This window comes from Bradyrhizobium sp. C-145, assembly GCF_023375135.1.
Classification (GTDB): domain Bacteria; phylum Pseudomonadota; class Alphaproteobacteria; order Rhizobiales; family Xanthobacteraceae; genus Bradyrhizobium; species Bradyrhizobium zhanjiangense.
Genome location: NZ_CP088150.1, coordinates 2,600,421 through 2,714,175, shown reverse-complemented (window position 1 = coordinate 2,714,175; position 113,755 = coordinate 2,600,421). Strand labels below are relative to the sequence as shown.

106 protein-coding genes and 1 pseudogene (2 of these 107 only partly in view) are annotated in these 113,755 nt (G+C 64.2%); 42 read left to right on the top strand and 65 right to left on the bottom strand.

Features of this window, described 5'->3' with window-relative positions:
* From LRP30_RS12525 to ltnD, 4 genes and pseudogenes are all read right to left on the bottom strand, one after another.
* Positions 1-470, bottom strand: a pseudogene (locus LRP30_RS12525) (hypothetical protein); it reaches 21 nt to the left of the window's first position.
* Positions 471-549: 79 nt separating this feature from the next.
* On the bottom strand, positions 550-1,827 hold the full coding sequence (gene otnK / locus LRP30_RS12520) for a 3-oxo-tetronate kinase (protein WP_249760505.1): 1,278 nt from the start codon (positions 1,825-1,827) through the stop codon (positions 550-552).
* Positions 1,824-2,606, bottom strand: coding sequence for a 2-oxo-tetronate isomerase (otnI, locus tag LRP30_RS12515; RefSeq protein ID WP_249760504.1), 783 nt, complete (start codon positions 2,604-2,606; stop codon positions 1,824-1,826). Before otnI ends, otnK begins: the two co-directional genes overlap by 4 nt.
* 16 nt (positions 2,607-2,622) lie before the next feature.
* A complete protein-coding gene (ltnD, locus tag LRP30_RS12510; protein WP_249760503.1) occupies positions 2,623-3,540 on the bottom strand; it encodes an L-threonate dehydrogenase in 918 nt (305 codons plus the stop codon).
* 105 nt (positions 3,541-3,645) lie between these two features.
* On the opposite strand from ltnD, the gene LRP30_RS12505 reads away from it, so the two are divergent.
* Positions 3,646-4,320 carry an aldolase gene (locus LRP30_RS12505; protein ID WP_249760502.1) on the top strand — a complete coding sequence of 225 codons (675 nt, stop codon included), beginning with the start codon at positions 3,646-3,648 and terminating at the stop codon, positions 4,318-4,320.
* Between the two features lie 242 nt (positions 4,321-4,562).
* Positions 4,563-4,964, top strand: coding sequence for a hypothetical protein (locus tag LRP30_RS12500; protein WP_249760501.1), 402 nt, complete (start codon positions 4,563-4,565; stop codon positions 4,962-4,964).
* Positions 4,965-4,980: 16 nt separating this feature from the next.
* On the opposite strand, the gene LRP30_RS12495 is transcribed toward LRP30_RS12500, so the two are convergent.
* From LRP30_RS12495 to LRP30_RS12470, 6 genes are all read right to left on the bottom strand, one after another.
* Positions 4,981-5,685, bottom strand: coding sequence for an ABC transporter ATP-binding protein (locus LRP30_RS12495; protein ID WP_091895295.1), 705 nt, complete (start codon positions 5,683-5,685; stop codon positions 4,981-4,983).
* Entirely contained in the window at positions 5,669-6,400 is a 732-nt protein-coding gene (locus tag LRP30_RS12490) for an ABC transporter ATP-binding protein (protein ID WP_249760500.1), read from the bottom strand. The genes LRP30_RS12495 and LRP30_RS12490 overlap by 17 nt, the downstream gene beginning before the upstream one ends.
* Complete coding sequence (locus LRP30_RS12485; protein ID WP_249760499.1) at positions 6,397-7,380, bottom strand: branched-chain amino acid ABC transporter permease; 984 nt, start codon at positions 7,378-7,380, stop codon at positions 6,397-6,399. The genes LRP30_RS12490 and LRP30_RS12485 overlap by 4 nt, the downstream gene beginning before the upstream one ends.
* A complete protein-coding gene (locus LRP30_RS12480; protein WP_157329139.1) occupies positions 7,380-8,213 on the bottom strand; it encodes a branched-chain amino acid ABC transporter permease in 834 nt (277 codons plus the stop codon). The genes LRP30_RS12485 and LRP30_RS12480 overlap by 1 nt, the downstream gene beginning before the upstream one ends.
* A 274-nt stretch (positions 8,214-8,487) precedes the next feature.
* Complete coding sequence (locus LRP30_RS12475; RefSeq protein ID WP_128935071.1) at positions 8,488-9,732, bottom strand: ABC transporter substrate-binding protein; 1,245 nt, start codon at positions 9,730-9,732, stop codon at positions 8,488-8,490.
* Between the two features lie 89 nt (positions 9,733-9,821).
* Entirely contained in the window at positions 9,822-10,637 is an 816-nt protein-coding gene (locus tag LRP30_RS12470) for a putative hydro-lyase (RefSeq protein ID WP_249760498.1), read from the bottom strand.
* Between the two features lie 120 nt (positions 10,638-10,757).
* On the opposite strand from LRP30_RS12470, the gene LRP30_RS12465 reads away from it, so the two are divergent.
* From LRP30_RS12465 to LRP30_RS12450, 4 genes are all read left to right on the top strand, one after another.
* On the top strand, positions 10,758-11,675 hold the full coding sequence (locus LRP30_RS12465; RefSeq protein ID WP_128935073.1) for a LysR family transcriptional regulator: 918 nt from the start codon (positions 10,758-10,760) through the stop codon (positions 11,673-11,675).
* Between the two features lie 32 nt (positions 11,676-11,707).
* Positions 11,708-12,958, top strand: coding sequence for a Zn-dependent hydrolase (locus tag LRP30_RS12460; protein WP_249760497.1), 1,251 nt, complete (start codon positions 11,708-11,710; stop codon positions 12,956-12,958).
* 12 nt (positions 12,959-12,970) lie between these two features.
* Complete coding sequence (locus tag LRP30_RS12455) at positions 12,971-13,882, top strand: NAD(P)-dependent oxidoreductase (protein WP_249760496.1); 912 nt, start codon at positions 12,971-12,973, stop codon at positions 13,880-13,882.
* Positions 13,883-14,007: 125 nt separating this feature from the next.
* Positions 14,008-15,081, top strand: coding sequence for a malate/lactate/ureidoglycolate dehydrogenase (locus tag LRP30_RS12450; RefSeq protein WP_249760495.1), 1,074 nt, complete (start codon positions 14,008-14,010; stop codon positions 15,079-15,081).
* 267 nt (positions 15,082-15,348) lie between these two features.
* On the opposite strand, the gene LRP30_RS12445 is transcribed toward LRP30_RS12450, so the two are convergent.
* Positions 15,349-16,422 carry a tartrate dehydrogenase gene (locus tag LRP30_RS12445; protein ID WP_249760494.1) on the bottom strand — a complete coding sequence of 358 codons (1,074 nt, stop codon included), beginning with the start codon at positions 16,420-16,422 and terminating at the stop codon, positions 15,349-15,351.
* Between the two features lie 155 nt (positions 16,423-16,577).
* On the opposite strand from LRP30_RS12445, the gene LRP30_RS12440 reads away from it, so the two are divergent.
* Together LRP30_RS12440 and LRP30_RS12435 are read left to right on the top strand one after the other, a co-directional pair.
* Positions 16,578-17,354, top strand: a complete 777-nt coding sequence (locus LRP30_RS12440; protein ID WP_249760493.1) for an SDR family oxidoreductase — start codon at positions 16,578-16,580, stop codon at positions 17,352-17,354.
* 121 nt (positions 17,355-17,475) lie between these two features.
* A complete protein-coding gene (locus LRP30_RS12435) occupies positions 17,476-18,894 on the top strand; it encodes an amidase family protein (protein WP_249760492.1) in 1,419 nt (472 codons plus the stop codon).
* A 152-nt stretch (positions 18,895-19,046) separates the two neighbouring features.
* Here the strand turns inward: LRP30_RS12435 and LRP30_RS12430 are convergent, their stop codons facing one another.
* The gene (locus tag LRP30_RS12430; RefSeq protein WP_249760491.1) at positions 19,047-20,153 is read right to left on the bottom strand and encodes an amino acid ABC transporter permease; all 1,107 of its coding nucleotides are present in this window, start codon (positions 20,151-20,153) and stop codon (positions 19,047-19,049) included.
* A 2-nt stretch (positions 20,154-20,155) separates the two neighbouring features.
* On the bottom strand, positions 20,156-21,343 hold the full coding sequence (locus LRP30_RS12425; protein WP_128944877.1) for an ABC transporter permease subunit: 1,188 nt from the start codon (positions 21,341-21,343) through the stop codon (positions 20,156-20,158).
* Between the two features lie 88 nt (positions 21,344-21,431).
* On the opposite strand from LRP30_RS12425, the gene LRP30_RS12420 reads away from it, so the two are divergent.
* The 4 genes from LRP30_RS12420 to LRP30_RS12405 all read left to right on the top strand — a co-directional run bounded on the left by LRP30_RS12420 (position 21,432) and on the right by LRP30_RS12405 (position 25,478).
* Positions 21,432-22,304 carry a MurR/RpiR family transcriptional regulator gene (locus LRP30_RS12420; RefSeq protein WP_249760490.1) on the top strand — a complete coding sequence of 291 codons (873 nt, stop codon included), beginning with the start codon at positions 21,432-21,434 and terminating at the stop codon, positions 22,302-22,304.
* 3 nt (positions 22,305-22,307) lie between these two features.
* A complete protein-coding gene (locus LRP30_RS12415; protein ID WP_249760489.1) occupies positions 22,308-23,657 on the top strand; it encodes an aspartate aminotransferase family protein in 1,350 nt (449 codons plus the stop codon).
* Between the two features lie 12 nt (positions 23,658-23,669).
* Positions 23,670-24,683, top strand: a complete 1,014-nt coding sequence (locus tag LRP30_RS12410; protein WP_249760488.1) for an amino acid ABC transporter substrate-binding protein — start codon at positions 23,670-23,672, stop codon at positions 24,681-24,683.
* Between the two features lie 156 nt (positions 24,684-24,839).
* On the top strand, positions 24,840-25,478 hold the full coding sequence (locus LRP30_RS12405; protein ID WP_249760487.1) for an aspartate/glutamate racemase family protein: 639 nt from the start codon (positions 24,840-24,842) through the stop codon (positions 25,476-25,478).
* Here the strand turns inward: LRP30_RS12405 and LRP30_RS12400 are convergent.
* Complete coding sequence (locus LRP30_RS12400; RefSeq protein WP_249760486.1) at positions 25,475-26,119, bottom strand: TetR/AcrR family transcriptional regulator; 645 nt, start codon at positions 26,117-26,119, stop codon at positions 25,475-25,477. The two genes, LRP30_RS12405 and LRP30_RS12400, sit on opposite strands and share 4 nt — an antisense overlap.
* Before the next feature lie 133 nt (positions 26,120-26,252).
* On the opposite strand from LRP30_RS12400, the gene LRP30_RS12395 reads away from it, so the two are divergent.
* The 5 genes from LRP30_RS12395 to LRP30_RS12375 are packed head-to-tail and all read left to right on the top strand — an operon-like array spanning position 26,253 to position 31,011.
* Positions 26,253-26,462 (top strand): ferredoxin, encoded by a 210-nt coding sequence (locus LRP30_RS12395; protein ID WP_060911080.1) that lies wholly within the window; start codon positions 26,253-26,255, stop codon positions 26,460-26,462.
* Positions 26,463-26,518: 56 nt separating this feature from the next.
* Positions 26,519-27,739 (top strand): cytochrome P450, encoded by a 1,221-nt coding sequence (locus tag LRP30_RS12390; protein WP_128939728.1) that lies wholly within the window; start codon positions 26,519-26,521, stop codon positions 27,737-27,739.
* Between the two features lie 33 nt (positions 27,740-27,772).
* Positions 27,773-29,095 carry an MFS transporter gene (locus tag LRP30_RS12385; RefSeq protein WP_128935088.1) on the top strand — a complete coding sequence of 441 codons (1,323 nt, stop codon included), beginning with the start codon at positions 27,773-27,775 and terminating at the stop codon, positions 29,093-29,095.
* A 3-nt stretch (positions 29,096-29,098) separates the two neighbouring features.
* Positions 29,099-29,761: a sulfite oxidase-like oxidoreductase gene (locus tag LRP30_RS12380; protein WP_249760485.1), complete on the top strand. Its 663-nt coding sequence runs from the start codon at positions 29,099-29,101 to the stop codon at positions 29,759-29,761.
* A gap of 26 nt (positions 29,762-29,787) precedes the next feature.
* The gene (locus tag LRP30_RS12375; RefSeq protein ID WP_249760484.1) at positions 29,788-31,011 is read left to right on the top strand and encodes a bifunctional alpha/beta hydrolase/OsmC family protein; all 1,224 of its coding nucleotides are present in this window, start codon (positions 29,788-29,790) and stop codon (positions 31,009-31,011) included.
* A 1-nt stretch (position 31,012) separates the two neighbouring features.
* Here the strand turns inward: LRP30_RS12375 and LRP30_RS12370 are convergent, their stop codons facing one another.
* The 16 genes from LRP30_RS12370 to LRP30_RS12295 all read right to left on the bottom strand — a co-directional run bounded on the left by LRP30_RS12370 (position 31,013) and on the right by LRP30_RS12295 (position 45,265).
* Positions 31,013-32,092 (bottom strand): YeeE/YedE family protein, encoded by a 1,080-nt coding sequence (locus LRP30_RS12370; RefSeq protein WP_249760483.1) that lies wholly within the window; start codon positions 32,090-32,092, stop codon positions 31,013-31,015.
* Positions 32,093-32,215: 123 nt separating this feature from the next.
* Entirely contained in the window at positions 32,216-33,220 is a 1,005-nt protein-coding gene (locus tag LRP30_RS12365) for a zinc-binding alcohol dehydrogenase family protein (protein WP_249760482.1), read from the bottom strand.
* Between the two features lie 64 nt (positions 33,221-33,284).
* Positions 33,285-34,616, bottom strand: coding sequence for a phenylacetate--CoA ligase PaaK (gene paaK, locus LRP30_RS12360; protein ID WP_249760481.1), 1,332 nt, complete (start codon positions 34,614-34,616; stop codon positions 33,285-33,287).
* Between the two features lie 42 nt (positions 34,617-34,658).
* Complete coding sequence (paaI, locus tag LRP30_RS12355) at positions 34,659-35,108, bottom strand: hydroxyphenylacetyl-CoA thioesterase PaaI (RefSeq protein WP_249760480.1); 450 nt, start codon at positions 35,106-35,108, stop codon at positions 34,659-34,661.
* A 55-nt stretch (positions 35,109-35,163) separates the two neighbouring features.
* The gene (gene paaE, locus LRP30_RS12350; RefSeq protein WP_249760479.1) at positions 35,164-36,246 is read right to left on the bottom strand and encodes a 1,2-phenylacetyl-CoA epoxidase subunit PaaE; all 1,083 of its coding nucleotides are present in this window, start codon (positions 36,244-36,246) and stop codon (positions 35,164-35,166) included.
* A gap of 131 nt (positions 36,247-36,377) precedes the next feature.
* A complete protein-coding gene (paaD, locus tag LRP30_RS12345; protein ID WP_249760478.1) occupies positions 36,378-36,881 on the bottom strand; it encodes a 1,2-phenylacetyl-CoA epoxidase subunit PaaD in 504 nt (167 codons plus the stop codon).
* Positions 36,875-37,651: a 1,2-phenylacetyl-CoA epoxidase subunit PaaC gene (gene paaC / locus LRP30_RS12340; protein WP_249760477.1), complete on the bottom strand. Its 777-nt coding sequence runs from the start codon at positions 37,649-37,651 to the stop codon at positions 36,875-36,877. Before paaC ends, paaD begins: the two co-directional genes overlap by 7 nt.
* Positions 37,651-37,938 carry a 1,2-phenylacetyl-CoA epoxidase subunit PaaB gene (paaB, locus tag LRP30_RS12335; RefSeq protein ID WP_106942621.1) on the bottom strand — a complete coding sequence of 96 codons (288 nt, stop codon included), beginning with the start codon at positions 37,936-37,938 and terminating at the stop codon, positions 37,651-37,653. Before paaB ends, paaC begins: the two co-directional genes overlap by 1 nt.
* A gap of 10 nt (positions 37,939-37,948) precedes the next feature.
* The gene (paaA, locus tag LRP30_RS12330; RefSeq protein WP_249760476.1) at positions 37,949-38,941 is read right to left on the bottom strand and encodes a 1,2-phenylacetyl-CoA epoxidase subunit PaaA; all 993 of its coding nucleotides are present in this window, start codon (positions 38,939-38,941) and stop codon (positions 37,949-37,951) included.
* Positions 38,942-39,017: 76 nt separating this feature from the next.
* Entirely contained in the window at positions 39,018-39,884 is an 867-nt protein-coding gene (gene paaX / locus LRP30_RS12325) for a phenylacetic acid degradation operon negative regulatory protein PaaX (protein ID WP_249760475.1), read from the bottom strand.
* Between the two features lie 225 nt (positions 39,885-40,109).
* A complete protein-coding gene (locus LRP30_RS12320; RefSeq protein WP_249760474.1) occupies positions 40,110-40,880 on the bottom strand; it encodes an alpha/beta hydrolase in 771 nt (256 codons plus the stop codon).
* A 202-nt stretch (positions 40,881-41,082) separates the two neighbouring features.
* Positions 41,083-42,369, bottom strand: a complete 1,287-nt coding sequence (locus tag LRP30_RS12315) for a DUF445 domain-containing protein (RefSeq protein WP_128939715.1) — start codon at positions 42,367-42,369, stop codon at positions 41,083-41,085.
* Positions 42,370-42,541: 172 nt separating this feature from the next.
* On the bottom strand, positions 42,542-42,997 hold the full coding sequence (locus LRP30_RS12310) for a phasin (protein ID WP_128935103.1): 456 nt from the start codon (positions 42,995-42,997) through the stop codon (positions 42,542-42,544).
* Positions 42,998-43,212: 215 nt separating this feature from the next.
* Positions 43,213-43,806, bottom strand: a complete 594-nt coding sequence (locus LRP30_RS12305) for a GNAT family N-acetyltransferase (protein WP_164934650.1) — start codon at positions 43,804-43,806, stop codon at positions 43,213-43,215.
* On the bottom strand, positions 43,803-44,885 hold the full coding sequence (locus LRP30_RS12300; protein WP_128935105.1) for an alpha/beta fold hydrolase: 1,083 nt from the start codon (positions 44,883-44,885) through the stop codon (positions 43,803-43,805). The genes LRP30_RS12305 and LRP30_RS12300 overlap by 4 nt, the downstream gene beginning before the upstream one ends.
* Entirely contained in the window at positions 44,882-45,265 is a 384-nt protein-coding gene (locus LRP30_RS12295; RefSeq protein ID WP_091891717.1) for a hypothetical protein, read from the bottom strand. Before LRP30_RS12295 ends, LRP30_RS12300 begins: the two co-directional genes overlap by 4 nt.
* Before the next feature lie 164 nt (positions 45,266-45,429).
* Between LRP30_RS12295 and LRP30_RS12290 the strand changes: the two genes are divergently transcribed.
* Together LRP30_RS12290 and LRP30_RS12285 are read left to right on the top strand one after the other, a co-directional pair.
* Complete coding sequence (locus LRP30_RS12290; RefSeq protein ID WP_249760473.1) at positions 45,430-46,344, top strand: alpha/beta hydrolase; 915 nt, start codon at positions 45,430-45,432, stop codon at positions 46,342-46,344.
* Between the two features lie 119 nt (positions 46,345-46,463).
* Positions 46,464-46,928 carry a nuclear transport factor 2 family protein gene (locus tag LRP30_RS12285; RefSeq protein WP_249760472.1) on the top strand — a complete coding sequence of 155 codons (465 nt, stop codon included), beginning with the start codon at positions 46,464-46,466 and terminating at the stop codon, positions 46,926-46,928.
* A gap of 29 nt (positions 46,929-46,957) precedes the next feature.
* Here the strand turns inward: LRP30_RS12285 and LRP30_RS12280 are convergent, their stop codons facing one another.
* The 6 genes from LRP30_RS12280 to LRP30_RS12255 all read right to left on the bottom strand — a co-directional run bounded on the left by LRP30_RS12280 (position 46,958) and on the right by LRP30_RS12255 (position 54,802).
* Positions 46,958-47,632, bottom strand: a complete 675-nt coding sequence (locus tag LRP30_RS12280; RefSeq protein ID WP_249760471.1) for a spermidine synthase — start codon at positions 47,630-47,632, stop codon at positions 46,958-46,960.
* Positions 47,633-47,785: 153 nt separating this feature from the next.
* The gene (locus LRP30_RS12275) at positions 47,786-51,022 is read right to left on the bottom strand and encodes a cytochrome P450 (RefSeq protein WP_249760470.1); all 3,237 of its coding nucleotides are present in this window, start codon (positions 51,020-51,022) and stop codon (positions 47,786-47,788) included.
* A gap of 117 nt (positions 51,023-51,139) precedes the next feature.
* A complete protein-coding gene (locus tag LRP30_RS12270) occupies positions 51,140-52,135 on the bottom strand; it encodes an alpha/beta hydrolase (protein ID WP_249760469.1) in 996 nt (331 codons plus the stop codon).
* A 10-nt stretch (positions 52,136-52,145) separates the two neighbouring features.
* On the bottom strand, positions 52,146-53,696 hold the full coding sequence (locus tag LRP30_RS12265; RefSeq protein WP_128935112.1) for a wax ester/triacylglycerol synthase family O-acyltransferase: 1,551 nt from the start codon (positions 53,694-53,696) through the stop codon (positions 52,146-52,148).
* A gap of 48 nt (positions 53,697-53,744) precedes the next feature.
* Positions 53,745-54,545 carry an alpha/beta hydrolase gene (locus tag LRP30_RS12260; RefSeq protein ID WP_128935113.1) on the bottom strand — a complete coding sequence of 267 codons (801 nt, stop codon included), beginning with the start codon at positions 54,543-54,545 and terminating at the stop codon, positions 53,745-53,747.
* Complete coding sequence (locus LRP30_RS12255) at positions 54,545-54,802, bottom strand: DUF6489 family protein (protein ID WP_091891548.1); 258 nt, start codon at positions 54,800-54,802, stop codon at positions 54,545-54,547. Before LRP30_RS12255 ends, LRP30_RS12260 begins: the two co-directional genes overlap by 1 nt.
* A gap of 398 nt (positions 54,803-55,200) precedes the next feature.
* Between LRP30_RS12255 and LRP30_RS12250 the strand changes: the two genes are divergently transcribed.
* The 12 genes from LRP30_RS12250 to LRP30_RS12195 all read left to right on the top strand — a co-directional run bounded on the left by LRP30_RS12250 (position 55,201) and on the right by LRP30_RS12195 (position 68,903).
* Complete coding sequence (locus tag LRP30_RS12250) at positions 55,201-56,799, top strand: ABC transporter substrate-binding protein (protein WP_249760468.1); 1,599 nt, start codon at positions 55,201-55,203, stop codon at positions 56,797-56,799.
* Between the two features lie 101 nt (positions 56,800-56,900).
* Entirely contained in the window at positions 56,901-57,881 is a 981-nt protein-coding gene (locus LRP30_RS12245; RefSeq protein ID WP_128935115.1) for an ABC transporter permease, read from the top strand.
* Position 57,882: 1 nt separating this feature from the next.
* Positions 57,883-58,845 carry an ABC transporter permease gene (locus tag LRP30_RS12240; protein WP_128935116.1) on the top strand — a complete coding sequence of 321 codons (963 nt, stop codon included), beginning with the start codon at positions 57,883-57,885 and terminating at the stop codon, positions 58,843-58,845.
* Positions 58,846-58,858: 13 nt separating this feature from the next.
* The gene (locus LRP30_RS12235; RefSeq protein WP_249760467.1) at positions 58,859-59,845 is read left to right on the top strand and encodes an ABC transporter ATP-binding protein; all 987 of its coding nucleotides are present in this window, start codon (positions 58,859-58,861) and stop codon (positions 59,843-59,845) included.
* A complete protein-coding gene (locus tag LRP30_RS12230; protein WP_249760466.1) occupies positions 59,842-60,831 on the top strand; it encodes an oligopeptide/dipeptide ABC transporter ATP-binding protein in 990 nt (329 codons plus the stop codon). The genes LRP30_RS12235 and LRP30_RS12230 overlap by 4 nt, the downstream gene beginning before the upstream one ends.
* Positions 60,832-60,912: 81 nt before the next feature.
* Positions 60,913-62,718 carry a gamma-glutamyltransferase family protein gene (locus LRP30_RS12225; RefSeq protein ID WP_249760465.1) on the top strand — a complete coding sequence of 602 codons (1,806 nt, stop codon included), beginning with the start codon at positions 60,913-60,915 and terminating at the stop codon, positions 62,716-62,718.
* A gap of 10 nt (positions 62,719-62,728) precedes the next feature.
* Positions 62,729-63,439, top strand: coding sequence for a DUF1028 domain-containing protein (locus LRP30_RS12220; RefSeq protein ID WP_128944905.1), 711 nt, complete (start codon positions 62,729-62,731; stop codon positions 63,437-63,439).
* Positions 63,436-64,425, top strand: coding sequence for an ABC transporter ATP-binding protein (locus LRP30_RS12215; RefSeq protein ID WP_249760464.1), 990 nt, complete (start codon positions 63,436-63,438; stop codon positions 64,423-64,425). Before LRP30_RS12220 ends, LRP30_RS12215 begins: the two co-directional genes overlap by 4 nt.
* Positions 64,425-65,531: a dipeptide ABC transporter ATP-binding protein gene (locus LRP30_RS12210; RefSeq protein WP_249760463.1), complete on the top strand. Its 1,107-nt coding sequence runs from the start codon at positions 64,425-64,427 to the stop codon at positions 65,529-65,531. Before LRP30_RS12215 ends, LRP30_RS12210 begins: the two co-directional genes overlap by 1 nt.
* A 22-nt stretch (positions 65,532-65,553) precedes the next feature.
* A complete protein-coding gene (locus tag LRP30_RS12205; RefSeq protein WP_249760462.1) occupies positions 65,554-67,062 on the top strand; it encodes an ABC transporter substrate-binding protein in 1,509 nt (502 codons plus the stop codon).
* A gap of 10 nt (positions 67,063-67,072) precedes the next feature.
* A complete protein-coding gene (locus tag LRP30_RS12200) occupies positions 67,073-68,014 on the top strand; it encodes an ABC transporter permease (RefSeq protein WP_249760461.1) in 942 nt (313 codons plus the stop codon).
* A 4-nt stretch (positions 68,015-68,018) separates the two neighbouring features.
* Complete coding sequence (locus LRP30_RS12195) at positions 68,019-68,903, top strand: ABC transporter permease (RefSeq protein WP_249760460.1); 885 nt, start codon at positions 68,019-68,021, stop codon at positions 68,901-68,903.
* A gap of 117 nt (positions 68,904-69,020) precedes the next feature.
* On the opposite strand, the gene LRP30_RS12190 is transcribed toward LRP30_RS12195, so the two are convergent.
* The 9 genes from LRP30_RS12190 to LRP30_RS12150 form a co-directional block, all read right to left on the bottom strand.
* Entirely contained in the window at positions 69,021-69,767 is a 747-nt protein-coding gene (locus tag LRP30_RS12190) for a hypothetical protein (protein ID WP_249760459.1), read from the bottom strand.
* A 9-nt stretch (positions 69,768-69,776) separates the two neighbouring features.
* On the bottom strand, positions 69,777-71,027 hold the full coding sequence (locus LRP30_RS12185; protein ID WP_249760458.1) for an adenylate/guanylate cyclase domain-containing protein: 1,251 nt from the start codon (positions 71,025-71,027) through the stop codon (positions 69,777-69,779).
* Complete coding sequence (locus LRP30_RS12180; protein WP_018315558.1) at positions 71,024-71,413, bottom strand: response regulator; 390 nt, start codon at positions 71,411-71,413, stop codon at positions 71,024-71,026. Before LRP30_RS12180 ends, LRP30_RS12185 begins: the two co-directional genes overlap by 4 nt.
* Positions 71,410-73,992 carry an ATP-binding protein gene (locus LRP30_RS12175; protein WP_249760457.1) on the bottom strand — a complete coding sequence of 861 codons (2,583 nt, stop codon included), beginning with the start codon at positions 73,990-73,992 and terminating at the stop codon, positions 71,410-71,412. Before LRP30_RS12175 ends, LRP30_RS12180 begins: the two co-directional genes overlap by 4 nt.
* 125 nt (positions 73,993-74,117) lie before the next feature.
* Complete coding sequence (locus LRP30_RS12170; RefSeq protein ID WP_128935129.1) at positions 74,118-77,216, bottom strand: MexW/MexI family multidrug efflux RND transporter permease subunit; 3,099 nt, start codon at positions 77,214-77,216, stop codon at positions 74,118-74,120.
* A 67-nt stretch (positions 77,217-77,283) separates the two neighbouring features.
* Positions 77,284-78,477, bottom strand: a complete 1,194-nt coding sequence (locus LRP30_RS12165; protein ID WP_249760456.1) for an efflux RND transporter periplasmic adaptor subunit — start codon at positions 78,475-78,477, stop codon at positions 77,284-77,286.
* A 1-nt stretch (position 78,478) separates the two neighbouring features.
* Positions 78,479-79,165: a TetR/AcrR family transcriptional regulator gene (locus LRP30_RS12160; RefSeq protein ID WP_249761746.1), complete on the bottom strand. Its 687-nt coding sequence runs from the start codon at positions 79,163-79,165 to the stop codon at positions 78,479-78,481.
* Positions 79,166-79,306: 141 nt separating this feature from the next.
* Entirely contained in the window at positions 79,307-79,897 is a 591-nt protein-coding gene (locus tag LRP30_RS12155; RefSeq protein WP_249760455.1) for a thiamine pyrophosphate-dependent enzyme, read from the bottom strand.
* The gene (locus tag LRP30_RS12150) at positions 79,894-80,436 is read right to left on the bottom strand and encodes a phosphonopyruvate decarboxylase (RefSeq protein WP_249760454.1); all 543 of its coding nucleotides are present in this window, start codon (positions 80,434-80,436) and stop codon (positions 79,894-79,896) included. The genes LRP30_RS12155 and LRP30_RS12150 overlap by 4 nt, the downstream gene beginning before the upstream one ends.
* Before the next feature lie 106 nt (positions 80,437-80,542).
* Between LRP30_RS12150 and LRP30_RS12145 the strand changes: the two genes are divergently transcribed.
* Positions 80,543-81,775 carry a cytochrome P450 gene (locus LRP30_RS12145; RefSeq protein WP_249760453.1) on the top strand — a complete coding sequence of 411 codons (1,233 nt, stop codon included), beginning with the start codon at positions 80,543-80,545 and terminating at the stop codon, positions 81,773-81,775.
* Between the two features lie 228 nt (positions 81,776-82,003).
* Positions 82,004-83,218 carry an ornithine--oxo-acid transaminase gene (rocD, locus tag LRP30_RS12140; protein WP_249760452.1) on the top strand — a complete coding sequence of 405 codons (1,215 nt, stop codon included), beginning with the start codon at positions 82,004-82,006 and terminating at the stop codon, positions 83,216-83,218.
* 171 nt (positions 83,219-83,389) lie between these two features.
* Here rocD and LRP30_RS12135 read toward each other — a convergent pair whose 3' ends face one another.
* Positions 83,390-83,758, bottom strand: a complete 369-nt coding sequence (locus LRP30_RS12135) for a hypothetical protein (RefSeq protein ID WP_249760451.1) — start codon at positions 83,756-83,758, stop codon at positions 83,390-83,392.
* Between the two features lie 53 nt (positions 83,759-83,811).
* Here LRP30_RS12135 and LRP30_RS12130 point away from each other — a divergent pair, with 53 nt between their 5' ends.
* Positions 83,812-85,344, top strand: coding sequence for a Spy/CpxP family protein refolding chaperone (locus tag LRP30_RS12130; RefSeq protein WP_249760450.1), 1,533 nt, complete (start codon positions 83,812-83,814; stop codon positions 85,342-85,344).
* 138 nt (positions 85,345-85,482) lie between these two features.
* On the opposite strand, the gene LRP30_RS12125 is transcribed toward LRP30_RS12130, so the two are convergent.
* The 9 genes from LRP30_RS12125 to LRP30_RS12085 all read right to left on the bottom strand — a co-directional run bounded on the left by LRP30_RS12125 (position 85,483) and on the right by LRP30_RS12085 (position 95,438).
* A complete protein-coding gene (locus tag LRP30_RS12125) occupies positions 85,483-86,346 on the bottom strand; it encodes a sugar phosphate isomerase/epimerase family protein (protein ID WP_249760449.1) in 864 nt (287 codons plus the stop codon).
* On the bottom strand, positions 86,346-87,551 hold the full coding sequence (locus LRP30_RS12120; protein WP_249760448.1) for a dihydrodipicolinate synthase family protein: 1,206 nt from the start codon (positions 87,549-87,551) through the stop codon (positions 86,346-86,348). Before LRP30_RS12120 ends, LRP30_RS12125 begins: the two co-directional genes overlap by 1 nt.
* 165 nt (positions 87,552-87,716) lie before the next feature.
* A complete protein-coding gene (locus tag LRP30_RS12115) occupies positions 87,717-88,868 on the bottom strand; it encodes a Gfo/Idh/MocA family oxidoreductase (protein ID WP_249760447.1) in 1,152 nt (383 codons plus the stop codon).
* Positions 88,865-90,262: a hypothetical protein gene (locus LRP30_RS12110; protein ID WP_249760446.1), complete on the bottom strand. Its 1,398-nt coding sequence runs from the start codon at positions 90,260-90,262 to the stop codon at positions 88,865-88,867. Before LRP30_RS12110 ends, LRP30_RS12115 begins: the two co-directional genes overlap by 4 nt.
* A 204-nt stretch (positions 90,263-90,466) precedes the next feature.
* Complete coding sequence (locus LRP30_RS12105; RefSeq protein ID WP_128937502.1) at positions 90,467-91,297, bottom strand: ABC transporter ATP-binding protein; 831 nt, start codon at positions 91,295-91,297, stop codon at positions 90,467-90,469.
* Between the two features lie 14 nt (positions 91,298-91,311).
* On the bottom strand, positions 91,312-92,304 hold the full coding sequence (locus LRP30_RS12100; RefSeq protein ID WP_249760445.1) for an ABC transporter substrate-binding protein: 993 nt from the start codon (positions 92,302-92,304) through the stop codon (positions 91,312-91,314).
* Positions 92,305-92,378: 74 nt separating this feature from the next.
* Positions 92,379-93,188, bottom strand: a complete 810-nt coding sequence (locus LRP30_RS12095) for an ABC transporter permease (protein ID WP_091891646.1) — start codon at positions 93,186-93,188, stop codon at positions 92,379-92,381.
* Positions 93,189-93,639: 451 nt separating this feature from the next.
* On the bottom strand, positions 93,640-94,347 hold the full coding sequence (locus tag LRP30_RS12090; RefSeq protein ID WP_208753078.1) for a TetR/AcrR family transcriptional regulator: 708 nt from the start codon (positions 94,345-94,347) through the stop codon (positions 93,640-93,642).
* A 242-nt stretch (positions 94,348-94,589) separates the two neighbouring features.
* Positions 94,590-95,438, bottom strand: coding sequence for a VOC family protein (locus LRP30_RS12085; protein WP_249760444.1), 849 nt, complete (start codon positions 95,436-95,438; stop codon positions 94,590-94,592).
* Between the two features lie 219 nt (positions 95,439-95,657).
* On the opposite strand from LRP30_RS12085, the gene LRP30_RS12080 reads away from it, so the two are divergent.
* Entirely contained in the window at positions 95,658-96,551 is an 894-nt protein-coding gene (locus tag LRP30_RS12080; RefSeq protein ID WP_128935144.1) for a sugar kinase, read from the top strand.
* Positions 96,552-96,569: 18 nt separating this feature from the next.
* Positions 96,570-97,478: a ribokinase gene (gene rbsK, locus LRP30_RS12075; RefSeq protein ID WP_249760443.1), complete on the top strand. Its 909-nt coding sequence runs from the start codon at positions 96,570-96,572 to the stop codon at positions 97,476-97,478.
* A gap of 167 nt (positions 97,479-97,645) precedes the next feature.
* Here rbsK and LRP30_RS12070 read toward each other — a convergent pair whose 3' ends face one another.
* A complete protein-coding gene (locus tag LRP30_RS12070) occupies positions 97,646-98,866 on the bottom strand; it encodes an FAD-dependent oxidoreductase (RefSeq protein ID WP_249760442.1) in 1,221 nt (406 codons plus the stop codon).
* A 228-nt stretch (positions 98,867-99,094) separates the two neighbouring features.
* Between LRP30_RS12070 and LRP30_RS12065 the strand changes: the two genes are divergently transcribed.
* Positions 99,095-99,889 carry an enoyl-CoA hydratase-related protein gene (locus LRP30_RS12065; protein ID WP_249760441.1) on the top strand — a complete coding sequence of 265 codons (795 nt, stop codon included), beginning with the start codon at positions 99,095-99,097 and terminating at the stop codon, positions 99,887-99,889.
* A 17-nt stretch (positions 99,890-99,906) separates the two neighbouring features.
* On the opposite strand, the gene LRP30_RS12060 is transcribed toward LRP30_RS12065, so the two are convergent.
* The 4 genes from LRP30_RS12060 to LRP30_RS12045 form a co-directional block, all read right to left on the bottom strand.
* Positions 99,907-101,247, bottom strand: a complete 1,341-nt coding sequence (locus LRP30_RS12060) for a TRAP transporter large permease (protein WP_249760440.1) — start codon at positions 101,245-101,247, stop codon at positions 99,907-99,909.
* On the bottom strand, positions 101,244-101,822 hold the full coding sequence (locus LRP30_RS12055; RefSeq protein WP_249760439.1) for a TRAP transporter small permease: 579 nt from the start codon (positions 101,820-101,822) through the stop codon (positions 101,244-101,246). Before LRP30_RS12055 ends, LRP30_RS12060 begins: the two co-directional genes overlap by 4 nt.
* Positions 101,823-102,033: 211 nt before the next feature.
* Positions 102,034-103,041, bottom strand: coding sequence for a TRAP transporter substrate-binding protein (locus LRP30_RS12050; RefSeq protein WP_249760438.1), 1,008 nt, complete (start codon positions 103,039-103,041; stop codon positions 102,034-102,036).
* Positions 103,042-103,102: 61 nt separating this feature from the next.
* Positions 103,103-104,821, bottom strand: coding sequence for an IlvD/Edd family dehydratase (locus tag LRP30_RS12045; protein ID WP_249760437.1), 1,719 nt, complete (start codon positions 104,819-104,821; stop codon positions 103,103-103,105).
* 176 nt (positions 104,822-104,997) lie between these two features.
* On the opposite strand from LRP30_RS12045, the gene LRP30_RS12040 reads away from it, so the two are divergent.
* From LRP30_RS12040 to LRP30_RS12030, 3 genes are all read left to right on the top strand, one after another.
* The gene (locus tag LRP30_RS12040) at positions 104,998-105,684 is read left to right on the top strand and encodes a GntR family transcriptional regulator (RefSeq protein ID WP_128935151.1); all 687 of its coding nucleotides are present in this window, start codon (positions 104,998-105,000) and stop codon (positions 105,682-105,684) included.
* A gap of 186 nt (positions 105,685-105,870) precedes the next feature.
* Positions 105,871-107,043 carry a TAXI family TRAP transporter solute-binding subunit gene (locus LRP30_RS12035; RefSeq protein WP_249760436.1) on the top strand — a complete coding sequence of 391 codons (1,173 nt, stop codon included), beginning with the start codon at positions 105,871-105,873 and terminating at the stop codon, positions 107,041-107,043.
* Positions 107,044-107,078: 35 nt separating this feature from the next.
* Positions 107,079-107,654 (top strand): hypothetical protein, encoded by a 576-nt coding sequence (locus LRP30_RS12030; protein WP_249760435.1) that lies wholly within the window; start codon positions 107,079-107,081, stop codon positions 107,652-107,654.
* Between the two features lie 190 nt (positions 107,655-107,844).
* Here the strand turns inward: LRP30_RS12030 and LRP30_RS12025 are convergent, their stop codons facing one another.
* From LRP30_RS12025 to LRP30_RS12015, 3 genes are read right to left on the bottom strand one after another with little or no spacing between them, the layout of a single operon-like run.
* A complete protein-coding gene (locus LRP30_RS12025; protein ID WP_091891737.1) occupies positions 107,845-108,387 on the bottom strand; it encodes a DUF4863 family protein in 543 nt (180 codons plus the stop codon).
* 24 nt (positions 108,388-108,411) lie between these two features.
* Entirely contained in the window at positions 108,412-109,092 is a 681-nt protein-coding gene (locus tag LRP30_RS12020) for a nitroreductase (RefSeq protein WP_249760434.1), read from the bottom strand.
* Positions 109,093-109,115: 23 nt separating this feature from the next.
* Positions 109,116-110,336 (bottom strand): ABC transporter substrate-binding protein, encoded by a 1,221-nt coding sequence (locus tag LRP30_RS12015; RefSeq protein ID WP_249760433.1) that lies wholly within the window; start codon positions 110,334-110,336, stop codon positions 109,116-109,118.
* A gap of 209 nt (positions 110,337-110,545) precedes the next feature.
* Here LRP30_RS12015 and LRP30_RS12010 point away from each other — a divergent pair, with 209 nt between their 5' ends.
* Positions 110,546-111,523, top strand: a complete 978-nt coding sequence (locus LRP30_RS12010) for a LysR family transcriptional regulator (protein ID WP_128935156.1) — start codon at positions 110,546-110,548, stop codon at positions 111,521-111,523.
* Between the two features lie 155 nt (positions 111,524-111,678).
* Here LRP30_RS12010 and LRP30_RS12005 read toward each other — a convergent pair whose 3' ends face one another.
* Positions 111,679-112,503, bottom strand: coding sequence for an NAD(P)-dependent oxidoreductase (locus LRP30_RS12005; RefSeq protein WP_249760432.1), 825 nt, complete (start codon positions 112,501-112,503; stop codon positions 111,679-111,681).
* A gap of 89 nt (positions 112,504-112,592) precedes the next feature.
* Between LRP30_RS12005 and LRP30_RS12000 the strand changes: the two genes are divergently transcribed.
* Positions 112,593-113,561: an SMP-30/gluconolactonase/LRE family protein gene (locus tag LRP30_RS12000; protein ID WP_249760431.1), complete on the top strand. Its 969-nt coding sequence runs from the start codon at positions 112,593-112,595 to the stop codon at positions 113,559-113,561.
* 160 nt (positions 113,562-113,721) lie between these two features.
* Here LRP30_RS12000 and LRP30_RS11995 read toward each other — a convergent pair whose 3' ends face one another.
* Positions 113,722-113,755 carry the final stretch of an aldehyde dehydrogenase family protein gene (locus tag LRP30_RS11995; protein ID WP_249760430.1) on the bottom strand. The gene runs 1,397 nt beyond the window's last position, so the window shows 34 of its 1,431 coding nt (coding positions 1,398-1,431); its start codon lies beyond the right edge, outside the window — the gene reads right to left on this strand; its stop codon occupies positions 113,722-113,724.

Genomic DNA, 113,755 nt, shown 5'->3' with positions numbered 1-113,755 from the left:
CAGGAACCTGCCGACCTCGAGCTTGAGGCGGTTGGAATCGCGCGACAGCATCTGCGCCGCCGACAGTACCTGAGACGAGGCGAGCCGGTTTCGGAGGCGCCGCGCTGGACGTCGCCGACATTGGCCGACACCAGCTGCGTTCCCACGGCCGCCTGCTGCACGTTGCGGGCGATCTCCTGGGTCGCCGCGCCCTGCTCTTCGACGGCCGCCGCGATCGCCGATGCGATCTCGGACAAGCGCGCGATGGAGCCGCCGATTTCCCGGATCGCAGCGACGGACTCCTGGGTGCCCTTCTTGTATTCTTCCCACTTTTTGGACCACTCGCTGTACAGAGCTCGTTCTTCGGGCGAGGTGATCATACCCTCGTAAGACTTGCGGAATTTTGTGTTCGCCTCGACCACTGTTGCCAGGGTTTTCTCGGCCGCAAGCTTTTCCTCCAGCGTCTCCGACAGCATGTGCTCGAGGATCACGTTGCGGTAGGTGATGACTCCGGCACGGAGGTCGCCGATCACGCGGACGCTGGAACGGGCGACTAAGAATGCTCTGCGCTCAGCGCATGAGCCCAAGCGCGTCGGAGAAAAACTCCGGACCGCCAAAATTGCCGGATTTCAGAGCGAGCAACATCTCGCCTGCCTGCGCACCGACCGCACGCAGCACCGGGACGCCCGCGGCTATTTCCACGCCCACGAGAAACCCAGGAATCCTCAACCGGTCGACCACGGCGCCCGACGTCTCGCCGCCCGCAACGATCAGGCGCCGGACGCCGGCCTGCACCAGGCCTTCGGCGATGTCGGCCATGGCCTGCTCGATGGCATGCCCGGCCGCGTCGCGGCCGTGACGCGCCTGAACGGCGGCAACGGCTTCCGGTGTCGCGCTCGAGGCGATCAGAACAGGACCATCCGCCAGGCGCGGCCGCGCCCAGGCCAGCGCGCGCTGCGCTTCGCCAGTACCTGCAACGATCTGCTCGGGATCAAGATGTAACACCGGCATGACACGCTCGGCATTGGCGATCTGTTGAAGCGTCGCCTGCGAGCAGCTCCCGGCAAGGCAGGCCGCCGGGCCGCCAACCGCCGCACCAGCGTCGCTGCCCGCCGCGCTCGACCGCACCTTTCCGGTCGACACCAGCGCCCGCGCCAGGCCAAGGCCGATGCCGGAGGCGCCGACCGACAGCCGATGCTCGGCGGCAACGAGGCCGATGGTCTCGAGGTCGCGGTCGAACACGGCGTCGATGATCGCGGCACCGATACCCTTGCCCGCGAGCTCGGCCAGCCGCGCCCGCACCGCATCTGCCCCGCGCGTGACGGCGGCGAGATCGACGAGGCCGATCTGCGTCTTGCTCTGGCGCGCCAAGACGCGCACCAGGTTGGAATCCCGCATCGGGTTGAGCGGATGGTCCTTCAGCGGGCTCTCGTTCAGCGGCACTGCACCGACGAAGAGGTTGCCCTGATAGACGGTGCGGCCCGTCTCCGGAAAGGCCGGCGTCACCAGCAGGGTCGCCTCGCCGCAATCGGCGCGGAGCGCGTCCATGACGGGGCCGATATTGCCGGCGTCGGTGGAATCGAAGGTCGAGCAGATCTTGAACAGGACATGGCCGGCGCCGCGGCCGCGCAGCCACGCCTCCGCCGCGCGTGAGCGCGACACGGCAAGGCCCGCCTCGATCGAGCGGCTCTTCAATGACACAACGACGGCATCGACCTCGGGCAACGCCAGATCATCGGCAGGCACGCCGATGGTCTGCACGGTGCGCAGGCCGGCGCGGGTCAGCGTGTTGGCGAGGTCGGAGGCGCCGGTGTAATCGTCGGCGATGCAGCCCAACGCAAGTGTCACGGCTTCACTCCAGCGTAAGGCTTGAACCAGGCGAGCCCATCCGTTGTCTTGCCGCGCGGATTGTATTCGCAGCCGACGAAGCCGGCATAGCCGAGCCGGTCGAGCTCTTCGAACAGGAACGGATAGTTCAGCTCCTCGCCGTCGGGCTCGTTGCGCGAGGGGATGCTGGCGATCTGGATGTGGCCGATGATCGGCATCATCTCGCGCAGCCGCATGGTGACGTCGCCATGGATGATCTGGCAGTGATAGATGTCGAACTGGAGCTTCAGGTTCGGAAGTCGCAATTCCTGGATCAGGTCGCGGGCGAAGCCGAAATCATTGAGGAAATAGCCGGGCACGTTGCGTGCATTGATCGGCTCGAGCACGATATCGATGCCGTGGGGCGCGAAGAACTCCGCGGCCCACGCCACCGATTTGTAGAACGCCTCGATCGCGACGCGCTCGCCGCGGTTGGCGATACCAGCCATCAGGTGCAGGCGCTTGACGCCGGTCGCCTTGGCGTACGGCAGCGCCGTCTCCAGGCTCGCCTTGAGATCATTGAAGCGCGCCGGGAGCGCCGCAAAACCTTTCTCGCCGGCATTCCAGTCGCCCGGCGGCAGATTGAACAGCGCCTGCGTCAGGCCGTTGCGCTTGAGCCGCTCGCCGACCGCCTCGGCCGGATGCTCGTAGGGAAAAAGGAATTCGACGGCGGTGAAGCCGGCTTGTGCGGCGGCATCGAAGCGGTCGAGGAACGGCACCTCGGTGAACATCATCGAGAGGTTGGCGGCAAAACGGGGCATCGGAGTCCTCTCAGTTCTACTTGTCGCCGGGCAGCTTGACGCCGGTGACCTGCGCATACATCCGCGCCACCGACGCGTCGTCGTCGCGGCCCATGCCGGCGGCTGATGTCATCAGAAACATCTGAAGTGCGGCGGCAGAGACCGGCACCGGGAATCTGGCGCTGCGCGCCATGTCCTGGATGATGCCGAGGTCCTTCACGAAGATCTCGACCGCGCTACGCGGCGTGTAGTCGCCGTCGAGCACATGCGGCATCCGGTTCTCGAACATCCAGGAATTGCCGGCAGAGGCCGTGATCACCTCATAGACCTTGCGGATGTCGAGGCCCTGCTTGGCCGCGAACGCCATCGCTTCGGAAGCCGCGGCAATGTGGACACCGGCGAGGAGCTGATTGATCATCTTGAAGGCCGCCCCCTGCCCCGCGGCATCACCGAGCTCATAGAGCTTTGCGGCCATGGCGTCGAGCGCTGGACGCGCCTTGGCAAAAGCGGCGGAGCTGCCGGAGGCGAGGATGGTCAGCTCACCTTGCGCGGCGCGCTGCGCCCCACCGGAGATCGGCGCATCCAGATAATGCCGGCCGGTGGCCTCCAACTGCTTGGCAAGGCGCCGCGCGATATCCGGGTCCATGGTCGCCGAGGATATGAAGACGCTGCCCTTCGGCATGGTCTCGGCGGCGCCGTCCTTGCCGAACAGGACGGTTTCGGTCTGGGCGGCGTTGACCACAACGCTGACCACGATATCGGCGCCCTTGGCCGCCTCGGCCGGCGTCTTGGCCCCCGCGCCGCCATCCTTCACGAAGCGCGCGACGGCATCCGCCGAAACGTCGCAGCCGGTCACGGCATGGCCGGCGCGCTTCAGCGAGGTCGCCATACCAAAACCCATCGAGCCGAGCCCGATCACGGCGGTACGCTGATTTTGTGGCGTGGAGGCGGACATGCAACTAACCCTTGCGAAACGTTTCCCGGACGGCCGCCCTTTGCGGCGGCTCGGCGCACCGATAACACGGCTTGGCCGCGCTGCCAAAGCGTGAGACAAGCAGGCATGACGGCCATGAACAACGAGACACGGCTGCGTGAGGATATCTGCCGCTTCGGGCGGTCGCTGTTCGAGCGCGGACTGACGCCGGGCTCCTCCGGCAATATCAGCGTCAAGCTGGACGATGGCGGCTGGCTGGTGACGCCGACCAACGCCTCGCTCGGCTTTCTCGATCCGGCGCGGCTGTCGCGGCTGGATAGAAGGGGACGGCTGGTTTCGGGGGATGCGCCGACCAAGGAAGTTCCGCTCCACACCGCGCTCTACGACACGCGCGGGAGCGCGCGCGCGATCGTGCACCTGCACTCGACCCATTCGGTCGCGCTCTCGATGCTGCCCGAGGTCGACCCGCGCGCCGCGCTGCCGCCGATGACGGCCTATTACCTGATGAAATGCGGCGCCACCGCGCTCGTGCCCTACTACCGCCCCGGCGATCCCGCGGTGGCGGACGCGATCAAGGGACTGGCAGGGAAATATTCATCCGTGCTGCTCGCCAACCACGGCCCTGTCGTCGCCGGCGATACGCTGGAAGCCGCGGTGTTCGCGACGGAAGAGCTGGAGGAGACGGCAAAGCTGTACCTGCTGCTGCGCGGGATGAACCCGCGCTACCTGTCGCCGGAGCAGGTGACGGATCTGGTGAAGGTGTTCGGGGTGACGTTGCCGGAGCATGGGGATGGGCATTAGCCCGGCTCTAACCCCGTCATTGCGAGCTTAGCGAAGCAATCCAGAATCCTTCGCGGGAAGACTCTGGATTGCTTCGCTGCGATCGCAATGACGGAGGATGTGGTGACGACAGTAGCCCGCATGGGCGGAGCGATATGCGGGACCAGCGGACCGGAATTGATTTGCATCACCGGGATCGCCAGCACATGATCCCCCTGTAATTGACTGAAGGAGTTGTTTCATCGATCGCTAGGAGAATTGTCATGGATTTCAAAATATCCTGCGCCCTCCTCTCTGCCGCCTGCTTTATTGCCCTGCCACTTTCCGCAGCCGCCCAGACGTCCGCGCGCGGCGGCGTCCCCGATCTCAAGGTCGAGGCCAATTGCAAGGCAACTCAGGAGATCGACAAGTCGCTGACCGAGCCGCAGTCCTACGAGGCCTGCATGAGCGACGAACAAACCGCACAGCAACAGCTCGGGTCCATCTGGACGACAACGCCGGAGGAAATTCGCACCCAATGCTATGCCGAGGCCTCCGCCGGTGGCATCGAAAGCTATGTCGACCTTCTCTCCTGCATCCAGATGAATGGCTTCGGGCAACCCTCGGCACCCGCGTCAACGCTGCGCGGCGCAAGCAAGAACCGGAACAAGAAGCAATCAGGATAGGGATCGTAGCGAGCGGCTACAATCCGAGGTACGCCTTCCTGACGTCGGGATTGCCCTTGATCTCCGCGGACGGGCCCTGCATCAGCACGCGGCCGGTCTGCAGGATGTAGGCGCGGTCGGCGATCTCGAGGCACTCGGCCATGCGCTGCTCGACGATCAGCACGGTCATGCCGGCGTCGCGGATGCGCTTCACCGCCTGAAAGATCTCGTCGACGAGCTTCGGCATGATGCCCTGCGAGGGCTCGTCCAGCATCAACAGCCGCGGGCGCGTCATCAGCGCGCGGCCGATCGCGAGCATCTGCTGCTCGCCACCGGAGAGCGTCTCGGCGCGCTGCTCGAGGCGTTCGGACAAGCGCGGAAACAGGTTGAAGACGAGATCGAGCGGCTCCTCACGGTTCGCCTCGCCGCGATAGAGATAGCTGCCGAGGCGGAGATTGTCGCGCACTGACAGGCGCGGAAACAGCCGGCGGTTCTCCGGCACATAGGCGATGCCGGTGGCGGTGATGTGGTGCTGCGCCATCCCGTCAAGTCGCTTGCCGTCGAACGTCACGGAGCCCGAACGCGGGCGCTCGGCGCCGGCGATGGATTTGAGCAACGTCGACTTGCCCGCGCCGTTGGCGCCGGCGACGCAGACGATCTCGCCCTTCTGAACCTCGATCGAGACCGCGGAGATCGCGACCAGGCCCTGATAGGCCGTCGTGACTTCACGCACCGACAGCATGACGATCTCCCAGATATGCGCTGATCACCTTGGGATCGCGGACCACCTCGGTGGGCTTGCCCTCGACCAGCACCTTGCCGAGGTCGAGCACGATGGCGCGGTCGACCAGCGGCATCACGATCTCCATGACATGCTCGACCATCAGCACGGTGATGCCGGCATCGCGCACCTTACGCACCAGCGCCACGCCGGTCTGCGCTTCGGTCGGCGTCAGGCCGGTGAGGACCTCATCGAGCAGCAGCAGCTTTGGCTCGGTCGCGAGCGCACGGGCGACTTCGAGGCGGCGCTTCTCGGCCGGCACCAGGTCGCTTGCGAGCACGTCGGCGCGCGCGGCAAGGCCGGTGAACTCCAGCACCTCATGCGCCTTGCGGCGCGCCTCGCGCATCACGGTGTTACGAACCAAAGCGCCGACAATGACGTTGTCGACAACCGTCATGGTCTCAAAGCTCTTGACCACCTGGAAGGTGCGCCCGATGCCGCGCTGGCAGCGCTCGGCCGCCGGCATATGGGTGACGTCCTCGCCGTCGAACCAGATCGAGCCTTGCGTCGGCGGCAGCACGCCGGCGATGAGGTTGAACAGCGTCGACTTGCCGGCGCCGTTCGGGCCGATCAGGCCGACGATCTCGCCGCGGCCGACCGAGATCGAGACATCGCTGTTGGCGACGAGGCCACCAAAACGCTGCCAGACGGCACGGGTTTCAAGGAGCGCGGTCATCGCGTGGCCCCCTTAGCTTTTGCGCGTGAGAAAAGGCTCACCAGACCCTGTGGCAGCGCCAGCGAGATCAGCACGATCAGGGCGCCGTAGACGATGAGGTCGACGCCGCGCCCAGAGCCGCCGATATAGGAGCGCGTCAGCTCGGTCATCGGGATCAGGATGGCGGCCCCTAACACCGGCCCCCAGAGGGTGCCGATGCCGCCGAGCACGGCCGGCAGCGCCATCAGCAGCGAGAACTGGAAGCCCATCACGCTCTCTGGATCGATATAGGCGAGAAACTGCGCATAGAAGGCGCCACCAATGGCGACGAGGAAGGCGGAGACGGCCGCCGCGCCCATCTTGGAGTTGAACACGACGACGCCGAGGCTTTCGGCCGCCTCCGGATTGTCCTTCACCGCACGCCACCAAAAGCCCCATTTGGAGTCTTCCAGCCACCAGGTGACGAACCAGGCGAGGCAGCAGAGCGCCAGCGCGAAATAGAAGTATGGCAGCTTGGTGCGCAGGAACTGGAATTTCAGCCAGCTGTCGCCGCGGATCGGAATGGTGATGCCCATCGCGGCTCCCGCCCACTCCCAGTTCTGGAACAGCAGCAGACCGATTTCGGCGATGACGATGGTCGCGATCACGAAGTAATGGCCGCGCAGGCGAAAGAAGGGATAGCCGAGGCCCATCGCGATCAGGGCGGCAATCACGCCGCCGCCGAGCATGCCGAACCAGGGTAGCACGCCGAACTTGGTGAACAAGAGTTCGGTGGTGTAGGCGCCGATGCCGAAATAGAGCGCGTGGCCCAGCGAGATCTGTCCGCAATAGCCGGAGAGAATGTTCCAGCTCTGCGACAGTGCCGCATACATCAAGGTCAGGATCAGGATGTTCTGGACGTAGACATCCTTGATGAACAGAGGCGCGAGCGCGGCGAGCCCGGCCAGCACGGCGGCGATGATGAGGTCGCGGCGGCGCCGCGCGGCAAAATTCTTGTCCATCACATCGACCCGAACAGGCCGCGCGGCCGGATGAAGACGACGAGCAGGTAGACGGCGTAGATGCCGACCGACTTCAGCGACGGCGGCAGCACCAAGGCGGTGACGGCCTCCACGAGGCCGACGATGATGCCGCCAGCGAAGGCGCCGAACACGCTGCCGAAGCCGCCCAGCGCCACCGTGACATAAGCGATCAGCGCAAAGGACGCGCCGACATCGGGATAGATGTAAAAGAACACCGCCATGATCGCGCCGGCGAGGCCTACCAGCGCGGCGCCAAGACCCCAGCCGAGCGCGAACACGCGGTTCTTGTCGATGCCGACGAGGGCCACCGCGCCGGGATCCTCACGCGTCGCTTCCAGCGCACGGCCGAAATCGGTGCGATGGATGAAGAAGTAGAGACCGGCAAAGGCGAGAATCGAAACCAGCGCGCCGATCAGCTGCGGCTCCGGCAGGAAGATGCCGGCGACCGAAATAGTTTTGCCGCCGAGCCATGACTGCGGAATGCTGCGATAATCCGGCGTGAAGAAGAACTGCGCCAGGCCGCGCATCACGATGGCAAGGCCAAAGGTGGAGAAGATCTGCACCATGCCGGCATTGGCCTTGGCTCGCATGGCGAAGCGTACAATGAGCAGGTAGACCACCGCTCCGAACACGAACAGCGCCGCCGCAACCAATGGCGCCGACAGCAAGGGATCGATGGCGAAGAAGGCGAACAGAAAGAAGCTCGCATACATCGCGATCATCAGGAACTCGCCATGGGCGAAGTTCACGACGTCCATCAGGCCGAAGATCAGCGCGAGGCCGACCGCGATCAGTCCGTAGAGCAGGCCCATGAGCAGGCCGCTCGCGAGACTCTGGATAATGGCTTGGGCTGTCACTGCTTTGCCCCCACCAGAAAAACGTCACGGTAGGGCTCCGTCATTGCGAGGAGCTCGGGACAAAATTGCGAAGCAATTTTGTGCTGATGCGACGAAGCAATCCAGATTGTCTCCGCGGATTCATTCCTGGATTGCTTCGCTTCGCTCGCAATGACGGAGAATGCGGTTAGCGGCTCGATCTTCTCGGCTCTCACAATGCTTGGTTCCCTGCCCCGGCGCTGCGTCCCGCTTACTTCATCGGCCAGATCGCCTCGGCGATCGCGGCCTGCGGCGGGAAGATGGTGACGAACTTGCCGCCGACATATTGCAGCAGCACCGGGTCGGCATCGTTGTTCTGGCCCGCCTCGTCGAACTTGACGCGCTTCCAGGGCATGATGGTCTGCTCGCCGGGGATGTCTGTCGCCGCCAGCGCATCGCGGATCTTCTCGCCGTCGGTCGACTTGGCGCGGCTGATGGCGTCGGCGAGGATGATCAGGCCCATGAACTGGCGCGAGGTGAGGTCGTTGAAGTCCTTGCCCGACCGCGCCTTGAACATCGCGTTGATCTTGCCGACCATCGGGCGCTTCTGCGCGAGGTCGAGCGAGAAGGTGCCGCGCGAGATCACGCCTTCGAGCTTGTCACCGACGGCATCATAGAGCGCCTTCTCCGAGAAGCCGGCGTCCTGCGCCACGATCGCGTTCGGCTTGTAACCGAGCTCGGCCATGGTCTTGACCAGCAGGATGCCATCGGTAGTGTAGCTCGAGGGCATCAGCACGTCGGCATTGGCGGTCTTGAGCTGCTGCACCTCGGCCGAGAGCGACGGCGAGTTGGCGCGATACTTGATGTCGGTGACGATCTTGTAGCCGCGCTCGCCGGCGATCTTGGCCTGGGCGTTGCCGGAATCGGTGCCGAATATAGTGTCCTCGTGGAACAGCGATAGCGTCTCGATCTTGGTGCCCTTCTTCTTCATGGCATCGAAGAAGTCGAACATCGCGGCCGAGTACATCTCGTCATGCGGCGCGGCGCGGAAATAGTATTTCAGGCCGCGGCGATGCAGGCTCGGCGAGGAATTGTCGGCGGAGACGAACGGGATCTGGTAGCGTTCGCAGATCTGGCTGACGGTGACGGCGACCGCGCTCTGATAGGTGCCGATGATGGCGGCGACCTTCTCCTGCGTGATCAGGCGCTCGGCCTCGGCGCGGCCCTTCTGCGGATCGGCCTGATGGTCGGCGAACACGAGGCGCACTTTTGCGCCGCCGAGGCCCGGCAGGCCCTCACCTTTCGCCAGCGGCAGGTCGAAATCGGTGTCCTTGTTGATGACTTCGAGCGCGGTCTCATAGGCCTTCTGGGCATCGACGCCCTGCTGCGCGCTGCCGCCGGAGAACGGATAGATCACGCCGATCACGACTTCCGAAGTCTGTGCGCGCGCGGCCAGCGGCACCAGCGCGGCTGTAGCGGTAGCTCCCAACAACACGTCGCGGCGAGAGATCGTCATGGCAAAGTCCCCTGTTACTGAATTTCGGCTGATCGAATGAAGTGATTGATGGCTGCGGTAAAGCCCGAACAAGCAGCAAACGCTGCCTGCTAAATCACGGCCATGGTCCTGTTCTTGAGATCCGTCACCAGCATCAGGCCGGGCGAATGCGTGATCGCGAACGGTAGCTTCGCGGCGTTGATGACGGATTGCGGAGTGACGCCACAGGCCCAGAACACCGGGATCTCGTCATCGGCAACCGGCACGGGATCGCCGTAGTCGGGCTTGGCAATGTCCTTGATGCCGATCAGATGCGGATGGCCGAGATGTACTGGCGCGCCGTGCACGGCGGGATAGCGCGAGGTGATCTGCACCGCGCGGATCGCATCCGCCGGCTTGAACGGACGCATCGACACCACCATCGGGCCGGCAAACGGTCCGGCCCCGCCGCAGGCGACGTTGGTGCGGTACATCGGCACGCGCACGTTCTTCTCGATGTGGCGGATCGGCATGCCCTCGTCGAGCAGGGCCTCTTCGAACGAGAAGGAGCAGCCGAGCACAAAGGTGACGAGATCGTCGCGCCAATACGACGTCACGTCGGTCGGTTCGTCCACGACCTCGCCGTCGCGCCAGACGCGATAGCGCGGAACGTCGGTGCGGATGTCGAGATCGGCGCCGAGCGAAGGGATGTAAGGGCTGCCGACGTCGGACATGCCGATGATCGGGCACGGCTTGGGATTGAGCTGGCAGAAGCGGTGAAAGGCGCTGGCATATTCCGCCGGCAGGATCGCCAGATTGCCCTGAACGAAGCCGGGGGCGACACCAGCGGTGGAGGCGACCAGCCCTTCGCGATAGGCAAGCCGGGCCTTGCGGCTCGGGAGCATGTCGGGCGTTTCAGTTTGCTGCGCTGCCACCAAAACAGTCATGGGATCGACCTGCCTATAAACTCGACAAAGACAAGCCAACACCAAGCGTGCTATAAAGTCTAATCGTCGTTTCTAATCAATCTCGATAAATCTGATTTATCGACTGGGAAAATCCTTCCAATGCTGGACTTCAGGTCGATCGAGACATTCCTCTGGGTTGTGAAGCTCGGCAGCTTTCGGGGCGCTGCACAACGGCTCAACACCACCCAGCCGGCGATCTCCCAGCGCATCGCCCAGCTCGAGCGCGAGATGGGCGTCAAGCTCCTCAATCGCGATCATCGCGTCGCTTCGCCGACGCCGAGCGGCCGGCAGATGATGGTCTATGCGGAGAAGCTGATCGGCCTGCGTGCCGCGATGATGGCGGAGATCGGCGACCGCTCGGCGATGCGCGGCGTCATGCGCCTCGGCGTCGCCGAGACCATCGTGCACACCTGGCTGCCGCGCCTGGTGAAGAGCGTGAACGAGGTCTATCCGAACCTGTCGCTGGAGATCGAGGTTGACATCACGCCGAACCTCACCGCGCGCCTGCTCGCGCAGGAGATCGAGCTTGCGTTTGTGGTGGGACCGCTGTCCGCTTCCGGCGTGCACAATCGCGTGCTCGCCGATTATCCGATCGGTTTCCTCGCAAGCCCCTCGCTCGGCCTCGGCCAGGGTCCGGTGACGCCGGCGGAGCTCGCGCGATTTCCGATCATCACCTTCCCGCGCAAGACCAAGCCTTACGAGGTCGTGCGCGAGGTGTTCGACCGGCCTGAGCTGCCGCCGATCCGGCTGCACGCCTCCGCCTCGCTGGCCACCGTCATCCACATGGCGGTCGAAGGACTCGGCATCGCCGTGATCCCCGACGCCATCGTCGAGAACGAGCTTGCCGACGGGCGGCTGCAACTGCTCGACACCGATCTCGCGATCGCGCCGCTGACCTTCACCGCGAGCTGGCTCGCCTCGCCCGACGTCGTGGCAGTCGAGCGCGTCGCTGAGCTGGCACGGCAAATTGCGCAGAGCAGCCTCACGGTTGACGCGCCCACGCTGGCGCGTCATTGAAAAAGGCGCCGGACAATTGAGAGACCGACCGCATGAGCCGAGCCGCCACCAACCTGCAGATCGATTCCGCCCGCCTCTGGGGCTCCATCCACGAGACCGCGCAATTCGGCGCGACGGCCAAGGGCGGCGTGCGGCGGCTGACACTGAGCTCCGAGGACAAGCAGGTCCGCGACTGGTTCCGCAAGGCCTGCGAAGACGCGGGCCTGGAGGTGCATGTCGATGCGCTCGGCTCGATGTTTGGCCTGCGCAAGGGCCGCGACATGTCGAAGCCGCCCGTCGGGATCGGCTCGCATCTCGACACGCAGCCGACCGGCGGCAAGTATGACGGCATTCTGGGAACGCTCGGCGCACTCGAAGTGATCCGCACGCTGAACGATGCCGGCATCGAAACCGAAGCGCCGATCTGCGTCGTCAACTGGACCAATGAGGAAGGCTCGCGCTTCGCGCCGGCGATGATGGCCTCTGCCGCCTATGTTGGCGACTTCACCACCGACGACATTTTGTCGCGCAAGGACGCCGAGGGCACGACCGTCGGCCAGGCGCTCGACGGCATCGGCTATCGCGGCGACAAGCCGGTCGGTTTCCAGAAGCTCGGCTGCTTCGTCGAGCTGCACATCGAGCAGGGCCCGATCCTGGAGGCCGAAGGCAAGACCATCGGCGTGGTCGATTCCGGTCAGGGCGTGCTGTGGTACGACGGTAAGATCAGCGGCTTCGAGAGCCATGCGGGATCGACCCCGATGCCGCTGCGGCGTGATGCGCTGGCGACACTGTCGGAGATCGTGCTGGCGATGGAGGAGATCGCGAAGAAGCACGGGCCGAACGCGGTCGGCACCATCGGCGAGGCCGTGATCGCAAACCCGTCACGCAACGTCATTCCCGGCGAGATCGCCTTCACCATGGATTGCCGCAGCGCGGATAGCGCCATCATGGACGCGCTCGATCGCGATTTGCGCGCCGCGATTGCCGAGATCGCCGCGCGCCGCAAGGTCGAGGTGAAGATCGACCTTGTCTGGCGCAAGCCGCCGACGCATTTCGATCCCAAGCTGATTGCGGCGGTCGAGAACGCGGCAAAGACGCTGGGCTACTCGTCTCGTCGCATCACCTCCGGAGCTGGCCACGATGCCTGCAACCTCAACACCGTCATGCCGGCGGCAATGGTGTTCGTGCCCTGCAAGGACGGCATCAGCCACAACGAGCTGGAGGACGCGACGCAGCCCGACTGCGCCGCGGGCACCAACGTTCTCATGCATACCGTGCTGGCGATCGCCGGCGTCGCATCCTGATCGGAGAGAGCCATGCGCGGAGTTTTCGTCGACGCCAATGAAACGCTTGCCGTGATCATGGAGCGGCTGGAGAAGCCGGGCGATCCCAAGGTGCGGATCCACCGGAATCCCGACATCAAGCCCGAGCAGTACCCTGATATTCTCGACGGCGCCGAGATCGCCATCGTCGATCACACCGCGCTGCCGACCGACGTCGCTAAGAAGTGCGCCGGGCTGAAGCACGTCGTGTTCCTCGGCACCGGCGCGCGCAGCTACATGAATCCGGAGGAACTGGCCGAACTGGGCATCTCCGTGCATCTGATCAAGGGCTACGGCGACACGGCGGTGGCGGAATCCGCGATCGCGCTGATGTGGGCCTCCGCCCGTGTCATCGCGATGATGGATCGCGAGATGCGCGGCGGCAACTGGCTGCGCGAGGACGGCATGCAGCTCACCGGCAAGAGGCTCGGACTGATCGGCTTCGGCGGCATTGCCGCGGAAGTTGCACGCATTGCGTCCGGCAGCGGCATGAAGGTGATCGCCTGGAACCGCTCGCCGAAGAGCTGTCCTGGCGTGGAATTCACCGATCTCGACACCGTGCTGACAAGGAGCGACGTGGTGTCGCTGCATCTGCTGCTCAACGATGAGACGCGCGGCATGATCACGCGCGAGAAGATCCTTGCGATGAAGCGCGGCGTCATCCTCATCAACACCGCTCGCGCCGCGATCGTCGACGAGACTGCGATGATCGACGCGCTGAAGTCGGGCCACATCCGCCATGCCGGTCTCGACGTCTTCAACATCGAGCCGCTGCCCGGCGATCATCCGCTGACAAAATTGCCGAACGTGACATTGTCGGCGCATTCCGCCTTCCGCACGCCGGAGGCGAGCGAAAACCTGATTGAAGCGGCGTGGGAGCACTGCCGCCGAATCGTAAGTTCGTAGGGTGGGTTAGCGAAGCGTAACGCACCGCTGTCTATTTCCGCTGGGGCAGAAGAGGTGGGTTACGGCTTCGCCTAACCCGCCCTACGCCCCCCCGCCGGATCGTAAGAGGATAAGAGCAATAACAAATGGCCGACTATCGCACCATCAAGGCAGAGCCGCTCACCAGTGTCATCTATGCCATCGCCAAGGCCGGCGGATCCACCGATCGCGAAGCCGAGCTGGTCTCCACCAACCTCGTCGAAGCGAATCTGAAAGGCCACGACTCGCACGGCGTCGGCATGATTCCGCGCTATGCCGAGGCGGTCGCCGAGGGCGGTCTCGCCATCAACCAGCACGTCAAGATCGTGATGGACACTGGCCCCCTGCTGACCCTCGACGGCCTGACCGGCTACGGCCAGGTGATGGGTCATGAGGCGATGGAGCTCGGCGCCGAGCGCGCCAAGCGCAACGGCGTCTGCGTCGTCGGCCTCTCCAACTCGCACCATATCGGCCGCATCGGCCACTGGGCCGAGCAGTGCATCGACCACGGGCTGGTCTCGATCCACTTCGTCAACGTGATCTCGCGCCCGATCGTGGCGCCCTGGGGCGGCAGCGATGCGCGCCACGGCACCAACCCCTTCTGCGTCGGCATCCCGCGCGCGGGCCACGAGCCGATCGTGCTCGACTTCGCCACCAGCAAGATCGCGCAGGGCAAGACCCGCGTCGCTCACAACAAGGGCGTCGCGCTCGAGCCCGGCACCATCATCGACAACGAGGGAAAACCAACGACGAACCCGCGTTACACCGTGATCGCGCCGCACGGCGCCATCCTGCCGTTCGGCGAGCACAAGGGCTCCGGCCTCGCACTGGTGTGCGAAATCCTGGGTGGCGCGCTCTCGGGTGGCGAGGTTGTCAAGGGTCCGGCCGACGGCAAGCGCCGCGTCCTCAACGGCATGCTCTCGATCATCATCGATCCCAACAAGCTCGGCACCGGCGAGAACCTCGCTCGCGAAGTCGAGAGCTTCGTCGCCTGGCACACCGGCTCGCCACCCGCCCCCGGCGTCGACAAGGTGAAGATTGCCGGCGAGCCCGAACGCGAGATCAGGAAGCAGCGGCTGGCCGAAGGCATCCCGGTCGATCCGAACACCTGGCAGGAAATTCTGGATGCCGGGAAGCGGTTCGGGCTGGATCGGGCCGCGATCGAGAAGATCGTGGGGTAAGTAATCTGCTGCGCGGGAATGGAAGAGTCATTTTCCGCGCTGCCCTCCCTTCTCCCCTTGTGGGAGAAGGTGACATAGGCGGCCTTCGGCCGCCGTTCTTGGAAACGCCGATGCTTCGCATCGGCTATGGCGCCGGTTGAGGGGTTCGCTCCACGAGGTGTCCTTCAAATGAGAGGCCTGTCTCCGCGGATAGAGACCCCTCACCCGGCCTCGATGCTCCGCATCGAAGCCACCCTCTCCCACAAGAGGAGAGGGTGAAGCACCGAGCTAGTCGACCATCTCCGCGACGGCCTTGCCGCAGGCCGTCGTGTCGGCGTTACCGCCGAGGTCCTTGGTCCGGAGCGTGCGTTCGGCGAGCGTGCGCTCGATCGCGTCGACGATCGACTTGGCGGCTTCCTTCTCGCCGAGATGTTCCAACATCATCGCGCCCGACCAGATCATGCCGATCGGGTTGGCGATGCCCTGCCCCGCGATGTCAGGCGCCGAGCCGTGCACCGGCTCGAACACCGAGGGGAAATCGCCCTCGGGATTGATGTTGCCTGACGGCGCGATGCCGATGGTGCCGGTGCAGGCCGGGCCGAGATCAGAGAGGATGTCGCCGAACAGATTGGAGCCGACCACGACGTCGAACCAGTCCGGATGCAGCACGAAGTTCGCGGTCAGGATGTCGATGTGATACTTGTCCCACTTCACGCCCGGGAACTTCTTGGCCATCGCCTCCACGCGTTCGTCCCAATAGGGCATCGTGATGGAGATGCCGTTCGATTTCGTCGCCGACGTCAAGTGCTTCTTCGGCCGCGACTGGGCAAGCTCGAAGGCGAACTTCAGGATGCGGTCGACGCCGATGCGGGTCATCACCGTCTGCTGCGTCACGAACTCACGGTCGGTGTCCGGGAACATGCGGCCGCCGACGGAGGAATATTCGCCTTCCGTGTTCTCGCGCACCACCCAGAAATCGATGTCGCCGGGCTTGCGGTTCGCCAGCGGCGACGGCACGCCGGGCATCAGCCGCACCGGGCGCAGGTTCACATACTGGTCGAACTCGCGGCGAAACTTGATCAACGAGCCCCACAGCGAGACGTGGTCCGGAATCTTGGCCGGCCAACCGACCGCACCGAAATAGATCGCATCGTGCTTGCCGATCTTTTCCTTCCAGTCATCCGGCATCATCTGGCCGTGCTTCTCGTAATAGTCCCAGGACGAGAAGTCGAAATGGTCGAATTGCAGGGACACCCCGTGCTTCTTCGCCGCCGCCTCCAGAACGCGCTGGCCCTCAGGCATCACTTCCTTGCCGATGCCGTCGCCGGGAATGACCGCGATCCGGTATTGTTTCTTGCTCATGGAGAACGTCCTTGATTGGTTCGGCAGCCGCCGCCTTTTGATCGCACTGCAATGGACCAAACGCGGCGGCAGTGCAACGCTGCACTGCAATGTTGACCATGGCGCGACCGAGCGCCTACTGATTTGATGCTGTTCCTATCCTGCGAGTCCCCTTCATGGATCTGCATCTGCGTGGCAAGCGCGTCCTGATCACGGGCGCATCCAAGGGCATCGGCGCGGCCGCCGCCGAGGCGTTTGCCGAGGAAGGCGCCCATCTGCTGCTCGCTGCCCGCAGCGGCGAGCAGCTCAAGGTGCTGGCGGAGCGGTTGCGCTCCGCGCACCAGGTCGATGCCGCGACGAGTGTCGTCGATCTACGCAAAGCCGAGGACATCGCGCGGCTCGCCAACGAAGCCGCCGACATCGACATCCTCGTCAACAATGCTGGCGACATCCCTGGCGGGTCCATCGACAAGATCGACGAGGCGACCTGGCGGCACGCCTGGGAATTGAAAGTGTTCGGCTACATCAACCTCACCCGGCAGATCTACGCGCAGATGAAGGCCAAGGGTGGTGGCGTGATCGTTAACGACATCGGCGCGGCGGGCGAGAAATTCGATGCCAATTACATCTGCGGCAGCGCCGGCAATGCCGCGCTGATGGCCTTCACCCGTGCGCTCGGTGGAAAAAGTCTCGCCGACAACATCCGCGTGGTCGGCATCAATCCCGGACCTGTCGGCACCGACCGCCACGTCACCCTGCTCAAGACGCGGGCAAAGCACCAGTTCGGCGACGAGAGCCGCTACAAGGAATTCCAGAAGAGCCTGCCGCTCGGCCGCCCTGCGCATGCGCGCGAGATCGGTGATCTCATGGCGTTCCTGGCGTCGGATCGCTCGGGCTATACGTCGGGGGTGATCTACACCGTTGATGGCGGCATCAGCGCCGGGTGGGGCTAACTCTATCCCCGTCATTGCGAGCGAAGCGAAGCAATCCAGAAATGCCCCCGCGGTGAAAAGACTGGATTGCTTCGCTTCGCTCGCAATGACGGCACCAAGTACAAGCATAGGAGTAAAATAGTTGTCTCAAGAGCTGATCCGCGAAACCGCGTGCGCCGTCGTCGACAAATTGCGGTCTGGCGACGTCTCGCCGCTCGAACTGCTGGATGTATTGGAGAAGCGCATCAGCGAAGTCGATGGCAAGGTCAACGCGCTGCCGACGCTGTGCTTCGATCGCGCCCGGGAAAACGCCAAGGCGCTGACGCAGAAGCCGGCTGGCGCGCGCGGGCTGCTCGCGGGCCTGCCGGTGCCGATCAAGGATCTGACCGACGTTGCGGGCGTGCTGAACACGCAGGGCTCGCCGATCTTCAAGGATAACATCCCCGCGAAATCCGACCTCATGGTCGAGAACCTCGAAGCCAATGGCGCGGTGGTCTACGCCAAGTCCAACACGCCGGAATTCGGCGCCGGCGCCAACACCTTCAACGAGGTGTTCGGTGCGACCCTCAATCCCTGGGATACTTCGAAATCTGCCGCCGGCTCCTCCGGCGGCGCGGCAGTGGCGCTGGCCACCGGCATGGCCTGGCTCGCGCAGGGCTCCGACATGGGCGGCAGCCTGCGCAGTCCGGCAAGTTTCTGCGGCATCGTCGGCATGCGGCCGAGCATCGGCCGCGTCGCGCATACGCCCAAGGCGGGCATCGACCGCAATCTCGGCGTGCAGGGCCCGATGGCCCGCAATGTCGAGGATCTCGCACTGCTGCTGGATGCCATGAGCGGCGACTATGCCGCCGATCCGCTGTCGCTGCCGGCGCCGCTGACTTCGTTCCTGTCAGCTGCCCAGTCCGGCAAGAAGCCGAGGCGCATCGCCTATTCGCCCGATCTCGGCATCACGCCGGTCGATCCCGAGGTCAAGGCGATCACACGCAAGGCGGCTGAACGCTTCGCCGAGGCCGCCGTCACCGTCGAGGAGGCGCATCCGGACTGGCGCGAGGCGCATGAATGCTTCCACGTGCTGCGCGCTTTCGACTTCGCGATCAGCAAGGCACAACTTCTCCGCACTAAGCGTGACCTGCTCAAGCCCGAGGTGATCTGGAACATCGAGGAAGGCCTCAAGCTCACCGTCGAGCAGCTCGAACGTGCCGAGGCCCAGCGCGTCGGCATGACCGCGCGCGCGGTCGAGTTCTTTAGGACCTACGATCTCCTGCTGGTGCCGACCACGATCGTGCCGCCCTTCCCAGTCGAAAATCGCTATGTCGCCGAATGCGCGGGCAAGCGATTTGACAATTACGTCGAATGGCTCGGCATCGTCTACGCCATCACGCTCGCATGCTGCCCGTCACTGTCGCTGCCCTGCGGTTTCACGGCGTCAGGCCTGCCGGTCGGCGTGCAGGTGGTCGGCGCACCACGAGCGGATGCGCAAGTGATCGCAGGCGCGAAAGTGCTGGAGGATATATTGGGCCTGCGCGGCACGACACCGATCGATCCGAGGGTGAAGAATTAATCTCACGCTCGTGCCCCGGACGCAGCGCGGCGCTCCTTCAGCGGTGCGCTGCAGAGCCGGGGCCCACCTCGCCGAGACCTCCCGTGCATCTCCTGGGTCCCGGCTCTGCGGCGCAGCGCTGACGCGCTGCACCTTGTCCGGGACACGAGACCTCACCTCCCGCTCGTCGCCTCAAGACTCCGGCTGTAGCGCGACATCGCAAAGCAAAAGACAAAATAGATTGCGGCGACGAAGATATAGACCTCGACGGAAAACTGCTGCCAGGCGGGATCGATGATCGCGGTCTTCGCCGTCGTCAGCAGGTCGAAGATGCCGATGATCAGCACGAGACTGGTGTCCTTGAAGAAGGCGATGAAGGTGTTGACCAGCGGCGGGATGACGTGGCGGATCGCCTGCGGCAGGATGATCAGCCGGTTCTTGCGCCAGTAGGACAGCCCGAGCGCGTCGGCAGCCTCATACTGCCCTCGCGGCACGGCCTGAAGGCCACCGCGGATGACTTCAGCAAGATAAGCGCCCGCGAACAGGATGATCGCGATCTGTGCGCGCAGGAGCTTGTCGATGTTGAACCCACTGGGCATGAACAGCGGAAACATCACGCTCGCCATGAACAACAGGCTCACCAGCGGCACGCCGCGGATCAGCTCGACATAGAGCACACTGAGCGAACGGATCGCTGGAAGCTTTGAACGCCTGCCGAGCGCGACAAGGATGCCGAGTGGAAAGCCGAACGCGAGTCCAAACGTCGCCAGGATCAGCGTGACCGGCAATCCGCCCCAGCGATCCTGCGAGACGAAAGAGAGTCCCAGCACCCCGCCCCACATCAGGACGCTGATTAGTGCGAGCGCACCGATCCAGATGAAAACGAGCTCGCGCCTCCACAGGGCGCGGCGGGTCGAGAGATAGAACAGCGCGATGAACAGCACGACCGACAGCGCCGGCCGCCACTGCTCGTCGAACGGATAGGTGCCGAACAGGATGAAGCGGTACTTTTCAGGAATGACCGCCCAGCAGGCGCCGATGCCGCGCACCGCGCGGCAAGCGCTGGAATCATTCACCGGCGTAAGCCAGACCGCACTGGCAATGCCCCATTGCACGAAGCTGATCACGCCCTTCGAGAGCACTGCCAGCAGCACGATCGTCAGGATGCCGTTCGGGATCGACGAGAACAAGTTGGCGCGCAGCCAGCGCAGCATCGGATTACCAACTTGCGGGCGGCGAGCGGCCCGCGGCACGTCCGGCATATCGCTGATCGCCGTCATTCTCAGCGCTCCACCAGCGCGATGCGCGCATTATACCAGTTCATGAAGAAGCTGATACCGAGACTGATGGTCAGGAACACCGCCATGATCAACGCGATCGCCTCGATCGCCTGACCTGTCTGGTTCAGCGTGGTGTTCGCGATCGAGACGACATCCTGGTAGCCGATCGCGACCGCGAGCGAGGAGTTTTTTGTCAGATTGAGATACTGGCTCGTCATCGGCGGCACGATGACGCGTAGCGCCTGCGGCAAGATGATCTGCCGCAGCATGAAGCTGCGGCGCAGACCGAGCGCGTTGGCGGCGTCCCACTGTCCCCGCGGCACCGACTGGATGCCGCTGCGCACGATCTCGGCGATGAAGGCCGAGGTGTAGGTGACGAGTGCGATCAGCAGCGCGAAATATTCCGGCGCCAGCGTCAGCCCGCCGACGAAGTTGAAGCCGCGCAGCTGAGGCCATTCGATCCGCCAGGATACGCCGAGCAGCACAGACACCAGCGCCGGCAACGCAATCACCAGCGCAACCGCAAAGGGCCACGCTGGCCGCGGCTTGCCATCGCGCATCTGCTGCGCGACCAGCCATCGCCGGACGACATAGAACACCGCGCAACCCAGCACCGCGGTGCCGAGGACCGCGAGCTGCGGCGGGCCGAACGGGATCGCCGGCAGGATCAAGCCGCGATTGGAGAGGAACACACCCTCGACAGGTCGCCACGCAGCGCGTGCGGCCGGCAGCGCCTGCATCAACACGTACCAGAACAGGAGCTGAAGCAGCAGCGGGATATCGCGAAGCGTCTCGACATAGACCGCGGCGAGCCGTGACAGCAGCCAGTTCGCCGACAATCGCGAAATGCCGATTAGCGTGCCCAAAATCGTCGCGAGCACGATCCCGATCACGGCAACGCGCAAGGTGTTGGCGACCCCGACGACGAACGCCCAGAGGTAAGTGTCTCTCGGACTATAGGCGAGCAGACTGTCGGCGATCGGCATGCCGGCCTCGCGGCCGAGGAAGGCAAAACCGGTGGTGATGCGGCGGGCCGAGAGGTTGGTGACGGTGTTGGACCAGAGGAAGGCGACGACCGCAACCGCGATGCCGACGACCAGGACCTGCCAGAACAGGCCCTTCAGCTCGCGGCGCCCGAAGGCGCCGAAGAAGCGGCGGCGCGGCGGCGGTCTCGGCGCATCTGAGGTCACGGCACAAAAATCCTTCTCAAGGGGCAGCGATTTCCGGCAGCGCACGTCAACTGTTGCACCAAACTTCGATTCATGCAACAAATGTTTCATGGCCGAGCCCGCGAAATCCTCGCCGTTGAGCGAGCTGCGTATTGCATTGCCATCGCTCCCGATGCGCTTGCAGGAGGTCGGACGCTTCGTCGCCGCCAACGACTACGACGCCACCACCCGTTCGATGCGCGATCTGGCGGCGGAAGCCGGCGCCGATCCTGCTGCATTCACGCGGCTTGCGAAGGCGATCGGCTATTCGGGCTGGGAGGCGTTGCGCGCGGCGCTGACCGAGGCGCGGCGGCCGTCGCAGACCGCGCCCTTCTCCGGCCGCGCAAGAGGCCGTCGCCACGGGCCGAACGCCGATGTCGCGCTCGTCACCGACAAGCTCGAGGCCGAGGCCGCCGGCCTTCCGCGGATCCCGGCACACCCGATCGCAGAAGCTGCCCGCGCGCTGCACGATGCCAAGCGGATCTGGATTGCCGGCTATCGAAGCTGCCGCAGCGTCGCGGAATTGCTGAACTACGAGCTGCGACTGTTTCGGCCCGAGCAGGTCCAGCTCGTCGGTGCTTCCGGGCCCGACGACCTCGATCTCGGCGCGTTCCGGCCCGGGGAAGCCGTCATCGTCGTCGGCTTCCTACCCTACACGCATGCAAGCGTCCGCGTCGCACAGGCGGCCTATCGCGCCGGCGCGACACTGATCGCCATCGCGGATAGCCTCTCGGCACCAATGGCCGAGGGCGCCGACCACGTGCTGCTGTTCGAGGCGGCCTCCTCTCCGGGCTTCTTTCCTAGCCTCACGGGCGCGATTGCGATCGCGCAATCGCTCGCGGCGGTCACGTTCGCGCTCGGCGGCGTTACCGCGAAGAAGCGTCTGGAAAGTACCGAGGCGCGGCTCGCTGCGACCTCCACTTACGTCCCAGAGAAAGGTTGACCCATGGCCGCTCGCACCAGCCGCGTGCTGCACCGCTCGTTGCGCGAAACGCCGCCCAAGGCGATTGGCGGCGAAGGCGTCTATCTCTTCGCCGAGGACGGCCGGCGCATCATCGATGCCTCCGGCGGCGCGGCGGTCTCCTGCCTCGGGCACCAGCACCCGCGCGTGATCGCGGCGATGGCGAAGCAGGCCGCGACGCTTGCCTATGCTCATACGGCGTTCTTCTCCTCCGAGCCGGCCGAGGCACTGGCTGAGGTGCTGGTCGGACATGAGCCTGGCGGGCTCGCCTACGCCTATTTCGTCAGCGGCGGATCAGAGGCGATCGAGGCCAGCATCAAGCTCGCCCGGCAGTATTTCATCGAGCGCGGCGAGCCGCAGCGGCAACACTTCATTGCGCGGCGGCAGAGTTATCACGGCAACACGCTCGGCGCGCTTGCCGCCGGCGGCAATGCCTGGCGGCGCGCGCCCTATGCGCCGCTGCTCTCGGCGGCATTCAGCCACGTGACGCCGGCCTTCGCCTATCACGAGAAGAGCGAGGGCGAGTCGGATGCGCAGTTCGTCGCGCGCCTTGCCGCCGAGCTCGAGGCCGAGTTTCAGCGGCTTGGCCCCGGCACCGTCGCGGCGTTCCTCGCCGAGCCCGTCGTCGGCGCCACCGCCGGCGCCGTGACTGCACCCGACGGCTACTTCAAGGCCATGCGCGAGATCTGCGACCGGCACGGCGCGCTGCTGATCCTCGACGAGGTCATGTGCGGCATGGGCCGCACCGGCACAACGCACGCCTGGGAGCAGGAAGGTGTCGCGCCCGACATCCAGGCGATCGCGAAGGGTCTCGGCGGCGGCTATCAGCCGATCGGCGCGATGCTCGCGAGCGGCAAGATCGTCGACACGATCCGCGCCGGCTCCGGCGCGTTCCAGCACGGTCACACCTATCTGGCGCATCCCCTCGCCTGCGCGGCCGCGCTCGCGGTGCAAAACGTGATCCGCGAAGATGGCCTGCTCGATCAGGTCAGGGAACGCGGACGACAACTCGAGCAACGGCTGACCGAACGCTTCGGTAATCACCGCCATGTCGGCGACATCAGGGGCCGCGGGCTGTTCTGGGCGATCGAGCTCGTCGCCGATCGCGCCAGCCGCACCTCGTTCGATCCAACGCTCAAGCTGCACCAGAAAATCAAGGCGGAGGCGCTCGCCAACGGGCTCGGCTGCTATCCCGGCGGCGGCACCGTGGACGGGGTGCGCGGCGACCACGTGCTGCTGGCGCCGCCCTATATCGCTTCCGCAGACGAGATCGATCTGATCGTCGACAGGCTCGGCACGGCCGTCGACAACGTGTTGCGTAGTGTCAATCACTGAGGGGAGACTAGCATGATGAGGAAAGTGGTTATCGCAGCGGGCGTGCTCGCAGCATCGACGGTCGTCGCTTCGGCCGCGACGCTCGACACGGTGAAGAGCCGCGGCACGCTGGTGTGCGGCGTCAGCGCCGGCTTTGCCGGCTTCTCCGCGCCGGACTCGCAAGGCAACTACAAGGGTCTCGACGTCGACTATTGCCGCGCCCTCGCGGCCAGCGTGCTCGGTGATCCCAACAAGGTGCGTTACGTCTCGCTGACCGCGCAGAACCGCTTCACCGCGCTGCAATCGGGCGAGATCGACGTACTCTACCGCAACTCGACCCAGACATACTTGCGCGGCGTGACGCTGGGCCTGCGGCAAGGTCCGATCAACTTCTACGACGGCCAGGGTTTTGTCGTGAAGAAAGATCTCGGTGTGAAGGAGCTGAAGGACCTCAAGGGCGCCACCGTCTGCGTGGCTCAAGGCACCACGCATGAGGTCACGCTGGGTGATTACGGCCGCGCCAACGGCATCGACTGGAAGCCGCTGGTGTTCGACCGCATCGACACCATGTATCAGACCTTCTTCGGCGGCCGCTGCGATGCCATGACCCAGGATGCCTCCGCGCTGGCTGGTGCCGTGACGACCGCGGCGCCGAACCCGGCCGACTACGTCGTGCTGTCGCAGACCATCAGCAAGGAGCCGCTCGGCCCCTTCACCCGCAACGGCGACGAGGTCTGGAGCGACATCATCACCTGGCTGCATTACGGTCTGATCGAGGCCGAAGAACTCGGCGTCACGCAAGCCAATGTTGACGAGATGGCGAAGTCGCAGACGCCTGCGATCCAGCGGCTCCTTGGTGCCTCCGGCGACCTCGGCTCGCGGCTTGGGCTCGACAACAAATGGCTGGTCACGGCGATCAAGGCCACCGGCAATTATGGCGAGATCTATGAGCGCAACGTCGGCAAGGCCAGCACGCTCAAGCTCGATCGCGGCCTCAACGGCCTCTGGAGCAAGGGCGGCTTGATGTACGCGCTGCCGTTCAAGTAGACGGTGCTTCACCTCTCCCCGCCTGCGGGGAGAGGTCGACCGCGCAGCGGCCGGGTGAGGGGGAGCTTCCGCGAGTCCAACTCTCACCGTCCCCGCGGAGACTCCCCCTCACCCCACCCTCTCCCCGCAAGCGGGGCGAGGGTGACGAGACATCCCATGCGCATCGCCCTCATCCACGCCCTCAAGCACTCCATCGCCCCGATCGAGGCGGCGTTCGCGCAAGCGTGGCCCGAGGCGCGGCTGATGAACCTGCTCGATGACAGCCTATCCGCGGATCTGGCGCGCGACGGCGCGCTCACCGACACCATGACCGAGCGCTTCCTGGCGCTCGGCGATTACGCCGTCGCGACGGGGGCGGACGGGATCTTGTTCACCTGTTCGGCCTTCGGTCCCTGCATCGATGCGGTCGCGCGGGCGCATGCGCCGATGCCCGTGCTGAAGCCGAACGAGGCGATGATCGAGCGTGCCGTGACCATGGGTAAGCGCATCGGCCTGCTCTCGACCTTCCCGCCGACCCTGGTCTCGATGCCGCCGGAATTTCCTGCGTCCGTCCAAATCGTGCCGAAACTTGCCGAGGGCGCGCTGGCCGCTCTCGACCGCGGCGACCGCGCCACGCACGACCGGCTGATTGCGGAGGCCTCGCGCGATTTGCGCGATTGCGATGTTATCGCGTTGGCCCAGTTCAGCATCGCGGCAACGGCGCCGCTGGTTGCGGAAGCCACCGGCCGCCCTGTCGTGACGACGCCGGACAGCGCCGTCGAGAAGCTGATGAGCCTGCTGAAGGCGAAGGCTTAAGCGCCGTTCTTTTTTCGCCGGGCATCCTTGATCGCGACTGCGAGCGCGGCCTTCGTTTCGCTCACGAAATCCTGGACGAGATCCTCGCGCGTGGCATGTGCGGCCTCGCCGGTGAACAGGCCCTGCTCGGCCAGCATCACCACGCCGTGCAGCGCCGCCCAGATCTTGAGGGCCTGCCGTTCGCGCAAATAGTCGACGGCAGGCACCTCCAGGGCCTCGATCACGAGCGCAAACGTCTCGCGCGTGGCCTCATGCAGCTCGCTGCCCTTGGCGGCGCAGGACACGATGCGCGAGGCGAACATCAGGCGATAGATGCCGTTGCGGCGCAATCCGAAGTCGAGCATTGCCTGCGCCAGCCGCGACAGCTTCGACTGCTGTGACGGTTTCGCCATCGCCGCCCGAAAGGTTGCACTGAGCTGCCGGAACGCCTCCGCCGTCACCGCCGCAAGCAAGGCTTCGCGGTCGGCAAAATGCCGATATGGCGCCGGCTGCGAGACGCCGAGCTGCTTGGCCAGCGCCTTGATGCTGATCGCCTCGGCGCCGCCGCGTTCCGCTTCGCGCAGCGCGGCCTTGATCAAGGCATCGCGAAGATCGCCATGGTGGTAGGTCTTCTCGGGCTTGCGGGCGAGTTGTGAGCGCATGTCGGGGCGAGCCTATAAGTTTGCGCTTGACAAGGGAAGCCTACCGCGAATGTAATAGGATATAACTTATAGAACGCAGATGAGGAAACGCGCCGCCTTCGGGCCTCGCGCGCACACGACCGAGGAAGCCGCAATGACAGAGCGACTGAAGGTTCACGTCGATCCCGACAAATGCCAGGGCCACGCCCGCTGCAAGGCGCTCGCGCCGGAGCTGTTCGAGCTCGACGAATACGGCAACGCCCATGAAGCTGGAGACGGCACCGTCCCGCCGGGACTGGAAGACAAAGCCTGGCTTGCCAAGTCCAATTGTCCGGAGATCGCAATCGATGTGATCGAAGAGTAGCGCGCTTTCCGCGTCGTGCGTGCCTTCAGCGAACACGAGCCCCTGGGGATTCCGAGATGTCCGACGTCAGCCAACCCGCCGCTCATCCGCCCGTGACCGACTGGGTCCATGATTTCGACCACACCGATCCGCAATGGACGGACGACCCCTTCCCGATCTGGGACGAACTGCGCGCCGCAAGCCCTGTCGTGCATACAGAACGCTTCCTCGGCTGCTATCTGCCGACGACCTATGCAGCCGTGCGCGAGATCGCCAACGACACCGAGCATTTCTCCTCCCGCCGCATCATCGTCCGCGACGTGCGCCCGGAGATCGCCAGGAATGCGGCTCCGCCGATCACCTCCGACCCGCCCGTGCACAAGCCAGCCAAGCAATTGCTGCTGCCGCCGTTCACGCCGGACGCGATGAAGAAGCTCGAGCCGAGGGTTCGCGCCATCTGCAACGAGCTGATCGACGACTTCATCGCCGAGAAGAGCGTGGACGCCGCGGCGCGCTACACGAAGCACATTCCGGTGCGCGCGATCGCGCACATGCTCGGCATTCCCGAGAGCGACAGCGATCTTTTCGTCAACTGGATCCACATGATCCTGGAGCTCGGCATCAAGGACGAGACCAAGCTGCTCCAGGGCGTGCAGGAGATGAGCGCCTATTTCAGCGGTCACATCGAGGCGCGCAAGACGAAGCCGACCGACGACCTGATCTCCTACCTGATGAACGCCAGGGACAAGGACGGCAATCCGCTCGAGGACTCCCACGTGCTGGGCTCGCTGCGCCTGCTCTTGATCGCCGGCATCGACACCACCTGGAGCGCGATCGGTTCCTCGCTCTGGCATCTTGCGAAAATGCCCGCCGATCGCGAGCGGCTCATCGCTGAGCCCGGGTTGATTCCAACCGCAGTGGAAGAGCTGCTGCGCGCCTATTCCCCGGTGACGATGGCGCGCGAGGTGGTCAAGGACACGACTATTTCGGGCTGCCCGGTGAAGTCGGGCAACATGGTGCTGCTATCCTTCCCCGCCGCGAACCGCGATCCCAAGATGTTTCCGGACGCTGACAAAGTCGTGATCGATCGTCGCGAGAACCGTCACGCCGCTTTCGGCCTCGGCATCCATCGCTGCGTCGGTTCCAACCTTGCGCGCATGGAAATGCAGGTTGCGCTGGAGGAATGGCTGAAGCGGATTCCGGATTTCGCCCTCGACTCGGCAGGCACCGTAACCTGGTCGCAAGGCACTGTGAGAGGTCCCCGCCAGTTGCCATTTCTGCTTGGAAAGGCGATGTAGGCCTCTCCAAACAACGATACGGAGAGGCCGGACGTGACAGAGCAAGCAACGAACCCGGCCTCTGCGTATTTTGACCTCGCCGACGCCGAGCGGCGGATCAAGGCGATCTTCATCGGCTCGATCGGCAATCTCGTCGAGTGGTACGATTTCTACGCCTATACGGCGTTTGCGCTCTACTTCGCTCCCGCGTTCTTCCCTGGTAACGACCCCGTCGTCCAGCAATTGAACGTCGCCGTCGTATTCGCGGCGACCTTCCTGATGCGGCCCCTGGGCGGCTGGTTCTTCGGCTATATCGCCGACCATTTCGGCCGCCGCATCTCGCTGACGCTGTCCGTCGTGTTCATGTGCTTCGGCTCGCTGATCATCGCGCTGACGCCGACCTATGCCACGATCGGCTTTGCGGCACCGGTGATCCTGGCGCTCGCCCGCGTGATCGAGGGCTTGAGCCTCGGCGGCGAATATGGCGCCAGTGCCACTTACCTCAGCGAAGTCGCCGACCCCAAGCACCGCGGCTTCTATTCCAGCTTTCAGTACGTGACGCTGATCGGCGGCCAACTCACCGCAATCATCGTGCTGCTGCTCCTGCAAAAAGTCTTCCTCACGCCGGCGGAGCTGAAGGACTGGGGTTGGCGTATCCCCTTCGCGATCGGCGCGGCGCTTGCGATCTTCGCCGCGGTGATGCGGCGTGGCCTGCACGAGACCGAGGCGTTCGAGGAGGCCAAGAAGGTGGTGAAGCCGACCGGATCGATCACCAACCTGCTGCGTTATCCACGCGAGCTCTTGCTGGTGGTCGGCCTCACCGCCGGCGGCACTGCGGCGTTCTATACGTTCACCACCTACATGCAGACCTTCGTCAAGCTCTCGGTCGGTCTGACCGAGGACCAGACCACTTTCGTGATCTTCGGCACGTTGATCTTCGCGACCATCCTCCAGCCGATCTACGGCGCGATCTCCGACAGGATCGGACGCAAGCCGCTGCTGATCTTCTTCGGTATCGCTGGCACGCTCGCGACCGTGCCGCTGCTGATGACGCTGAAGGAGACCAAGTCGCCCTTCGTGGCGTTCATCCTGATCTGTGCCGCCTGGCTGTTCGTCGCCGGCTACACCTCGATCAATGCGGTGGTGAAGGCCGAGCTATTCCCGACTAATGTCCGCGCGCTCGGCGTCGGTCTGCCCTATGCCATTACGGTCTCGATCTTCGGCGGCACGGCGCCGGCGATCGCGCTCTATTTCAAGAGCATCGGGCACGAGGAATGGTTCTACTTCTATCTTGCCAGCATCATCTGCCTGTCGCTGATCATCTATGCTACCATGCGCGACACCAAGCACGCCTCCGCAATGCATCGGCACGAGTAGGCCATGGTTGATGACAACGAGCCGCCCGACAGCAAGCTGACGCGCACCAAGGAGAAATGGGCGCGCGAGGGCCGCTTCCTCACGGGGAAGATCACGCGGCCGGAGGACCAAAGGCTGCCGCCCGGCCAGCACCTCACCAAGGATTGGCCGGTGCTCGATCTCGGGGTCGTGCCGCCGGTATCGCGTGAACGCTGGCGCCTCGACGTCTATGGCGCGGTCGATGCCCCCGTGTTCTGGACCTTTGCCGAATTCACCGCACAGAAACAGGCCCGCTTCACCTCCGATATCCACTGCGTGACGACTTGGTCGCGCTACGATAATGAGTGGGAAGGGCTCGCAACGCGCGAGCTGCTCGCGGCCTGCCAGCCGCGCGAGGATGCTCGCTTCGTCGTGCTGCATTCCTATGATGGCTATACCACCAATCTCGCGCTGGAAGACTTCGCCGCCGAGGACGCTTTGCTCGCCCACAGCTGGTCGGGCCAGCCGCTGTCGGCCGAGCATGGCGGCCCGGTGCGGCTGGTCGTGCCGCATCTGTATTTTTGGAAGAGTGCCAAATGGCTCCAGGCCATCGAATTCCTGACTGAGGACGCGCCGGGCTTCTGGGAAGTCCGCGGCTATCACAACCGCGGCGATCCCTGGGCCGAGCAGCGCTATTCAGGCGATTAGGTTCAACAAAGGACGGGGGAAGTCCAATGCCGACGGAACGCTTTCAATTCACGGGTGAAGGCGGCCATCAGCTTTCGGCCGCGCTCGAACTGCCGGACGGTGAGCCCGCGGCTTTCGCGCTGTTCGCGCATTGCTTCACCTGCGGCAAGGATACGCTGGCCGCCAAGCGTATCTCGGTCGCGCTCGCGGCCAAGGGCATTGCAGTGCTGCGGTTCGACTTCACCGGGCTCGGCTCCAGCGAGGGCGATTTCGCCAATTCCACCTTTTCCTCCAATGTGACCGATCTCGTGCGCGCCGCCGATCATCTGCGCGCAACGCGCAAGGCGCCGTCCGTCCTGATCGGCCATAGCCTCGGCGGTGCCGCGATCCTCGCGGCAGCAGGACATATCCCTGAAGCCAAGGCGGTTGCGACCATCGCGGCGCCGTCCGATCCCGCCCACGTCACCGGGCTATTCAAAGAGCACATCAATAACATCCGCGCGCAGGGCGAAGTGGAAGTCTCGCTGGCGGGCCGCCCGTTTCGGATCAGACGTGAATTCCTCGACGACATCATCGAGCATGAGTTGATGAAGGACGTCACCGGCCTGCACAAGGCGCTTCTGGTGATGCACTCCCCGGTCGACGACACCGTCGGCATCGACAATGCGACCAAGATCTTCGTGTCGGCGAAGCACTCCAAGAGCTTCGTCTCCCTCGACCACGCCGACCATCTGCTGACGGCGCCTGCTGACGCTCTCTATGCGGCCGATGTGATCGCGGCCTGGGCCAGCCGGTACATCGACACCGCAAAGCCCGCGAAGGCGATGGATCTCCCCGAGACGCCGCGCCAGGTCGTGGTGCAGGAGACCCGCAAGAGCAAGTTCAACCAGATCATCTCGGTCGGTCCGCACCGTCTGGTGGCGGACGAGCCTGTGGCTGCCGGCGGCGAGGACGCTGGTCCCGGGCCCTATGATTTCCTGCTCGCAGGCCTCGGCGCCTGCACCTCCATGACCATGCGCCTCTATGCCGACCGCAAATCGTTGCCGCTCGACCGCGTCACCGTCACGCTGAAGCATTCCAAGATCCACGCCAAGGACTGTGCGGAGTGCGAGACGCGCGAGGGCATGCTCGACCAGATCGATCGCGACATTGCAATGGAGGGCGCGCTCGATGCCGAGCAGCGCAACAGGTTGATGGAGATTGCCGACAAGTGCCCGGTGCACCGGACGCTGACCTCGGAGATTCGCATCGTCACGAAGGCCGTGGAGTAATTCAAGCGGCCGGCGAACCTGCCCCGGTTGCCGCCTCGAAGGGTTGGACCCGCAACGCACCGCGCAGGCCTGCCGCCGTACCGAGCAGGATGCCGGTGACCGCGACGAATGAGCCCAGCGCCAGCGTCGACATGCCGGTGAGTCCCTGCCCGATCGAGCAGCCGAACGCCATTACGCCGCCGATCCCCATCAGCGCCGCGCCGCCGGCCGAACGCAGCATGTGTCGGGGCGAGGAATAGCCTTCGAGATGGAAACGACCTGTGGCGAGCGCCGTGACCAGGCTGCCGGCGAGCACGCCGGCGACCGTCGCGATGCCGAAATTGAGTGTCAGGCCGGTCGAGAGCATGGCGTATTGTAGCGCATCCGCGATCGGCGCGATGAAAGTGAGCGAAGTCACCGGCACCGGATTGAAATCGTCGGCGCCGAGAGAGCCGGTAGCGAACCAGCCACCGGCCACTAGGAGACCGACGATGATTCCGGCCGCGATCTGGCCCGGCGAGCGCCGGAACGCCGGATGCGCGAAAGCAAACAGGATCAGCGCGACGACGATCGCGGCGGCAGCGAGCGCCCGCGAAACCGGTTCAACGGCACCAAGCGCTGCCAGCACAGACGGGAGTGAGTTGGATTTGACGGTCGTTTGCGACACTTGAACCACGGCAATGCGAGCGGGCGCGATGAGGCCCTTGAGCGTCATCTGCGCAGCGATGGCAAGCACGATCACGACAACGAAGGAACGGAGATTGCCCCGTCCGAGCAGCACCAGCGCCCGCGAGCCGCAGCCATTCGACAGCACCATGCCGTAGCCGAACAGCAGGCCGCCGAGGAACAGCACCGGAGCCGAGAACGTCTGTTGCAGATAGATCGACTTGCCGAGATCGACCGTGCCGCTGCCCGCCAGCAATTGGCTGGCGGCAATCGCAACGGCAACCGCCAGCGCATAGGTGCGCACCAGCCGCCCGTCGCCCTTGGCCAGAAAACCACGCATGCTGCTCATCAGGCAGAAGCCGCTGAGCAGGCCGACGGCGCCGTAGATCAGGCCAATGACGAGGCCGGCGAGGATGACGAGTTGCGTGGATTCCATCGGTTGTTCTCAGAACTCTCGCCAATCTCCGTCATTGCGAGCGGAGCGAAGCAATCCAGTCTGTCTCCGCGGGTGCATTTCTGGATTGCTTCGCTGCGCTCGCAATGACGGTGTGTGTGTGTGTTACGGCTTCAGGATCACTCGGTCGCGCGACGACCCAGCGACAGCGACATAAGCATCTCTGGCGCGCTCCAGCGGATAGACCGCGCTCGCCTTGATCGGGAACGGTTTCAGATGCCCGCTTGCGAAGCCCGGGCCGAGATCACGAAGCACCGCACCGGTCGCAACCGACGAAAGGCCGAGCGTGTCGATACCGACATAGGTGTGTTGCCCCCGGTAGAACTCGAGAATGTTGAACTGCACGATGCGGTCGATCGCGGCGATCAGGATCTGGCGGCCGCGCAGGGCAAGTGACTTGTGCGCCGCGTGGAAGTAGGGGTCGCCGACCGTGTTGAAGACGATGTCCGCGCCTTTGCCGCCGGTCAAATCGCGCACGCGCGTGGCGACATCGGTCGTCGAAGCATCGATCACCTCGACCGGCGCGTTGGTGTGGCCTTCATAGGCCTCCGCCTTGCGCACCACGCCGATCACGCGCGCGCCCTGCCAAGTCGCGATCTGCACCGCGGCCTGGCCGACCTTGCCATTGACGCCGAAGACCAGAAGGGCCTCGCCGGGCTTCGGCACGCCGGCGCGGCGAAAGCCTTCCATGGCCGTGACGAAGGGCACGCCGATGCCGGCAGCTTCCTCCCAGGACACCGTCCTCGGCTTCTCCACCACGGCATCGGCTTCGACCACGAGATGCGTTGCGTGGGTGCCGTCGCGGCGGATGCCGAGATCGCCGGAGGAGCCGAACACCTCGCGCCCGATCGTCCCGGCCGGCCCGTCCATCACCACGCCGGCGTAGTCACGGCCGGGCGTACGCGGGAAGACGGCATAAGGCATCAACCCCGTTGCGGCCTTGACGTCGGATGGATTGACGGCAGCGGCCCTCACCTCGATCAGGAGATCGTTCGGACCGCGCGTGAGCGTCTGAGGCTCGACCACCGGCGCAAGTGCCGCGGCGTTCTCGGCCTTGGCATTGAGGCGGACGCAGCGCGCTTCGACGGTTTTGGTATCGGCTGGCGACATCGAAAGACCCGTGATTTCTTGCGGGCCTTGTCGCCTTTGGGGCCGGTCAAGTCAATCCGTCAACTCAGTCCTTGGGCCGCTTGTCGTAGAGCCGCTTGGCCTTGCCGAGCGAGCGCTCCAGCGTGGCCGGCGCGACCACCTGAACCTTGGAGCTGATCCCGATCGTGTTCTTGATATGGGTCGATACCCTGTCGGCGTCATCGACGAGACCGCGACCGTCCCAGCTTTCGGGACGCGCTTCGGCGATGATCGTCAGCTCGTCCATGCGGCCTTCGCGGGTGAGTTCCAGGATGAAGTGGCCGCCGCACCAATCGGTCGCGAGCAGCACCTCCTCGACCTGGGTCGGGAACAGATTGACCCCGCGCAGGATGATCATGTCATCCGAGCGCCCCGTTACCTTCTCCATGCGCCGCATGCCCGGCCGCGCCGTGCCCGGCAACAGCCGCGTCAGGTCGCGAGTGCGATAGCGGATCACCGGAAACGCCTCTTTGGTCAGCGAGGTGAAGACCAATTCGCCCTTCTCGCCGTCCGGCAGCACCGCACCCGTTTCAGGGTCGATCACTTCGGGGTAGAAATGATCCTCCCAAATATGGAGCCCGTCCTTGGTCTCGATGCATTCCTGCGCCACGCCGGGGCCGATCACCTCGGAGAGACCATAGATGTCGGTCGCATCCATGTCGAAGGCGTCCTCGATCTCGCCGCGCATGGCGTTGGTCCAGGGCTCAGCGCCGAAGATGCCGACCTTGAGCGAGCATTGGCGCGGATCGAGCTTCTGACGCTTGAACTCGTCGAGGATCGCCAGCATGTAGCTCGGCGTCACCGTGATGATGTCGGGCCGGAAATCGTTGATGAGCTGTACCTGCCGTTCGGTCATGCCGCCGGAGATCGGCACCACGGTGCAACCGAGCTTCTCGGCGCCGTAATGCACGCCGAGGCCACCGGTGAAGAGACCATATCCATAAGCATTGTGGATGATCATGCCGGTGCGGCCGCCGGCGGCGCGGATCGAGCGCGCCATCACGTTGGACCACGTGTCGATGTCGGCCTGCGTATAGCCCACGACGATCGGCTTACCCGTCGTGCCGGAGGAGGCATGTACCCGCACTAGTTTTTCACGCGGCACGGCGAACATGTTGAAAGGATAATTGTCGCGGAGGTCCATCTTCACGGTGAACGGGAATTTTGCGAGATCCGCGAGCTCGCGAAAATCGGACGGATGCACGCCGGCCTTGTCGAAGGCGCTGCGATAATGCGTGACGTTGTCATAGGCGTGCTTCAGCGACCAAGCCAGCCGCTGCTTTTGCAGCGCCATGATCTCGTCGCGCGAGGCGCGCTCCTGCGCGTCCATCTCGGCGCTATAGGTGTTGCCACCTTCCTTGCGTCTCGCCAGAGCCATCCTCATTTCCCCACATTGTCGTTTGTTCTTTTCTTTGGTCTCTTATTGATCCTGCGCCGGCAGCCACGTGCCGAGAATGACACGTGAATGCCCGCGGAATTCCGCAATGACGGTGTCACCTACAGTGACGCGCACGTCGTAGATGCCGGAGCGGCCGCCACGGGTTATCTCTCTTGCCTTCGCAATCAGGCGATCGCCAAGCTTGCCCGGCCTGATGAAGGTGATCTGCCCCTGCGCCGCGACGACGCGCTCATTGTGCGAGTTGCAGGCAAATGCGAAAGCGGAATCGGCGAGCGTGAAGATGAAGCCGCCATGGGCGATACGCTGGCCATTGACCATGTCCGGCCGCACCAACATCGCCAGCGTCGCAAAGCCCGGGCCGATCTCGACGATCTCCATGCCGAGTCCCTTGGAGGCATCGTCCTCCGCCCACATTGCATCGGCGCAGGCCCGCGCGATATCCTCGGGCGACAAGGTGGCTTTGACGTTCACGCGCTTCTCCCGGGCAAATGTCTATCCATCATGCTCTGCTGCTTGGCCAAAACTGTCAAACGTGGTCGTAATCGACCACGACCCGCTCCGACGACGGCTTCGCCTGACAGGTCAGGATAAAGCCGGCCTTCAGCTCCCAGGGTTCCAGCGAGTAGTTGATGTCCATCGGCGCCTCGCCCTCGACCAGCTTGGCGCGGCAGGTCGAGCACATGCCGCCCTTGCAGGCGAAGGGCAGATCGACGCCGGCGCGCAGCGCGGCATCGAGGATCGCCTCGTCCGCGGCAACAGGCACGTCGCGGCGCTTGCCGTCGATGATCAGGGACGCGACCGCCTTCGGCGGCGCGTCGGGCGCAACGGCTTTCTTCGGCCGCGGCTTGCCGCCGAATTCGGAGACGAAGCGCTCGACATGGATCCCCTCTTCCGCAATCCCGAGGTCGCGGCAGGTCGCCTCGACGTCCTCGCTCATGCCTGATGGACCGCAGATGAAGACATGATCGACGCTTTCCGCCGGCACCAGTGAACGCAAGAGCACCCTCACCTTGTCGCCGTCGAGCCGGCCATGCAGGATCGGGATATCCTGTTCCTCGCCGGAGATGACGTGGAAGATCGAAAGGCGGTCGATGAAGCGGTCCTTCAGCTCCTCCAACTCTTCGAGAAACATGATGTTGTCGGTGGCGCGGTTGCCGTAGAACAGGAAGAAGCGGCTGTCAGGCTCGCGCACGAGCGTGCCCTTCACGATCGAGAGAATGGGCGTGATGCCGGAGCCCGCGGCAAAGCCGACATGGATACGGCCGGTCTCCGCTGATGGGACCAGGCCGAAGCGCCCCGTCGGCGTCATCACGTCGAGCTCGTCGCCGCATTTCAGCTCGTCCGCCGCCCAGCTCGAAAACGCGCCGCCGTCGACCTTCTTCACGGCGATGCGGATCTCGCCGTCGTCGGGTCCGGAACAGATGGAATAGGAACGGCGCACTTCTTCGCCATCGAGAGTGGTGCGGAGCGTCAGGTATTGGCCGGGCGTGAAGGCATAGTCGCTGGCGAGTTCGCCGGGGATGGCGAAGGTCATCGAGATGGCATCCGAGGCCTCGCGGCGGAGGTCGTTGATGGCCAAGCGATGGAAGCGCGGTGCGGCTGCTGACATCAGAGATACCCTACACTAGTCTCACCGCCGTCATTGCGAGCGCAGCGAAGCAATCCAGAGACCCACCGCGGAGATAGTCTGGATTGCTTCGCTGCGCTCGCAATGACGATGAGGTTGGCATCGCACGTTTCTCAATGACACTTGAAATAATCGAAGGGTTCGCGGCAGGCCTTGCAGCGCCAGAGCGCCTTGCAGGAGGTCGAGCCGAATTCGGACAAGAGTTCGGTCTTGTCAGAGCCGCATTGCGGACACGCGACGGCCTGTCCGCCGAATAGCGCGCGGCGCGAGCTTGAGGCCTGCGGCGGCGCGATGCCGTAGGCGCGCAGCTTCCGGCGGCCCTCCTCGCTCATCCAGTCGGTGGTCCAGGCCGGCGACAACACCGTGCGCACCTCCGGACGACGGAAGCCGGCGCGCTCCAGTGCAAGCTCGATTTCGAGTGCGATCATGTTCATGGCCGGGCAGCCCGAATAGGTCGGTGTGATCGCGACCTCGACGCGATCGCCGTCCAGAATGACGTCACGGAGCACGCCGAGATCGGCGATGGTCAGCACCGGAATCTCGGGATCGACCACGCTCGCCGCGGCATCCCAAGCTCGCCGGCGCAGCTCGCTATCGCGCTCCAGCACCGTCACCATGTCGACCCCGGGAAGGTGCGCTGCATCGATTGCAGCTCGGACAGGAGATGGCCGAGATGCTCGCTGTGCCGGCCAGAGCGACCACCCTGCTGCATCCAGTCGTTCTGCGGCAGCTCAAGTGTCGCCTCTCTGACGATATCAGACAACGTCGTCAACCAACGATCGCGCAAGCTCGCCGGATCGATGGCAATATCGGCATGGATCAGGGCGCGCTCGGCTTCGTCCACGGCAAACATCTCACCGGTGAACGCCCAGAGATGATCGATCGCGGCCTGCGCCCGGGCGCTGCTTTCGTCCGTGCCGTCGCCGAGCCGGATGATCCACTCCGAGGCATGGCGCAGATGATAGGCGCTCTCTTTCTCCGACTTGGCCGCAATGGCGGCAAGCGTCGTATCGCGCGAGGTCATCATCGCGCGCCAATAGAGGTCGGCGAAGGCGGAATAGAAGAACTGCCGCACCAGCGTCTGGGCGAAATCGCCGTTCGGCTGTTCGACCAGCAGTAGGTTACGGTATTGCCTGACGTCGCGCAGATAAGCGAGTTTGTCCTCGTCGTTGTCCTTGCCTTCGACCTTGGCGGCGTAAGTGTAGAGCTCGCGCGCCTGGCCGATCAGGTCGAGCGCGATGTTGGACAGCGCCATATCCTCTTCCAACATCGGCGCGTGCCCGCACCATTCCGACAACCGGTGGCCGAGGATCAGCGCGTCGTCGGCGCGGCGCAGCGCGTACTGCACCAGCGGCGTTTCGGAGACCTGGATGTTGGCGGCTGGCATCACATGTGCCCCACTTCTTCGGGCACCTCATAAAAGGTCGGGTGCCGATAGATCTTCGACTCCGCCGGTTCGAACATCATGCCCTTGTCGGCCGGATCGCTCGCGGTGATCGCGGTGGACGGCACGACCCAGATCGACAGGCCCTCGCCGCGGCGGGTGTAGATGTCGCGGGCAGCCTGCAGCGCCATCGTCGCGTCGCTCGCATGGAGCGAGCCGACATGCTTGTGCGCAAGCCCGTTGCGGCTGCGAATGAAGACTTCCCACAGCGGCGTGTTCGGCGTGGCCATCGTGATCTCCCTATTCCGCGGCTTGTGCGGTGTGACGCTGCGCGCGCTTTGCCGCGTAAGCGGCTGCCGCCTCACGCACCCAGGCGCCCTCTTCGTGTGCCTTGCGGCGCGCGGCCATGCGATCGCGATTGCACGGGCCGTTGCCGGCGAGCACCTGCTTGAATTCGGTCCAGTCGATCTCGCTGTAGCGCCAGTGCCCGTCCACATCCTGCGTCATGGCGGGATCGGGAATGGTGAGGCCGAGATATTGTGCCTGTGGCACGGTGGCATCGACGAACTTCTGGCGCAGCTCGTCATTGGAGAAGCGCTTGATCTTCCACTTCGTCGAGGTGTCGCTGTGCTGGCTCGTCGCATCCGGCGGGCCGAACATCATCAGCACCGGCCACCACCAGCGGTTCAATGCATCCTGCGCCATTGCCTTCTGTTCGTCGGAGCCGCGGCACAGCGTCAGCATGATCTCGTAGCCCTGGCGCTGGTGAAATGACTCCTCCTTGCAGACACGGATCATCGCGCGCGCATAGGGGCCATAGGAGCAGCGGCACAGCGGGATCTGGTTCATGATCGCGGCGCCGTCGACCAGCCAGCCGATGGTGCCGATGTCGGCCCAGGTCAGCGTCGGATAGTTGAAGATCGAGGAGTATTTGGCTTTCCCCGCCAGCATGGCGTCGACCAGCTCTTCGCGCGAGGTCCCTAACGTCTCGGCGGCGGCATAGAGATAGAGCCCGTGGCCGCATTCGTCCTGCACCTTGGCGAGCAGCGCGGCCTTGCGGCGCAGCGTCGGCGCGCGGGTGATCCAGTTGCCCTCCGGCAGCATGCCCACGATCTCGGAATGGGCGTGCTGGGAGATCTGGCGGGTGAGCGTCTTGCGGTAGGCCGCCGGCATCCAGTCGTTCGGCTCGATGCGCTCCTCGGCATCGATGCGGGCCTGGAATTGCGCAGCCCTGGCCGCGTCCTCAAGACCGCGATCGTCGGTCTCGGCCGTGTTCAGCGCCTGCGTGTACATGCGCATCCTCCCGATTTGTTGGGAGGGAATATATAACAGAATTTAGTTCATGCAAGATATTTCTGTAACATATAGATCAGGCGCCGAACCTCCGTTCCAGAAGCTTCCGCGCCGCCGGCAAGGGTCCCCTCTCGTTGGTTCCATGGCTGTCGAGCCATTGTTCCGACGGAGCCAGCAGTGCGCGATAAATCTCGCCGCAAAGCGCACGCGCTGCCCTGCCCGGCCAATCCGCCGGCAACAGGCTTTCGGGCAACAGCGGATCGCGCAGCACGACGCGGCGGTAATAGTGGATCAGGAGGATGCGCGCGGTGAAGGCGTCAGCCTCGGACAAATCCGTGCCGCGCGCGATCGCGGCACGGAGCGGATCGAACGTCTTCATGAATTTCAGATAGGCATCCGCGGTGCGGTCCAGCGGCCAGCTCGCACTAAGCAGGCGGCGGCCGCTGTCATCCTCCGCCGAGACTTCGAGACGGATCGCGCCCACGGCCTCGTCGGGCACCGGTACGCCCGACGGCGCGACCCATACGCCCGGCAGCGGAGTGCCGAAGCCGGCATTGCGGAGCGCTTCGCGCGAGGCGTCGCGGTCCTCGCCGTTGCCGATCAGGAGCAGCTCGAAGCGCCCGGTCCAGTCGGACGGCGGCGGATCGTAGATGTGGCGCGTCGCGGCCTCGAAGGTCTGGCGTCCCTTTTCGGCCAGCCGGTAGAAGCTGTTGCGGCCGACCTTTTCACGCGTCAGCCAGCCATCGGCCGCAAGGCGCGACATCGCGGTGCGCACCACGCCGCTGTCGATGTCGAGGCTTTCGAAGAACTCCAACAGCGTGCCGAGCCACACCACACCGCCGCGCGGCACGATGGCGTCACCGAACACGGTGATGACGATGGAGCCGGTGCGCGACGGCTCGCGCTTGAGCTGGTCGATGATGCGGGACAACGGATGCGCCATACGCGAGGCATAGCGCGTTTGGTGCGGGCGCGACAATGGACGGGAGCGACGAGGCGAGAGCCAGGCTCGATCCTTCGAGACGGCGCTTCCTCTTCTCCCTCTCCCCGTTCTTACGGGGAGAGGGTTGGGGTGAGGGGCTGTATCAGCAAACTCAGTAGCAGACGGACTCGCGGAGATTCCCCCTCACCCGCCACGCTTCGCGTGTCGGCCTCCGAAGGAAGCGAGCTACCTGTGCGGATCGGGATAGGCGAGGCTCCGCCAGCCGCTGCGATCGAACGGCCGCCACTGGCCTTCTTTCTGCGCGAGGCGGTCGGCGACCGCATAGACCACGGCGGGATGATGACCCATGCCGCAATGGCTGCTTTCGACCTCGATGCTCTCGGTCTGCGCTCCCGATTTCTCCATGCAGCCCTGCCAGGCGCAGACGCCGTCGGTGCGGCTGAAGATGGCGGTGGTCGGCACCGGCGGCGGGAGGGCGAGCTCGCCGCCGAAACGCGGATCGACCTCGTCGGCCTTGCGCCCGCTCGCCCATTCATAGACGCGCCAGGCGTTGGTCGAGCGCGGATTGCCAGCGAAGGGGCTGCCGAGCGTGATCACCTGGCGTACGCGCTCCGGCATCATCTTGGCGAGCTGGCGCGCATAGAGGCCGCCGAGGCTCCAGCCGACCAGGCTGATCTTGCGGCCATGCGTGTCGCTGAGCTCCTGGACCAGATCGACCATCGCGTGCTGGACGCCGGGACGCAATCCGTAGTTGCGACCCTGGCGCCAGCCGCTCACCGCATAGCCCTTGCTGGTCAGATACGCGCGCAGCGCGCGCGTGGACGCATCGGAGGCCACGAGGCCTGGCAGCACCAGCACCGGATGCCCATCGCCGCGGGGCGCAAGGCTCAGCAGCGGCAGCGCGCCGAGGAATGCGCCGAACTCATGGATCGCACGCCCCTCCAGAAACATCAGGGTGCGGGACGGCGGACGCAGCGTCTGGGCAGTTGCGGTCATCAATGTTTCCCCTGGGACGAATTCCTGGAAAGGCCGCCGGCTGCGATGCCGGCAATCGGGCGTGAATTCCAATACGCCGGCTTCTTGATCGTTCCGCAGCGCAACATGAATCAGCTAGGCGGCCGGTTCCCGACATTCAAGCGGGAGAGACGCAAGGCGACAATAGGCCCGCGCGCTAATGCTAATGGCCGTGACGCAAAAGTCACAGCAATCGGAGCAGGAATTCGACGGAGTAGAGCGCAAGTCCCGCGAGGCCGCCGATCAGCGAACCGTTGAAGCGGATGTATTGCAGGTCGCGGCCGATGTTGATTTCGATCAGCGAAATCAACTGCGTCATATTCCACGCCTTGACCTGGTCGGAGATGAAAGTCGAGACACCGCCCTTCTGATCGGCGACGACGCTGCGCAGCACGGTCACCAGGCCCTTGTTGATCTCCCCGCGCAGTTCGGCATCGCCGGCGAGCGCTTCGCCCGCCGCGACGAACATGCCGGCGAGATGATGCTGGAGCACTTGCGTCTCGCCGCTTGCGCTGCGCTCGATGAAGGAGCGCGTGTTAGCCCAGACGGTGCGGGCGAGATCGGCAAGCTCCGGCCGCGCCAGCAGATCGCGCTTCAGGCCGTCGATGCGGTCGATATAGGCTCGGTCGGTGCCGAGCTGGTCGACGAAGTTCAACACCATGCGATCGAACTCGCCGCGGAACGGATGTTTGGGGTCGCTGCGCACTTCATTGAAGAAAGCGGTGGCAGACGCCATGATCTTGTTCACCAGAAACTTGTCGGCGCGATAGAGCCGCAGCAACGTCGGCAATTCCGCGCGCACCTTCTCGCGGATCATCGCCATCGTCTCCTTCTGATTCAGCGTGTCGTGCATCACGCGCAGGAGATCGTCGAACAGAATCTGGTGCCGTCCTTCCGCCACGAAGCCGCGCAGCGTGCCGGCCGCAAGCGGTGCAAGATCGATCGCCTGGAGCTGGGAGGACATGCGGCGGATGATGAAGGTCATCAGGCCCGAGCTTTCCGTCGCTGAGAACGCCTCCGGCAGCAGGCGGAGCGCAAAGCGCGCGAGATCGTCGCTGCGCTTGCGATCACGCAGCCAGTCGGCAACGAAGGAGCCGAAATCGATTTCCTTCAATTTGGCCTCGACGGGACCGGTCTCGAGGAAATGCACCTGGATGAATTCGCCGAGTTTGTCGGCGATGCGGGCCTGGTTGCTCTGGATGATCGCGGTATGCGGGATCGGCAGGCCGAGCGGCCGTTTGAAGAGCGCGACCACGGCATACCAGTCGGCGAGCCCGCCGATGGTCGCGGCTTCCGCGAAGGCCGCGATGAAGCCGAACACGGGATGCACGTTCAGCAGGAGTTTTGCGACAGTGAACAGAGCGAGTGTCGAGGCCAACACCAGCGTCGCCAGCGCTTTCACGCGCCGTAGCTCCGCCGCGCGTTCGGCGTCACCGGGGGTGTCGAAGAGATAGGTGCCTGATGAACCCATGACTGCATCACCCTACCCGTCATTGCGAGCGAAGCGAAGCAATCCAGAATCTTTCCGCAGAGAGACTCTGGATTGCTTCGTCGCAAGGGCTCCTCGCAACGACGACTGCGGCAGCGCAAAACAAAGGCCCGCCGAAGCGGGCCTCAAATTCAGTTTGTCGTCGGGCGCCGTATCACGCGGTCTTGTTGTAGACCTTGGCGAAATTGTCCTGAGCGGACTTCGCGCCGTTGGCGGCGAGCTTGCCGAGATAGTCGGCGGTCGCCTTCGCACGCGAGACGAACACTTCACCGCGGGCGCGGAGCAGGCTCGACTGGATCTCGACGGCCTCGCTGACCGACTTGGCGGACGCGAGCTTGTCGATGCCCGAGAAGAACGCCTCGGCGTCCTCATAGATCGCCTGCTGGATGTTGCGGCTGATCTTGCCGGCCTCGGCGACGGATTCGGTCACCGCGTTCTCGACGGCGGCGGTCACCCGCTCGGAGCCGGCGAAAGCTTCGGCAGCACGGTCCTTGGCGGTATTGGCGGTCTTCTTGACGAACTCGCGGGCGGCCTCGGGAACTTCCAGATTCTGGATGTTCTTGAAAGCGTCCTTGAAGCCCTCGAAAGCGGTGTTGGTTTCAGTGGTCATGGGGTTCTCTCCATCCTCATTGGTCTGAGCTATGGGCTCACCCCGTCCGCATCGGCCCGGGGCACGGCTTATATGGCATAGCGAATTGTGCGATGCAATATTCGTATTGCACTGCGATATCACGAAATCGTGAAAAGCCTTAACAAAAGGCGCCACACTGCCCTAGTTGGAGGCCGTCTCGGACAAATTAGGTCCGTACCGGACCGATCTTCGCCTTAGTGCTGGACCGCGCCTGGCAATCCATAGGCCTCCATCTGAGCCTGAACCTGCGCGATGTTGTGCCCCAGCACGACAATGTCATGGGTCTTGCCGTCGATATCCCGCACGTGGTCGCGCAGCAGCGCCTCGGCCTTAAAGCCGAGGCCTTCGAACAGGGCGACCGCCGCCTGCTGGTCGACCGTCATCTGCACCGAGAGCTTTTCCAGGCCAGCACCGAGTGCAAGTGCAAAGGTCTCCTGTGAGAGCGCCTTCCCCACACCCTGCCCGCGCACGTCGGACGAGACCACCATGCGGATCTCGCCGACATGAGGCGACCAGGAATGCGGATCGCGCACCAGCGTGCCGCAGCCAACGACCTTGCCGTCCCTCACCGCGAGCAGGCTCGTGATCGCGCCGCGCTCGATCTCCTTGACCCAGGCGGAGAGCACCTTCGGCTCACTGATATTGCGTGGCAGGAACAACAGATCGTGGGACGGAAGACCTTGGCCGAAGGCGAGCACCGCGGCTTCGTCTCCAGGCGACATCAGGCGGATCTCGATATCACCAGCATCGGTCTTGGTGTGACGCGGATAGGAACGCTGCTCACTCATGTCGATCTCTTTCCCAGCCAGGAGTCCAGCTTCGGCCACAGCCGCTTCACCGCGTTGGCACCGGCGACGAGGGAGACGTGGCCGCCCTTCAACATCACCTCTTCCTTGTCCTCGGAGCCGATCTTCGCGATCAGGTGCTTTGCGGCGTCATAAGGCACGATGTGATCGTGCTCGGCGACAGCGTGCAGGATCGGCACCTTGATGTTTTCGAGCTTCGCCGCGCGGCCGGCGACCGACATGGTGTCGTTGAACAGCTTGTTGTCCCACATCAGGTCCTTGGTGATGGTGCGGAAATACTCGCCCGCCAGCGGCAGCGTGTCGGTCGCCCAGCGGTCGAACATGCGGTAAGACTTGACGAACTCGTCGTTCCAGATGTTTTCCCAAAGCTGGATCTGGCTAACAGTGCGCGAGGCCGGGCGCAGCATCTCGAACGAAGACAAGATCATCTCCGGCGGCACATTGCCGACGCTGTCGACGAGATGATCGACATCGAAATAGCGGCGGTCGGAGAAATTCGAGAACAGCTTCATCTCGCGGAAGTCGATCGGCGTGGTGAAGCAGATCAGATTCTTCATCGGCCCGTCCTTGTGGATCGAGCCGTAGAGCAGCGACAGCACGCCACCGAAGCAATAGCCGATGATGGAAACGTCCTGCTCGCCGGAATCCTGCTGGACGCGACGGACGCAATCCGGGATGAAGTCGAGGACGTAGTCCTCCATCCGCAGGCTCTTCTCCTCCGGCCGCGGTGCGGTCCAGTCCAGCATGTAAACGTCGTAACCGCGCTTGAGCAGGAACTCGATGAAGCTCTGGCCGGGGACGAGGTCGAGAATGTAGCCGCGATTGGTCGTCGCCATCACGATCAGCACCGGGATGCGGTAGATCTCGTCCGACATCGGCCGGTAGTGGTAGAGGCTCATCGTGCCGCGCGAATGCAGCACGTCCTTCGGTGTCGAGCCGAGCGTGGGGCCGGAGGTCGAGAAATATTCTACACCCTTGATGCTGCGCTGGATCGCGCGCTGCACCTCGGTCTGGATGCGCTCCGGGATAGATGCGAAATCAAGTCCCGTCGGCGCATTCATTTCTGCTCTCCGTTTTCGGAGGGCGGACGCTTCGTCCGCGGCGGCCGTGGCGTCCCATCGGAGCCTTGCGAGATGCCCGAACTCGCCGCCATTTGGCTCAGCATCGACTTCATCTCGCCGAGCTGGGCTTCAATGGACTGGAGCCGCTCCGCAAGACCCGTGACCTGCTCCCGGCTCGGCAGGTTCATTGCGACGAGGTATTTCTCCACGAGCTCGCCGAGCTGCTTCTGAGCACCTGCAGCAACTCCTCCCGCACGGTTCATCGCCTGTGAAAACTCGGGCGATGACATGGCCTGGTTGGCGAAGGAGTTGAACCCCTTCTCCATCTCGCCCACCATCTTCTGCCACACGGCGACGGGGTCGTTGGTCTTGTCGGTCATCGGCGTCCTCCAGATGTCGAGAGCTTCGATGCCCTTCTTTTTGGCCATACCACACCGTTGCGAGGGGCCGGTCAACCGGCAAGCGGCCCGGTGCCGCACACGCGGCTTCTTTGCCGCGGGAAACCGTGCAATACAGCATTGGTCAGCAGCAAGGGATCGCGACCGTGACCGTCCATCAGCCGCCCCAGACCGCACGCGCCAACGGCATCGACATCTGCTACGAAATCTTCGGCAACGACAATGCCGAGCCGCTGCTGCTGATCATGGGGCTCGGGGCGCAGATGATCCATTGGGACGATGCGTTCTGCGAGCAGCTCGCCGCGCGCGGCTTTCGCGTGATCCGCTTCGATAATCGCGATATCGGCAAGTCGAGCCATCTGACTGGCGGCAAACGGCTGACGCCGCTCGAGCTGTTGAAGCTGCGCTTCCTCAGGATTCCCGTGGCAGCGACCTACAAGCTGATCGACATGGCCAGGGACACGGTCGGGCTGATGGATGCGCTCGGCATCAAGTCGGCGCATCTGGTCGGCGCCTCGATGGGCGGCATGATCGCGCAGGAAGTGACGCTATCGTTCCCCGAGCGCGTGCGTTCGCTGACCTCGATCATGTCAACGACAGGCAATCCGCGCGTGCCGCCGCCGACACGCGAGGCGGCCGCCATGCTGATGGCGCCGCCGCCACGCAGCAAGGAGGAATTCATGGTCCGCTTCGGCCAGACCTGGAAGGTGCTGCGCGTCGGGCATTTTCCCGAGGAGGAAGCGCTCGACCCTGGTCGTGCCGAGCGGGTGTTCGCGCGCGGACTCAATCCGGCCGGTGTCGGGCGGCAGCTCCGCGCCGTGCTCGCCTCCGGCAGCCGCAAGGAACGGCTGCATGGCGTGAAGACGCCGACGCTGGTCATTCATGGCACCGTCGATCCCCTGGTCCATCCCGAGGGTGGCAAGGACACGGCAGCGTCAATTCCGGGCGCAAAGCTATTGATGATCGAAGGCATGGGCCACGCGTTGCCGATGCGGTTCTGGCCGGAGATCATCGGCGCCATCGACAAGCACGCGCATGGCGCTGCGGCGCAGGCGGCGTAGACCGCCGGTCTCCTTACGGTGACCATGTGAGCGGCTGGTTACTCTCTTAACGAAAGCCGGCACGGAAGCTATACAGGCCTTCCTCAATCGCAAAGAGGCTGCGGCCTCTCGGAGCTCACATGCATTCGATCGTCCGATCAGGCGCAATGATCACTGCTGCAATTCTCATGCTCTCGCTCGCCAGTAGCGCTGCGATGGCCGGTAGCGCGCAAGAAGAAGCCAATCGCAAAACCGTGCTAGCCTTCTACGAGAAGGGGCTCAATCAGAAGGACGCTGATGCGGCCCTCACCCATGTCGGCGACCGCTACGTCCAGCACAATCCAAACGCGGCCGATGGCCCGGATGGCTTCCGAAAATTCATCGGCTTCCTGCGCGAAAAGTTTCCGAACTCGCATAGCGAGATCAAGCGCAGCTTCGTGGATGGCGACTTTGTGATCCTCCACGTTCACTCCGTTCGCGAGCCCGGCAGCAAGGGGCGCGCGATAGTGGATATCTTCAAGCTCGAAAACGGCAAGATCGTCGAACACTGGGACGTCGTTCAGGACATTCCTGAAAATCCCGCAAACAACAACACGATGTTCTGACGGATAGAACCGGCGCTGCGGATACGGGCCTAGCGCTTCCGCGCGATCCAAATCACGTGGCGCGCGCCGCCGCCCCTGCCGGTGGCGCGGACGTTGACTTCGTTGACGTTGAAGCCGGCACGGCCGAGGCGCTTGGTGAAGGCGGGGTTGGGTCCTGAAGACCAGACAGCGAGCACGCCGCCAGGCCGCAGCGCCGTCTTCGCCGCCGTGAGCCCGCTCGCGTCGTAGAGCGCATCATTGCCCTTCCGGGTCAGCCCTTCCGGCCCGTTGTCGACGTCGAGGAGAATGGCGTCGAAGACGGAACGCTGCGCCCGGATGATCTCGCCAACGTCGGTCTCCCGGATGCTCACCCTGGGATCATCGAGGCTGTCGCCGAAGACCTGCGCCATCGGGCCGCGTGCCCAGGCCACCACCGCAGACACGAGTTCGGCGACCACGATCCTCGCGTTGCTTCCGAGCACGGCAAGCGCCGCACGCAGCGTAAAGCCCATGCCGAGGCCGCCGATGAGGACGACGGGCTTTAAGACATTCTCGATCTGCTTTGCCGCCAGCGTCGCAAGCGCCGCCTCCGAGCCCGACAAGCGGCTGTTCATCAGCTCGTTGCTGCCGAGCTTGATGGAGAACTCCTTGCCGCGCCGCATCAGGCGCAGCTCACCGTCGGAACCGGGGATTTGCGCGGTGTCGATCTTTTCCCAGGGAATCATGGGAGAGCTTTAGCACGATCGGAAATCGTAGGGTGGGTTAGCCGAAGGCGTAACCCACCACTTCTGTATCCGCGGTAAGAGACCTTGATGGGGTTACACCCAGCGAACTGCGCTTCGCGCGTTCGCAAGGCTAACCCACCCTACAATCTCGCCCTATCCGCCCGCCCAGACGTCCAGCACATAGCGGTTCTTCGCACCCATCTCCTCGATCCAGCGTGCGCTGGCCGCGGCATCGTTGCCGCTCTTCTCGCGGTGGATCGCGACGAGCGCTGCCTTCACGTCGGGCTCCATCTTACCGCCGTCGCCGCAGACGTAGATGATGGCGCCCTGCCCGATCAGGGGCCAGACCTTGTCCTTCTGCGCGGCAAGTACGTGCTGGACATAGGTCTTGGGTCCATCCGCGCGCGAGAACGCCGTGAAGAGCTCGGCGATGCCGCTTGCCGCCAGCGCCTTCAATTCGTCCGCATAGAGAAAGTCCTGGTCGGGGTGGCGGCAGCCGAAGAACAGCATTGCGGGACCGAGCGTGGCCCCGTTCGCCTTGCGCGCGGCGCGCTCCTGAAGGAAGCCGCGGAATGGGGCAAGTCCCGTGCCCGGCCCGATCATGATGATCGGCACGGATGAATCATCGGGAAGCCGGAAACCGGCCTTGGTCTCGCGCACCGTCGCGTAGATCGCATCGCCAGCGCGACGGTTGGCGAGATAGTTCGAGCAGATGCCTTTGTAGGTGCCGCTACCGGAGGATGCCGGACCTTCGACCACGCCGACGGTGACGCTGCATCGCGCCGGGTCGACCGAAGGCGAGGACGAGATCGAGTAGTAGCGCGGCGCCAGCAGCGAGAGCATTTCCAGATAGACGTGGAAGGGCAGTTCGCAGGCCGGATATTCGAGCAGCAGGTCGAACACCGATTTGCGCCTGGCCAAGATCTCGGTGCGGTAGCGCTCGAGCGTTTCAGGCTCCTCGCCAACGAACCCCAGCAATTTCGGCTTGGTGACCGGGCAGCGGGTGTGCTCGGCCATGATCTGGATCTGCTTGCGCGTCGCCACCTGCTGCAGCTCGACGAATTCGCTGAGCAGACGGCCGACCGGCACGGCCTCGCCGACCGGCAATTGCGCACGGCGGCCTTCGGCCACCTGAAGCCTGATCTGATCGGCCGGCAGGAAGCCGAAGCGGCGGGCGACCGAATCCACCAGCGTCGGGTCGTTGCGCGGAACGACGCTCAAATGGTCGCCGACGCGATAGGTGACGTTGGACGGCAGTTGCACCTCGATGTGGCGTGTCGAACGCTCCGATGGATTGGCCCCGCTCCTGTTCTGAAGCTCATCATTGACCAGCACCTTCATCGCCACCGCGCCGCCCTGGGCGGCGATGGTGTTGACGGCAGTCACCGCCACCGGCTCGATCGCGTAAAGCGGATCGTCCTCCGCGGTGCGGGTGAAATTCCAGTCGATGCCGAATTCCTTGGTCGCGACCTGGGCAGCCGCCGGGAACCATTTCTGGAATTGGCCGTCGAGATCGCTGCGCGCATCGCCTTCGCCGCGCGGGAAGACGGCGCGCCCGCCATGCGCCGACAATTGCTCGTCAATGAAGCGCGGCACCGACTGATAGGTCGCAGCCCAATCGCTATTGCCGCAGCCGAACACGGCGTAGCGCACATTGGCAAAGGCATCCGTCGGCAAGTCGCCGCCGAGCCATTTGACGAACTGCGTCGCATTGTCAGGCGCCGCGCCATTATAGGAGGCGCAGATGATCAGCACGCCGCCTTCCTGCGGCAACTTGCCGACGTAATCGTCGAGCGGGCCAAGGTGAACGGCAAAGCCGTTGATCTCGGCGAGATCAGCCATGCGCGTCGCCAGCTCCTCGGCGGTGCCGAGATTGGACCCGTACAGCACCAGCATCGGCGTGTTGTGACCCGGCCGCGCGGTCGGCTGGCGCGGCGCCCTCGGTGCCGAGGCCACAGCCGCGATGGGCCCGCCGTAAGCACCGCGCTCGCGATCGGCGCGTGGGCGCACCTTGATCTTGAAGCCTTCCGGCTTCATCGTCAGCGTTTCCTTGAGGTGCATCTGATAGCGCTCGTGATCGATCAGCTTGAAGCGCTGCAGGATCATGCCGAGCGCAAGCGCAGCCTCGTGCATGGCAAAGCCGCGGCCGATGCAAGCGCGCTGGCCGTTGCCGAACGGCTTCCAGGCATTGATCGGCCGCTTCGCTTCCGCTTCGCGGCTGAAATTCTCGGGATCGAACGCATCCGGGTTCGGTCCCCAGACGCTGGGATCGCGATGCAACGCCGTCACCAGGATGGTGGTGAAGGTGCCCTTCCTGAGCTTGTACTTGCCGCCGCCGATGGTCTCGTCGTTGAGCGGCGAGATACCATAGGCCGGCGCCGGCGGCCACAGCCGCAGCGCCTCCTTCAGAATCTGCGTGATGTAGGTGAGCTGCGTCACCTGCTGATAGGTCGGCTTCGCATTGACGTCGGGGCCGAAGACGCGGTCGACCTCATCATAGGCCTTCTTGAGGATGTCCGGATGCTTGAGCAGCGCATAGAGCGTGTAGGACAACAGGCCGCTGGTGGTCTCGTGGCCAGCGATCAGGAAAGTGTTGATCTGGTAGCGAATGTTGACGTCATCGAGCTGCTCGCCGGTCGCGCGGTCGACGCCGGTCATCATCGCGGCCAGCATGTCCTTCTTGTCGTCGATCCCGTCCGCACTCTTGCGGCGTTCTGCGATGATCTCGTCGACCATCTTGTTCATGAAGGCGACGTCTTCGGCCAAGGTCTTGCGCCGCTTCTGCATCCAGAGCTGCTCGAACGGCAAGCCGCGCGTCATCATGATGGTTTCGAGCGAGCGCACCAGCGACTCGACGAAGGGGTGGTAGTCGCGGCGGTAGAACGAATTGAAGCGGTAGTCGAAACCGCAGAGGCCGATCGTATCAAGCGTCAATGCGGTCATGTCGTGGACGACGTCGATCTCGTCGTCCGCGTTGAGCCGCTCCCATTTGTGGACGAGTTGCTCGGCGATATCGACCATGCTCGGATGATAGGACTGCATGGCGCGGTTGCCGAACGGTTGGAGCAGAATGTTGTGCGCCTTGCTCCAGTTCGGCTCCTTGGTATCGGCCGTGAACAGGCCGTCGCCGCCGACCGCACGCACACGCCGCAGCGCGCCGCGCACCGTCTTGTCGAAGCGCTTCTCGTTGGAGAGCTCGTCGACGAGATCATGGCCGGAGACAACGACGATCGGCGAGCCCATCATGTCGAGCCAGAAGATCGGACCGAGCTCCTTGGCGAGCCGCGTCAGGTGCTGCACGGGGGCGGCCGAATCCAGCGACAACATGTTGCCGACCACCGGCTTGGTCGGCGGATGCGGGATCGGGTCCAGTCGGTTCTTGGATGACATGAAAAGCGCTTCCCCCTCAGTAACCCTCGTCATTGCGAGGAGCTCTTGCGACGAAGCAATCCAGAGTCTCTCCGCGGACACATTCCTGGATTGCTTCGCTTCGCTCGCAATGACGACCTAGCCAAACCTCCTTCTACGCCATTCGATCAGTTTGGCGCTGACCTCCTCCGGCTTCTCCTGCTGCGTCCAATGGCCGCTGTCCTTGACGAGATACTTTTCGAGATCGGGAATCAGCTTGTCCATGCCATCAGCGGAGGATGGCGGCAACACCGCGTCATTCTCGGCCATGATCATCATCGACGGCACGCGGACCGTATGATCGAGCCCTTCGGCACGCGTCCAGTTGCGCGACATGTTGCGGTACCAGTTGATGCCGCCGGTGAAGCCGGTTCTGGTGAAGGCATCGACGAAGACTCTCTTCTCTTCCGGCGACAGGATCGGCGTACGCGGATCGTGCTTCGCGTCATAGCCGGCAATCATCTGCGGAAATGCCAGATTGAGCCGCGGCGAAGCGCCGACACCGGCAACCACCTCCTCCGGCGGCGCGTCGGCCGGGCGCGGCACCGGCTTACGCATGAACGCATCGAAGGTCTGTTCGACACGGCTGCCGAAAATCCTGTCCGGCTCGCGCGCCGGATCCTGGAACTGCACGATGTACATCTTCTCGCCGAAGCGTGCACGCAACAGCTCGATCGGATCGGCCCAGGCGCGATTGGTGTGGGGCGTGTTGATGCCGACCACGCCGGCGACCCGGTCGATGTGCCGCAACGGCATCTGCCAGACGACGAAGCCGCCCCAGTCGTGACCGACGAAGATCGCCTTGTCGATCTGCAGATGATCAAGCAGTCCGACGAGATCGCCGGTCAGGTTCTCGATGTCGTAGGCCTCGACCGGCTCGGGCCGGTCGGTCGCACCGTAGCCGCGCTGGTCCGGCGCGATCACGCGGATGCCGGCCTCGCTCAACGCCTTGATCTGGTGGCGCCAGGAGAAGGCGAGCTCGGGCCAGCCGTGGCACAGCACCATCGGCGGCTTGTCATCGGCCGGGCCAGCCTCGTAATAGCCCATGCGGATTCCGTTCGTCGTCGCGAACTTGAGCGGTGGCATTTCAATCATGGCGACCTTCCTACTCGGCAGCGCTCTTGACGTCGGCCGCGGGCGGCACATAGGCCGCCTCCAGTGCGGCGAACTCTTCCGGCAGCATGTCGCACATCACCTGTACATGCGGAATGATATTGGCGCCAACGATGAAGCCGAAATCGAGCTGGTCCCGATAGCTCTGCACGGTGATGTTGAGCGCCTGCCCATGCGTCGCGATCGACACCGGGAAGATGTGCAGCAGCTCGGCCCCTGCGGCATAGAGCGTCTGCCGCGGTCCCGGCACGTTGGACACCGTGATGTTGGCGGCCGGCGGCAGCACGTCCGACAGATTGGAGCGGCTGTAGAGCAGCGCCAGGATCTGCACCATGATCGGCGCGCCCAGCATCGAGATATTGGAGACCTGCGGCATCAGTGCCCGCAGCGGATGCGACATCTCCTTGGACTTGGTCGATTGCGCGATGATCGCTTCGAGCCGCGCCTTTGGATCGGCGATGTTGGTCGCGATCGAGCAGATCATGCCGAACACCTGGTTGTTGGCCTCGGTGTTGCCCTCCTCGCGCAGCGAGATCGGCACGGCAGCCGTGAGGGATTTCGCCGGCAGCGTGCCATATTGCTGCAGATAGCGGCGGACCACGCCTGAGGCGAGCGCCAGCACCACGTCGTTGAGCTTGCCGCCGGCCTGCTTGGCTAGCGCCTTCGCCCGTGAAAGTGAAATCGATACGCCGGCGAAGCTGCGCTCCGACGAGATGGTCTTGTTGAGCATGGTCGGCGGCGACACCATGCTGGCAAGGCTCTCGCGCGACTTCGGGTCGGCGACCTTGCCGAGCACGTCGGAGACGCTCTTGAGCACGGTCGGGATGTTACCGGCAAAGCGAACCGCGCTCTCGATCTGGTACATCGCGTTGTCGAACAGGATCGAGCCGATGTCGCTCTTGCCGGTGCGCGGCAATTGCAGGTTCTTCGCGGCCGCCGACGCATCGAGCGGCTGGCTGAAGAGCTGCTGATAGGAATCGAGCAGGTTGGCGGCGATGTCGCGCGGCTCCTGTCCGGGCTTGGCTCCTGCCGTCGGAGGATCGACCTTCCGCGGAATCGGCGAGATGTCGTAGATCATGTTGGTCAGGGCCGCACCGGCGCCGCCGTCGATGGCGGCATGATGCATCTTGGAATAAAGCCCGACCTCGTTGTCCTTCATACCCTCGAACACGTAGAACTCCCAGAGCGGACGGGCCCGGTTCAGGAGCTTGGCATGCATCCAGCCGACAATGCGTTCGAGCGTGGCGCGGTCGCGTGGCTGCGGCAGGCTGGCGCGGAAAATGTGGCGGTCGATGTCGAACTGGTCGTCCTCGACCCAGGAGGGATGATCGATGTCGAGCGGCGCCTTCTCCAGCCGCGCCTTCAGGATCGGCGCGATGTGCAGGCGCGAGACGATCATCGCCTTGAAGTCTTCGAAGAAGTCGCCCTTGTAATCGTCGGGCAGGCGAAAGATCGCCATGCTGCCGACATGCATCGGCATTTCCGGCGTTTCCAGATAGAGAAACGACGCGTCCAGCGACGACAGCTTCTTCCCGTCAGCCATAGTTCCCTCCCGCAGGATTTCGACGGGCGCCTTGGTCGGCGCTTCTCGTCAGGCCGATACTGCCTGTTCCGGCGGGGCATATGCAATGGCAAACGGCCCGGCCCGGTCAAATGGCCAGAATTCTCCCTCCGGTTGCGCCAAGCGGTCCGCCACGGCCCATAGCGCCGCGGGGTTGACCCCGAGCCCGATATGGCTCGCCAGGTGCACCTCGATGTTTTCGGCACGGTCGGAAGGACGCAGCAGACAGGTCCGCCAGTTCACGACACCGTCGGCGCGCGAATAGATCGAGCTCGTGGGCACCGGCAGATCGCCGGCGATCGCCTCGCGCTGTTCGGCAAAATCCTCGACCCGCTCGCCGGACAGCGCCTCGTACAGCCGCGTGGCGTTGGTCGCCCGCACGTCGTTGGCAAAAGGGCTACCGAGCGTGACGACATAGCGGACCATTTCCGGCGCCTGAAGTGCGAGATCACGGGCATAGACGCCGCCGAGGCTCCATCCGACCAGGCTGACCTTGCGTCCGGACGCGGCATGGATTTCGCCCAGACGAACGCGCAAGGCGTCCCGCATCCGTCCGAGCCCGCCGAGATTGCGGCCCATCCGCCAGGCATGTGCCTCGTAACCGAGCTCGCTGAGATAGCGCCGCATCGGCGCCATCGAGAGATCGCTGGCGAGGAAGCCCGGCAGCGCCAGCACCGGATGGCCGTCGCCCCTTGGTGCGCGCATCAGCAGCGGTGACAGCAGCAGGCTCGCATTGAGTTCGAACAGGCCCCGCGCCTCGGCAAGCAGCAGTCCGACACCCGGCGGACGAAGCCGGCCTGGATCCAGCGTCCCGTCCGGCCCTGACGACACTATTTCTTCTTGTCGCTACTGCGCGTGCCGCCGAGGCCGGCCATCGCGACGAACATGTCCTGAAACCGCTCGGCGAGCTTGGGATCGTATGTAAACCAGCTCTGAACCAACGATTCGGGCGAGACCTTGTCGATGTTGCTCAAGACCTGCTGCTGTAGCTTGTCCATCACCGCCGTCTGCATCGGCGACACGTCGGGCAATCCAAAGAATTGGCGGGCCTCGAGGGGGGTGCAGTCGATTTCGATGTTAACTTTCATATCCCCTCCTGATGAGATTCGAGCGGCCTGCCGCCAGTATCGCCGCGAGTTGTGGTGCGACGCAAGCGACCTGAGGGGAAGCTGCGGCGACCGGCTTTCGCAATCGACGGGAATGGTCAATCAAATTGTCCGGCGCGACCGCAGCGGACGGCTGAAACGAAGAGGGCCGCCAGGGCCCATCTCCATCGTTCCGGAGGACTTCACAGGTCGAAAGTCGGATGTCGTTTGCGCGCCAGCCTCCCCTAGATTGCCGGGCAGCATTGCTGCACAGCGGTGCAACTTGGCGCGTTCCTTGCTGGAATGGCGCTTGCACGGGTCGTGAACTCTGGGCAACATGGATCGATCGGCCCCGCCGAACAATCAAAAATGACGGTCGGGGCGAGTGGAGAGGGTCAAGAATGTCAGTCGGACGAAGTCTGTTTGCGGCGACGCTCGCCGGTGCGCTTGCGTTGGCGGTCTCGCCGGCGTCGAGCCAGACGCTGCGCTATGCCAACCAGGGTGAGCTCAAGTCGCTCGATCCCTACACGCTGAACGAGTCGACCACCAGCGCGCATCTCGGTCATGTCTATGAGGGCCTGGTCGCCCGCGGCAAGGACCTGAAGATCGTCCCGGCGCTCGCCGAAAGCTGGGAGACGCCGGAACCGACACGCTGGCGTTTTCACCTGCGCAAGGGCGTGAAATTCCACAATGGCGACCCCTTCACCGCTGACGACGTGGTGTTCTCGGCCGAGCGCGTACGAGCAAAAGGCTCGAATTTCCAGAGCCGCGTTCCCGCCGATGCCAAGGTCGTCAAGGTCGACGATTACACCGTCGATTTCATCCTGACCTCGCCCAATCCGATCCTGACGGCGCTGTGGGCGACCTGGTACATCATGGACAAGAAATGGGCAGAGGCGAACGATGCGGTGGCACCGACGCCAGCGGCCGCCACGACTCCGAGCTATGCGTCGCTCCATGAAAACGGCACCGGTCCGTTCGTCATCGAAAGCCATCAGCCGGGCGTGAAGACCGTCTTCAAGGTCAACCCGAACTGGTGGCGCAAGCCGGAACATAATCTGAAGGAGATCATCTTTACGCCGATCGCCAACCCCGCCACCCGTGTTGCGGCGCTGTTGTCGGGCGAAGTCGACGTGATCGAGCCGGTACCGGTGCAGGACATCGAGCGCGTCAAAGCGAGCCCCAACGCCACGGTGCTGACGGGACCTGAGCTCCGCACCATCTTCGTCGGCATGGATCAGGCGCGCGACGAGCTCCTGTATTCCAACGTCAAGGGCAAGAACCCGTTCAAGGACGTTCGCGTCCGTGAAGCCGTCTACCGGGCGATCGATGTCGACCTGATCAAGAACCGCGTCATGCGCGGGCTGTCCACGCCGTCCGCATTGATGGTCGCACCGGAGATCTATCCGTCGAAGGGCTTCACCCGGCCGAAATTCGATCCCGACGCCGCCAAGAAGCTCCTTGCCGACGCCGGCTATGCCGACGGTTTCGAGGTGACGATGGACTGCCCGAACGATCGCTACGTCAATGACGCCGCGATCTGTCAGGCCATCGTCGGCATGCTCGCCCGCATCAACATCAAGGTGGATCTGCTGGCGCAGCCCAAGGCCCAATATTTCGCCAAGGTGCTCAAGCCCGGCGGCTACAAGACCTCGCTGTTCATGCTGGGCTGGACCCCGGATACGCTCGATTCCCAGAACGTGCTGCACGACATCATGGGTTGCCGGGACGATCCCAAGGATCCCAACCGCGGCGAAGCCAATCTCGCCGGCTATTGCAACAAGCAGTTCGACGAGCTCGCCGACAAGGTTCTCGTGGAATCCGACACGGCCAAGCGCGATCTCCTGATCAAGCAGGCCTTCGAGCTCTCGATGAAGGACTGGGCCTATATCCCGCTGCACCAGCAGGCGCTCGCCTGGGGCGTGTCGAAGAAGGTGAAGCTGACCCAGCGTGCGGACAACATGGTCATGCTCTACTGGGCGACCAAGCAGGACGAGTAGGTGTCGACAAGTTGTGAAGTCCCGGAAGCCTTGGCTTCCGGGACTTGCCGTTTCGGGTTAACGCAATGATGCGTGCTGCTGAAGAGATGTGAAAGGAACAGATGCTCGCTTTCACACTGCGCCGGGCCATCCAGGCCATCGGTGTCATGATCGCCGTCGGGATCATCGCGTTCTCGATGTTCCGATTTGCCGGCGATCCCGTAAACCAGATGGTCGGGATGGACACGTCGGGCGCTGAACGCGCCGCGATCCGCAAATCGCTCGGCCTCGACGACCCCGTTCTCGTGCAGTTTGGCCGCTATATCGGCAACGCCGCGCAGTTCAAATTCGGCGTGTCCTACCAGTTCCGCCTCCCCGTCAACAATCTGCTGATGGAGCGGATGCCCGCGACGCTGGAGCTCGCGATCTGCGCCACCATCTTCGCGATGGTCAGCGGCATCCTGATGGGCGTCTATTCGGCGCTGCGCCGTGACAGCTGGCTCGCGCACATATTTCAAGCCGTCTCGCTGATCGGCATCTCGCTGCCGACCTTCCTGATCGGCATTCTCATGATCTACCTGTTTTCGGTGACGCTCGGCTGGTTGCCTTCGTTCGGGCGGGGCGACGTCGTGCATATTGGCTGGTGGACGACTGGCCTTCTGACGTTATCGGGCTTGAAAGCGTTGATCATGCCCGCGATCACACTTGGCCTGTTCCAGATGACGCTGATCATGCGCCTCGTGCGCGCGGAGATGCTGGAAGTGATGCGGACTGACTACATCCGCTTCGCCCGTGCGCGCGGACTGACCACGCGGGCGATCCATTTCGGTCACGCGCTGCGCAACACGCTGGTTCCTGTCATCACCGTGGCAGGCCTGCAATTTGGCTCGGTCATTGCCTTCGCAATCATCACCGAGACCGTGTTCCAGTGGCCGGGCATGGGGCTCCTGTTCGTGCAGGCCGTTCAGAACGTCGATATCCCGATCATGGCGGCCTACCTGATGATGGTCTCCCTGATCTTCGTCACCATCAATCTCGTGGTTGATATCCTCTACACCATCGTCGATCCGCGGCTGCGCTCGACGGTCAGCCGGGCGCACTGACATGAGTGAGGCCGTCGTTCCGCATAGTGTCGAGAAGCGCGCCGCGGCCGCACCTGGCTGGTTCAGGCGCGCGCTCGACAGCGACCTGTTCTATTCGTTCCGCCGCTCCAAGATCACCATGATCGCTGCGGGGGTAACGCTTCTGTTCTTCCTGCTCGCGATCTTCGCCTCGGTGCTGTCGGTGCAGAATCCATTCGATCCGGCGCAGCTTCAGTTGATGAATTCTCGCATCTCGCCGCTCTGGACCGCCGACGGTCAGAGCCCGTTCCTGCTCGGCACCGACGAGCAGGGCCGTGACGTGCTGTCCGCGATCCTCTACGGCCTGCGCATTTCGCTGCTCGTCGGCGTCCTCGGCGTGGTCTTGTCTGGCGTACTCGGCATCCTGCTCGGGCTGACGGCGGGTTATTTCGGCGGCGCAGTGGATGGATTGATCATGCGCATCGCCGACGTGCAGCTTTCTTTCCCGGCCATCCTGATTGCACTCTTGATCAACGGCATCGCTAAATCGGTCTTTGGCAACAAGCTCGACGAGATGAGCATGTTGGCGGTTCTGGTCTTCGCGATCGGCCTGAGTTTTTGGGTGCAGTACGCGCGCACTGTGCGTGGCTCGGTCCTGGTCGAGAAGAACAAGGATTATGTCGCAGCAGCGCAATTGATCGGCCTGCCCGCCCCCGTGATCATGCTGCGCCACGTGTTGCCGAACACCACGGGACCGATCCTCGTGATCGCTACCATCAATCTCGCGCTCGCCATCATCACCGAGGCAACGCTGTCGTTCCTCGGCTCGGGCATGCCCGAAACCATGCCGTCGCTCGGCACGCTGATCCGCATCGGCAACGGCTATCTGTTCGCAGGCGAATGGTGGATCGTCGCCTTTCCAGGGCTCGCGCTCGCGGCGCTGATTCTGTCGATCAATCTGCTCGGCGACTGGCTGCGCGACGCGCTCAATCCAAAACTTCGATGAGTATGCCTCGCCCATGACCGAACCCGTTCTCTCCGTGCGCAACCTCCAGGTCGAGTTCGCCTCCCGCCGTGGCACGCTGCGCGCCATCGACGGCATCTCCTTCGACATCGCCAAGGGCGAGGTGCTCGGCGTGGTCGGCGAATCCGGCGCCGGCAAGTCCGTCACCGGCCTCTCGGTGATCGGCCTGATCGATCCGCCCGGCCGCATCGCCGGCGGCGAGATTCATCTCGCGGGCCTGCGCATCGACAATCTGCCGCCGGAGGAGATGCGCCGCATCCGGGGCAAGCGCATCGGTATGATCTTCCAGGATCCCCTCACCTCGCTCAATCCGCTCTACCGGGTCGGCGACCAGATCGTGGAGACGATCCGGACCCACCTCAATCTCTCCGAACAAGCGGCGCGCCGCCGCGCCATCGATCTCTTGGCCGAAGTCGGCATTCCCGCGCCGGAAAAGCGCATCGACGGCTATCCCCACGAATTCTCCGGCGGCATGCGCCAGCGCGTGGTGATTGCGCTGGCGATCTGCGCCGAGCCGGAACTGATCATCGCAGACGAGCCGACCACCGCGCTCGATGTCTCCGTGCAGGCGCAGATCATCTCCCTGATCAAACGGCTCGGGCGCGACCACGGCACCGCCGTGATGCTGGTGACCCACGACATGGGCGTGATCGCGGAGACGTCGGACCGGGTCGCGGTGATGTATGCCGGCCGCATCGCCGAGATCGGTCCGGTGCAGGATGTCGTGAAGAATCCGCTGCACCCCTACGCCAGGGGGCTGATGGGCGCGATCCCGACGCTGGCCGGAGACGACAAGCGTCTCGTGCAGATTCCTGGCTCCATGCCGCGCCTGTCGGCGATTCCGCCGGGTTGCTCGTTCAATCCGCGCTGTGCCTTCGCCTTCGACCGCTGTCGCGTTGAGCGGCCGGAGCCGCTCCCACGTGGCGCGCAGTCGGTTGCCTGCCACCTCTATGACAATGTGCCGGCGGAGAGCGCGGCATGAGTGCTCCCTTCGTCCAGGCCACCAATCTACGCCGCGTCTTCGACGTCTCGAAGCCATGGCTCAACCGCGTGCTCGAAGGCGGGCATCTCGAATATCTGAAGGCGGTCGATCACGTTAGCTTCGAGATCAGGAAGGGCGAGACGTTCGCCCTGGTCGGCGAATCCGGTTCCGGCAAGACCACGGTGGCGCGCATGGTCGTCGGCCTGTTGCCGCCGAGTTCTGGCGATGTGCTGATCGACGGCGTGTCGATGACCGATCCGCGACAGGCGTCGGCGCGGCGGAAGCTACGCCGCCGCATCCAGATGATCTTCCAGGACCCCTATGCCAGCCTGAACCCTCGCTTCCGGGTCGACGCCATCATCTCCGAGCCGATCCGCGCCTTCGACCTGATCCAGGGCGAGCGCGACATCCAGGCTCGCGTCGGCGAGCTGCTCAGCCTCGTCGGCCTGCACCCCGACGACAGGCTGAAATTTCCGCACGAGTTCTCCGGCGGCCAGCGTCAGCGCATCGCGATCGCGCGCGCGCTCGCATCGGACGCCGAGTTCATCGTCTGCGACGAGCCGACCTCGGCCCTCGACGTCTCCGTGCAGGCCCAGATCCTGAATCTGATGCGCGATCTCCAGGACAAGTTCGGCCTGACCTACATGTTCATCAGCCACAACCTCGCCGTGGTCCGCCACATGGCGAGCCGGGTCGGCGTGATGTATCTCGGCCGCATCGTCGAGCTCGCGGAAGGACGCGAGCTGTTCGCCCGTCCGCGCATGCCCTACACCAAGATGCTGCTGGGTGCCGTGCCAGATCTCGCCATGAGCGGCCGCCAGCGCGTTCCGGTGAAAGGCGAGATCCCGAACCCGATCCATCCCCCCTCCGGCTGCGCCTTCAACCCGCGCTGTCCGCTGGCGTTCGATCTCTGTCGCAAGGACACGCCGGAACTGATCGACGGCGTCGCCTGCCACGCGGTCAACACCGCGCCAGTCCCGGCGTGACGCGCGCGTGCCATGCAGCCTGCGCATTTGGCGGCGGCGTGGCCCTGTGATCAATTGCGCGCGTCGCAAATGAGGTAGCCCATGACCAGCAAAATCAATCCCGATCCGTTCACGACGAGGCCGGAGATCGAAGGCACCTTCGGGGTCGTCGCCACCACGCATTGGATTGCGACCGCCGTTGGCATGGGCATCCTGGAGAAGGGCGGCAACGCCTTCGACGCCGGTGTCGCCACCGCCTTCACGCTCCAGGTGGTCGAGCCGCATCTGAACGGCCCCGGCGGCGACGTGCCTGTCATCGTCCATGACGTCAAGCGCGGGCGCACCGAAGTGATCTGCGGTCAAGGCCCGGCACCGGCACGCGCCACCATCGCGCACTACAAGAGCGAAGGCCTCGACATGGTGCCCGGCACCGGTCTGCTCGCCGCCTGCGTTCCCGGGACATTTGAATCCTGGATGATGCTGCTGCGCGACTACGGCACGATGCGTGTGCGCGATGTGCTGGAGCCCGCGATCTCCTATGCGCGTGACGGCTATCCGCTGGTCGAGCGCGCTTGCGCCACGATCCAGACCGTCGAGCAGCTGTTCCGCAAGCATTGGCCGACCTCGGCCGCCGTCTACCTGCCGAATGGCGAGGTGCCGAGGCCCGGAACGCTGTTCACCAACAAGACGCTGGCTGCGACCTATACCCGCATTCTCAGCGAGGCCGAGAGCGGCGGCGGCGGCCGCGACGCCGAGATCGAGCGCGCGCGAAAAGCCTGGTCGCAAGGTTTCGTTGCGGAAGCCATCGACAAATTCTGCCGCACCCAGGAGGTCATGGACGTTAGCGGCTCGCCGCATCGCGGCGTCCTCTCGGCCGACGACATGGCACGCTGGCAGCCGACGATCGAGGCGCCGCTCACTTACGATTACGGTCGCTACACCGTCTGCAAGGCCGGCGTCTGGAGCCAGGGCCCGGTTACGCTCCAGCAGCTCGCTCTCTTGAAAGGCTTTGCGCTCGACGGGCTCGATCCGACCGGGCCGGAGTTCATCCATCTTCAGATCGAATGCGCCAAGCTTGCATTCGCCGACCGCGAAAAGTTCTACGGCGATCCCAAATTCAACGAGATCCCGATCACGACGTTGCTGTCGGATGCCTATAACGACGAGCGCCGCAAGCTCGTCACCGAAAAGGCCTCGCTCGACTTCCGCCCCGGCTCGGTCGAGGGCTTTGGCGGCGTGGTCAAGCTTCGCCGCGCCGAGGGCCAGCGCGAGGCGGTCGGCGCGCTCGGTGCTGGCGAGCCGACCGTGGGGCGCTTCGGCGAGGTGCGCGGCGACACCGTGCATTTCGACATCATCGACAAGGCCGGCAACATGGTGTCCTCGACGCCGTCGGGCGGCTGGCTGCAATCCTCGCCGATCATTCCCGAGCTCGGCTTCTGTCTCGGCAGCCGCGCACAGATGTTCTGGCTCGAGGAGGACCATCCCGCGGCGCTCGCGCCGGGCAAGCGGCCGCGCACCACGCTGTCGCCGACCATGGCGCTGCGCGATGGCGAGCCGTATCTCGCCTGGGGCTCGCCCGGCGGCGACCAGCAGGACCAGTGGATCACGCAGTTCTTCCTGCGCCACGTCCATTGCAACCTCAATCTCCAGGAGGCGATCGACGCGCCGGCCTGGCACTCCGAACACTTCCCGATCTCGTTCTGGCCGCGCACCGCGCGCCCGGGCGTGCTCGTGGTCGAGAACCGCGTGCCGAAGGCCACGATCGAGAACCTTCGCGAGCGCGGGCACGTCGTCGAGGTCGGTCCCGACTGGTCGGAAGGCCGCCTCACCGCGGCCTCGCGCGTCGGCGTGCGCCGGCGCGCTGCCGCAAATCCCCGCGGCATGCAGGGCTACGCCGTAGGACGCTGATGGGCAGAAAATGACCTGGTCGATCATCGCGCGAGATCCTGCCACCGACCAGTTCGGCATTGCCGTTGCGACGCGTTTCTTCGCCGTGGGCGCGCGTGTCCCGTACATTGCCGCTGGACTCGGGGCAATCGCCACGCAGGCCTTGGTCAATCCCTATTACGGCATCGACGGCGTCAAGCTGCTGCGCGAAGGCCTCAATGCACACGACGTGCTTGCCGCGCTGCTCGCTGCCGACGACGGCCGCGAAAGCCGCCAGATCCACATCATGGACGCGAGCGGCGAGATCGCCGCGCATACCGGGCGCGATTGTATCGACTGGTGCGGACACATCGCGGGCAGCGGCTTCTCCATCGCCGGCAACATGCTTGCGGGTGCCGACGTGCTCGACGAGACCGCAAAAACCTACATCGCCAACGACAGCCTGCCCTTCCCGCGCCGTCTGCTCGCGGCGATGCGCGCCGGCGAAGCCGCCGGCGGTGACAAGCGGGGCAAGCAGTCGGCGGCGCTGCTGATCCATGGCGAGGAGGAATGGCCGGCGTTGGACATTCGCGCTGACGATCATCCCGATCCGCTCGGGGAACTCGAACGACTCGAGCAGGTCAGCCACGAGCTCTGGGTGCACTTCCGCGCCTCCATGCCGACACGGCAGAACCCGGCCGGCAACACCGATCGCAGCGTCATCGACGCCAGCATCAAAGCAGCCCGCGCAAGACAGTCATGAGCGCCAGTCCCCTCATCGAGATCACGGATCTGCGCATTCGCTTCCACGGCGACGATGGCCGTGTCACCCACGCGGTCGATTGCGTCGATCTCAGCGTCGCCAATGGCGCCACGCTCGGCCTCGTCGGCGAATCCGGCTGCGGCAAGAGCGTGACGTCGCTGGCGATCATGGGCCTGCTGCCGAAGCAAAGCGCGGAGATATCGGGCACGATCCGCTTCGAGGGCCTCGACCTGTTGCAGACGCCGGACCAGACGCTACGTGACCTGCGCGGTAACCGTCTGGCGATGATCTTCCAGGAGCCGATGACCTCGCTCAACCCGAGCCTGACCATCGGCGACCAGATCATCGAGACGATCCTGCGCCATCGCGGCGGCTCGCAGCGCAATGCGCGCGAGCGCGCGATCGAGCTCCTGCGCCGCGTCCACATCCCCTCACCCGAGCGTCGGATCAACGAATTCCCGCACAAGCTCTCCGGCGGCATGCGCCAGCGCTTGATGATCGCCATGGCGCTTGCCTGCGATCCGCGCCTCTTGATTGCTGACGAGCCGACCACGGCGCTCGATGTCACCTTGCAGGCCCAGATTCTGGAGCTGATGCGGGAGTTGAAGGCCGCGAGCGGTGCCGCCATCATTCTGATCACGCATGATCTCGGCGTCGTCGCCGAGGTCTGCGACGAGGTCGCGGTAATGTATGCCGGTGAGATCGTCGAGCGCGCGCCGGTGGACGAATTGTTCTCGGCACCGCAGCATCCTTACACCGTTGGCCTGCTCGGCTCGATCCCGCGGCTCGACCATCGCGCCGAGCAGCTTGCGACGATCGAAGGCATGGTGCCGAACATGGCGCAGCCGCCCGTCGGCTGCCGCTTCGCCGCACGGTGCCCGTTCGTGCTGGGCGCCTGCACCAAGGCGGCGCCGCCACTGATCGAAGTCAGTCCCGGTCACCTGTCGCGCTGCATCCGCGCGCCGCTCGAACGTCTGGTGTCGTGATGGCACTGCTCGAGGTCCAAGGCCTGGTCAAGCATTTCGTCGCCGAACGCTCGCTGTTCGGCCGCGCTCGGGCGCATGTCAAAGCCGTCGATGGCGTCTCCTTCTCGGTCGAAGTCGGCAAGACGCTGGCCCTGGTCGGCGAATCCGGTTGCGGCAAATCCACCGTCAGCCGTCTGGTGCTGCGGCTGATCGAGCCGGATGTGGGCACGGTACGCTTTGACGGCCGTGATCTTCTCTCCCTCGACGCCAATGCACTCCGCGCCTTCCGCCGCGAAGCCCAAATCATCTTCCAGGACCCCTACGCCTCGCTCAATCCGCGCATGACCGTCGGCCAGATCCTGACCGAGCCGCTGGCTCTGCACGATCTCGTACCTCCCGCACAGCGGCGCGAGCGGGTCGCCGAACTGTTGCGGCTGGTCGGGCTGGAGCCGCGGCTGGCGCAGCGCTATCCGCATGAATTCTCCGGCGGTCAGCGCCAGCGCATTGCCATCGCCCGTGCGCTCGCGGTCGAGCCGAAGCTGATCATCTGCGACGAGCCGGTCTCGGCGCTGGACGTCTCGATCCGCTCGCAGATCCTTAATCTGCTGCGCGAGCTCCAGGACCGGCTCGGCCTCGCCTACATCTTCGTCTCGCATGACCTCGCGGTGGTCAAGCACATCGCCAACCAGGTGGCGGTGATGAATCTCGGCCAGATCGTCGAGACCGCGGAGGCCGACGCGCTCTTCGCAGCACCGCGCCATCCCTATAGCCGGGCGCTGTTGTCCGCGATCCCCCTGCCACAGCCGAAAGCGAAGCGAACGGCGGTCCTATTGACGGGCGAGATCCCGAGCGCGCTCAATCCGCCGGCCGGCTGCCGCTTCCATACGCGCTGCCCCTTCGTTATCGAGCGCTGTCGCACCGAGGCGCCGGAGCTCGTGGCCGACCGCGCGGGCCACGCCGCCGCCTGTCACCGCGTAGGCGAGCTGCCGTCTGCCGACGCCATCCTGCCGGCGGCCGGCGGGTTTTCGCCAGCACTTGCAAAATTGGTCGCGGCCTTCAGCCAAAAGACGGAAGGCACAGTCGTCTCCGGGGTTGGTATACAAGACACCGCGCCCACAACGACGTAGCCGAAGCAATAGGGATTGTCCGATGAAGATGTTTCGCCTGGCCGCAACGGCCACCGCCTTCCTGCTGTCGGTCGTAACAGCGCAAGCCCAAACCACACTGCGCATCGGTCTTGCCGAGGACCCCGACATCCTCGATCCATCGATGGCACGCACCTATGTCGGCCGCATCGTGTTCTCCGCGTTCTGCGATAAGCTGTTCGACATCGACGAGAAGCTCAACATCGTGCCCCAGCTCGCGCTGTCCAGCGAAACGGCCGATGATGGCAAAGCGCTCGTCATCAAGCTCCGCCCTGGCGTGAAATTCCACGACGGCGAGCCGTTCGATGCCGAGGCCGCCAAGTTCTCGCTGGAGCGCCACCTGACCTTCCCGGGTTCCTTCCGCAAGCCAGAGCTGGCCTCGGTCGACCACATCGACGTCGTCGATCCCCTCACCATCAAGCTGGTGCTGAAGTCGCCGTTCTCGCCGCTGCTCGCCCAGCTCACCGATCGTGCCGGCATGATGATGTCGCCGAAGGCGGCGAAGGAAGCCGGTGACAAGTTCGGCCTGCGTCCGGTCTGTGCGGGCCCCTACAAATTCGTCGAGCGCGTGCAGCAGGACCGCATCGTGTTCGAGAAGTTCGCCGACTATTGGAACAAGAACAACGTCTTCATCGACCGCATCGTGTTCCAGCCGATCGTCGATGCCACGGTGCGGCTCGCGAACCTGAAGTCCGGCGGACTCGACCTGATCGAGCGCGTGCTCGCCACCGACCTCAAGGAGGTTCGCGCGGATTCGCGGCTGAAGGTCGCGACCGCCATCGAGCTGGGCTATCAGGGTGTCACCCTCAACATCGGCAAGGACAAGGCCAAGGGACCGCTCAGCCAATCCGCCAAGGTGCGACAGGCGCTCGATCTCGCCATCGACCGCGAGGCGATCAACCAGGTCGTGTTCAACGGCGAGTTTCAGGTTGGCAATCAATGGGTCAATCCTGATCATCCCTATTATCAGAAATCCCTTCCGGTCCGTCCCCGCAATGTCGAGAAAGCCAAGGCGCTGCTGAAGGAAGCCGGCGTGACGCCGCCAGTCAGCGTCGATTTCCTGGTGCCGAAGGGCGCCGAGACGGAGACGCCGGCGCAGGTGATCCAGTCGATGGCGGCCGAGGCCGGCTTCGACATGAAGATCCGCCTCACCGAATTCGCGACCGGACTGAAGCAGGCCGAGGCCGGCGACTACCAGGCTTACATGCTCGCCTGGAGCGGCCGCGTCGATCCCGACGGCAACACCTACGTCTTCCTGCACAGCGGCGCGCCGCAGAACTACGGCGCGTGGAACAATGCACAGGCCGACAAGGCGCTGGAGGATGCGCGAGCGGTGACCGATCCCGCCAAGCGCAAGGCCAGTTACGAAGCTCTGGCGAAACTGGTCCAGGAGGAAGAGCCCCTCCTTTACATCTATCATCGCCGCATCATCATCGCGCACACGACCAAGCTCGAAGGTTACAGGCAGATGCCCGACGGCCTCGTGCGCGTGGTCGGTCTCAAGCTGAAGTGACGCCGAAGGGATGCTGAACTTCCTCGCCCGCCGCCTTGTGCAGATCGTGCCGACGCTGTTCTTCGTGTCGGTGCTGATCTTCTCGCTGCAACAATTGCTGCCGGGCGATCCCGCGCTGGTGATGGCGGGCGAAGAGCGCGATCCTGCGGTGATCGAGCAGATCCGGCATCAGTACCGGCTCGATCAACCGGTTCCCGTGCAGTATGCCTACTGGATCAAGGGCGTCCTGTCGGGCGACTTTGGCGAGTCGCTGCGCAACAAGATGCCAGTGCGCGAGCTGATCGCGCAGAAGCTGCCGGTGACGCTGCAGCTCGGCTCGATGGCGATCCTGATCGCGTTCTGCATCGGCATTCCCGCCGGCATCGTCGCGGCCGTGAAGAAAGGCACCGCCTGGGACTACGGCGCCAATTTCTTCGCACTGTGGGGCATCTCCACGCCGAATTTCTGGCTCGGCATCATGTTGATCTTCCTGTTCTCGATCGAGCTCGGCTGGCTGCCGGCCTCGGGCTATGTGCCGCTCACCGAAAACTGGCGCGCGAGCCTTTCGGCCACCATCATGCCGGCCTTCGTGCTGGGCAACGCGATTGCGGCGATCCTGATGCGGCATACGCGCAGTGCCATGCTGCAGGTGCTGGAGAGCGACTATGTCCGCACAGCGCGCGCCAAGGGACTGTCGGAACGATCGGTCATTCTCAACCACGCGATGCGTAACGCACTGACGCCTATCATCACGCTCGGCGCGCTCGAGCTCGGCACACTCTTGTCGGGTGCGGTGCTGACCGAACAAATCTTCTCCATCCCCGGCTTCGGCAAGCTGATCGTGGATGCCGTGTTCAACCGCGACTATGCGGTCGTGCAGGGCGTGGTACTGGTGACGGCCACGGTCTACATCACGCTGAATCTTATTGCGGACGTCGCTTATATCCTCGTCAATCCGCGGCTACGGGGCTAGTGCCATGACCGACACAGCGCTGGCCAGTTCCGTCACGCAAGCTCACGAGCCGGACAGCCCCGCACGCCGCGCGCGGCGGCGTCTGTTCAAGCGCAAGGCCGCTGTATTTGGCCTCATCGTGATCATCGCGTTCATTCTTCTTGCGGCGCTTGCACCGATCGTCGTTCCCTATGATCCCGTCGCGACGAGCTGGAGCCTGGTGCGGAAGCCGCCGACCGCCGCGCACTGGTTTGGCACCGACGAGCTCGGCCGCGACATCCTGAGCCGCGTGGTTTACGGTGCGCGCGCATCGCTGCTCGCCGGCTTGATCTCGGTCGCCATCGCACTCGGCATTGGCCTGCCGCTGGGTCTGCTCGCCGGCTATCGCGGCGGCTTCACCGATGCGCTGATCAGTCGGATCACCGACGCGATGCTCGCCTGCCCGTTCCTGATCCTGGCGATTGCGCTGGCGGCATTCCTCGGCCCGAGCCTCGGCAATGCCATGATCGCGATCGGCATCTCGGCAACCCCGATCTTCATCCGCCTGACCCGCGGCCAGGTGCTCAGCGTCAAGGCCGAGGACTATGTCGAGGCCGCGCGGGCACTCGGCAATCCACCGTGGCGGATCGCGTTCTCACACATTCTGCCGAATATCCTGCCGGCGCTGTTGGTGCAGGCGACACTGTCGATCGCGGCGGCCATCATCGCCGAAGCGGCGTTGTCCTTCCTCGGCCTCGGCCAGCAGCCGCCGGCACCGTCATGGGGCAGCATGCTCAATGCCGCACAGCGCTTCCTGACCCAGGCGCCCTGGATGGCGATCTGGCCGGGGCTTGCGATCTTCCTGGTGGTGCTGTCGCTGAACCTGCTCGGCGACGGCCTGCGCGACGCACTCGACCCGCGCCAGCGCTAGCTGTCCCTCATGGTGAGGAGCGCGTTCTTACGCGCGTCTCGAACCATGAAGGCCCGACTGTCACCTGTAGCCATCCTTCGAGACGCGGCCTGACGGCCGCTCCTCAGGATGAGGATCTCAAATCACCACCTCCCGCATCACGCGGCGGCAATCCATCTCATATTCGAGATCGACCACGGGAGGCCGGGCAAAATGCCAGGTCAGGCCGGAGCGCAGCGCGCCGCGACGGACCAGCTCGTCGACCAGCGCGTGGTGGAAGTCGTGCACCGAATAAGCCTGCACGCCGGTGGTGTCCTTCCAGCCGAAGCCGAAGGCCCCCATCCGGTTTTCCATCTGCGACGTGGTCGTGAAGCGCACCTTCTCCCGCAGCCCTTCCGGACTGAGATCGCGGTAGCGCACGGTGCGCTCGACATAGGTGCCGCTGCCCTCACGTGCCTCGGCGCCACCGGCGATCACGAAGCTCGGCGCTGTCGAGCGGGTTGGGCGCGTGAAGGAGAACGCGTAGAATGACGGCTCGGAGGGCGGATCGATCTCGGGGCAGACATTGCTGCGTGCCACCGGATTGGTGGTGCCGTCGAAGATGCCCCATTCCGACAGCGTCTTCACATAGTGCAGGTTGAACGCCCGAAAGCCTTCCTCGCTGAAAGCCGCCGGCGAGCGCAATTCGCAGGCACAGAATGCCGTCAGCGGCCGCCCGGCCTGCTGGATGAACTTCGCCGCCAGCGCAAATCCTTCCGCAAGCGGCACCAGGCGGTCGAACCGGACGCGCTCGATCTCGTAGCCGTCATCTGCGGCGGCACCCGCCGAGTACTGGAACACGGACGGAATGAAACGATAATTGCCGGCAGAGAACTCACGAATCATGACGGACTCCTATTCCAGTTGCATGCGAATGCCCTTGGCGCCGTTGAGCAGGCGTCTTAGGTGAAAGCCGGCCAGGGGATCGTCGGCGTGCATGCCGACCAGCGCAGCAAAGGCCGGCATAGCGGCGGCATCGCCGGCCTCCATCTTGGCGAAAGCCTCCGAATATAGCGCCGTCTCAGGCGCTTCGAATTTAGCCTGCGGCAGCGGTTCGAACGCGCGCAGCGGCTCGCTGCGTCCGCGCAGCATCAGCTCGCCTATGGGGCGGCCTTGGAAGTTTTCAGCCGACTTGGCGACGCTGGCGCTGACGCAAATGCGCGTTCCCAGATGCTTGTTGGCAGCCTCCAGCCGCGCCGCGATATTGATGGTGTCGCCGTAGGCGGTGTAGTCGAAGAAGCGATTGCCGCCGAAATTGCCAACCAGCGCCGGGCCCGCATGCACGCCAATCCGCGTGGTCCCGAAATTCACGCCTCTCGCCCTCCAACGCGCCGAGAAGTCCTCCGCCCAGGCGTCGAGATCATGGGCGCAGGCGACCGCACGCGTCGCATAATCCGGCTGGTCCCCCGGCGCGTTGAAGAGCACCTGGATCGCATCGCCGATGATTTTCGTGACCGTCCCCTCATGCGCGAAGACGATCTCGGTCATGCCGCCGACATATTCATTGAGGAGCTCGCCGAGCATCTGGGGCGCCGCGCTCTCCACCAGCGACGTGAAGCCGGTGATGTCGGTGAAGATGGTCGCGACCTCGCGCCACTGCACGTCCATGCCGTCGCCGGCGACATCCGCCGCCAGGCGCCTGGCGATCTCGGGCGAGAAGAAGCGCGACAGCGACGCATGGGCGCGCTCGGCCTCCATCTGGCGCCGCCGCACCTCGCGCAGCATCTCGACGTGGCGAATGGTTTTATCGATCGTGGCTTCCAAATCGGCGAAATCGATCGGCTTGGTCAGGAAGTCGAATGCGCCGCGATTCATGGCTGTGCGGATGTTGCTCATGTCGCCATAGGCGGAGACGATGATGGTCGACTTCTTGTCCTCGGCCTCCTGGAGCTTCGCGAGCAGCGAAAGTCCGTCCATCCTGGGCATGTTGATGTCGGAGACCACCATGTCGACATGCGGATTCCGCTCGAGCGATTGCAGCGCCTCGAGGCCATCGCGCGCGAACATGATATCGATGCGCCCCTCCCGGATCTGCCTGCGGAATTTTTGCAGGATCAGCGCCTCGAGGTCCGGCTCGTCATCGACGAAGAGGATGGTCGCAGTCATGCGGCTTGCTCGAGCCTCGTGTCGATCTCCTGCCGCAGCAGCGCAAAGTCGATCGGCTTGGTCAGGAGCCCGACGGCGCCGCGCTCGATGGCCTTGCGGCGCGTTTCGGCGTCGCCATAGGCAGTGATCATGATGACGGGAACGTCCGGATGCGCGGCACGCACCTTCGGCAGCATGTCGAGCCCGCTCATGCCGGGCATGTTGATGTCCGAGAGAATCAGGATCAGCGAGGGATCGCGAACCTCGGCGGCGCGCTTGAGTGCATCGGGCGCAGAGGACGCAAATTCCATCTGGAAGCGTCCCGCGCGCAGCTCGCGCCGGAACTGCTGCCGGAACAGCGCCTCGACGTCGGGCTCGTCATCGACGACCAAGATGTAAACGTTCAAGTCTCGTCTCCAGTAGTTCCGCCTGCCGCCATCTTGCGCGGCAGCGTGATGATGAATTCGGTGAATACACCGGGCTCGGTGTTCACGTCGATCGTGCCGCCGTGCTGTTTCACGACGATGTCATGGCTCATGGAAAGGCCGAGCCCTGTGCCCTCGCCGGCCGGCTTGGTGGTGAAGAATGGATTGAACATCTTCTGCTTCACCTCGGGCGGAATCCCGGTGCCGTTGTCGCGGATCCGGATCTCGACCCTGTCGCCGAGGTTCTTCGTTGCCGCACGCAAGGTCAGCTCGAACGCCTCGCCCGCACTCTCCTTGCGCTTGGCAGTGGCATAGAAGCCGTTGGAGATCAGGTTGAGCAAGACGCGCGTGATCTCCTGCGGATAGATATCGACCATGCCGGCGGCCGGATCGAGCTCGCGCTGCAGCGTGACGTTGAAGGCCGGCCTTTCGGCGCGCGCGCCGTGGTAGGCCAGATTGAGGCTCTCCTCCACGACTGCATTGATATCCACCGCGCGATGCTCGCCGGAGCCCTCGCGCGAATGCAGCAGCATGTTCCTGACGATGGAGTCGGCACGCTTGCCGTGCTGCACCACCTTCTCGAGATTGGCCCTGAGCATGCCGGTCAGCTCGTCGACCTCCTCCTTCGTCTTGCCATCGAGCGCGGCCGACTGCAGGGTCTCCTTGAGCTCGTCGATCAGCTCGGTCGACACCGCGGAGAAGTTGTTGACGAAATTGAGCGGGTTCTTGATCTCGTGGGCGATGCCCGCCGTGAGCTGGCCGAGGGAGGCGAGCTTCTCGGTCTGGATCAGGCGATCCTGGGCGGCGCGCAGGTCGTCGAGCGACTGCGACAACTCTCTGGTACGCTCCTGGACCTCCTCGAACAATCGGACATTCTCGATCGCGATAAGGGCCTGGTCTGCGAAGGTCGTAGCGAGTTCGATCTGCTTCGCGCTAAACGGCCGTACCTCGTGCCTTGTCAGAACGAACACCCCGATCGGTGCCCCCTCTCGAAGCAGGGGCACACCCAGCATCGTACGCACGTTGGCGCGCCTTCGGGCGGACGAGGGCGCATATTCCGGATCGGCCTGCACATCCGGGACATGAACCGTCTTGCCATCGAGCAGCGTGCGGCCGACTACACTTCCCCGTTCAGGCACGGAGGCGAATGTCCGAAGCTTGTTTTCCTGTTCCGCGTCGAGTCCGCAGCTTGCCGCCAAATAGAAAACGCCATCGTTGGGCCGGAAAATCGTTCCCTCATCCGCGTCACACAAGCGAGCTGCCGAGCCAACAAGCGTGTTCAGCACGGCTTGCAGGTCGAACGCCGAACGGCTGATGACTTTCAATACGTCGGCGGTCGCAGTCTGCTGCTGCAGGGACTCGCTCAATTCCGCTGTGCGCCGTTCGACCTTGTTCTCGAGGTCGGCATAGGATTCCTGCAGGCGCACGCCCATCTCGTTGAACTGGTTGGCGAGGCCTTCGAGCTCGTCGCCGGTCTTGATCGAGATGCGCTGGGAGAAATCGCCGCCGCCGATCCGCTCGGCGCCGCTGCGCAGCGCCTGGATCGGCCCGACCATGCGGCGCGCGAGAAAGATCCCCGCAAGCACCGCGAAAATCGAAGCCGCCAGCAGCACGATCGCGAGCCGCTGCAACGAGGCATAAAGCGCAGCATAGGCCTCCTCGACAGGAAGCTCTACGAACATGGTCCAGCCCAGCGGCGCGATCGGGGCCGATGCGGTCAACACCGTTTGCCCCTGGATATTGCGCGCTTCGGGCAGCGCGTCGGAGGTGGGGCCACTGCCGGCCTGCGCGGCGCGCACTTGCGCAAGACCCGACATGTCGGTGTTGCGTAGGACCAGGCTGATATCGGGATGCGCGATCAGGCGCCCCTCGGGGCCAACCACATAGGCATGCCCGTGCTCGCCGACCTTGATTTGCGACACGACGTCCCAGATCAGCTTGAGATTGACCTCGGCGATGCTGACGCCGGCATCTTTGCGCGCGCCGCCCAGCGCCAGCGTCATGTAGGGCTCGGACTCCCGGCGGAAATAGACCGGCCCGTAATAGATCTTGTGTGCGAGCGCCTCGGTGAATTTCGGATCGCTCGACAGGTCGATCCCGCTGTCGACAGAGTTCATCGCCAGCCGCGAGACGCGCAACCGCTCCTTGCCGGTCGAATCCACCTGGGCGAGCTCGGTGACGGCAGGCACTTGGCGGAGCAGCCGCAGCGCGTCGAAGCGGCGCTGCTCGATCGAGCCCCCCGACCAGGGCAGTTGCGTGGTCCAGCCGAGCTGGCTCTCGATCTCCTTGACGAACTGGCCGATCTTGGCCGCGGCTGCCTCGGCCTGCTCGTGCTGGACCCGGATCAGCGAGGCCTTGTGCTCACGATAATAGAAGAAGACCTCGAACAGGCCGTTGGCGAGCAGCGCGACGGCGACCACTGCCACGAACAGCGCGACATATTTGGTGAACAGCCGGGTTCTGATCCCGCGGCCCGCCGCTTCGCCGGACGCGCCCTCCCCCGGCGCCGCGCTCGGCAGCGGCCTGGCTTGCGGGGTGTCGGGATGGAGGGAAAGGCTCATCCCTCGGAACCTAGCAAGAAGACCGGACCTTGTCTCTCGCAAGCGCGGGAACGGACTCTTGCTGGAGCCGAGAACGAAAAAGGGCGGCAACCCATTGCCGCCCTCTGGATTCGCTCGGATGGGCCTCAGGTCGGCCGCAGGGCCTTGTCGGAGCCGAGGTCGAGATCGGCCACCTGCTTGTTCCGCTCCGAATCGGCCGCCGCGCGATGGTCGGTCGCCAGCACCACATAGACCGCCGGCAGCACGAACAGCGTGAACAGCGTGCCGATCGACATGCCGGCGACGACGACCAGACCGATTGAGAAGCGGCTGGCCGCGCCCGCGCCGGTCGCGGTCAGGAGCGGGATCAGGCCCGTCACCATCGCGGCCGTGGTCATCAGGATCGGCCGCAGGCGGATGCGGGCCGACATCTCGATGGCCGAGCGGCGGTCGAGCCGCTCGTTGACCTGGAGCTCGTTGGCGAACTCCACCATCAGGATGCCGTGCTTGGTGATCAGGCCGACCAGGGTGAGCAGGCCGACCTGGGTGTAGATGTTCATCGTCGCCGCGCCGAAGAACAGCGGGATCAGCGCACCGACGATCGCCATCGGCACCGAGATCATGATGACCAGCGGGTCACGCAGACTCTCGAACTGCGCGGCCAGCACCAGGAAGATGATGATCAGCGCAAAGCCGAAGGTGATGGCGAGCTGGTTGCCTTCCTGCACGTATTGCCGGGAGTCGGCCAGATAGTCGTGACTGAAGCCTTGCGGCAGCTTTTTGGCCTCGCCTTCGAGGAAGTCGACCGCCGCACCAACGGTCACGCCGGGCATGGGCACGGCCGAGAACGTCGCCGAGTTCAACTGATTATAATGCGTCAGCGAATTTGGGTCGGTCTTGGTCTCGATCGACACCACCGTCGACAGCGGGAGCTGCTGACCGGTGTTGGTCGTCACATAGTAGCCGCCGAGCGATTCCGGCGACAGACGCTTGCCGCGTGGCACCTGCGGGATCACCTGGTAGGAGCGGCCCTCGAGGTTGAAGCGGTTGATGTAGTTGCCGCCAAGCAGCACCGCGAGCGTAGAGCCGAGGTTCTGCATGTTGACGCCGAGATCCTGCGCCTTGGTGCGGTCGATCGTGACCTTCACGTTCGGCTGGTTGTAGGCGAGGTCGCTGTCGGAGACGATGAACATGCCGCTCTTGCGCGCGGCGTCCTTCAGCTTCTCCATCTGCTCATAGACCGTCTGGAAGCCGGCGGTGGAATTGATCACCATCTGGATCGGCAGACCGCCCGGCCCGCCCGGCAGCGGCGGCAGGTTGAAGGCGAAGGCCTGCACGCCCTCGATCTTTGAGAGCTCGGCCTGCACCAGCGGCTTCAGCTGGATCGACGAACGCTTGCGCTCGTCCCAGGGCTTCAAGAGCATGCCGGCGATGCCGCCCTGCGGGCCGTTGATGCCGTTCAGCACGAAACGCAGATCGGTCTCGGGGAATTTCTGGAATTCCTTGTCGAGCTTCTCGCCATAGAAATCGACATAGTCGATGTTGGCGTATTTCGGCGCCTTGGTCACCGCAAACACGATGCCCTGGTCTTCCTCCGGCGCCAGCTCCTTCGAGGTGTGCATGTAGAGGAAGCCGACCAGCCCGAGGATCGTCACCGCGAACAGGCCGGTGATGGCCTTGTAGTCCAGCGAGCGATCGAGCTTGCGCCCGTACCATCTCGTGATTGCACCGAACACCCGGTTCACGAGCTTGGCGAAGCGGCCCTCTTCGGTGTTCTTGAGCAGCACCGAGCACATCATCGGCGACAACGTCAGCGCGATCACGCCCGACACGATCACCGAGCCCGCCAGGGTGAACGCGAATTCGCGGAACAGCGAACCGGTGAGACCGCCAAGGAAGCCGATCGGCGCGTACACGGCGGCGAGCGTGATGGTCATCGAGATGACCGGCCCGACAATTTCGCGCGCGCCCTGCAGCGACGCCTGGACCGGCGTCTTGCCCTCCTCCAGATGGCGGTGGATGTTCTCCACCACGACGATGGCGTCGTCGACCACAAGGCCGATCGCGAGCACCATCGCGAGCAGGGTCAGGAGGTTGAAGCTGAAGCCCAACGCCAGCATCAGGGTGCAGACGCCGATCATCGACAGCGGGATGGTGACGACGGGAATGATGACCGAGCGGAGCGAGGCGAGGAACAGGAAGATGACCACGATCACGATGATCACGGCTTCGCCCAGCGTCTTCTCCACCTCGTCGATTGAGGATTGGATGAACTTGGTCGAGTCGTAGGCGACCTTCATCTTCATCGACGGGGGCAAATTGCGTTCGAGCTCAGGGAACAGCGCGCGCACGCCCTTGACCAGCGTCAGCGGGTTGCCCTGCGGCGTTGCCTGCACGCCGATGAAGATCGCGTGCTCGCCGTTGAAGGCAACGCTCGCATCGGTGCTTTGGGCCGCAAGTTCGACGGTGGCGATGTCCTCCATCCGCACGAAGCCGCCGTCCTTGGCCTTGACGATCATCTTCTTGAACTGGTTGACGTCGGTCAGGCCCGTATTCGTCGAGACGTTCGAGACGATGAGATAGCCCTTGGCCTGGCCCGCCGCAGACTGGAAGTTGTTGGCAGTGATCGCGGCGGCGACGTCGGCCGGTGACACATTGCGGCCGGCCATCTTCACGGGATCAAGCCACAGCCGCATCGCGAAGGTCTGACCACCAAGAATGTCGGCCGAGGCCACGCCGTCGACGGTCGACAGCACCGGCTGCACCACGCGCGTCAGATAATCCGAGATCGCCGAGCCCGATAGCTCCTCGGACGAGAAGCCGAGATACATCACGGCCGTGGTCTGGCCCGTGGTCTTGGTGACGATCGGGTCGTTGGATTCCTTCGGGATCAGGTATTTGACCGAGTTCGTCTTGGCCAGCACCTCGGTGAGCGCCTGGTTCGGATCGAAGTTCAGCTTGATGTAGACCTGGATCGTCGAGGTGCCGAGCACCGAGGACGAGGTGATGTAGTCGACGCCCTCGGCGGAAGCGACCGCCTGCTCGATCGGCGTCGTGATGAAGCCCTGGATCAGGTCCGCGGATGCGCCGGGATAGACGGTCGTGATGTTGATGACCGTGTTCGATAGCTTGGGATATTGCCGGATCGGCAGCACCATCGCCGCGCGCAAGCCGATCAGCAGGATCAGCAGGCTAACAACGACCGACAGGACCGGTCGCTTGATGAAAATGTCGGTAAAGGCCATCGGCGATCTCGATTTCTATGTCTCAAGAGGCGTGATCCGGCCGAGCCGGATCACGTGAATGTATTTGTCAGTAGCGCGGCGGCTGCGCCGGGATTGCCGGGGCCGGATCGGTCGAGATCGACACCGCCGCGCCCGATTGCAGCTTGAGCTGGCCCACGGCGACGACCTTGTCGCCCGGCTTCAGGCCCTTGACGATCTCGACGCGACCTTCGACCCGGTTGCCGGTCTGCACGAAGGTGCGCACCGCGGAGAGGCTGGTCTTGCCGTCCGCTTCCTTCTTCTCGGTGATCACGAACACCGAGTCGCCGTACAGCGTGTAGTCGACCGCCGTCTCCGGCACGGTGATCACGGCCGGCTTGTCTGGCAACACCACCGTGGTGGTCACGAACATGCCCGGCTTCAGGATCCTCTCCGGATTGGCAATCGTCGCCTGCACGCGGATGTTGCGGGTGTCGGTCGAGATTTGCGGCTCGATCGTGGTGATCTTGCCCTCGAAGGTGCGGCCCGGATAGGCGTCGACCTTCAACCGCACGACCTGTCCAACCTTGAGGCTGCCGGAATCCTTTTCCGTCACCGTGAAGTTGGCCCAAAGCTCCGACAGATCGGTCAGCGACACGATGGCGGTGCCGGCCGTCAGATACTGGCCGACCTCGACCTTGCGCATGCCGAGATCGCCGGAGAACGGCGCGCGCACCAGCTTCTGCGAGATCAGCGCCTCGGTCTTGGCGATGCCCGCCTGCGCCTGGTCGTAGGCGGCCTGCGCCTGGTCGACGGTCGCCTGCGGACCGAACTGACGCGAGGCCAGCTGCTTGGCGCGGTCGAGCGACAGCTGGGCGACGGTCGCCTGCGCCTTGTAGTTGGCGAGATCGCCCTGCTCGGGCGTGTCGAACAGCTGCACCAGCGGCGTGCCGGCTTCGACACGCGTACCTGGCTCGAACTTGATCTCGGTGACGCGACCGTTGACATCGGCGGAGACGTCGACCTGGTGCACGGCGGCAAGGCCGCCGACCGCGGTGAGCAGGTTCGGCACCACCTCCGACTTCGCCTCGGCGGCGCTGACGGCGACCGGCGGCGGCTTGTTGTTGGCGAAGAACTGCTTGATCATCTGGCCGCGGAAATAATTGAACCAGACGAGACCACCGACGAGCACGGCCAGAAGCGTGCCGACGATGATGAACCAGCGCACCGGCCTGACCGGACGCTTGGGAGCCTTGTTGTCGATCGGTTGGCCCGAAATCTTGTGTTCGGCTACGATGTTCATGTCATGCACTTTCTGCAATTGCCGTCTTGCCGGCATCCGCCGTCTGATTGTGGCTCAGATGCGAAGCAATTGCGGCGTCGTTAAGTCCGATACCCCTCAGGAGAAACTCACAGAGCTGCCGCTCCAGATCGTTTGCCTTACCGTAGGCGAGGCAGGGCGCGGCTGGCAGCCTCGTCAGCGCCGCGGTCATCACCGAATGATGCGCGAACCAGAACAGGTTAAGTGGATCGCCAGTGCACGGCCGCGCGTCCCCAGCCGCAACCGCGCGCTCGAGCGAAGTGACGAAGACAGCCCCGATCAGCGTCTCGATCTTGGCGTAAAGCAAACGGGCGAATTCACCATCATCCAAATGGCTCGTGGCCATCAACCGCAGGCGCTGCGCCTCTTCCTGGTCGGGCCCGTCCGCGATCGCGAGGAAATGTTGGACCATGCCGCGGATCAGCTCGACCAGGGTAGCCGTCGATGGCTCCCGTTCGAGCAACTCCATCAGGGCCGGATCGGCCTCGCATTCGTCACTCAGGATCTCGGCATAGAGCGCCGCCTTGGACGGGAAATGCTTGAACAGCAGCGCCTCGGAAATGGCAGCGGCGGCCGCCACGCTCTTGGTCGTGGTGCCGTTATAGCCGTGTCGGGCAAAGCAGCGTTTCGCGGCACCGAGGATCAATTGACGCCTCAGGTCGCTCGTCATACGCAATGAGCTCATGTTAGTGAGTAAGCACTCACCCACGCAGAAGTCAAGCAATATGTTGCATCGCAACCTCTGGATTCAGTGGAAGCTGGCTAGAGTACACGGCGCACGAGCAGGATGGGGGGCCGGGCAAGGCTGGACCTAGATCGGCCGGAAGCCCAGGTCGCCACGGATGCGGTTGACGATGTAGGTCCCATCCCGGGTCGGCAAGATCCGCTCGACGCTGGCGCTATCGATCTTCACATTGGCAAAGCGGGGGCCCACGGAGACGTCGTGGACGGCCTTTGCGAAGGCCTCGACCTCGGCCATGGTCGTGACGGCCCGGCTGTCCTCGATGCCGCAGGCCCTGGCGACGCCGACGAGGTCGGCGGCCGCGGAGGTGTGGCTGGTCTGGCCGCCGGTCTCGCCATAGGCCTCGTTGTCGAGCACGACGATGGAGAGATTGGCCGGCTTTTGCAGGCCGATCGTGGCGAGGCCGCCCATGCCCATCAGCATCTCGCCGTCGCCGGTGATGACCAGCACCGGCAGCTTTGGCTGCGCCAGTGCGAGCCCGAGCCCGATCATCACCGCGCCACCCATGCCGCCCCAGAGATAGAAGTTGCGCGCGTGGTCGCCGGCCGCGCACATGTCGTTGGTGGAGGCACCCAAGCCGCCGATCGCAACGATGTCCTTTCGGTCCGCGAGCAATGTGGACACCACCTGGCGGCGGTCGAGAAGATTGGCCTTGCTCATTTGGTGAAAACCTTGGCGCCGATCAGGCGCTGCGACAACAGGACGGCGGTGGGGGTGAGCGCGTTGTAGGCCTGCGCTGCAGCCGCCTCCAACACGGCCGGCACCTCGGCCGCGTTCGAGGCGCGCAGCACCTTGACGCCAGAGAGCTCGAACACGCCCTGCGTGGTCGATCCCATCGGCACCTGCCACGGATTGAACTCGCCCCACTCGCCGCGCATGGTGACGAGGGTGAGGAAGGGAAAGCGCAGGATCGGGATCAGCGACAGCATGTTGATGCAATTGCCGACGCCGCTCGACTGCATCAGCAACGCGCCGCGCTGTCCGCCCGCCCAGGCGCCAGCGAGAAGTGCCACGCCCTCCTCCTCCGTCGTCAGCGCAATGCCGCGCATCGTGGAGGAGGCCAGAACGCGCTGAATCAGCTTCGAGTGACCGGCGTCGGGCACATACGGCACCTGCCGGACGTCGAAGCGCTGCAATGTCGCGAAAATATCGTCGGGCCAATTCGGGGCCGTGTCGGGAGCGTCAGCGCACGCGTGCATTTTCCTGTCCGGTCGGCTAGCAAAGACGGCGCGACTGTAGACGCATGCGTGCGTCGATCAGAACAACAAAAACGGCATATCGGCTTTAACCGGCGAGTATAACGGGATGAACGCAGATGCGAAGGAGCTGGCGGCAAGCTTCGATCTCGAGAAGCTGACGCCTGAGTTCTACGACAACCCCTATCCGACCTATCGTGCACTGCGGGAGAACGAGCCGGTCAAGCGCCTGCCGAACGGCACCGTGTTCCTGACCCGCTATGACGACCTCGTCACCACCTACAAGAACACCAAATCGTTCAGCTCGGACAAGAAGCGCGAGTTCGCGCCGAAATACGGCGACAGCCTGCTCTACGAGCACCACACCACCAGCCTCGTCTTCAACGATCCGCCCTCTCACACCCGCGTGCGCCGCCTGATCATGGGCGCGCTGTCGCCGCGCGCCATCGCCGGAATGGAGGGCGACCTCATCAAGCTGGTCGACGGCCTGCTCGACGCCATCGCCGCCAAGGGGGCTTGCGAGCTGATCGAGGACTTTGCCGCCTCCATTCCGATCGAGGTGATCGGCAATCTGCTCGACGTGCCTCACGAGGAACGCGCGCCGCTGCGCGACTGGTCGCTGGCGATCCTGGGCGCGCTCGAACCGGTGGTGACGCCCGAAGCGGCTGCGCGCGGCAACAAGTCGGTACAGGACTTCCTCGCCTATCTCGAGACGCTGGTCGCGCGCCGGCGCCAAAAGCCCGGCAATCCCGACCGCGACGTGCTGACGCGCCTGATACAAGGAGAAGGGAGCGGCGAGGAGAACGGCGAGCGGCTGACGGAGAAGGAGCTGCTGCACAATTGCATCTTCCTGCTCAATGCCGGTCACGAGACCACCACCAACCTGATCGGCAACGGCCTCGTCGCGCTGCATCGGAACCCGGATCAGAAGCAGCGCCTGATCGACAACCCCGACATGATCAAGACCGCCGTGGAGGAGTTCCTGCGCTACGAGACCTCCAACCAGCTCGGCAACCGCATGACGACCGAACGGGTCGAGCTCGGCGGCGTCGTGCTCGACGCCGGCACGTCGGTGACGCTGTGTATTGGGGCGGCCAACCGCGACCCCGCGCAGTTTCCGGACCCCGAACGCTTCGACATCGCGCGCACGCCGAACCGGCACCTCGCCTTCGCCACCGGCGCGCATCAATGCGCCGGGATGGCCCTCGCGCGGCTGGAAGGCGCGATCGCGATCGCGCGCTTCCTGGCGCGCTTCCCGAACTATGCCGTGAGCGGGCAGCCGGTGCGGGGCGGACGGGTCCGGTTTCGCGGCTTTTTGAGCGTGCCCTGCGCGATCGGCTGAGGCCTCCAAACAAAAATGACGAAAACAACCCCATGCACAGTAGAGCCTGGGCCGGCGAACCATGCCCTGATGCTCCGCAGAACTACCTGACATTTCAGGCAAATCAGGCCGCGGCACGCAATCGGGCGCACGAAGGCTTCCAAGGCGACAGTCCGATCCCCAGATCAAGCTGAAGGCCGCCGGTGCAGTCGGTTGACGCCCCCGCGCGCAGCAATGGAGTGACGACAGATGAGCGCGTCGGTCATTGATTTCATCGCAACAGAGGCACGCTTTGGCGCCCGCAATTACGAGCCGATCGGGGTCGTCCTGTCGCGCGGCGAGGGAGTCTGGGTCTGGGATACCGAGGGCAACCGTTATCTCGATTGCCTCTCGGCCTATTCGGCGGTCAGCCAGGGCCACTGCCACCCCAAGATCCTGGCGGCGATGGTCGAACAGGCGCACAGGCTGACGCTCACCTCGCGGGCCTTCCACAACGACCAGCTCGCCTTGTTCTACGAGGAGATCGCGGCGCTCACCGGCTCCCACAAGGTGCTGCCGATGAACAGCGGCGCTGAGGCGGTCGAAAGCGCGATCAAGTCGGTCCGCAAATGGGGCTATGAGGTGAAGGGCGTGCCGGACGGCCAGGCCGAGATCATCGTCTGTGCCAACAATTTCCACGGACGCACGCTGGGCATCGTCGGCTTTTCAACCGATCCCGAGACACGCACACATTTCGGTCCGTTCGCGCCTGGCTTCAGGATCATCCCGTTCGGCGACGCCGCGGCGCTGGAAGAGGCCATCACGCCAAACACCGTCGCCTTTCTGGTCGAGCCGATCCAGGGCGAAGCCGGTGTCGTCATTCCTCCAGTCGGCTATTTCACTGAGGTGCGGGAGCTCTGCACCGCCAACAACGTGATGCTGGTCCTCGACGAGATCCAGACCGGGCTTGGCCGCACCGGCAAGCTGCTCGCCGAACAGCACGAAGGAATCGAGGCGGACGTGACGCTGCTCGGCAAGGCCTTGTCCGGCGGCTTCTATCCGGTGTCGGCCGTGCTTTCGAACAACGACGTGCTCGGGACATTGAGACCCGGGCAGCATGGCTCGACCTTTGGCGGCAATCCGCTTGCCTGCGCGGTGGCGCGCGCGGCGATCCGCGTGCTGGTCGAGGAAGGCATGATCGACAACGCGGCCAGGCAGGGCGCGCGCTTTCTGCAAGGCTTGAAGGACATTCGTGCCAATACGATCCGCGAGGTGCGCGGACGCGGCTTGATGCTGGCGGTCGAGCTGCATCCCGAGGCCGGGCGCGCACGCCGCTACTGTGAGGCGCTTCAGGGCAAGGGCATCCTCGCCAAGGATACCCATGAGCATACGATCCGCATCGCCCCGCCGCTGGTGATCACCAGCGACCAGGTCGACTGGGCGCTGGAGCGGCTCGCCACCACCCTGACGCAGGATTTCTCTTGAGGCTGCCTGCGTCGGAAGATCGCAATGCCTGAAGCGGCCAACAACGAACGATTCCCCCATCTGCGCGTTGAAACGTCGTGGGCGATTACGAGCTGGGAGCTGCAATCATGCTTCCGCGTGGCTTTTGCCTTACGGCTGTTTTAGTTGGTGTCTCGATGCTGTCGGCGAGCCTCAGTGCGTTCGCCCAAGGACCCGGCCAGGGACACGGAAGGGGCGGACCACCCGGTGCGGGCGCAGCGCCGGCAGCTCGGCCAGCAGCACCACCGGCCATGGCCCGTCCGGCGGCGCCGCCAGCCATGGCGCGTCCCGCTGCGCCGGCATTCCATCCCCCGGCCATGTCGCAACGACCGGCCATGCCGCAACATTCGGCGCCGCATATCGCCGCACCGCCATCGCGCCCGACCCCGCATTTCGCTGCACCGCCGTCCCGCCCGACACCACATTTCGCTGCACCGCCGTCGCGGGCGGCGCCGCACGTGGCGGCTCCGCGGCCTGAAATCCATCGGGCGCCGGCAGCAACGCAGCGTCCGGCCATGGCACCCCAGCGGACGCCGCATATCGCCGCCCCCTCGCGCCCAAGTGCACCCCCGGCCGTGAGTGAGCGACCGAGACCGCCGCGCGAGACGCTGTCGCGCCAGTCCGCGGAACGCCAGGGCCGCATCGACCGCTTGCAGCAGCGCGTGCAGCAATTGCAGTCGCAAAAGCCACCAGAAGGCGCAAGGGCGCAACGCGAGCAACAACGGTTGCTGCAGTCGCAGAGCCGGCTGCTTGAACGCGAGCAGCGAGTTCAACAGCGCGAGCAGCACGTCGAGCAGCGGCAGCGCGAGATGCTGTCGCGCCAGAGCACAGAACGGCAGACCCGCATTGACCGCTTGCAGCAGCGCGTCCAGCAACTGCAGTCGCAGAAGCCGGAAGGCCTGCGGGCGCAACGCGCGCAGGAGCGGATGCTGCAGACGCAGAACCGGCTGCTGCAGCGCGAACAGCGCTTGCAGCAAAGTGATCAGGCGCGCCTGCAGCGGTTGGGACCTGAGCCGACGACAGTTGGGCGAGCCGCCACGGCTGCCGCTGTGCAGGCCGCCGAGCGCGGGCGGTTTGCGGAGCGCTTCCGTGAGCAAGCCGCTCCGCAGACCCAAGCCGCCCTCCTCACTCGCCAGAGCGGCTGGGCTCCCCGTCAGGCCTGGCGTCACCACCATCCCGCGGTATTCGTGGCGTGGCTTGGGCCGGTGTTCTGGCCATACGCTTACTCCGACATTTTTGACTACACGTTCTGGTCCTATGCGTATGAGCCCGGCTATTGGGCGTACGCGTATGACGACTTCGTCGACACCGTGTTCTGGGGCGGTGGCGGCCCCTATTCCGCCTTTGCCAGCACCACCCCGTATGACTATCCGCAAGCCGGCGGCGGTGGCCGCGCGCGTCCGCGCGCCAGCGTGAGCCCGCAAACGCTACAGCAATTGTGCGGCACGCCGGACAAGGGCATCACCGCTTGGCCGCTTGCCGATATCGCGAAAGCAGTGCAGCCCACGCCGGAGCAACGCGCGCTGCTCGACGAGTTGAAGACTGCGGCGGCCGAAGCTGCCGGTGTGTTCAAGGATTCCTGCGCGGAGACTTATGCACTGACGCCGCCTGGCCGCTTGCGCGCGATGATGAACCGCATCAGCGCAACGCTGGAAGCCGTCAAGATCGTGCGACCGGCGCTGGAGAAGTTCTACAACTCGCTCAGTGACGAACAGCAGGCCCGCTTCAACGCGCTCGGCCCCAATGTCGGCGACCGCTCGTCACAGCAGCAGCAAGCCAGTGCCGAGGGCTGCGGTGATCCCAAGTCCAGCCTGACCCAGTTGCCGATCCAGAGGATCGAGGCCGTGCTCCACCCCGCAGGCAAGCAGAAGGAGGCGCTCGACCGCCTCGGCGAAGCGACGGCGAAGGGCGTTCAGGACTTGCAGGCAGCCTGCCCGAACGATGTGCCGCTAACGCCGGTCGGACGGCTCGAGGCAATGCAGCGCCGGCTCGAGGCCATGCTGACGGCCGCCAAGCTGGTCGAACCTGCGCTGGACGAGTTCTACGCCACGCTGAGCAGCGAGCAGAAGGCGCGCTTCAACACGCTGCAACAGGTCGCAAGCCCGTGAGGGCAGCGCGCGCGTGACCTAGAGCACTATCGGTTCTGATTGAATCAGAACCGGCGCTCTAGATTTTTGTTTTGACGCGTTTTCTTCACGCGAACCGGTATCCACTTCGCTCGAATATCCACTTCGCTCGAAAACGCTTTACACCACCGTCTTATGCCGCGCGATGCAGGTGCGCAGCACCTCGTCCATCGGCTTGGCCCACCAGTCATTGGAGAAGATTTCGATCTCCGAATAGCCGGCAAAGCCCTGCGCTTCGACCGCTTGACGCACCGATTTGATGTCGATGACGCCGTCGCCCATCATGCCGCGGTCGTTGAGGATGTCCTTGGTCGGCACCATCCAATCGCAGACGTGGAAGGCGAGCAGGCGATCTTGGCCGGCGCGCGCGATCTGCCCCATCAGCTCCGGGTCCCACCAGATGTGATAGACGTCGAGCGCGACGCCGAGCATGCCGCTGCGGCCGGGGTCGAGCCGGTCGCAGATGTCGAGCGCCTGTTTTGTGGTGTTCACGCAGGCGCGGTCGGCTGCATAGGCCGGATGCAACGGCTCAATCGCCAGCGGCAGGTCTGCCTGTCTGGCGTAGTCGAGCATCTCGGCGAGCGCTTCCTCGACCTGCCCCCGCGCTGCGGCGATGTCCTTCGACGCCTCGCTGCCCGGCCGCGAATATTGCGGCAGGCCGCCGACGACAAGCACGATGCAGGGCGCGCCGAGCGCCTTGGCTTCATCGACGCAGCGGCGGTTGTCGTCGCGCACTTCGCTCCGACGCGACGCATCCGAAGTAAACATACCGCCGCGGCAATAGCCTGAGAGATCGAGACCGGCATCGCGCACCGCGCGTGCGGCACGGTCGAGACCGACGGCGGCAACCTGGTCGCGCCAGGGATCGATGGCGCGGATGCCTTGCCTGCCACAAGCTTCAATGATCTCGACGAGGTCACCCTGCTTGCGGACCGTCGCCGTGTTCAGCGACAGCCAGCGATGGTCGGACGAAAAATCGCGCATCAGTCTTCCAGTCCGTGCGAGGCCAGCACAGTCTTCATCCGCTGTGTCGCCAGTTCTGGATTGGCGAGCAGGCCGGCCTGATCGGCCAGACGGAACAACTCGGCCAGATGCAACATCGAGCGCGCGCTCTCCTGGCCGCCGACCATGGTGAAGTGGTCCTGGTGACCGTTGAGATACGCCATGAACACCACGCCCGTCTTGTAGAAGCGCGTCGGCGCCTTGAAGATATGGCGCGACAACGGCACGGTCGGCCCCAGCACGTCATGGAAGCCGGCTTCGTCGCCGGCTGCCAGCCGCGACAGCGCGTAGGAGGCTGCCGGCGCGATCGCATCGAAGATCCCGAGCAGCGCATGCGAAAAGCCTTGATCGTCGCCGGCGATCAGCTCTGCATAGTTGAAATCGTCGCCGGTGTACATCTTGATGCGCTTGTCCAGGCGACGGCGCATGTCGATCTCACGCTGCTTGTCGAGCAGCGACACCTTGACGCCGTCAACGTTGGCGGCGTTGCCGTTGATGATGGCCACGGCCGTATCCATCGCCTTGTCGAGATCCTTGGTGCCCCAATATCCCGTCAGCGCCGGATCGAACATGTCGCCGAGCCAGTGGATGATCACGGGCTCCCGAACCTGCGACAGCACGCGGTCGTAGACCTTTGCGTAGTCGTCGGCGTTGCGGCCGAGTTTGGCGAGCGCACGCGAGGCCATCAGGATGATGCGGCCGCCGACCTTCTCGACTGCCGAGATCTGCTCCTCATAAGCGCGGATCACGTCGTCGAGGCTCTTGGCATCCTCGACTGCGAGGTGGTCCGTGCCGGCTCCGGAGAACACCAGCGCGTTGCGGCGCTTTGCGGCAGACACCGATCGCGTGATCAGCTCCAGCGAGGTCGGCCAGTCCAGCCCCATGCCGCGCTGCGCGGTATCCATCGCTTCGGCGACGCCAAGGCCGAGGTCCCAGACGTGCTCGCGGAAGGCGATGGTCTTGTCCCAGTCGACAGCGACCGAAAGCCAGGGATCATTGTCCGCGAAGGGATCGGCCACCGTGTGCACGGCCGAGAAGGCGATGCGGTTGAGCGGCCCCTCGAGCTTTGCGGGGAACGTGCGCGAGGCCGCGAGCCGATAGGTCTCGATCGACCGGTCGGCCTTCGGCAATCTTAGCGACAATGACGACATTGAAGGGACAGGCTTGGGCTGGACGGGCTTGTTCATGACTTCGAACCACTCCTCATCATTGCGAGCGAAGCGAAGCAATCCAGGATGCCTCCGCGGCAACAATCTGGATTGCTTCGTCGCCAGCGCAAAATTGCTTCGCAATTTTGTCGCGGGCTCCTCGCAATGACGGCTTAGTAGACATCGGGGCTTATCCAATAGACCTCAGGCCTTGATCGGGGCGACGTCGATCCAGCGCCGCTCCTTCCAGCTCTTCAGCGCGCATTCGGCGAGCTGCACGCCCTTGGCGCCTTCGAGCAGCGTGAACTTGTAGGGCGCATCCTCGTAGACGTGACGGATGAACATCTCCCACTGCTCCTTGAAACCGTTGTCGTAGGTGACGTTGTCGGGCATCTTCTGCCAGTCGCCGTAGAAATCGTGCAGCCGCTTCTCGTCGGGATTCCACACCGGACGGGGCGTCGCCTGCCGCGTCTGGATCATGCAGTCGGAGAGCCCTGCGACCGCCGAGCCCAGCGTGCCGTCGACCTGGAAGGTGACGAGGTCGTCGCGATAGACCCGCGTCACCCAGGACATGTTGATGTGGGCGATGACACCGCCCTTGAGCTGGAACGTCGCGTAAGCCGAGTCGTCCGCGGTCGCCTTGTATTTCTTGCCCTGCTCGTCGTAGCGCTCGGGAATATCGGTGTTGCCGATGCAGCTCACGCTCTCGACTTCTCCGAACAGGTTGTCGAGCACATAGCGCCAGTGGCAGACCATGTCCAAAATGATGCCGCCGCCATCCTCGTCGCGGTAATTCCAGGACGGCCGCTGCGCCTCCTGCCAGCCGCCTTCGAACACCCAATAGCCGAACTCGCCGCGCACCGAGAGGATGCGGCCGAAGAAGCCGGAGTCGCGCAGGAAGGCGATCTTCTTCAGGCCGGGCAGGAACAGCTTGTCCTGCACCGTGCCGTGCTTGACGCCCTTGGCATTGGCGAGCTTCACGACCTCGACGGCTTCCTCGAAATTCGTCGCGATCGGCTTCTCGCAATAGACGTGCTTGCCGGCATTGATCGCCTGGGTCAGGAGGCCGGGTCGGGCCTGCGTGGTCGCTGCGTCGAAGAACATGGTGTCGTTCTTGTCGGCGAGTGCGGCATCCAGATCAGTGGTCCAGCGCGTGATGTTGTAGCGCTTGGCGAGCGCCTCGACCTTCTCGGCGCTGCGGCCGACCAGGATCGGATCGGGCATGACGCGGTCGCCGTTCTTCAAGCCGACGCCGCCCTGCTCGCGGATCGCGACGATCGAGCGGATCAGATGCTGGTTGAGCCCCATGCGGCCGGTGATGCCGTTCATGATGAGGCCGAGGCGCTGAGTGGTCATGACAATTGCTCCTGAAGTGATTTTGGCTGTTCGAGCGGGCGGAGCGCCGACCAATCCGGATGGACCGAGGTGGCGAAGCCCGCAGCATGAAGCGATCCCGTCAGGAGATCGCCGTCGTGAATGGACAGCCGGATGCCCTGCCCGGCATCGGCATAGAGATCGGGATGCGCGGCGGCGAAGGCTTGCGCTTCCGCGGCCGGCGTGTCGCCAAAACCGTCGACATAGTGATGGCCGTTGCGCTCCGCGTGGGTGACGCCGATGAAGGCGCCGAGCGCGAGGTCCTGCTGCACGGCAAGGCCTGCCTGACAGGTCAAATCCTCACCGGTCACGAAGAACGTCTCGCCTTCCGCGCTCCATTTCGTCGCGCGCATGGCATTGACGATGGACTTGTAGAGGCCCTTGCAGGATTTCGAGGAGATGCCGCGATAGCCGAGCGCCCGCGCTGCCCGGAAGGCGTCATAGGAATCATCCGCTTCGTCGATGATGAAGCCACGTGTGGCCAGCGAGCCCAGCGGCGACTGCCTTGTGATGTCGCGCGGCATCGGCTGCTCGACATAGAGCAGGCGCTTGGCGATCGGCCGCAACGCGGCGTCATGATCGAGCCGAGCCATCAGCGCCTGCAGCGCCGCGAGATCGGCGTATTGCTCGTTGGCGTCGAGCGTCACCTTGTAATCAAGTCCCAACGTCTCGAGCTCCTTGCCGATCCGCGCCAGCCGCGCCGCATCGACTGCGGGATCTCCCGAGAGCTTGAGCTTGAAATAGCGAGCACCGGCGTTCTCGCGGGGATCGGCAACACCGCCCTCACCTTCCACCGCATCATCAAGTCCGACGGTATGCCTGATGGCAACACGCTCCAGCCGCGTCCGGCCGGAGAGAAACGTCCTGATGTCCCTCTCGCTCAGGTCAGGCGACAGCCGCGCATCGATGCCCGCGATGTTAGCGGCCATCCCGTCGAAAAAGCTGGTCTCGGCAGCGCGCAGCAGCGCATCGAGGATCGCCTTGTCGATCTCGGCTGGACCATAAGCCGCTGCAAGCGCGGGAATGTTCTTCTTCGCACAAGTCGCAACCTGCGCACCGATGCACGCGGCATGCAGATCGAACGCCGTCAGATATCCAGTCCGCGCCAGATAAAGACCGCGTGCGATCTGGAGCGAGCGACGCAGGCCATCGACCGTCTGCGCCGGCGACAGCTCCGGCCGCTTGTCGAACCACTTTGGCACCAGCAGCTCGGCACTGGCGCCGACCGCAACGCCCCTGCCCTCGACCTCGATCTCGACGCGCACGAACAGCTGCGGCGTCGCGTTGATGGTAATCGCGCCAAAGCGGAACGGCCGCGCAAACTGCACGGGACGTTCGAAGAAGGCGATGTCTCGCAACTTCAGGCGCGGCGCCATGGTGCTACTTGGCTCCGGAGGTGTGGCCGCGGGCGCGGTGCACCTCTCCCGCTTGCGGGAGAGGTCGGCGCGCAGCGCCGGGTGAGGGTTCTCTCCTCTTGGGGGTTTCCCGCTGCGGAGACATCCTCTCCCCAACCCTCCCCCGCAGGCGGGGGAGGGAGCGCGCCGTCGCCGCGGTTACAGCCCGACTAAATCGCATTGCCCTTAGTCCAATGCACCTTGTGAGAAGAAATGCTTGCGGATGCGCTGCACGAGCTCGGTGAACACCGGGTCAGCCATCACGTCGAGCGAGCGCGGGCGCGGCAGCGGCACGTCGTAGATCGCGGCGACCGCGCCGGGACGCTCGGTCATGACCAGCACGCGGTCGGCGAGGAACACCGCCTCCGGAATCGAATGCGTGATCAACAGCACCGTTTTCTTGGTCTCGCGCTGGATCCGCATCAGCTCGACGTTCATGCGTTCGCGCGTCAGCGCATCGAGTGCGCCGAACGGCTCGTCCATCAGCATGATCTTGGGATCGTGCACCAGCGCGCGGCAGATCGAGGCGCGCTGCTGCATGCCGCCGGAGAGCTGCCAAGGCAGCTTCTTCTCGAAGCCTTCGAGCCCGACCAGCTTCAGCAGCGACTTGGCGCGATCGAGATATTGCTGCCGCGGCAGCCGCTTCATGTCGATCGGCAGCATCACGTTGTTGAGGATGTTGCGCCAGGGCAGCAGCAACGCGTTCTGGAACACGATGCCGACATTGCCGTGCGGCTTCGTCACCTTCTCGCCCTCGACCAGGACCTCGCCCGTGGTCGGCGGCAGCAATCCCGAGATCAGCTTGAGCAGCGTGGACTTGCCGCAGCCGCTTGGGCCGACCACGACGAAGAACTCGCCGTCGTTGATGTGGAAATCGAGCGGCCGTAGCGACGGCACATCGCCGTCGCGCGTCCGGTAGGTTTTTGACACGCCGGACAGCTTGATGCCCGACGCATCGCCGGCAGCCCGGTCGCTCACCAGTCTCAGATGCGCGGCCGGCTGCACGGTTTCGCTCATTACGGTCGCTGATTTCACGAGCCACTCTTCGGCAGATAATCGTTGGTGTAGAACGCCTTCGGGTTCTCCTTGGCCTTGGCGTCGAGGCCGCCATATTCGACCAGCAGATTGACGGTCTCGGTCATGTTCTGGTCGGTGACCTGGAACGGCCGCTTGCTCTTGGTCTCCGCGGTCCGGTAGAGCGGGATGGTCAGCTCAAAACCCTGGGTCAGCGTATCGATCTTGCCGCCCTTCGGGTTGGCATCGAGGATCGACTGCGCCGCGGCCTTCGGCTCCTTCTCGGCGGCTTCGACCGCCTTGGTCGTCGCCGACATGAAGCGGCGGACCAGATCGGCATTGGCCTTCACATAGTCGGTGTTGGCGATGATGCCTGACGAAACCATGTTGATGCCGTAGTCGGCGAACTTGATCGGATAGACGTCCTTGCCGGTGGCGTCCTTGATCTTCATCGACTGGTCCATGACGTAGCCGAGCAGGAGATCAGCCTGGCCATTGATGACGGCGTTGAGCTTGGTCTGGCCGTCTCCGGCGACTGTTTTGAAGTCGCTCTCCTTCAGGCCGGTCTTCTTCAGGAACAACGGCCAGATCTGGGTCATGGAATCGGCCGGCGTGATCGCCACCGTCTTGCCCTTGATGTCCTCCGGCTTCCTAATGTTCTTGTCGACGAAGCCCATCGCGGACATCGGGCTGGTCTGGAGCAGCACGCCGGTCGCGACCACCGGCGCGCCCTTGATCGCGGCGCGCATCATGGTGGGAACGTCGACATAACCAAAATCCGCAGTCTTGGCGGCGACGGCTTGCGTTGTCGCAGCCGAGCCGCGGCCTTCCTGGATCTCGAGATCGATGCCCTCGGCCGCGTAGATGCCCTTGGCCTTGCCGTAATAGAACGGCGCGTGCTCGCCATAGACGTACCAGTTCAGCATCAGCACGACCTTGTCGGCCGCCTGCGCCGGCATCGCCGCAAGCACCATCAGCGTCGCCGAGACGACTCCTATCCACCGCTTCATTGTCACTCTCCCTTGCCCTTATTGCGTCGACCGTTGGCGGCCGCTCGTTGCTTCACTTCAGAGCCTGAAAATATTTAAGAGGCGAAAATCACGTCTTCGCGCTGGCTGACGTGCCAGGGGATGATCAGCTTCTCGATGCGGTCCACGACCCAGAACAGGACCACGCCGAGCAGCGCCAGGATCACGAGGGCCGCAAACATCGTCGGCAGGTCGAAGGTGCCGATCGAGCGCTGCATCACGTAGCCGATGCCGGAATTGGAGCCGACGAACTCGCCCACGACGGCGCCGACCACGGCAAGGGTCACGGAGACTTTGAGGCCGGAGAAGATCGCCGGCAGCGCATGCGGCAGGTTCACCGCGCGGAACACCTGAAAGCGGCTGCCCTGCATGGCGCGGGCGAGATCGACCATATCAGGATCGACCGATTTGAAGCCCTGCACGGCCGACACCACCACGGGAAAGAAGCCGAGCAGGAAGGCCGAGATCACCTTCGGGATGATACCGAAGCCGAACCACACCACGAACAACGGCGCGATCGCGATCTTCGGCACGGACTGCGAGAACACCAGCAGCGGATAAACGTAGCTCTCCACCGTCTTCGAGCCCGCGATCAGCATCGCGACGGGAATCCCGAACAGCGCCGATAGCAGGAAGCCGCACACGGTCGCATAAGTGGTCGGCCATGACTGGCGCAAGAGCTCCGGCCATTCGGTGCGCAGCACCGCGACGACATCGGCCGGCGACGGGATCTGGTAGGCGGGAATCTTGAACAGCCGGATCGCGAGATCCCAAGCAACCACGATGAAGACCAAGAACAAAAACGGCCGAACCCAGGCCGCATTCAGCATCTTGGACACCGCACTCTGCGGCTTCAACTCAGCCACGTCTCACTCCCGGCATTCTTGTTCGTTGCGGGGAGAAATTAACCCGTTGGATAAATACTGTCCAGCCCTTTCCCTGTGACGTTTTGCGGCGGGTTCCGGGCGTTTGGGATCATGCAGCTCGCCAAACCAGCAGTGTCGTCCCGGCGAAGGCCGGGACCCATAGCCACAAGGGGGAAATTTGGCGAAGGCTGGTCGTTCGGGATTGGCACTAAACACAGCCGAGAGTTCACGCGGTATGGGTCCCGGCCTCCGCCGGGACGACGATGAGGAGGCATATTCGCGCCGCACTCTCGGTGTCATTCCCCGCGAAGGCGGGGAATCCAGTACGCCGCGGCTTATCGGTTCAATCTCAACCGCCTCTGGAATACGGGATTGCCCGCCTGCGCGGGCAATGACGGCGGAGATTGAGGAAACAGCTGGCGCGACGTCGACCAGCGCGCGAACCGCAGCGCTAAACCGTCTGCACCACACTCGCGCGCGACTTCGGCGCCTTGGCGAGCTCGAACAGCGCGGCGGACTGCCCCGTCAGGGCGGCGAGCACGAGGCCGACCATGTGTGCGAGGCGCTCGTCCTTGGCGTCCTTGGCGAGCAGATCGCGGCCGAAGATCACGCTGAGCGTCGCCGAGTTGGAGAGGTAGAAGAAGCAGAGTCCCGCGATCGAGATGTAGAGCTGCACCGGATCGACCGCGACCTGGAAATCGCCACTGTCGACGCCGCGCCGCACCACGGTGCGGATCATCTCAACGAAGGGCGAGTGCATCGACTTGACCTTGGTCGACTTCTTCAGGTGCTTTGCACGCGCGAGGTTCTCGGTCTGCAGCAGCGACAGGAATTCGGGATTGCGCAGGAAGTAATTCCAGGTGAACTCGATCAGCCGCCGGATGGCCTCGGGCGGGTCGAGATGTTCGAGGTCGAGCCCCCGCTCCTCGCTGCGGATCTTGTCATAGGCGCCTTCGAGCACGGCGAGATAGAGCTCGTCCTTGTTGCCGACGTGGTAATACAGCATGCGCTTGTTGGCGCCGGCCTTGGCGGCGATGCGGTCGACGCGCGCGCCGGCGAGGCCATGGGCGGAGAATTCCTGCTTGGCGGCTTCGAGAATGCGCAGCCGCATCCCCTCGGGGTCGCGCTGCCATTTCAGAGTTCGCTTTGCCTTCGCCAAACCGGTTGCTCGCTGGGTGCTGCCGGTATGCATGTAACACGCGGCCGGGCCGCCGCATAGTTTCGTCGTTGCGAGGGCGACGGCGGAAGCTAAGCAGGCCAGCTTCGTAGGGTGGGCAAAGGCGCGTTTGCGCCGTGCCCACGTCTTCTCATCAAGTCGCCAAAACGTGGGCACGCTCCGCTTTGCCCACCCTACGGGAGTCTTCGTCGCATCCGCACAATGACGACGGAAAGACCGGCTCCCTACTCCACCGGCTTCGGCGAGCGCTCCAGCAGCACGGTCTGGATGCCGCAGGTGCCGTTCCGCACTGTCATCACCCTCGTGCCCGGCTTGCGGCCGTTGCGGACCTCCGAGACGTCGAGGCCGCCAGCGATCAGGCGGGCGCGGGTGGCGTCGATGTCGGCGACGCGCCAGCTCAGGCCCCAGAGCCGGTCGTGCGCGGGATCGCCGCCCGCCACCGGGCGGCGCACCACCTCGACGATGAGATCGCCGCAGCGGAAGAACATCAGCTGGCCCCAATCCTGGTGGGAGCGGTCGAGCGCCAGATCGAGCCCGAGCCGCGCGCCATAGAGCGCGGCGGCGCGCTCGGAATCCTCCGTCGTGATCACGACGTGATCGAGCGCGTCGATCGGTGCGATGTCGGTCGCGATCGACTTGGGCCGCTCGTCGGCGAGCTCGAGGAAGAACATGCGCACGCCGCGCGTGAGCTCCGTGGCGGCACGCGTGCGCTTCCAGTGCAGCACCGCATCGGATGCGGCATCGCTGCTTTCGACCTCCGCGACCGGATCCGGCCTCAATGCCACGCGCTCCAGCCGGCGGTGCATCTTGCTCATGTCTGCGACACGAAAGCACAGGCTGGCGAGCACGCCCTCCTGGTCGTCGAGCAGCGCGCGCATGCGGTCGGCGCTGACGCTGAAGCCGCTCGGCGCCATCAATTCGATCGTCATGTTGTCGAGGGTGAACAGCACCCGGTCAGCGCCCTCGCCGGAATTCTGCCAGGCCGGCGCGCGGGCGAGCAGCGTCTGATAGGCCGCCTTGGCCGCACCGATATCCCTGACCAGAGCGACGACGTGATCGAGGCCGGTGATCATCTTCCCCCCTTTTTGACCGCCCCTTGTCGACCCGGAACCAAGGCCGAAAAACGGCGTTTGACCGGGCTTGGCATTTCCCTGTCATGGTCGTATTCCCCCACCATGCTGACCTCAAGCGCTTCGGGCGGCAGTCTTGCGAATATTTTCAGCGATCCCTCGGCGGAACCGGTGTTAGAGTAGGCGTGCCGGCCGGGACCACAAGCGCATCACGGACAAGCAATGCAGGCTCTCTTCATCGGACAGACTTATATCGACGTCGTCTTCATCACCGACCACATGCCGACCGGCGACGAGAAGCACGTGGCTTCGGACTACGCGGTTTCCTTCGGCGGCAACGCGGTGACGGCGGCGTTCTGCTGCGCCAAGCTCGGCATCGTGCCCGATCTCATCGCAACCGCCGCTAATGACTGGCTGGGGCGCATGTTCCAGGACATGTGCGCGAAATACGCGATCTCGCTGCACGCGCGGAAGGTGAAGCAGTCCTCGCTCTCCTTCATTATGCCCAAGGACGGCAAGCGTGCCATCGTCCGTTGCCGCGACGACGAGCACATCCATCCGTTCCCGATGCTCAATCTCGGTGGCTGCCGCGCGCTGCACGTCGACGGCCACCAGCCGGATGCGGCGATCCACTATGCCAAGGTGTGCCGCGAGGCCGGCATCTTGACCTCGCTCGACGGCGGCGGGCTGCGCACCAACACCCACGAGCTGCTGGAATATATCGACGTCGCGATCGTCGCCGAGCGGCTGTGCGAGCAGATGGACCTGACGCCGGAGAAAATGCTCGATTACCTCAAGAGCCGCGGCTGCAAGATCGGCGGCGTCACCATGGGCGAGAAGGGCCTGTTCTGGTATGACGAGACCGGGACGGTGCAGGTGATGCCGGCGATGCCGATCCCGCGCGAGCGCGTGATCGACACCAACGGCGCCGGCGACGTCTTCCACGGCGCCTATGTCTATTCCTACCTCGCCCATCCCGGCAAAAGCTGGCGCGAGCATTTTGATTTTGCCCGCGCCGCATCGACCTACAAGATCCAGCGCCTCGGCAACGAGGCCGGCCTGCCGACGCTCGTCGACATCGCCAAGGTCAGGCACGAATTCGAGGTCAGGGTCTAGCGTTCGGAAGGGTGTGTCATGGGGCGCGTCTTCGTCGCCGGAAGCATCAACATGGATGTAGTGGCGACGGCCGATCGCCATCCCAAGGTCGGCGAGACCATCGCCGGCCGCCAGGTGCTGTATTTCCCGGGCGGCAAGGGCGCGAACCAGGCGGTGGCAGCGTCGCGGCTCGGTGCAAGGACCACGCTGATCGGGCGGCTGGGGAAGGATTCCTTCGGAGCTGAGCTTAAGGTTTTCCTGCGCAGTCAGGGCATCGATCTCGGCTATCTCCAGGAGACGACCGCTGCGCACACCGGCACGGCCATCATCACGGTGGCGGAGGCCGACAACACCATCGTCGTCATCCCCGGCGCCAATGCATTGGTCGACGCCGATGACGTCAGCGTCGTGCCGCTGCTGGACGGCGACGTCGCGGTCAGCCAGTTCGAAATTCCCCTGCCGGCGATTGCCGCGTTCTTCCAGCGGGCACGCGCCGCCGGAGCCATGACGCTGCTCAACCCGGCGCCGGCGCAAAGCATGCCCGGCGAGTTGCTCGCGCTGGTCGACATCCTCGTGCTGAACGAGACCGAGCTCGGCTTCCTCGCCGGCACCGAGCTCTCCGACGGCGACGAGGCCGCGCGGATCATCGAGGTGGCACGGCAGCTTCAGGCGCGGCCGGACCAGACCATCTGCGTTACGCTCGGCAGGCGCGGCGTGCTCGCACTGGCGGGGCGCGAGGAGATTTCGGTGCCGGGGCGCGCGGTGCAGGCGGTCGACACCACAGGCGCCGGCGACTGCTTCGTCGGCGCGCTTGCGGCGCGCCTCGCCGATGGCACGGCCTTGCGCGACGCGCTCACCTTTGCCAACGCCGCCGCTTCGATCAGCGTCCAGCGGATGGGCGCGGGGCCGTCGATGCCGACGGCGAAGGAAGTCGCTGCGGTCTTGTAAGACGGAGCGCTTTCATCACCTCGCCCCGCTTGCGGGGAGAGGTCGGATTGCATCGAAGATGCAATCCGGGTGGGGTGGAATCTCCGCGAGCCCAGCTATCACCGTCCCCGCGGAAAGTCCCCCTCACCCCGACCCTCTCCCCGCAAGCGGGGCGAGGGAGAAGAGACTCAAGCCAGCGCGCTCTTCAGGTCAAAACTCTCATCGGCGGCCTGCTCCGGCGTGATCGAGCGATCCATGGCCTGCAAGCGGCGGCCGAACATGTGGTCGCCGGCGCGGTTGATCGATTCGATGCCGAGCAGCTTGTCGCCGTGGTAGCAGAACGCCGAGAACGCCTTCTTGGCGGGATCGCCGCGCAGCACGACGCGGTCATAGCCGGTGGTGAGACCGGCGATCTGGAGCTTGTCCTCGCCCTGGTCGCTCCAGAACCAGGGATGGCCGTCATAGGGCCTTCGGTCGCCGGTCAGCCGCGCCGCGAGGCAGCGGGCGTGATCGGTGGCGTTCTGCACCGATTCCAGCCGCAGCGAGCCGCCGAAGCGCGGGCTTGCGAACAGCGCGCAATCACCGATCGCGGAGATATTGGGATCAGCCGTCGCAAGATATTCGTCGACGATGATGCCGGCGGCAACCGGCAGCCCCGCCTCTGCGGCAAGCTCGATGTTCGGCAGCACGCCGACGCCGACCACGACGAGATCGGCGGGCAGATGCCGTCCGTCGCTCAAGGAGACGCCGGTGACCTTGCCGCCCTCCGCCTCGATGCTGGTTGCCTGCACACCGAGATGAATGCGGATGCCGGCCTCGCGATGCCGCGCCTGAAAATACTCCGAGACCTCAGCCGTCACCGCGCGCGCCATCACGCGCGGGGCGAGCTCGAGCACGTCGACCTCGAGGCCCTTGATCCGCGCGGTGGCGGCGAATTCGAGGCCGATGAAGCCGGCGCCGATCACCACGACACGTGTCTTCGACGGGATGATCTGGCGCAGTGCCTCGCTCTCGTCGAGGATGCGCAAGTATTTCACGTCGGGCAGATTGGCGTTGGGCAGGTCGAGCAGTCGGTTGCGCGCGCCCGTGGCCAGCACGAGGTGGCCGTAGGGCAGCGCCTCGCCCGAGGCGAGATGCAGCTTGCGCCCCGCCCGGTCGATCGACACAGCGCGGCCGGCGATCAGCTCGATGGTCTGGTCGTGGTAAAACTTCTCGGGGCGGAACATCAGGCTCTCCGGCCCGGCCGAACCCTTGATGTAGGCCTTGGACAGCGGCGGCCGCTGATAAGGCAGATGCGCCTCGTCATTGATCAGGCAGATGCGCTGCGAAAAGCCCGCCTGGCGCAGGGATGCCGCGACCTGGTAGCCGCCATGGCCGGCACCGACAATGATCACCGGACCATCCGTCATTGCAACAGCCCACTTCCGGAGACACGAGCGTGACCCATGTCGTCTCCTCTCTCGCTGATTTTGATTTGCTGGCCTTACGAGGAGCCGGCGCTCGTGTCCGTCCCTTGGCGAAGGCGGGCCCATTTGAGCCTATCGTTCCGCCCAACGCAAGAGCGGCGGACGGGGATTGTCACCCCTCGCCTTCTGCGATTTAGTTGCAGCAACGAACCTCTTGCCGGGGATTTCAAGATGCCAGCTCCCGTCTCCCAGCCCGATGATCCTGCCCTGCTGCGGATCGATGGCCCGATCGCGACCATCACGCTCAACCGCCCCGCCGCGTTCAATTCCATCAACCTCGCCATCGCGCAGAGGCTCGAACAGCTCGCATCCCAAATCGAAGGCGACGACAGCATCCGCGTCGTCGTCCTCGAGGGTGAAGGCCGCGCCTTCAGCGCCGGCGGCGATTTGCAGACGATCGGTGCTGCCGCCGAAGCGGGCACGGTAACACCTGTCGTCGGCGAACTGCTCAAGCACTATCACGCCTTCATCGAGATCCTCCGCCGTATGCCAAAGATCTCGCTGTCCAGCGTGCACGGTTCGGCCGCCGGCGCCGGCATGGGGCTCGCTTTCGTCACCGATCTCTGCATCGCCGCAGACGACGCCAAGTTCACGCCGGCCTATGCCAAGATCGGCGTGTCGCCGGATGGCGGCTCGACGGTCGGCATCGTCGGCACGGTCGGCTCCCGCCGCGCGCTGCAGATCTTCCTGGCCGAGGATAATTTTACCGCGCAGCACGCCCACGACTGGGGTCTGGTCGCCAAAGTCGTTCCTGCCGCGGAGCTGAAGGCGGCGACGCGGCAACTCGCCGAACGGCTGGCGCAGAACCCACCGGCGGCGATCGCCGGCACAAAGTCGCTGGTCTACCAGGCCGCGACCACGCCGGTGAAGCAGCAGTTAGATGCCGAGGAGCACAAGATCATCATGGCAATGAACACGGAGGCGTTCCGCACCGCCGTGAAGAAGTTCACCAGCAAGGGCAAGTAGCGTTCACTCGAGCAGGCCTACTGCGGACAGATATAGCCCGTGCCGGCCGGCGACTTGAAGCAGCCGACCGACTCCGGGAGCACGTGCCGCGGCAGCCACAGCACCACGCTCGGGAAATAGATCGCAAACGCGATGGTCGCCAGGAACACCAGAGAGATCGGCAAGGCTGCCCGCAAGGCCTTGGCAAAACTGATGCCGACGAATTTCGACGCCATCAGCAGCACCAGCCCATAAGGCGGCGTGATCAGGCCGAAGGCGAGCGTCGCGATCAGCACCACACCCATGTGCACGGCGTTGATCTCGCCGGCCTCCGTCAGCGCGTTGACCAGCGGCATGAAGATGATGATGGTCGGCACCGGCTCGATGAAGTCACCGACGATGGTGAAAAGTAGCACCATCAACAGCATGATCAAATGCGGGTCGTTCCCGGCGATCGAGGTGATCCACTCGGCGATGTAGGTCGCCCCGCGCAAATAGGCGAGCATCCAGCCGAAGGCGTTGGCGGCGCCGATCGTGATCAGCGGCAGCGAGAAGATCAGGCCCGCGAGGCAGAAATCATAAGGGATTTTCCTGAAGTGCCCGCGATTGAGCGCGGGGATCACGACCAGGACGATCCAGACCACGGCGACGACGCCGGCTTCCGTCGGTGTGAACCAGCCGGTCAGGATGCCGCCGAGCAGGATCACGGGGATCATCAGCGGCAGGGCGGCATCGCCGGCGGCGAACACCACCTGTCGCAGCGGCGCGCGCGGCTTGCGCAAGCCGGAGGGGCCGAAGAAGTAGCAGTAGATCATCAGGCCGAAGCCGATCATCAGGCCCGGCACCACGCCCGCCATGAACAGGCCGGCGATCGAGACGTTGCCAACCGCGCCATAGACCACCGCGGTGATGCTCGGCGGCACCAGCGCCGCAATCGTGGATGCGGAGGCGATGATCGCGGCGATGAAGGCGGGCTCGTAGCCCTCGCGTTTCATCGGCCCGCCCAGCGCGCGGCTCATCACGGCGACGTCGGCGGTGGTCGAGCCCGACATCTCCGAGAAGAACATGCTGAAGACGACCACGACCTGCGACAGCCCGCCCCTGATATGCCCGACCAGCGATACCGAGAGGTTGGCTATTCGCACCACCACATTGGCCGAGCTCATGAGCTCGCCGACCAGGAGGAAGAACGGGATCGCCAGCAGCGCCTCGGAATCGACGCCGTCAAAGATCTTCTGGATGATCGCGGCGAGCGACACGTCCGACAGGAGCGCGCCGATGAAGACGCCGGCCATCAGCGAAAACGGCACCGGCACGCCGAGATAGCCGAAGGACAGGAAGCAGACCGTCATCAAGGCCAGGACGATGGGTGCGCTCACGGCTGCGCCCTCATCTGTGCGTCGGTGATGACGGGCGTTCCATCCTCCTCGGGCGGCTCCGGATGGTCAAAGCCGTTGCGCAGGCCGTTGACGAGCTGCTCGATGGTGAACAGGGCGATCAGCACGCCCGACAGTGGAATGATCGCATAGAGCGAGGCGATCGGCGTGCCCGACGGCAGACGAAAGCTGCCGAAGCCGCGCAGATAATTCTGGTAGCCGTACCAGATCAGGCAGAAGGCGACGCCGAGCACGACGAGGCGGATGATCACCTCGACGATGAGCCGCGAGGTGCCGTGCATCGCCTCGGAGATCGCGGTGAGATAGAGGTGGTCGTTGCGCCGGGTCGCGGCCGCCGTGCCGATGAAGATCGCGTAGATGAACAGCGTCGACGTCACCTCCTGCAGCCACAGCCAGGGATGGCCGATGGTGCGGGTGATGATGTCGGCGGTCACCGACAGTGAGAAGCCAAAGCACAGCAAGCCGCAGAGGATCATCAGCGCAAGTTCGAGCCAGTCGAGCGCGCGCCATTTCAGGTGGCGTTGGCGTTGAACGAGCAGTTTGTCGGCGATGGCCATTCAATGTCCCCCGTCGTTCCGACGTGGTGCGGAACGATTTAGTTGAGTCGGTGGCTGTGGGTTGTCTGAACCTCTCCCGCTTGCGGGAGAGGTCGGCGCGGAGCGCCGGGTGAGGGCTCTCGCCTCATTGGGAGTCTCTCCGAGGAGACACCCTCTCCCCCTACCCTCTCCCGCAAGCGGGAGAGGGAGCGCACCGACTTCCGGCACCACGTCAATTAATCGACCGGATCAAATCCTTGATCTTCTCGGCATGCGGGCCAAGCTCCTTGGCGAGCTTGTCGAGATAGGGATCGGCGATCGCCGTAAAGCTCTTCTTGTCGACGTCCTGGACGAGCTTGACGCCCATCTTCTTCAGCTTCTCAGCCGCGGTTCGCTCAAGCTCGAACGCTTTCGCCGGCTCCTTGGTGCTGATCTCGTTGGCCGCCGTCTGCACCCACCCCTTCTGCTCGGCCGACAGGCTCTGCCAGAGCTTGTCGGAGACGAACACCAGCGCGTTGTTGGCCTCGTGCTCGGTGATGTTGAGGACGGGCGCGACCTCGTAATGCTTGTTGACGAGGTAGACGTTGATGCTGTTCTCGGCGGCGTCGACCACGCCGGTTTGCAAGCTTGTGTAGACGCTGCCGAACGGCATGTGCACGGTCTGGGCGCCATAGGCGGGGAACATGGTGTCCTCGGTCGCGGTCGCCTGCACCCGGACCTTCAGGTTCTTGACGTCGCCGACGTTGTGGATCTCTTTCTTGGAGTACATATGGCGCACGCCCTGCGATCCCGTCGCGATGACGTGCAGGCCCTGCGTGGTCTCGTCGATCATGGTCCTGAGCGCTTCGAACACGCGGGGATCGGACAGCCCCTTGATCACGTGGTTCTCATCGCGGAACAAATAATGCAGCGACATCACGCCGGCCTGCGGCGAGATCGTCGCGGTGTTGGCCGATGAGATGATCGAGAATTCGACGTCTCCGGCTTTCACGAGCTGGAGCACCTGCGGCTCCTGCCCGAGCTGCGCGCCCGGATACTGGTCGATGATCATGGTGCCTTTGCTCAATTCCTTGAGCTTCTCGGCAAAGAGGTCGCCCGCGATGGAATAGCCGGTGTTGCGGGGCTGGTCATAGGCGAAGCGATAATGCTTCACCTCCTGTGCCCCGGCCTCCGTGACGAACAGCACGGCGGCCATGGCCGCCAACCCATGTAAGAATCTTGGCATGGATCGCGCAATCATCGTTTCCCCCCTGTTTTATCGCCCGCCGCTTGTGCGGTCTGAGCGCTCGTTCGAGTCTTGATCAGCCCTTCTCGGTCTTCTTCCCAGTCCCTTGCATGAAATCGAAGTCGCAGCCCTCGTCGGCCTGCATGATGGTCTCGTTGAACAGCCAGGCGTAGCCGCGCTTTGCCTGCTCGGGCGCTGCGGCTGGCTTCAACGCGGCGCGCCGCCGCTCCAGCTCGGCCGCATCGACCAGCAGCTCGATGCTGCGCTTGGCCACATCGAGGCGGATCATGTCGCCGTTCCGCACCAGCGCCAGCGGCCCGCCGACGGCGGATTCCGGTGTGATGTGCAGCACGATGGTGCCGAACGCGGTGCCGCTCATGCGCGCATCCGAAATGCGCACCATGTCCTTGGTGCCGCCGCGCGCCAGCTTCTTCGGGATCGGCAGATAGCCCGCCTCGGGCATGCCCGGCGCACCCTTAGGGCCGGCATTGCGCAACACCAGCACGTCGTCGGAGTTCACGTCGAGATCGGGATCGTCGACGCGCAGGGTCATATCCTCGACGGATTCGAACACCACCGCGCGCCCGGTATGCTGCAGCAGTTTTGGACTCGCGGCCGACTGCTTGATCACCGCACCGCGCGGCGCGAGATTGCCGTGCAAGACGGCAAGACCGCCTTCCGTCTTGATCGGATTGTCGCGTGGACGGATCGCGTCCTGGCCGGGCACGTCCTCTGAATTCGCCACGATATCGCGCAGGGTCTGGCCGGTGATGGTCCTGGCGTCGAGGTCGACGAGATCACCGAGCTGCGCCAGCAATTTCGGCACGCCACCGGCGTGATGGAAATGCTCCATGTAATGTTCGCCGGACGGCTTGAGATCGACCAGCACCGGCACCTCGCGGCCGATCTGGTCGAACACTTCGAGATCGAGCCGGTGCGGCGAGCGATGCGCCATCGCGGTCAGATGGATCAGGCCGTTGGTCGAGCCGCCGATCGCCTGAAGCACGACCTGCGCGTTCCTGAAGGACGTCGGCGTCAGCAACTCGCTCGGCTTCGGCCCCTTGGTCTTCGCCATCTCAGCGGCCACCTTGCCGCTCGCCTCCGCCAGACGGAAACGCTCGGCATGCGGCGCCGGGATCGTCGCGCTCATCGGCAACGACAGGCCCATTGCCTCGATCATGCAGGCCATGGTCGAGGCCGTGCCCATCACCATGCAGGTGCCGACCGACGGCGCGAGGCGCCCGTTCACCGCTTCGATCTCGGCATCGTCCATGTCGCCGGCGCGATATTTTGCCCACAGCCGGCGGCAGTCGGTGCAGGCGCCCAGCACTTCACCCCTGTGATGGCCGACCACCATGGGGCCGACTGGAATGACCACCGTCGGCAAATCGGCGCTGATCGCCGCCATCACCTGCGCTGGCAGCGTCTTGTCGCAGCCGCCGATCACGATGACCGCATCCATCGGCTGGGCGCGGATCATCTCCTCGGTGTCCATCGCCATCAGATTGCGCAAGTACATCGAGGTCGGATGCGCAAAGCTCTCGGCAATCGAGATGGTGGGGAACACGAACGGCATGGCGCCCGACAGCATCACACCGCGCTTGGCGGCTTCGATGATCTGCGGGACGTTGCCGTGGCAGGGATTGTAGTCGCTATAGGTGTTGGTGATGCCGACGATCGGGCGCTCCAGCGCGTCGTCGGAATAGCCCATGGCCTTGATGAACGCCTTGCGCAGGAACAGCGAGAAGCCGGCATCGCCATAGCTCGTCAGACCCTTGCGCAAACCACTCGTCATCGTGCCACTCCATTCACCTTGCCATTGTGGTACAGCCTGCCCCTCGATTGTCAATAAGATTGGCCAATATTGTCGCACTTTCTGGCTTTTGGCATCCCTTGCGGCACAAATTATTGACAATCCAGGCTTCCCCTGCTCCACAGGACAAACCGGCCAACCGCCGGGAGGCTGAGGGCATGTCCGACATTCGCACTGCAGACAGCATGCCGGTCCGGCGCGACGATCCGGACGACGTCGTCGCTCGCCTGGAAGAGGACATCATCTTCGGCCGCCTCGCACCGGGCGCGCGCCTCACCGAGGACGCGCTGATGTCGCGCTACGGCACCTCCAGGCACTTCGTGCGTCAGGCGCTGGTGGAAGCCGAGCGGCGCGGTATCGTCCGCCGCGAGAAGAACGTCGGCGCCACCGTAAGGTTCTACTCGGCGGAGGAAGTCCGGCAGATCTACGAGGTCCGGGAGATGCTGACGCGGCAGGCCGCGCTGATGATCTCCCTGCCCGCGCCGCAAGCCCTGATCGACGAACTCTCCGCGCTGCAACGGCAATATTGCGCGAAGGCGGATGTGCAGGATCTGCGCGGCATTCACGAGGCCAACGACGCCTTCCACCTTGCGCTATTCTCGGCCTGCGGCAATCCCTATCTGGTGCGCTCGCTCCAGCACTACATGAACCTGACGCTGCCGATGCGCGCAAAGAATCTCGCCGACCGCGAGGGTCTTGCACAATCGCGACGCCAGCACGAGCTGATGATCGAGCTGCTCAAGGGACGCGACAGCTGGGCGTTGGCGCAGCTGTGTGTCGACCACATGCAGTTCAGCAAGTCGGATTATCTCAAGCGCATCGCTGAGGATAAGGCCGGGCTCTAGGTGGGGGCTTCCCGCCACGAAACGAGCCTTATTCGCTCCCCGGAACGTCGCAAGCCCCGGCGCGTTGGAAGGCTCGAGCGAGCTTCATTCGCCCGTCATGCTTTGGACGTAGCCGGGTGACGATCGATCAGAGCATGTCGGCCCAAGGGAGGGCCGGCTATTTGAACAATGAGGGTCTGCGCAGCAATGCGGGCCGGTTTGTTCATCGCGTTGATTGCAGCGGCCTGGCTCGGCGGACAGGTCCAGGAGTCCCTCGCACAAAAGCGGCTGCCCGCGTCTCCGAGTGAAACCGGGAAAGCTCTGCGAAAAGAAAGCACCCCGCGGAAGGAAACGGGACGGTCTGCGGATCCGTATACGGTGGGATTCGTAACCGGCACACCGCAATGCACTGAATTCGCGATCGCTCAGGACATTGCAACCACGCTCGCCGGCGGCCAAGAGACCGGCCCTCGTGGCGAGGTCGCCTTGCGGGTCCTGCCCATCGTAGGAAACGGCGGTATCCGCAACGTCCTTGATGTGCTCACCCTCGCAGGTGCCGACGTGGCGATCGCGCCCGTCGTCCTGGTCGACCGGCTCCGGGAGACGAGGACCTTCGGAGATATCTCTGACAAGCTGACCTACATTGCCCCGCTCCATATCGAAGAGTTCCATCTTCTCGCGCGGCTCGAGATCAGAAGTCTGTCGGAGCTGTCGGGAAAGAGGGTCAATCTCGGGGACGACGGCAGTGCCGGCGCCATACTCGGCCGCGAAGTGTTGAACCGTCTGGGCGTCAAGGTCAGCGAGTCGAACTTGGGACCGGAGGCCGCGCTGGATGGTCTGAGGAAGGGAGATCTCTCCGCCGCTCTGTTGGTCTCAGGAAAACCGCTCAGCTTCCTGACGCAGGTCTCGCAGCTCGATGATATTCACCTCCTGCCCATCCCCTACTCCAAAGAGCTGCTACAACAAGACTATCTACCATCGACGCTTCGCCATCAGGACTACCCGAACATCATCGCGGCCGAAGCAAGTGTCGACACGATCGCGATCAAATCCGCTCTCTTCGCCTACAACTGGCCAAGCGGCAACGAGCGATTTCGGTTGCTGGAATTCTTCGTCCAGACATTGTTCGCGCGCTTTCCCGAATTTCTCGGCGACGCACATCACCCCAAATGGCGCGAGGTGAACCTGGCCGCGCTGCTCCCGGGTTGGCAACGATTCCGACCGGCAGAGCGCTGGCTCCAGCAGCAATCCGGGGGCGAGGCCGCGCTTCGCAAGGCGTTCGGCCGGTTCCTCGAGGGAAAGCCAACCGCTAATCCGCCAGACCGCGAAGAATTGTTCCGGGACTTCCTGCGCTGGCGAGAACGCAATCCGGATAAGTGAGCAAAATTTGGTAGGCAAATCTCGGGGAGATGTCGATGCGCAACGCGCTTATGAAGGCAGCCCTGGTTGCGTTGCTCGCCTTGATCGCCGACGTAAGGCGTCCTGCCGCCCAATTTGCTCCCTTCTTTCCGCCAGCGCCGCAGACGCTCGCGCCAGCCACCGCGCCGCCGGCCGCCAAGGTCGATCAAACCAGGACAGCCCCTCACCGAAGCAGCAAGGCGCACAGGAAGCACGAAGAGAAGCCCGAAGTCGTTCGTCGGCCGCCAAATCAGCGGAAGGTCGCCGAAAAAAACGGATATAAGCGGGTCAGCGATCTCGTGAACTTCCCGAAATTCTTTCCGGGCCTCGGCGTCATCTTCGTCAAGCCCGACACTTTGCCGCTGGGGCCGTTCCTGTGCTTCGATCGCAGGGATCGCTTGGTGGCGACCGTGTACATGGTCCCGAACAAGGACATCGACGATCACAAGTCATTGGAGGGGGCTGGGTCCGCGGCACCAGTTGACCACGTCAGCCTCTACTTCAACGCGGGTCACCCCGGCGTGGATGTGCCGCACTACCATGTGGTGCTGTGGCATGTGACCAAGAAACAGGAAGCACGCGTTGCAAAATGACGTGCGACAGCTCGTGCGATCAAAGGGGCCCGCTTGTTCGAACACGTCACGGACGATCTGCGCGCGGCACCCGCGGACATGCGGTGATCGACGACAATTGCCCGCCTTGAGCCGCAAGCCGGGCGCTTGCCCGGCCGCAGCAATTGTCAGGAATTGACGAGAGCGCACCCGAGCGCTTCGCGTCGCGCAATCATCCGGCCGGCGCCTTGAAATCGTATGAGATGCGCCCAGCCGGCAGATAGAACAGTGCAATGACCGCGCCGCCCCTGACTTCAGGATAGTGTCTGCTGCCTGGATCAGGCGCCGTCCAGCCGGCCCCCTGCCAACCCTGTAATCCCTTCAACTCCGCGCCCTTGTTCAAGGGCACCACAAGGTTGAGCTCGCCGTAGGGATGGCCGTGATATTGTCCCCGCAACACGTCGTGGTCATCCTCGTCCTTGAAGCGGCGCGGATCGGCGCTGTTCATGTACACAGCAGTGATGCTGAACTGGAACGTATCGGCCGTCGGCTCAAGGATGCGGCTGCGCCGGTAGTTTGGGCCGTCAACTTCCTGGTTTGCGGCCCATCCTTCCTCGACCCCGACCTTGATCAGGCGAGCGAGATCCTGATAGAGCGCGCTCTCTTCCCCATATGTCTCGTTGAGCCAACGCTCCATCTCAGCTCCCGGGGTCATGTCCTTGACCTCCCGAAGAAACGGAATGCTGCACTGGATCAGTTCTTCTCGGCTTTGCATCGTGATCTCCTCTTCGACCAACCTTCAATCTTCGAAACCAAGGAACGTCGCGAACTCATCGATGTCCGCCCGCGGCATCAATCTGTCCTGCCCCTGAAGCTTGGCCTTGCCGACCGAGATGCCGCACACCACCATTTGCTCTGCCGGAATCGACAGCAGTGGGCGCAGGATTCGATGGTATTTTGCGAACGTTTCCTGCGGGCACGATTGAAGCCCGCGTCCTGCCGCCGCGAGCATTATGTTCTGCACGAACATTCCGAGGTCGAGCCAGCTACCGACTTCCAGGCGACGGTCGATGGTCACGATCAATCCCACGGGCGCACCGAAGAATGTGTAATTCTTCGCGGTCTGTCTGCTCCTCCCCTCTGAATCGGCTTGATGAATGCCGAGCGAGCCATAGAACAGCCGGCCGAACTCCTGCCGCCGTTTGAGATACAGACCGGGTAAATCGGTGGCGTAGTATTTGTACTCCGAGACGTGTTCGTCACGGGAGGTCTCGTGCGCCTCCAGCAGCGCCGCCGACACCTTGCCCTTGACCTCGCCTGTCAGCACGTAGACGTGCCAGGGCTGGATGTTCGCACCGCTGGGCGCGAATCGCGCGACACGGAGGATCTGCTCGATCGTTCGTCGGGCGACCGGAGCGTTGCAGAACTGGCGGCATGCAAACCGGCCGGTCAGGATCGCGTCGATCGGGCTCGGCGCCACGATACGCGCCTCATCTCCAGCCATCACGGCTTCTTCAGGAGCGGACATCCTCCGTCCTCCATCGGCCTGAAGGCCTCTTCTCCGGGAATGGTCGCGAGCAGCTCATAGTAGTCGAACTTATGTTTCGATTCCTGCGGTGACTTGACCCGGAAGAGATACATGTCCCGGATCAATCTGCCGTCTTCCCGGATCCGGCCATTCTTCGTCATGAAATCATTCACCGGCATCTCGCGCATCTTGGCGGCAACGGCAGGTCCATCGAGAGTGCCCGCCGCTTCGGCCGCCTTGAGATAGTGCATCACCGCGCCGTAAGTGCCGGCATGGATCATGGTCGGGACCTTCCGGGTCTTCTCGATGAAGCGCTTCGACCATGCACGCGTGTCGTCGTTCATATCCCAGTAGAATGCCGAGCTGAGCATCAAGCCTTGAGCACTCTGCAATCCCAGACTGTGAATGTCCGCGATGAAAACGATCAGTCCGGCAAGCTTTTGCCCGCGCGTGATCCCGAACTCGCCGGCCTGCTTGACCGCGTTGATGAAATCACCGCCAGCATCGGCCAGTGCGATCACATCCGCCTTCGAAGATTGCGCTTGCAGCAGGAAGGAGGAGAAATCCGGCGTGTTGATAGGATGCTTGACCGCGCCCAAGACCTTGCCACCGGTCGCGCCGATGACCCGGCGGCTATCGGCCTCGAGCTGTGCGCCCAGCGAATAATCGGCGGAGAGGAAGAACCAGGTCCTTGCGCCAAGGCGCGCGATCGCTTTGGTTGTGCCCTGCGACAAAGCAAAGGTATCGTAGGTCCAGTGAATGCCGGTCAGCGAGCATTCGTCGCCGGTGAGGCGCGAAGTGGCGGCGCCAGTGGCGAGAAACAGCTTCTTCTTGTCACGGGTAATGCCTTGTACAGCCAACGCGACGGCCGAATTGGGGACATCGAGAATCACCTCGACACCCTCGTTCTCGATCCAGCGCCGTGCAATCACCGATCCTACGTCAGCCTTGTTCTGGTGGTCGCCGGCAATGATCTGGACGGGACGCCCCAAAACCCTGCCCTTGAAATCGTCAACGGCCATTTGCGCCGCGACCACTGACCCTTGCCCGCCATTGTCGGCATAAAGCGAGGACATGTCGGTCAGCACCCCGAGCTTGATCGGTGCCTCGTCGGCAATCGCGGCGGTCGTGAGCATCAGCGAAATCAACGTCGCAACAACCGCCTTACCGGTACCTGTCGTCGCGGTCGATCGCATCGCTCACCTCCTCCGAACACAGCGATTGAATAATGCCGGGATCGGTCTCTTGCGGAAGTGAAACTCTTGCAGATTGATCCTGAACCTCCTTCAGTTTGCCCGGGACTCAAGGCTTGGTTCGATCGTTTGCACCGGTTGCATCTACGGCGCCCCTGACCTTAACTGGTCGCCGTCGCGGCGCGCCGTCAGCCATCAACTGGATCCTCATCGTGTCGGTTTCATTCAAGACATTGGACCTGAATCTGCTCAAAGTGTTCGACGCCGTCATGGAGGAAAGGAGCGTATTGCGCGCCAGCCAGAAAGTCGCGCTCAGCCAGTCCGCCGTAAGCCACTCGCTCGCCCGGCTTCGAGAGATGCTGGAAGATGAGCTGTTCGTGCGCACGGCCGCGGGTATGCAACCGACGGCGCGGGCCTTGACGATGGCCCCCCAAATTCGCGAGGCGCTACGCGTGCTCGAGGCAGCTGTGGAACTGCCGACCTTCGTTCCTGCGACGTCAACCAAGCAGTTTACGCTGGCTGCCAATGACTTTGCCACGATGGTGCTGGCGTCGCCTCTCTTGAAGATACTCGGGCGCGAGGCGCCCCACATTGACCTGACGATCAAGCCGGTCACGCGGATCGACCTTGCCGAGCAGATCGACCTCGGTCGCATCGACGTTGCGATCGGCGTCTTCTCGCTCCCGCCGAGTCGTTTCCGCACGTCGCTGCTATTCGAATATGACGACGTGCTGATTGTCGGCAAAAAGCGCAAGCTTGGTCGGCTGGACAAGGCGATGCTTGCACGGCTGCCGCTGGTGGTGGTCTCCTTCGGTGGAGAGCAGGAGGGCGCGATCGGCGGCTTCATCTCCGAGCGCGGCCTGGCGCGGCGCTCTGAGATGTACGACCGCGATGCGCTCGAGCGGGCGCTCGCCGAGAGCGACCGGCCGCCGCGGATGGCGGTGTCATTGCCGCATTTTCTCGCGGTCCCAGCGCTGATTCGGGATTCCGAACTGGCAGCTATCGTCCCGCGCCCGCTCGCGCAAACACTGGAGCAAAACTACCCGATCGCGATCTACGAGCTTCCCTACACAGCGACTCCGCTGGAGGTCCGGCTACTATGGCACGAGCGCGTCGACGGCGAACCCTCGCACGAATGGCTCCATGACGTCCTTAGACGCGCTGCTGAGAACCTCAGACGCGGAGACTAGGATGAAGCGTGCGGCGGTATGCAGACCAAGGGCAACAGACTTCCGCGAGTCCAACTCTCACGGTCCTCGCGGTGAAAGCCCCTCACCCCAATCCTCTCCCCGTAAGAACGGAGTGCACCTGCATAGTGGCGAGAGTCTAGGCTACATCAACAGCCCTACCGCTTATTCCAGTCGATGATCCGGCTCGCATCGCCGTCGAACTCGCTGCTGCAGAAGGCGCCGCCCTGATAGTGGTCGCCGATCGGGTCCGGCTTCAGCTTGGCCTGCTCGGCCATGGCGTGCGCCACATGATCCTCGGAGCGGCCGGTGGGGCGGTAGCCGAACTCGTAGGCACGGTGGTTGTCCCACCAGGCGCGCTCGTTCAGGGACACGCCGTAGAAGATCTCGAAATGGATGTCGGGATGCTCGAGCCCGATCTGGCAGAGCTGCACGAGGTCGTCGGGCTTGAGCCAGATCGCGAGCCGGCGCTGGTCGAGCGGCATGTCGCCGAAATTGCCGATGCGCAGGCACGTCACCTTCAGCCCGTGCTTGTCGGCGTAGAGCGCGCCGACGGCCTCGCCGAACACCTTGCTGACGCCATAGCGACCGTCGGGGCGCGGGGTGACGTCGGTGCCGATCTTGTGGTGGCGCGGATAGAAGCCGACGGCGTGATTGGACGAGGCGAACACCACGCGCTTGACGCCCTTGCGGTACGCGGCCTCGAACAGATTATAGCAGCCGACGATGTTGGCCTGGAGGATGTCGTCCCAGGGGCCTTCGACCGAATAGCCGCCGAAATGGATGATGCCTTCGACGCCCTCGCAGATCGCCTCGCATTGCGCGAGGTCGGACAGGTCCGCCGCCCTAAACTGCTCGTTGGGGCCGAGATCGGCCGGCTTGCGGATGTCGCTCAGCAGCAGGTCCGGATAGATCGGCGGCAGCAGTTTCCGCAGGCGCGTTCCAATCCCGCCCGAAGCTCCCGTCATCAAGATGCGCGACATGTCTTTCCTCATAGTTGCGACCGATTTGCGGCCGTAGATATCTGATGCTAGCAGACTTGGACAGAGGGAACGCAACAACGAGACTGCACATGAACGATGCATCGTCCCATAAAGAAGGCTGGCGGCCGGCGACCTATTACCCCGATCCGGCGATACGTGCACTCGATCCCCGCTTCGAAAAATACTGGCTGAAACTGTCGGCGGTGGAGCGGCTGACGACCGGCCTGCGTTGGGCCGAGGGGCCGGTGTGGTTCGGCGACGGGCGTTATCTGCTGTGCAGCGACATCCCGAACCAGCGCATCATCAAATGGGAGGAGGAAACCGGCGCCGTCAGCGTGTTCCGAAAACCCTCGAATTTCGCCAACGGCAACACCAGGGATCGTCAGGGCCGGCTCGTCACCTGCGAGCATGGCGGCCGCCGCGTGGTGCGCACCGAATATGACGGCAGCATCACCGTGCTGATGGATCAATTCAACGGCAAGAGGTTGAACTCACCGAACGATGTCGTTGTTAAATCGGACGGCTCGATCTGGTTCACCGATCCGACCTTCGGCCTGCTCGGCAATTACGAGGGCTACAAGGACGAGCCCGAGATCGAGCCGAACGTCTACCGGCTCGATCCCGCGACCGGTAAAGCGACCATCGTCGCCGAGGGTGTGCTGGGGCCGAACGGGCTGTGCTTCTCGCCCGACGAGAAGATTCTGTACATCGTGGAATCGCGTGGGCAACCGAACCGAAAGATCCTCGCCTATGATGTCTCGCCTGATGGCGCCACGATCTCGGGCAAGCGCGTCCACATTGATGCAGGTCCCGGCACGCCGGACGGCATGCGCTGCGACATCGACGGCAATCTCTGGTGCGGCTGGGGCATGGGCGATCCCGAGCTTGACGGCGTGGTCGTGTTCGCGCCCGACGGTGTCATGATCGGCCGCATCGCGCTGCCCGAGCGCTGCGCCAATCTCTGCTTCGGCGGCGTCAAGCGCAACCGCCTGTTCATGGCAGCGAGCCAGTCGATCTACGCGCTGTATGTGAACACGCAAGGCGCGGTTGGGGGATGAGGTCGCTCCACCGTCATTGCGAGGAGCACTTGCGACGAAGCAATCCAGACTATCTCCGCGGAACGATGCTGGATTGCTTCGCTTCGCTCGCAATGACGGAAACAAAAAAACGCCGGAGCGGTTTCCCGCTCCGGCGTCGCGTTCATTCAGACGCTAAAGCTTACGCCGCGTTGAAGCCGGCGACGGCCTTCACT

Bases quoted from the DNA above. Each gene is read 5' to 3' on its own strand.
- LRP30_RS12250 (WP_249760468.1), top strand. From the start codon at position 55,201: ATGTCAGTCGGACGAAGTCTGTTTGCGGCGACGCTCGCCGGTGCGCTT.
- LRP30_RS12080 (WP_128935144.1), top strand. From the start codon at position 95,658: ATGCAGGCTCTCTTCATCGGACAGACTTATATCGACGTCGTCTTCATC.
- LRP30_RS12230 (WP_249760466.1), top strand. From the start codon at position 59,842: ATGAGTGCTCCCTTCGTCCAGGCCACCAATCTACGCCGCGTCTTCGAC.
- LRP30_RS12085 (WP_249760444.1), bottom strand. From the start codon at position 95,438: ATGATCACCGGCCTCGATCACGTCGTCGCTCTGGTCAGGGATATCGGT.
- LRP30_RS12465 (WP_128935073.1), top strand. From the start codon at position 10,758: ATGCTGGACTTCAGGTCGATCGAGACATTCCTCTGGGTTGTGAAGCTC.
- LRP30_RS12170 (WP_128935129.1), bottom strand. From the start codon at position 77,216: ATGGCCTTTACCGACATTTTCATCAAGCGACCGGTCCTGTCGGTCGTT.
- LRP30_RS12390 (WP_128939728.1), top strand. From the start codon at position 26,519: ATGTCCGACGTCAGCCAACCCGCCGCTCATCCGCCCGTGACCGACTGG.
- LRP30_RS12025 (WP_091891737.1), bottom strand. From the start codon at position 108,387: ATGCAAAGCCGAGAAGAACTGATCCAGTGCAGCATTCCGTTTCTTCGG.
- LRP30_RS12255 (WP_091891548.1), bottom strand. From the start codon at position 54,802: ATGAAAGTTAACATCGAAATCGACTGCACCCCCCTCGAGGCCCGCCAA.
- LRP30_RS12105 (WP_128937502.1), bottom strand. From the start codon at position 91,297: ATGAGCGAAACCGTGCAGCCGGCCGCGCATCTGAGACTGGTGAGCGAC.
- LRP30_RS12215 (WP_249760464.1), top strand. From the start codon at position 63,436: ATGAGCGCCAGTCCCCTCATCGAGATCACGGATCTGCGCATTCGCTTC.
- LRP30_RS12070 (WP_249760442.1), bottom strand. From the start codon at position 98,866: ATGACGGATGGTCCGGTGATCATTGTCGGTGCCGGCCATGGCGGCTAC.
- LRP30_RS12030 (WP_249760435.1), top strand. From the start codon at position 107,079: ATGCGCAACGCGCTTATGAAGGCAGCCCTGGTTGCGTTGCTCGCCTTG.
- LRP30_RS12370 (WP_249760483.1), bottom strand. From the start codon at position 32,092: ATGGAATCCACGCAACTCGTCATCCTCGCCGGCCTCGTCATTGGCCTG.
- LRP30_RS12035 (WP_249760436.1), top strand. From the start codon at position 105,871: ATGCGGGCCGGTTTGTTCATCGCGTTGATTGCAGCGGCCTGGCTCGGC.
- paaE (WP_249760479.1), bottom strand. From the start codon at position 36,246: ATGTCAGCAGCCGCACCGCGCTTCCATCGCTTGGCCATCAACGACCTC.
- LRP30_RS12100 (WP_249760445.1), bottom strand. From the start codon at position 92,304: ATGAAGCGGTGGATAGGAGTCGTCTCGGCGACGCTGATGGTGCTTGCG.
- LRP30_RS12205 (WP_249760462.1), top strand. From the start codon at position 65,554: ATGAAGATGTTTCGCCTGGCCGCAACGGCCACCGCCTTCCTGCTGTCG.
- LRP30_RS12150 (WP_249760454.1), bottom strand. From the start codon at position 80,436: ATGCACGCGTGCGCTGACGCTCCCGACACGGCCCCGAATTGGCCCGAC.
- LRP30_RS12270 (WP_249760469.1), bottom strand. From the start codon at position 52,135: ATGATTGAAATGCCACCGCTCAAGTTCGCGACGACGAACGGAATCCGC.
- LRP30_RS12160 (WP_249761746.1), bottom strand. From the start codon at position 79,165: ATGACGAGCGACCTGAGGCGTCAATTGATCCTCGGTGCCGCGAAACGC.
- LRP30_RS12220 (WP_128944905.1), top strand. From the start codon at position 62,729: ATGACCTGGTCGATCATCGCGCGAGATCCTGCCACCGACCAGTTCGGC.
- LRP30_RS12305 (WP_164934650.1), bottom strand. From the start codon at position 43,806: ATGAGTGAGCAGCGTTCCTATCCGCGTCACACCAAGACCGATGCTGGT.
- LRP30_RS12480 (WP_157329139.1), bottom strand. From the start codon at position 8,213: ATGGGCCTGCTCTACGGACTGATCGCGGTCGGCCTCGCGCTGATCTTC.
- LRP30_RS12455 (WP_249760496.1), top strand. From the start codon at position 12,971: ATGCGCGGAGTTTTCGTCGACGCCAATGAAACGCTTGCCGTGATCATG.
- LRP30_RS12310 (WP_128935103.1), bottom strand. From the start codon at position 42,997: ATGACCACTGAAACCAACACCGCTTTCGAGGGCTTCAAGGACGCTTTC.
- LRP30_RS12210 (WP_249760463.1), top strand. From the start codon at position 64,425: ATGGCACTGCTCGAGGTCCAAGGCCTGGTCAAGCATTTCGTCGCCGAA.
- LRP30_RS12110 (WP_249760446.1), bottom strand. From the start codon at position 90,262: ATGGCGCCGCGCCTGAAGTTGCGAGACATCGCCTTCTTCGAACGTCCC.
- LRP30_RS12265 (WP_128935112.1), bottom strand. From the start codon at position 53,696: ATGGCTGACGGGAAGAAGCTGTCGTCGCTGGACGCGTCGTTTCTCTAT.
- LRP30_RS12320 (WP_249760474.1), bottom strand. From the start codon at position 40,880: ATGACCGCAACTGCCCAGACGCTGCGTCCGCCGTCCCGCACCCTGATG.
- LRP30_RS12300 (WP_128935105.1), bottom strand. From the start codon at position 44,885: ATGAATGCGCCGACGGGACTTGATTTCGCATCTATCCCGGAGCGCATC.
- LRP30_RS12375 (WP_249760484.1), top strand. From the start codon at position 29,788: ATGCCGACGGAACGCTTTCAATTCACGGGTGAAGGCGGCCATCAGCTT.
- otnI (WP_249760504.1), bottom strand. From the start codon at position 2,606: ATGCCCCGTTTTGCCGCCAACCTCTCGATGATGTTCACCGAGGTGCCG.
- LRP30_RS12485 (WP_249760499.1), bottom strand. From the start codon at position 7,380: ATGGACAAGAATTTTGCCGCGCGGCGCCGCCGCGACCTCATCATCGCC.
- LRP30_RS12050 (WP_249760438.1), bottom strand. From the start codon at position 103,041: ATGATTGCGCGATCCATGCCAAGATTCTTACATGGGTTGGCGGCCATG.
- LRP30_RS12235 (WP_249760467.1), top strand. From the start codon at position 58,859: ATGACCGAACCCGTTCTCTCCGTGCGCAACCTCCAGGTCGAGTTCGCC.
- paaK (WP_249760481.1), bottom strand. From the start codon at position 34,616: ATGGCTCTGGCGAGACGCAAGGAAGGTGGCAACACCTATAGCGCCGAG.
- paaC (WP_249760477.1), bottom strand. From the start codon at position 37,651: ATGCCAGCCGCCAACATCCAGGTCTCCGAAACGCCGCTGGTGCAGTAC.
- LRP30_RS12040 (WP_128935151.1), top strand. From the start codon at position 104,998: ATGTCCGACATTCGCACTGCAGACAGCATGCCGGTCCGGCGCGACGAT.
- LRP30_RS12420 (WP_249760490.1), top strand. From the start codon at position 21,432: ATGGCCGAGCCCGCGAAATCCTCGCCGTTGAGCGAGCTGCGTATTGCA.
- LRP30_RS12280 (WP_249760471.1), bottom strand. From the start codon at position 47,632: ATGATTCCCTGGGAAAAGATCGACACCGCGCAAATCCCCGGTTCCGAC.
- LRP30_RS12115 (WP_249760447.1), bottom strand. From the start codon at position 88,868: ATGACCACTCAGCGCCTCGGCCTCATCATGAACGGCATCACCGGCCGC.
- paaD (WP_249760478.1), bottom strand. From the start codon at position 36,881: ATGGTGACGGTGCTGGAGCGCGATAGCGAGCTGCGCCGGCGAGCTTGG.
- paaB (WP_106942621.1), bottom strand. From the start codon at position 37,938: ATGGCCACGCCGAACACGCCGCTGTGGGAAGTCTTCATTCGCAGCCGC.
- LRP30_RS12400 (WP_249760486.1), bottom strand. From the start codon at position 26,119: ATGCGCTCACAACTCGCCCGCAAGCCCGAGAAGACCTACCACCATGGC.
- LRP30_RS12245 (WP_128935115.1), top strand. From the start codon at position 56,901: ATGCTCGCTTTCACACTGCGCCGGGCCATCCAGGCCATCGGTGTCATG.
- LRP30_RS12055 (WP_249760439.1), bottom strand. From the start codon at position 101,822: ATGGCCATCGCCGACAAACTGCTCGTTCAACGCCAACGCCACCTGAAA.
- LRP30_RS12450 (WP_249760495.1), top strand. From the start codon at position 14,008: ATGGCCGACTATCGCACCATCAAGGCAGAGCCGCTCACCAGTGTCATC.
- LRP30_RS12405 (WP_249760487.1), top strand. From the start codon at position 24,840: ATGCGCATCGCCCTCATCCACGCCCTCAAGCACTCCATCGCCCCGATC.
- LRP30_RS12470 (WP_249760498.1), bottom strand. From the start codon at position 10,637: ATGACTGTTTTGGTGGCAGCGCAGCAAACTGAAACGCCCGACATGCTC.
- LRP30_RS12505 (WP_249760502.1), top strand. From the start codon at position 3,646: ATGACGGCCATGAACAACGAGACACGGCTGCGTGAGGATATCTGCCGC.
- LRP30_RS12285 (WP_249760472.1), top strand. From the start codon at position 46,464: ATGCATTCGATCGTCCGATCAGGCGCAATGATCACTGCTGCAATTCTC.
- LRP30_RS12120 (WP_249760448.1), bottom strand. From the start codon at position 87,551: ATGAACAAGCCCGTCCAGCCCAAGCCTGTCCCTTCAATGTCGTCATTG.
- ltnD (WP_249760503.1), bottom strand. From the start codon at position 3,540: ATGTCCGCCTCCACGCCACAAAATCAGCGTACCGCCGTGATCGGGCTC.
- LRP30_RS12005 (WP_249760432.1), bottom strand. From the start codon at position 112,503: ATGTCGCGCATCTTGATGACGGGAGCTTCGGGCGGGATTGGAACGCGC.
- LRP30_RS12430 (WP_249760491.1), bottom strand. From the start codon at position 20,153: ATGACGGCGATCAGCGATATGCCGGACGTGCCGCGGGCCGCTCGCCGC.
- LRP30_RS12200 (WP_249760461.1), top strand. From the start codon at position 67,073: ATGCTGAACTTCCTCGCCCGCCGCCTTGTGCAGATCGTGCCGACGCTG.
- LRP30_RS12380 (WP_249760485.1), top strand. From the start codon at position 29,099: ATGGTTGATGACAACGAGCCGCCCGACAGCAAGCTGACGCGCACCAAG.
- LRP30_RS12145 (WP_249760453.1), top strand. From the start codon at position 80,543: ATGAACGCAGATGCGAAGGAGCTGGCGGCAAGCTTCGATCTCGAGAAG.
- LRP30_RS12410 (WP_249760488.1), top strand. From the start codon at position 23,670: ATGATGAGGAAAGTGGTTATCGCAGCGGGCGTGCTCGCAGCATCGACG.
- LRP30_RS12440 (WP_249760493.1), top strand. From the start codon at position 16,578: ATGGATCTGCATCTGCGTGGCAAGCGCGTCCTGATCACGGGCGCATCC.
- LRP30_RS12460 (WP_249760497.1), top strand. From the start codon at position 11,708: ATGAGCCGAGCCGCCACCAACCTGCAGATCGATTCCGCCCGCCTCTGG.
- rocD (WP_249760452.1), top strand. From the start codon at position 82,004: ATGAGCGCGTCGGTCATTGATTTCATCGCAACAGAGGCACGCTTTGGC.
- LRP30_RS12240 (WP_128935116.1), top strand. From the start codon at position 57,883: ATGAGTGAGGCCGTCGTTCCGCATAGTGTCGAGAAGCGCGCCGCGGCC.
- paaX (WP_249760475.1), bottom strand. From the start codon at position 39,884: ATGGCGCATCCGTTGTCCCGCATCATCGACCAGCTCAAGCGCGAGCCG.
- paaA (WP_249760476.1), bottom strand. From the start codon at position 38,941: ATGTACACGCAGGCGCTGAACACGGCCGAGACCGACGATCGCGGTCTT.
- LRP30_RS12045 (WP_249760437.1), bottom strand. From the start codon at position 104,821: ATGACGAGTGGTTTGCGCAAGGGTCTGACGAGCTATGGCGATGCCGGC.
- LRP30_RS12315 (WP_128939715.1), bottom strand. From the start codon at position 42,369: ATGGGTTCATCAGGCACCTATCTCTTCGACACCCCCGGTGACGCCGAA.
- LRP30_RS12415 (WP_249760489.1), top strand. From the start codon at position 22,308: ATGGCCGCTCGCACCAGCCGCGTGCTGCACCGCTCGTTGCGCGAAACG.
- LRP30_RS12395 (WP_060911080.1), top strand. From the start codon at position 26,253: ATGACAGAGCGACTGAAGGTTCACGTCGATCCCGACAAATGCCAGGGC.
- LRP30_RS12185 (WP_249760458.1), bottom strand. From the start codon at position 71,027: ATGACTGCGACCATCCTCTTCGTCGATGACGAGCCGGACCTCGAGGCG.
- LRP30_RS12190 (WP_249760459.1), bottom strand. From the start codon at position 69,767: ATGATTCGTGAGTTCTCTGCCGGCAATTATCGTTTCATTCCGTCCGTG.
- LRP30_RS12000 (WP_249760431.1), top strand. From the start codon at position 112,593: ATGAACGATGCATCGTCCCATAAAGAAGGCTGGCGGCCGGCGACCTAT.
- LRP30_RS12015 (WP_249760433.1), bottom strand. From the start codon at position 110,336: ATGCGATCGACCGCGACGACAGGTACCGGTAAGGCGGTTGTTGCGACG.
- LRP30_RS12490 (WP_249760500.1), bottom strand. From the start codon at position 6,400: ATGACCGCGCTCCTTGAAACCCGTGCCGTCTGGCAGCGTTTTGGTGGC.
- LRP30_RS12165 (WP_249760456.1), bottom strand. From the start codon at position 78,477: ATGAACATCGTAGCCGAACACAAGATTTCGGGCCAACCGATCGACAAC.
- LRP30_RS12125 (WP_249760449.1), bottom strand. From the start codon at position 86,346: ATGCGCGATTTTTCGTCCGACCATCGCTGGCTGTCGCTGAACACGGCG.
- LRP30_RS12175 (WP_249760457.1), bottom strand. From the start codon at position 73,992: ATGAGCCTTTCCCTCCATCCCGACACCCCGCAAGCCAGGCCGCTGCCG.
- LRP30_RS12225 (WP_249760465.1), top strand. From the start codon at position 60,913: ATGACCAGCAAAATCAATCCCGATCCGTTCACGACGAGGCCGGAGATC.
- LRP30_RS12365 (WP_249760482.1), bottom strand. From the start codon at position 33,220: ATGTCGCCAGCCGATACCAAAACCGTCGAAGCGCGCTGCGTCCGCCTC.
- LRP30_RS12065 (WP_249760441.1), top strand. From the start codon at position 99,095: ATGCCAGCTCCCGTCTCCCAGCCCGATGATCCTGCCCTGCTGCGGATC.
- LRP30_RS12295 (WP_091891717.1), bottom strand. From the start codon at position 45,265: ATGACCGACAAGACCAACGACCCCGTCGCCGTGTGGCAGAAGATGGTG.
- LRP30_RS12155 (WP_249760455.1), bottom strand. From the start codon at position 79,897: ATGAGCAAGGCCAATCTTCTCGACCGCCGCCAGGTGGTGTCCACATTG.
- LRP30_RS12195 (WP_249760460.1), top strand. From the start codon at position 68,019: ATGACCGACACAGCGCTGGCCAGTTCCGTCACGCAAGCTCACGAGCCG.
- LRP30_RS12445 (WP_249760494.1), bottom strand. From the start codon at position 16,422: ATGAGCAAGAAACAATACCGGATCGCGGTCATTCCCGGCGACGGCATC.
- LRP30_RS12495 (WP_091895295.1), bottom strand. From the start codon at position 5,685: ATGCTGTCGGTGCGTGAAGTCACGACGGCCTATCAGGGCCTGGTCGCG.
- LRP30_RS12475 (WP_128935071.1), bottom strand. From the start codon at position 9,732: ATGACGATCTCTCGCCGCGACGTGTTGTTGGGAGCTACCGCTACAGCC.
- LRP30_RS12275 (WP_249760470.1), bottom strand. From the start codon at position 51,022: ATGTCATCCAAGAACCGACTGGACCCGATCCCGCATCCGCCGACCAAG.
- LRP30_RS12500 (WP_249760501.1), top strand. From the start codon at position 4,563: ATGGATTTCAAAATATCCTGCGCCCTCCTCTCTGCCGCCTGCTTTATT.
- rbsK (WP_249760443.1), top strand. From the start codon at position 96,570: ATGGGGCGCGTCTTCGTCGCCGGAAGCATCAACATGGATGTAGTGGCG.